This window comes from Cyclobacterium xiamenense (genome assembly GCF_009467825.1).
GTDB classification, from domain to species: domain Bacteria; phylum Bacteroidota; class Bacteroidia; order Cytophagales; family Cyclobacteriaceae; genus Cyclobacterium; species Cyclobacterium xiamenense.
This window is the reverse complement of the sequence record NZ_WIOK01000007.1, coordinates 80563-195905: the sequence shown is the minus strand read 5'-3', so window position 1 is coordinate 195905 and position 115343 is coordinate 80563. Positions and strand designations below refer to the sequence as shown.

General features: G+C 48.4%; 90 protein-coding genes and 2 pseudogenes. 47 read left to right on the top strand and 45 right to left on the bottom strand.

Annotated features, from left to right (window positions below; translation table 11 throughout):
* Positions 1-395 precede the first annotated feature (395 nt).
* Positions 396-1325: pseudogene (locus GCU44_RS07510) on the bottom strand (Rpn family recombination-promoting nuclease/putative transposase).
* A gap of 873 nt (positions 1326-2198) precedes the next feature.
* Here GCU44_RS07510 and GCU44_RS07500 point away from each other — a divergent pair.
* Both GCU44_RS07500 and GCU44_RS07495 read left to right on the top strand, forming a co-directional pair.
* Positions 2199-2804 (top strand): DUF922 domain-containing protein, encoded by a 606-nt coding sequence (locus tag GCU44_RS07500; protein ID WP_241684869.1) that lies wholly within the window; start codon positions 2199-2201, stop codon positions 2802-2804.
* Between the two features lie 118 nt (positions 2805-2922).
* Positions 2923-3453 (top strand): DUF4924 family protein, encoded by a 531-nt coding sequence (locus GCU44_RS07495; protein WP_154855637.1) that lies wholly within the window; start codon positions 2923-2925, stop codon positions 3451-3453.
* A gap of 9 nt (positions 3454-3462) precedes the next feature.
* Here the strand turns inward: GCU44_RS07495 and GCU44_RS07490 are convergent, their stop codons facing one another.
* A complete protein-coding gene (locus GCU44_RS07490; RefSeq protein ID WP_154855635.1) occupies positions 3463-5397 on the bottom strand; it encodes an AAA domain-containing protein in 1935 nt (644 codons plus the stop codon).
* A 76-nt stretch (positions 5398-5473) separates the two neighbouring features.
* Here GCU44_RS07490 and GCU44_RS07485 point away from each other — a divergent pair, with 76 nt between their 5' ends.
* Positions 5474-6079, top strand: coding sequence for an acyl carrier protein phosphodiesterase (locus tag GCU44_RS07485; RefSeq protein ID WP_154855633.1), 606 nt, complete (start codon positions 5474-5476; stop codon positions 6077-6079).
* On the top strand, positions 6066-6515 hold the full coding sequence (locus tag GCU44_RS07480; protein WP_154855631.1) for a hypothetical protein: 450 nt from the start codon (positions 6066-6068) through the stop codon (positions 6513-6515). The genes GCU44_RS07485 and GCU44_RS07480 overlap by 14 nt, the downstream gene beginning before the upstream one ends.
* A gap of 16 nt (positions 6516-6531) precedes the next feature.
* Here the strand turns inward: GCU44_RS07480 and GCU44_RS07475 are convergent, their stop codons facing one another.
* From GCU44_RS07475 to murI, 3 genes are all read right to left on the bottom strand, one after another.
* Positions 6532-7581, bottom strand: a complete 1050-nt coding sequence (locus tag GCU44_RS07475; RefSeq protein ID WP_154855629.1) for a M42 family metallopeptidase — start codon at positions 7579-7581, stop codon at positions 6532-6534.
* A gap of 17 nt (positions 7582-7598) precedes the next feature.
* Positions 7599-9482, bottom strand: coding sequence for an amidophosphoribosyltransferase (locus tag GCU44_RS07470; protein ID WP_154855627.1), 1884 nt, complete (start codon positions 9480-9482; stop codon positions 7599-7601).
* Positions 9483-9624: 142 nt separating this feature from the next.
* Entirely contained in the window at positions 9625-10440 is an 816-nt protein-coding gene (gene murI, locus GCU44_RS07465; RefSeq protein WP_154855625.1) for a glutamate racemase, read from the bottom strand.
* 380 nt (positions 10441-10820) lie between these two features.
* Between murI and GCU44_RS07460 the strand changes: the two genes are divergently transcribed.
* Together GCU44_RS07460 and GCU44_RS07455 are read left to right on the top strand one after the other, a co-directional pair.
* Positions 10821-11171, top strand: a complete 351-nt coding sequence (locus tag GCU44_RS07460; RefSeq protein ID WP_154855623.1) for a hypothetical protein — start codon at positions 10821-10823, stop codon at positions 11169-11171.
* 97 nt (positions 11172-11268) lie between these two features.
* The gene (locus GCU44_RS07455) at positions 11269-12633 is read left to right on the top strand and encodes a sigma-54-dependent transcriptional regulator (protein WP_154855621.1); all 1365 of its coding nucleotides are present in this window, start codon (positions 11269-11271) and stop codon (positions 12631-12633) included.
* Here the strand turns inward: GCU44_RS07455 and GCU44_RS07450 are convergent.
* From GCU44_RS07450 to GCU44_RS07425, 6 genes are all read right to left on the bottom strand, one after another.
* Positions 12630-15197, bottom strand: a complete 2568-nt coding sequence (locus GCU44_RS07450) for a hybrid sensor histidine kinase/response regulator (RefSeq protein ID WP_154855619.1) — start codon at positions 15195-15197, stop codon at positions 12630-12632. The genes GCU44_RS07455 and GCU44_RS07450 overlap by 4 nt on opposite strands.
* A gap of 145 nt (positions 15198-15342) precedes the next feature.
* Positions 15343-15852, bottom strand: a complete 510-nt coding sequence (locus GCU44_RS07445; RefSeq protein WP_241684868.1) for a hypothetical protein — start codon at positions 15850-15852, stop codon at positions 15343-15345.
* A 186-nt stretch (positions 15853-16038) separates the two neighbouring features.
* Positions 16039-17406 (bottom strand): pyridoxal-phosphate dependent enzyme, encoded by a 1368-nt coding sequence (locus GCU44_RS07440; protein ID WP_154855617.1) that lies wholly within the window; start codon positions 17404-17406, stop codon positions 16039-16041.
* A gap of 90 nt (positions 17407-17496) precedes the next feature.
* Entirely contained in the window at positions 17497-18420 is a 924-nt protein-coding gene (locus tag GCU44_RS07435) for an aspartate carbamoyltransferase catalytic subunit (RefSeq protein WP_154855615.1), read from the bottom strand.
* A 5-nt stretch (positions 18421-18425) separates the two neighbouring features.
* Positions 18426-18974 carry a bifunctional pyr operon transcriptional regulator/uracil phosphoribosyltransferase PyrR gene (pyrR, locus tag GCU44_RS07430; RefSeq protein WP_154855612.1) on the bottom strand — a complete coding sequence of 183 codons (549 nt, stop codon included), beginning with the start codon at positions 18972-18974 and terminating at the stop codon, positions 18426-18428.
* A 50-nt stretch (positions 18975-19024) separates the two neighbouring features.
* The gene (locus GCU44_RS07425; RefSeq protein WP_154855610.1) at positions 19025-20617 is read right to left on the bottom strand and encodes a transcriptional regulator; all 1593 of its coding nucleotides are present in this window, start codon (positions 20615-20617) and stop codon (positions 19025-19027) included.
* A 256-nt stretch (positions 20618-20873) separates the two neighbouring features.
* On the opposite strand from GCU44_RS07425, the gene GCU44_RS07420 reads away from it, so the two are divergent.
* The 3 genes from GCU44_RS07420 to GCU44_RS07410 all read left to right on the top strand — a co-directional run bounded on the left by GCU44_RS07420 (position 20874) and on the right by GCU44_RS07410 (position 23996).
* Positions 20874-22577, top strand: coding sequence for a helix-hairpin-helix domain-containing protein (locus GCU44_RS07420; protein ID WP_154855608.1), 1704 nt, complete (start codon positions 20874-20876; stop codon positions 22575-22577).
* Complete coding sequence (locus tag GCU44_RS07415) at positions 22574-22861, top strand: hypothetical protein (protein WP_154855606.1); 288 nt, start codon at positions 22574-22576, stop codon at positions 22859-22861. The genes GCU44_RS07420 and GCU44_RS07415 overlap by 4 nt, the downstream gene beginning before the upstream one ends.
* Positions 22862-23045: 184 nt before the next feature.
* The gene (locus tag GCU44_RS07410) at positions 23046-23996 is read left to right on the top strand and encodes a sugar phosphate isomerase/epimerase family protein (protein WP_154855604.1); all 951 of its coding nucleotides are present in this window, start codon (positions 23046-23048) and stop codon (positions 23994-23996) included.
* Here GCU44_RS07410 and GCU44_RS07405 read toward each other — a convergent pair.
* Positions 23993-24598: a DUF4202 domain-containing protein gene (locus tag GCU44_RS07405; RefSeq protein ID WP_154855602.1), complete on the bottom strand. Its 606-nt coding sequence runs from the start codon at positions 24596-24598 to the stop codon at positions 23993-23995. The two genes, GCU44_RS07410 and GCU44_RS07405, sit on opposite strands and share 4 nt — an antisense overlap.
* A 430-nt stretch (positions 24599-25028) precedes the next feature.
* Here GCU44_RS07405 and carB point away from each other — a divergent pair, with 430 nt between their 5' ends.
* The 4 genes from carB (at position 25029) to GCU44_RS07385 (ending at position 30443) form a co-directional block, all read left to right on the top strand.
* Positions 25029-27848, top strand: a complete 2820-nt coding sequence (gene carB / locus GCU44_RS07400) for a carbamoyl-phosphate synthase large subunit (RefSeq protein WP_154855600.1) — start codon at positions 25029-25031, stop codon at positions 27846-27848.
* 197 nt (positions 27849-28045) lie between these two features.
* Positions 28046-28300 carry a DUF4834 domain-containing protein gene (locus GCU44_RS07395; protein WP_154855598.1) on the top strand — a complete coding sequence of 85 codons (255 nt, stop codon included), beginning with the start codon at positions 28046-28048 and terminating at the stop codon, positions 28298-28300.
* A 93-nt stretch (positions 28301-28393) separates the two neighbouring features.
* Positions 28394-28933, top strand: coding sequence for a hypothetical protein (locus GCU44_RS07390; RefSeq protein WP_154855596.1), 540 nt, complete (start codon positions 28394-28396; stop codon positions 28931-28933).
* A gap of 382 nt (positions 28934-29315) precedes the next feature.
* Positions 29316-30443: a M24 family metallopeptidase gene (locus GCU44_RS07385; RefSeq protein ID WP_154855594.1), complete on the top strand. Its 1128-nt coding sequence runs from the start codon at positions 29316-29318 to the stop codon at positions 30441-30443.
* Between the two features lie 49 nt (positions 30444-30492).
* Here the strand turns inward: GCU44_RS07385 and GCU44_RS07380 are convergent, their stop codons facing one another.
* Complete coding sequence (locus GCU44_RS07380; protein ID WP_154855592.1) at positions 30493-31302, bottom strand: hypothetical protein; 810 nt, start codon at positions 31300-31302, stop codon at positions 30493-30495.
* Positions 31303-31575: 273 nt separating this feature from the next.
* On the opposite strand from GCU44_RS07380, the gene GCU44_RS07375 reads away from it, so the two are divergent.
* Positions 31576-32157 carry a porin family protein gene (locus GCU44_RS07375; RefSeq protein WP_154855590.1) on the top strand — a complete coding sequence of 194 codons (582 nt, stop codon included), beginning with the start codon at positions 31576-31578 and terminating at the stop codon, positions 32155-32157.
* A 48-nt stretch (positions 32158-32205) separates the two neighbouring features.
* Here the strand turns inward: GCU44_RS07375 and GCU44_RS07370 are convergent, their stop codons facing one another.
* Positions 32206-33837, bottom strand: a complete 1632-nt coding sequence (locus tag GCU44_RS07370; protein ID WP_092178627.1) for a carbon starvation CstA family protein — start codon at positions 33835-33837, stop codon at positions 32206-32208.
* Between the two features lie 168 nt (positions 33838-34005).
* Between GCU44_RS07370 and GCU44_RS07365 the strand changes: the two genes are divergently transcribed.
* From GCU44_RS07365 to murQ, 7 genes are all read left to right on the top strand, one after another.
* Positions 34006-35058 (top strand): mechanosensitive ion channel family protein, encoded by a 1053-nt coding sequence (locus GCU44_RS07365; RefSeq protein WP_154855589.1) that lies wholly within the window; start codon positions 34006-34008, stop codon positions 35056-35058.
* Between the two features lie 103 nt (positions 35059-35161).
* On the top strand, positions 35162-36004 hold the full coding sequence (gene accD, locus GCU44_RS07360; protein ID WP_154855587.1) for an acetyl-CoA carboxylase, carboxyltransferase subunit beta: 843 nt from the start codon (positions 35162-35164) through the stop codon (positions 36002-36004).
* Positions 36005-36131: 127 nt separating this feature from the next.
* Complete coding sequence (nqrF, locus tag GCU44_RS07355) at positions 36132-37436, top strand: NADH:ubiquinone reductase (Na(+)-transporting) subunit F (RefSeq protein WP_092178572.1); 1305 nt, start codon at positions 36132-36134, stop codon at positions 37434-37436.
* A gap of 85 nt (positions 37437-37521) precedes the next feature.
* Positions 37522-38679 (top strand): formimidoylglutamase, encoded by a 1158-nt coding sequence (locus tag GCU44_RS07350; RefSeq protein ID WP_154855585.1) that lies wholly within the window; start codon positions 37522-37524, stop codon positions 38677-38679.
* A gap of 51 nt (positions 38680-38730) precedes the next feature.
* The gene (locus GCU44_RS07345; RefSeq protein ID WP_092178568.1) at positions 38731-38958 is read left to right on the top strand and encodes a cytochrome b5 domain-containing protein; all 228 of its coding nucleotides are present in this window, start codon (positions 38731-38733) and stop codon (positions 38956-38958) included.
* The gene (locus GCU44_RS07340; RefSeq protein ID WP_154855583.1) at positions 38959-39801 is read left to right on the top strand and encodes an N-acetylglucosamine kinase; all 843 of its coding nucleotides are present in this window, start codon (positions 38959-38961) and stop codon (positions 39799-39801) included.
* Positions 39798-40613, top strand: coding sequence for an N-acetylmuramic acid 6-phosphate etherase (gene murQ, locus GCU44_RS07335; RefSeq protein ID WP_154855581.1), 816 nt, complete (start codon positions 39798-39800; stop codon positions 40611-40613). Before GCU44_RS07340 ends, murQ begins: the two co-directional genes overlap by 4 nt.
* 34 nt (positions 40614-40647) lie before the next feature.
* On the opposite strand, the gene GCU44_RS07330 is transcribed toward murQ, so the two are convergent.
* Entirely contained in the window at positions 40648-41724 is a 1077-nt protein-coding gene (locus GCU44_RS07330; RefSeq protein ID WP_092178562.1) for a mannose-1-phosphate guanylyltransferase, read from the bottom strand.
* A 2-nt stretch (positions 41725-41726) separates the two neighbouring features.
* Complete coding sequence (locus GCU44_RS07325) at positions 41727-42695, bottom strand: KpsF/GutQ family sugar-phosphate isomerase (protein WP_154855579.1); 969 nt, start codon at positions 42693-42695, stop codon at positions 41727-41729.
* Between the two features lie 98 nt (positions 42696-42793).
* On the opposite strand from GCU44_RS07325, the gene recQ reads away from it, so the two are divergent.
* Genes recQ through GCU44_RS07305 form a run of 4 tightly spaced genes read left to right on the top strand, consistent with a single transcriptional unit; the run spans position 42794 to position 48166 of the window.
* A complete protein-coding gene (recQ, locus tag GCU44_RS07320; protein WP_092178558.1) occupies positions 42794-44971 on the top strand; it encodes a DNA helicase RecQ in 2178 nt (725 codons plus the stop codon).
* A gap of 11 nt (positions 44972-44982) precedes the next feature.
* Complete coding sequence (gene purD / locus GCU44_RS07315; RefSeq protein ID WP_154855577.1) at positions 44983-46278, top strand: phosphoribosylamine--glycine ligase; 1296 nt, start codon at positions 44983-44985, stop codon at positions 46276-46278.
* 51 nt (positions 46279-46329) lie between these two features.
* Positions 46330-47694, top strand: a complete 1365-nt coding sequence (locus GCU44_RS07310) for a PSP1 domain-containing protein (protein ID WP_206670816.1) — start codon at positions 46330-46332, stop codon at positions 47692-47694.
* Positions 47695-47698: 4 nt separating this feature from the next.
* Entirely contained in the window at positions 47699-48166 is a 468-nt protein-coding gene (locus GCU44_RS07305; RefSeq protein WP_241684867.1) for a gliding motility lipoprotein GldH, read from the top strand.
* Positions 48167-48223: 57 nt separating this feature from the next.
* On the opposite strand, the gene GCU44_RS07300 is transcribed toward GCU44_RS07305, so the two are convergent.
* Both GCU44_RS07300 and GCU44_RS07295 read right to left on the bottom strand, forming a co-directional pair.
* A complete protein-coding gene (locus GCU44_RS07300; protein ID WP_154855575.1) occupies positions 48224-52219 on the bottom strand; it encodes an AAA domain-containing protein in 3996 nt (1331 codons plus the stop codon).
* Between the two features lie 4 nt (positions 52220-52223).
* Positions 52224-53036: an SDR family oxidoreductase gene (locus GCU44_RS07295; RefSeq protein WP_154855573.1), complete on the bottom strand. Its 813-nt coding sequence runs from the start codon at positions 53034-53036 to the stop codon at positions 52224-52226.
* Between the two features lie 88 nt (positions 53037-53124).
* Between GCU44_RS07295 and rlmD the strand changes: the two genes are divergently transcribed.
* Both rlmD and GCU44_RS07285 read left to right on the top strand, forming a co-directional pair.
* Positions 53125-54543 (top strand): 23S rRNA (uracil(1939)-C(5))-methyltransferase RlmD, encoded by a 1419-nt coding sequence (gene rlmD, locus GCU44_RS07290; RefSeq protein WP_154855571.1) that lies wholly within the window; start codon positions 53125-53127, stop codon positions 54541-54543.
* A complete protein-coding gene (locus GCU44_RS07285; protein WP_092178625.1) occupies positions 54533-54910 on the top strand; it encodes a hypothetical protein in 378 nt (125 codons plus the stop codon). The genes rlmD and GCU44_RS07285 overlap by 11 nt, the downstream gene beginning before the upstream one ends.
* Positions 54911-54933: 23 nt before the next feature.
* Here the strand turns inward: GCU44_RS07285 and thiL are convergent, their stop codons facing one another.
* A complete protein-coding gene (gene thiL, locus GCU44_RS07280; RefSeq protein WP_154855569.1) occupies positions 54934-55965 on the bottom strand; it encodes a thiamine-phosphate kinase in 1032 nt (343 codons plus the stop codon).
* Between the two features lie 321 nt (positions 55966-56286).
* On the opposite strand from thiL, the gene GCU44_RS07275 reads away from it, so the two are divergent.
* The 8 genes from GCU44_RS07275 (at position 56287) to GCU44_RS07240 (ending at position 67826) form a co-directional block, all read left to right on the top strand.
* A complete protein-coding gene (locus GCU44_RS07275; protein ID WP_154855566.1) occupies positions 56287-56613 on the top strand; it encodes a HesB/IscA family protein in 327 nt (108 codons plus the stop codon).
* 132 nt (positions 56614-56745) lie between these two features.
* Positions 56746-57429 carry a response regulator transcription factor gene (locus GCU44_RS07270; protein WP_154855564.1) on the top strand — a complete coding sequence of 228 codons (684 nt, stop codon included), beginning with the start codon at positions 56746-56748 and terminating at the stop codon, positions 57427-57429.
* Positions 57426-58682: a sensor histidine kinase gene (locus GCU44_RS07265; RefSeq protein WP_154855562.1), complete on the top strand. Its 1257-nt coding sequence runs from the start codon at positions 57426-57428 to the stop codon at positions 58680-58682. Before GCU44_RS07270 ends, GCU44_RS07265 begins: the two co-directional genes overlap by 4 nt.
* A 42-nt stretch (positions 58683-58724) precedes the next feature.
* On the top strand, positions 58725-61067 hold the full coding sequence (locus GCU44_RS07260) for an outer membrane beta-barrel family protein (protein ID WP_154855560.1): 2343 nt from the start codon (positions 58725-58727) through the stop codon (positions 61065-61067).
* Positions 61068-61356: 289 nt separating this feature from the next.
* Positions 61357-64425 (top strand): SusC/RagA family TonB-linked outer membrane protein, encoded by a 3069-nt coding sequence (locus GCU44_RS07255; RefSeq protein WP_154855558.1) that lies wholly within the window; start codon positions 61357-61359, stop codon positions 64423-64425.
* Between the two features lie 12 nt (positions 64426-64437).
* A complete protein-coding gene (locus tag GCU44_RS07250) occupies positions 64438-65817 on the top strand; it encodes a RagB/SusD family nutrient uptake outer membrane protein (RefSeq protein ID WP_154855556.1) in 1380 nt (459 codons plus the stop codon).
* Positions 65818-65979: 162 nt separating this feature from the next.
* Positions 65980-67074 (top strand): glycine cleavage system aminomethyltransferase GcvT, encoded by a 1095-nt coding sequence (gene gcvT / locus GCU44_RS07245; RefSeq protein ID WP_154855554.1) that lies wholly within the window; start codon positions 65980-65982, stop codon positions 67072-67074.
* Positions 67071-67826: a 2-phosphosulfolactate phosphatase gene (locus tag GCU44_RS07240; protein WP_154855552.1), complete on the top strand. Its 756-nt coding sequence runs from the start codon at positions 67071-67073 to the stop codon at positions 67824-67826. Before gcvT ends, GCU44_RS07240 begins: the two co-directional genes overlap by 4 nt.
* Positions 67827-67839: 13 nt before the next feature.
* Here the strand turns inward: GCU44_RS07240 and GCU44_RS07235 are convergent, their stop codons facing one another.
* The 6 genes from GCU44_RS07235 to hisH form a co-directional block, all read right to left on the bottom strand.
* On the bottom strand, positions 67840-68352 hold the full coding sequence (locus GCU44_RS07235; RefSeq protein WP_092178527.1) for a fasciclin domain-containing protein: 513 nt from the start codon (positions 68350-68352) through the stop codon (positions 67840-67842).
* A gap of 425 nt (positions 68353-68777) precedes the next feature.
* Entirely contained in the window at positions 68778-69188 is a 411-nt protein-coding gene (locus GCU44_RS07230) for a gamma-glutamylcyclotransferase family protein (protein WP_154855550.1), read from the bottom strand.
* A gap of 5 nt (positions 69189-69193) precedes the next feature.
* Complete coding sequence (hisIE, locus tag GCU44_RS07225; protein ID WP_154855548.1) at positions 69194-69799, bottom strand: bifunctional phosphoribosyl-AMP cyclohydrolase/phosphoribosyl-ATP diphosphatase HisIE; 606 nt, start codon at positions 69797-69799, stop codon at positions 69194-69196.
* Between the two features lie 54 nt (positions 69800-69853).
* Complete coding sequence (gene hisF, locus GCU44_RS07220; protein ID WP_154855546.1) at positions 69854-70609, bottom strand: imidazole glycerol phosphate synthase subunit HisF; 756 nt, start codon at positions 70607-70609, stop codon at positions 69854-69856.
* 1 nt (position 70610) lies between these two features.
* On the bottom strand, positions 70611-71333 hold the full coding sequence (gene hisA / locus GCU44_RS07215) for a 1-(5-phosphoribosyl)-5-[(5-phosphoribosylamino)methylideneamino]imidazole-4-carboxamide isomerase (protein WP_092178519.1): 723 nt from the start codon (positions 71331-71333) through the stop codon (positions 70611-70613).
* Positions 71333-71917: an imidazole glycerol phosphate synthase subunit HisH gene (gene hisH, locus GCU44_RS07210; RefSeq protein ID WP_092178517.1), complete on the bottom strand. Its 585-nt coding sequence runs from the start codon at positions 71915-71917 to the stop codon at positions 71333-71335. Before hisH ends, hisA begins: the two co-directional genes overlap by 1 nt.
* Before the next feature lie 207 nt (positions 71918-72124).
* On the opposite strand from hisH, the gene GCU44_RS07205 reads away from it, so the two are divergent.
* Together GCU44_RS07205 and GCU44_RS07200 are read left to right on the top strand one after the other, a co-directional pair.
* Positions 72125-72700: a hypothetical protein gene (locus GCU44_RS07205; RefSeq protein ID WP_154855544.1), complete on the top strand. Its 576-nt coding sequence runs from the start codon at positions 72125-72127 to the stop codon at positions 72698-72700.
* 200 nt (positions 72701-72900) lie between these two features.
* Positions 72901-73842 carry a 3-keto-disaccharide hydrolase gene (locus GCU44_RS07200; RefSeq protein ID WP_154855542.1) on the top strand — a complete coding sequence of 314 codons (942 nt, stop codon included), beginning with the start codon at positions 72901-72903 and terminating at the stop codon, positions 73840-73842.
* Positions 73843-73992: 150 nt separating this feature from the next.
* Here the strand turns inward: GCU44_RS07200 and GCU44_RS07195 are convergent, their stop codons facing one another.
* The 3 genes from GCU44_RS07195 to GCU44_RS07185 form a co-directional block, all read right to left on the bottom strand.
* On the bottom strand, positions 73993-76641 hold the full coding sequence (locus tag GCU44_RS07195; RefSeq protein ID WP_154855540.1) for a DUF7133 domain-containing protein: 2649 nt from the start codon (positions 76639-76641) through the stop codon (positions 73993-73995).
* A gap of 119 nt (positions 76642-76760) precedes the next feature.
* Positions 76761-77453: a phosphoadenylyl-sulfate reductase gene (locus tag GCU44_RS07190; protein WP_154855537.1), complete on the bottom strand. Its 693-nt coding sequence runs from the start codon at positions 77451-77453 to the stop codon at positions 76761-76763.
* Between the two features lie 120 nt (positions 77454-77573).
* Positions 77574-78731, bottom strand: coding sequence for an MFS transporter (locus GCU44_RS07185; protein ID WP_154855535.1), 1158 nt, complete (start codon positions 78729-78731; stop codon positions 77574-77576).
* Positions 78732-79107: 376 nt separating this feature from the next.
* On the opposite strand from GCU44_RS07185, the gene GCU44_RS07180 reads away from it, so the two are divergent.
* Both GCU44_RS07180 and GCU44_RS07175 read left to right on the top strand, forming a co-directional pair.
* Positions 79108-79800 (top strand): spheroidene monooxygenase, encoded by a 693-nt coding sequence (locus GCU44_RS07180; RefSeq protein WP_154855533.1) that lies wholly within the window; start codon positions 79108-79110, stop codon positions 79798-79800.
* Positions 79797-80696 carry a glutamate--tRNA ligase family protein gene (locus GCU44_RS07175; RefSeq protein WP_206670815.1) on the top strand — a complete coding sequence of 300 codons (900 nt, stop codon included), beginning with the start codon at positions 79797-79799 and terminating at the stop codon, positions 80694-80696. The genes GCU44_RS07180 and GCU44_RS07175 overlap by 4 nt, the downstream gene beginning before the upstream one ends.
* Here the strand turns inward: GCU44_RS07175 and GCU44_RS07170 are convergent.
* Positions 80693-81895, bottom strand: coding sequence for a Gfo/Idh/MocA family protein (locus GCU44_RS07170; protein WP_154855529.1), 1203 nt, complete (start codon positions 81893-81895; stop codon positions 80693-80695). The genes GCU44_RS07175 and GCU44_RS07170 overlap by 4 nt on opposite strands.
* 222 nt (positions 81896-82117) lie before the next feature.
* Here GCU44_RS07170 and GCU44_RS07165 point away from each other — a divergent pair, with 222 nt between their 5' ends.
* Both GCU44_RS07165 and GCU44_RS07160 read left to right on the top strand, forming a co-directional pair.
* Positions 82118-85195 carry a PVC-type heme-binding CxxCH protein gene (locus GCU44_RS07165; protein ID WP_154855527.1) on the top strand — a complete coding sequence of 1026 codons (3078 nt, stop codon included), beginning with the start codon at positions 82118-82120 and terminating at the stop codon, positions 85193-85195.
* 16 nt (positions 85196-85211) lie between these two features.
* Positions 85212-86105: a hydroxypyruvate isomerase family protein gene (locus tag GCU44_RS07160; RefSeq protein ID WP_092178493.1), complete on the top strand. Its 894-nt coding sequence runs from the start codon at positions 85212-85214 to the stop codon at positions 86103-86105.
* 72 nt (positions 86106-86177) lie between these two features.
* Here the strand turns inward: GCU44_RS07160 and GCU44_RS07155 are convergent, their stop codons facing one another.
* The 12 genes and pseudogenes from GCU44_RS07155 to GCU44_RS07100 all read right to left on the bottom strand — a co-directional run bounded on the left by GCU44_RS07155 (position 86178) and on the right by GCU44_RS07100 (position 103636).
* Positions 86178-87347 (bottom strand): glycosyltransferase family 4 protein, encoded by a 1170-nt coding sequence (locus tag GCU44_RS07155; protein ID WP_154855525.1) that lies wholly within the window; start codon positions 87345-87347, stop codon positions 86178-86180.
* Between the two features lie 85 nt (positions 87348-87432).
* Complete coding sequence (locus GCU44_RS07150) at positions 87433-88485, bottom strand: NAD-dependent epimerase (RefSeq protein ID WP_154855523.1); 1053 nt, start codon at positions 88483-88485, stop codon at positions 87433-87435.
* 250 nt (positions 88486-88735) lie between these two features.
* A complete protein-coding gene (locus GCU44_RS07145; protein ID WP_154855521.1) occupies positions 88736-91765 on the bottom strand; it encodes an efflux RND transporter permease subunit in 3030 nt (1009 codons plus the stop codon).
* 3 nt (positions 91766-91768) lie between these two features.
* Positions 91769-92842: an efflux RND transporter periplasmic adaptor subunit gene (locus GCU44_RS07140; RefSeq protein WP_154855519.1), complete on the bottom strand. Its 1074-nt coding sequence runs from the start codon at positions 92840-92842 to the stop codon at positions 91769-91771.
* A gap of 172 nt (positions 92843-93014) precedes the next feature.
* A pseudogene (locus GCU44_RS23535) lies at positions 93015-93293 on the bottom strand (helix-turn-helix domain-containing protein); the annotation flags it as partial.
* Positions 93294-93635: 342 nt separating this feature from the next.
* Positions 93636-94127, bottom strand: coding sequence for a hypothetical protein (locus GCU44_RS07130; protein ID WP_154855517.1), 492 nt, complete (start codon positions 94125-94127; stop codon positions 93636-93638).
* Positions 94128-95116: 989 nt separating this feature from the next.
* Positions 95117-96718 (bottom strand): tetratricopeptide repeat protein, encoded by a 1602-nt coding sequence (locus GCU44_RS07125; RefSeq protein ID WP_161993910.1) that lies wholly within the window; start codon positions 96716-96718, stop codon positions 95117-95119.
* Positions 96719-97626: 908 nt separating this feature from the next.
* Complete coding sequence (locus GCU44_RS07120) at positions 97627-98415, bottom strand: DUF4468 domain-containing protein (protein ID WP_154855513.1); 789 nt, start codon at positions 98413-98415, stop codon at positions 97627-97629.
* 46 nt (positions 98416-98461) lie between these two features.
* The gene (locus tag GCU44_RS07115; protein WP_154855511.1) at positions 98462-98632 is read right to left on the bottom strand and encodes a hypothetical protein; all 171 of its coding nucleotides are present in this window, start codon (positions 98630-98632) and stop codon (positions 98462-98464) included.
* A gap of 872 nt (positions 98633-99504) precedes the next feature.
* Complete coding sequence (locus GCU44_RS07110) at positions 99505-101064, bottom strand: SulP family inorganic anion transporter (protein ID WP_154855509.1); 1560 nt, start codon at positions 101062-101064, stop codon at positions 99505-99507.
* 239 nt (positions 101065-101303) lie between these two features.
* Entirely contained in the window at positions 101304-102194 is an 891-nt protein-coding gene (locus GCU44_RS07105) for a serine hydrolase (RefSeq protein ID WP_154855507.1), read from the bottom strand.
* Between the two features lie 20 nt (positions 102195-102214).
* Positions 102215-103636 carry an SLC13 family permease gene (locus GCU44_RS07100; protein WP_154855505.1) on the bottom strand — a complete coding sequence of 474 codons (1422 nt, stop codon included), beginning with the start codon at positions 103634-103636 and terminating at the stop codon, positions 102215-102217.
* A gap of 204 nt (positions 103637-103840) precedes the next feature.
* Here GCU44_RS07100 and GCU44_RS07095 point away from each other — a divergent pair, with 204 nt between their 5' ends.
* The 6 genes from GCU44_RS07095 to GCU44_RS07070 all read left to right on the top strand — a co-directional run bounded on the left by GCU44_RS07095 (position 103841) and on the right by GCU44_RS07070 (position 110209).
* Entirely contained in the window at positions 103841-104860 is a 1020-nt protein-coding gene (locus GCU44_RS07095; protein WP_154855503.1) for a hypothetical protein, read from the top strand.
* Between the two features lie 353 nt (positions 104861-105213).
* A complete protein-coding gene (locus GCU44_RS07090; RefSeq protein WP_154855501.1) occupies positions 105214-105999 on the top strand; it encodes a DUF3050 domain-containing protein in 786 nt (261 codons plus the stop codon).
* A gap of 449 nt (positions 106000-106448) precedes the next feature.
* Positions 106449-107606 carry a DUF1972 domain-containing protein gene (locus tag GCU44_RS07085; protein WP_154855499.1) on the top strand — a complete coding sequence of 386 codons (1158 nt, stop codon included), beginning with the start codon at positions 106449-106451 and terminating at the stop codon, positions 107604-107606.
* A gap of 648 nt (positions 107607-108254) precedes the next feature.
* Positions 108255-108593, top strand: coding sequence for a methyltransferase family protein (locus GCU44_RS07080; RefSeq protein WP_154855665.1), 339 nt, complete (start codon positions 108255-108257; stop codon positions 108591-108593).
* Positions 108594-108635: 42 nt separating this feature from the next.
* Complete coding sequence (locus GCU44_RS07075) at positions 108636-108794, top strand: hypothetical protein (RefSeq protein ID WP_154855497.1); 159 nt, start codon at positions 108636-108638, stop codon at positions 108792-108794.
* A gap of 614 nt (positions 108795-109408) precedes the next feature.
* Positions 109409-110209, top strand: a complete 801-nt coding sequence (locus tag GCU44_RS07070) for a hypothetical protein (RefSeq protein ID WP_154855495.1) — start codon at positions 109409-109411, stop codon at positions 110207-110209.
* A 797-nt stretch (positions 110210-111006) separates the two neighbouring features.
* Here GCU44_RS07070 and GCU44_RS07065 read toward each other — a convergent pair.
* The 4 genes from GCU44_RS07065 to GCU44_RS07050 all read right to left on the bottom strand — a co-directional run.
* Positions 111007-112317, bottom strand: a complete 1311-nt coding sequence (locus GCU44_RS07065) for a nucleotide sugar dehydrogenase (protein WP_154855493.1) — start codon at positions 112315-112317, stop codon at positions 111007-111009.
* A 338-nt stretch (positions 112318-112655) separates the two neighbouring features.
* Positions 112656-113213 (bottom strand): bactofilin family protein, encoded by a 558-nt coding sequence (locus GCU44_RS07060; protein ID WP_154855485.1) that lies wholly within the window; start codon positions 113211-113213, stop codon positions 112656-112658.
* A 426-nt stretch (positions 113214-113639) separates the two neighbouring features.
* Positions 113640-114605 carry a PorP/SprF family type IX secretion system membrane protein gene (locus GCU44_RS07055; RefSeq protein ID WP_154855483.1) on the bottom strand — a complete coding sequence of 322 codons (966 nt, stop codon included), beginning with the start codon at positions 114603-114605 and terminating at the stop codon, positions 113640-113642.
* A 14-nt stretch (positions 114606-114619) separates the two neighbouring features.
* On the bottom strand, positions 114620-115343 hold a 724-nt coding region (locus GCU44_RS07050), incomplete at its 5' end, for a gliding motility-associated C-terminal domain-containing protein (protein WP_161993909.1).

Sequence of the window (115343 nt, the reverse complement as noted above, 5' to 3'; positions counted from 1 at the left end):
TTTCCACCCATTCTTTAATCTGTGTTAATCTGAGTAATCTGTGGTGCATCCTTTTTTTCACCACGGATTCGCACAGATTTTCACGGATTTTTTAGGTGTCAGGATTGATCCTTCGACTGGGTGTAGATTGCATCTACATCCCTATTATTCTTTTATTAACGCCGGCAAGGCATTTGCAATGCCGGCTTCATGGCAAGAGCTTTAGGGAAATCATTCCTGGAAAAGTGTACGTTTAGCCATTGCAAATGGCTTTTTGACGGATCTTATCTGATTGTGATACCAAAAATAGCAGGGTGAAGTGGCATACTTCACCCAGTGGCGGAATTATAAGTCAGTCATTACATCAAGATAAGGACTCCGAAGTTCCTTTAGTTTGAGATAGAAAAACCTAATGCTCATTTTAACTTTTCCTTATCCTTTAGGATTTTCACTACTTCCTCTTCCTGCAATTTTACTATTTTGGCTATTTTTGGCGTTTCGAATCCTTCGTCAAAGAGGCTAAGAATAACCTCGCTTTTTTCCTCGAGTTTCCCTTTTTCAATTCCTAATTTTTCTCCTTTTTCGATAAGCATGGTATAGGTTGTCATAATTTTCTCTTTTAAAGGTTCGGGAATTGATTTTATAGTTTCGCCCAGTTGGGCTTCAGTAATTTCGGAAACATTTAAAGCATATACAACGACCATCTCCAAAAAGTTCCTGTTTGTACCCTCTAACGGTAGCAGCCGGAAGATGCGTTCGAAATCTTCCTTCAGTTTTGTCGGATTGATGCGCCACTGCTGTGCGAGTATGGCAGCCTTCATCATAGTGCTTCGCATATCCATTAGCTGATCTTTGCGGATCGTTTTCAGGTCTATGAAGATATGATTGAGCCTCGGCAAGAAGTCTTTTACCTCCTTTGGGTAGTTTTTGAACAGGTCTGAAAGATTTCCGACTTTCCAGTTTTTCTTGCCTTGAAAGTAAATTATCGGAATGATGGGTTTTAGTTCTTTATTTTCTGAAAGACATTTTTTCCAGTGCGAAAACAAATAATACCCTATCTGAAACAGCACATTTCGGTCCGATGATGATTTGTGTTCGAAGAGCAGAACGACATCGGTTTTGATCGTATTATCGGATTTGAGGGAAACTTCGAATACCAGATCCTAAAAGTGCTCTTTTAAGATTTCATTGATATAGGTTTCTTTAAGTACAGTAAGGGATTCTAAATTAAATTGTTTCACCAATGTATTTGGCAAGAAGCGCTCAAAGAATGCCACAGCTCTTTCCGAATCGGAGAATGACTCCCTGACGAATATATCGTGTATGTTGTGGTAGCGTTTTGCCATGATACAAGATATAAAAAAAAGTGTATTTAGTGTATTTTTTGTTTCCGCTTGATTCCGGTAGATGGGCGGTTTTAGGTGATGATTACCATTTGAAGAAATAGAATACGAACGATTACCTTTCCGATTTGTACCCCCCGGATTTTTGCCGGTAGCGGCTGCCGTTTTTCCTCGTTTCGCTCGACTGGGTGTAGATTGCATCTACATCCCTTTTATTCCTTTATTAACGCCAGCAAGGCATTTGCAATGCCGGATCCATGGACAGAACTTTAGGAAAATCATTCATGGAAACGTTTAAATTTAGCCATTTCAAATGGCTTTTTGGCGGATATTATCTGTTTTTGATACCAAAAATAGCAGGGTGAAGTGGCATACTTCACCCAGTGGCGTTTTTTATCTGTGTTAATCTGAGTAATCTGTGGTGCACCTTATTTTATCACCACGGATTCGCACAGATTTTCACGGATTTTTTAGGTACCAGGATTGACCTCACTCAGTAGCATTCTCCACCCATTTTTTAATCTTTGTTAATCTGAGTAATCTGTGGTGCATCCTTTTTTTCACCACGGATTCGCATAGATTTTCACAGATTTTTTTAGCCTCCAAAATTGACCCGTTTTTCTTACTTTTTATCCGAGTTACTATGCGTATCCTGTGGTGAATCTTTTTCGCTCGTACTGGATTATCCCCGATTAGCCGAGTGATCGGCGGTACCAGCATCTCGCAGGTTGGATTTGTTTGCAGAATCGCAGATATTTGAAAGCTGGTGGAACGCCGCTCGGTAAAAAGACCAGTATCCAATCGGATTTCTGGTCCCCAATCCATTGAAAGCAGGGCCGAGAAATCACAAACGATGCGAAGAAATACCGGGATTTAATGAATAGATATGCTTTTCTCTGTGTGGCAGCCACCCTGTTTTTTTGTGGCAGCCTGCTTTCGGGGTCGATTCCCAAAGACCTGCCCAAACGAGGAAAGGTGACGGTCTCTCCCAACCGAACCCTTACCTGGGAGGATTTTAAACAGGTGGATGTCATCCGGGACAAAAGCAGCATCAATGCCATTTGCCTCAGCACCTGCGAGGTGGAGATCCTGAAGGTCCATACCTACCCCGACCACATACAGCTGGAAATCAATGCCAAAATCCAGCTGCAAAAGGACCTGTCTCAGGTGAGCCGGGATTTTCTGAGCCGCTCGGATGAGGCCACCAAAAAACAGGTATTGCACCACGAAAACGGTCATTTCGCCATCGCCCAGATCATTGGGTACCGCATTGTCCGGGATGTAAACGGCCGGGCATTTGATCCCGACCAATACAAAGCCCAGCTGAACGGCATCATCCGGGAAAACTTCAAAGACTGGAAAAGGCTGGACTCTCAATACGATGCCCAAACCACCAAACCCCGAAATGCCGACGCGCAAAAGCGTTGGGATGCATTTTTTACCTCAGAGCTGCTGGACCTACGGCAGACGATCTACCCCTAAGCCATGAAATCGAGCATGACGAGAACGTCACCCAGTGGGATGATTATAAAGCATGCAAGATTCTCCCGATTCAGGATCGGGACAGGCTATGTGGCTACTCAAAAACAATTATAAACACATGAAATCGATTGCCGAAAAAAAGAAAAACGAGCACCTGATCGAATACATCCTGTACCTGTACCGCATGGAAGACCTTATCCGCGCCTATGGATTCAACAGGGAAGACCTGGAGCAGTATGTATTGACGCACAAGAACGTAAGCCCGCAAGACCGGACCGAAAGCAAAGCCTGGCTGGCCGAACTGGCCGATGGGATGAAACGGGCCGGAATTGAAGAAAAAGGCCACCTACCCGAGGTGCAGGTCCTGGTGGATCGGCTGGCAAACTTTCACTGGAAATTACTCAAACGGGACCCGGACTACCTGGCCCTCTACCGCAAAGCTCAGCCTCACCTACTCTCCCTGCTTGCGGACCTTACCGAAGAAAATCCCGGTCACGAAATTCAGATTTTTATCCATACGCTCTACGGATTGTTGCTGAGCAAATTAACCGGTAAAAAAGCCCCTGAATCCATTTTGGCCGCCGCCGCCCAATTTGGGGAAGTGCTTTCTTACCTGGATGCGCGCTTTCGGGCTTCCGAACAGGCCTGAGACCGGGACTCACTGGCCCCCATCCCAATACTCGTACACACTGTGGTAGCAGTCGTTTGCCTGCACGTGATCCAGGAATGCCTGGTAAAACGGATGGGTGCCTATGGTGGCACTATCCCCCAACACAATGAGCTTGCGCTTTGCCCGGGTGAGTGCCACGTTCATCCTTCGGGTATCGCTTAAGAAGCCAATCTCTCCCTGGGGATTGGAGCGGGTAAGGCTGATCAGCACGATATCCTTTTCCTGACCCTGAAAGCCGTCTACGGTCTGAATGGAAATGGCGTCTCGCTTTTGTTTCAAAAACATCCATTCGGGATCTTCGTCCAAATACTGCCGAAGCAACCGCACCTGCGCGCTGTACGGGGCAATCAGCCCGATTTCCCAATCCCGCTCAGCATTGGCCTTCCAACCGATTTTTCGCATCAGATTGGTTAGCAAGGTCAGAAGCATCTGTGCCTCTTCCTTGTTGCCGGTGCTGAGGGTTTCCCGATCCTGAAATTCTGTAAAACCACTGCCCGCCGTATCGATAAATTCCATCACCGGTTCTTCCGGGCGCAGGTAATGCGAAAGCGTATTGGGAGCTGCCTGCAAAGCCTTTCCGTAGAAGACCGCATTTGGAAAAGCCATGATGCCTGCTGGCATTCGGTATTGAATGGTAAGCATGTGGGAGGCCTGGGGATGCCTGGCAATGGCCTTCTCAAAAAGGGTATGCCGCAGACCTTCGGCCGCTTTTAGGGATTTGATGGTCGGGGGAAGCTGGCAGTGATCGCCGGCCATCACCAGCTTATCGGCGATTAAAAGGGGAATCCAGGCGGCAGGTTCCAGCGCCTGTGCAGCCTCGTCCATAAACACAATCGGAAAGGTTTTCCCTTTGAGCAAGGATGACGCAGCCCCTACCAGGGTGCAGGCGATTACCTGACTGGAGGCCAGGAGGTCCTGCTGCATGTAGTCGTGCAGCTGCCGCGCCTCTCCAAAACACCTCCGGGCTTCTTCCATGTGTTGGTTTCGCTTCTCCCGTTCGGCTGCACCAAAATTCCGCTTGAATTTTTGTGCCGATCGTTTCAAAGCCTCCCCGGATTTTTTCAGGTTTTTATAGATTTTGTAGGAAGGATGGCTGAGAATTTTTGCATCCAGCGTTTGCAGGATCAGGTTTTCGTCGACCCTGGAAGGGTGCCCAAGGCGAAGCACCTGCAGGTCCTCGGCGACGAGCTTTTCCACCAGCACGTCCACTGCAGCATTGCTGGGCGCACAGACCATTACCCGGGCATGCGTGCGGGACGCCTGTAAGACGGCCCTTACCAAGGTGGTCGTCTTGCCCGTTCCCGGAGGCCCGTGTACAACGGCGAGGTCCCGGGCCTTCTGAATGAGCGCCAATGCCTTGTTTTGGCTTTCGTTGAGACCGGAGTCTTCCGGAACGGAACCATCGGAAAAGACCGGCACCTCCTCACCAAGCAGTACATCCCGAAGGCGGGCAAGACGGCCATCGGCTACCCGAATTACCTGCTCCATGGCTTGTTCCATGGCTTTGTAGGAAGATTCGTCAAAAAGGAGTTCCGCGCCAAGTTTTCCCTCGTGTATCCAGTCCGGCAACTGTTCGGTGTGAAGGCTCAGGGTCATCTTGTTTCGCTTTACGCCGTTGACCACCCCGTTCACAAATTTCTTCCGACTGTCGTTTTCTCCGGCATTGGAAAAAAAGCTGATGGATTTGCCAGACTGAAATGCGTGGGATTGGGAAATTTCTGCAGTGCTGATCTCTACGACGAGCTGATCCGAAAAAGCCCACCTGACTTTGAGTAAATCCACTGGATACCAACACATTCCGGAGGCTACCTTTTCTTTGAGCGACTTTCGGTAGGTAAGGTTTCGGAATTGATCCCGGTCTTCCTGCCGCTCCAGCTGCAAAAGTTTAGTAGTATATGCTAATTCTTCCCTTATATTTGCCATTTCAATTTTTCCTTTTTTGACAGGCAAAGATTAAGAAAATCATTCTATTAACCAGTAAAAAATAGTTGAAGATCAGGTGAATTTTCTTGCGCATGCATATTTATCCTTCAATGATCCTAAGGTGTTGGTGGGGAATTTTATCGGGGATTTTGTCAGGGGAAACCTGGAGGAGCAGTTTGCAGCGGAAATCGTGACGGGAATTTTACTCCACCGGGAGATCGACGCATTTACAGACAGCCACCCCCTGGTGAAAAAAACCCAGGAGCTGCTCAAACCGAATTTCGGCAGGTATTCACTGGTCATCACCGACATGTTTTTTGATCATTTCTTGTCGCGAAACTGGAACGACTACGACGAACGGAGCATCCAGGTATTTACCAGCTGGGTATACGAGGTAATTGAAGCGAACGAAGCGATCCTGCCCCAAAAATTTCTGGCACCATTTACCTACATGAAACGGGAAAATTGGCTGGCGGCCTACGGCACCATGGAAGGGATACAACGTTCGTTCACCGGGCTTTCGTACCGGACGACCTTTCCTTCCAACATGGAACGTGCCCCCGCATTTCTCCGGGCCCACTACGCCTTTTTTGAGGGAAGTTTCAAACAATTTTTTGAGGAATTGATTGTTTTTTCAAAGGACAAACTGAACCAACTGCGGCAGGAAGATGATTCACTGTAAACCCAAAAAAAGCACCTACCTGATTCTAAGCCTGATTGTTCTGGCGTTAACGGCCGGGCTGGCTTTTTTGCTGAACGATTTCTACCGAAGCCGGGAATTTCCGCTGCTTTTTTACCTGATCGGAAGCAGTTTACTGACCGTCGTGCTGCTATTGATCCTGGTAAAGATGATGGCGGGATACAAGTTTTTGGCAGCCGGAAAGGAGCAAATTGTCCTTTGGATGCCGCTCAAAGGACAACGAAGAACCTATCCCATACAGGAACTGCTTGCCTGGCAGGAAGAAGAAGTAACCGCCAATCAGCGCACCTTCAAGCAACTAATCCTGGTTTTTTCCGACAAATACTCCTTCTCCCTGAGCAATCAGGAACACCTTGGCTACGAGGAATTAAAAAAGTACCTGTACCGAAAAGCAGCCAAAAAGCGGGTAAAAACCTGATTTTAAGACACCGCTCCTAGGGCTTCCAGTCAAAGCCATCCATTTCTTCCAGGCAGGCGCGTAGCAGCCGGATGCTTCCGGCCACGTCTGCTTTATTGGCCATTTCGATCACCTGATGCAGGTGTCGGGTGGGGATAGAGATCGCACCTGCAATGGCTCCCTGCTTTCCCATTCGCTGCACACCGGCTGTATCGGTACCGCCCGCCGTCAGTATTTCGGTTTGAAAGGGGATGTTGTTCTTGCTGGCCGTTTCTTTCATAAATTGCACCATCCGGTAGTCACAAATGGCGGAAGAATCCATGATTTTGATGGCAGTTCCCTTGCCCAGTTCGGTGATTTTCTCGTGTGCCGCCGCTCCGGGCAGATCAAAAGCGATGGTGGTATCCAGTGCAATCCCAAAATCCGGATTGATGTGGTGGGCGGATACCTGCGCTCCCCGCAGTCCCACCTCTTCCTGCACGGTAAAGGTGGCGTACACGTCATAAGCGGGCGACTCCAATTCCCGGAGTGTCTCCAGTAGGATAAAAACAGCGATTCGGTTATCAATGGATTTGCAATTCACGCAATTACCCATTTCCACCAATTCCCGCTCCCGGGTAATGGGATCGCCTACCTGTACCCATTTTTCTACCTCGGCCTTGTCCATACCCAGGTCGATGAAATAGTCGGTAAGCTTGGGCAGTTTGGTTTTTTCTTCGGAGGTCATCACGTGAATGGGCTTGCTTCCCATTACCCCGATCAGGTCTTTTTTACCGTGAATAAGCACCCGCTGAGCGGTCAATGTCTTGGGATCAAAGCCACCCAGGGGGTGAAACCGCAAAAAGCCATTTTCGTCGATATGGGTGACGATAAAACCGATTTCGTCCATGTGGGCCGCCACCATCACCCGCTTTTTTTCGGGGTTCCGCTTGCCTTTCTTGACCGCGATCACGTTGCCCAGATTATCGATCGTCAGGTCATCCACCAGGCCCCTTACTTCGGATAGAATGAAATCGCGGATTCTTTTCTCAAATCCGGGTGCCCCCGGCAACTCACAGATTTGCTTTAGTAACGCTACGTTTATCATTCGCTGTGTTTTTATGATTAATAGGCCCGGATCACTTTGCCTTCCATGTAGTTGACAAAGGCCTTGTTCACCACGCGCATGCCGCCTTCTGTGGGAAAATCTCCGGTGAAGTACCAATCGCCCCGGTGAGCAGGACAGGAGAGGTGCAGGTTTTGCACGGTCTGGTAAATCACGTGAACCTCGGCCTCGATGCTCTCGGAGGTGATGATTTCAGCAATTTTATCGGAGATCTCCTGGTCGGAAAAGGGTTCGTAGATGGCTTTGACAAAATTCTCCTCGGCGTCCGGATTGGCGATGCATTGATCGTACACCTGATCCAACACATACTCCATGTCCCGTTGGCGGAGTAGCTCCACTACCGCCCGGAAAGCGACAAAATCCCGCATTCGGGACATGTCGATGCCGTAACAGTCCGGAAACCGGATTTGAGGAGCGGAAGAAACGATAATGATCCGTTTGGGTTTCAGTTTGTCCAGGGTAGTCAGAATGCTTTTTTCGAGCGTGGTGCCCCTGACAATGCTGTCGTCTATCACCACAATGGTATCGACCCCGGAGCGAATCACCTCGTAGGTCGTATCGTACACATTGGACACCATCACGTCCCGGTCGGAATCATTGGTAATAAAGGTTCTCAACTTCACGTCCTTGCTGACCAACTTTTCCACCCGGGGCCGGAAATTCAGCAGGTCCTCCAGGTCTTCCAGATGGGGTTTTCCCTCGATCAGAATTTCCCTTCGTTTGGCACTTAGGTAGTCTTCCAGCCCCTCGATCATGCCGTAGTAGGCCGTTTCCGCCGTATTGGGTATGTAGGAGAAAACCGTGTTCTTCAAATCAAAATCGATGGCTTTGAGAATTTGGGGGACAAGCGCCCGTCCCAGATTTTTACGCTCCCGGTAGATATCGGGATCCGTCCCCCTGGAAAAATAGATCCGCTCAAAACTGCAGCTCTTTTTTTCGCGAGGCGGGATAATTTCGTGCTCCGCATAGGATCCGTCCTTGGCAAAAATTAGGGCGTTACCGGGCTGAATTTCCTTGATTTGCTGGTAATCGATGTTAAAAGCGGTTTTTATGGGGGGTTTTTCGGAAGCCACGACGATAATCTCTTCGTCCGCATAGTAATAGGCAGGGCGAATGCCACTCGGGTCCCGGACAACAAATCCCGCCCCATTTCCAACCAAACCAGCCATGGCATAGCCCCCGTCAAAATCCCGGCAGCTTCTGCGAAGGATCCTGGCGACGTCCAATTCCTGTTCGATCACCTCCGTAATCTCCCGGTTGGTGAACTGCCCTTTGTATTTGTCAAAAATGCGCTGGTTTTCCTCGTCCAAAAAATGGCCGATTTTTTCCATCACCGTGACCGTGTCGGTCTTTTCTTTGGGGTGCTGCCCAAGTTTGACCAGGTTGTCAAAGAGCTCCTCCACGTTGGTCATGTTAAAATTTCCCGCCATCACCAGGTTTCGGCTGCGCCAGTTGTTTTGTTTCAAAAACGGGTGGCAGGTTTCGATGCTGTTTTGGCCGTGGGTTCCGTACCGGAGGTGGCCCAGCCAGACTTCCCCCGAAAAAGCGGTGTGCTCCTTGATCCAGGAGGCATCCATCAGATCTTCCTCGCTGCCGGCTTTCTTCGACTTTTTGTATTTTTTATTTATTTTCTGAAAAATTTTGGTGACCGCTTCGGATTCCACCGAACGGTACCTGCTAATATACCGGGTACCGGGGGGGGTATTGATCTTTATATTGGCGATTCCTGCACCGTCCTGGCCCCTATTGATCTGCTTTTGCATCAGCACATACAGCCGATTGGCTGCATAAAAGGGCGTTTTGTATTTGTCAATGTAATACTGTAACGGTTTCCTTAGCCGGATCAGGGCAATCCCACATTCGTGTTTGATCTGGTCACTCATAGTCTACTGGCGGCGTGAATGAAAGAACAAAGTTAATCCTTTTTTTAGGAATAAAATTCCGAATGCTACCAAACTTAATTAAAAAAATATAAAAATAGCACGCGTATCGCCAAGGTGAAAAACGCAATTTTTCGGGAAAAAACTACTCCCATAGCGGATATTTTTGCAATCGGATTTGTTTGCCAAAGAATAGTTTGGTCGTCTCCTCAAAGGACACCGTGTAATCGGACACCAAAAACCGGTCATCGGAGCCGGATTGGGATTTTGCCAGGAGCTGATGGTAGCCCAGAAAAGCCGCCACCGATTTTGCGACCGTTTCCGATGCATCGATCAGGTCTACCTTTCCGTCATAATATTCCCGGATTTGCTTCTTGATCAACGGGTAATGGGTGCAACCCAAAACCAGGGCTTCGATATCCGCCAGGACCTCCTGAGAAAGGTAGGAGGCGACAATTTCTTTGCTAATTTTTTCCAGGTGAAAGCCTTCTTCGATCATGGGTGCCAGCAAGGGAGTTGCCAGGGATTTGAGTTGTATGCCGGCATTCAGGGCGTTGATTTTTTGCAGGTATACCCCCGAACCTACGGTTTGTTTGGTACCAATAAGCCCCACTTTCTGTCCTGCATGGTTTTCCCGGAGGTAGTCCACGACCGGATCGATCACGTTCACCACGTGTGCTTTTGACGCCACGTAGGCTTTGACCAGTTCGTAGGCGGCTGCAGAAGCCGAATTGCAGGCAATAAGGATCAATTTACAGTTTTGCTGCAACAGCACGTCCGCGATCTTTACGGAGTAGGCTTGAATGGCAGCCGTACTTTTGTCTCCGTAGGGCAAGTGGGCGGTGTCGCCAAAGTAAATGAGTTGTTCGTCGGGAAGGATCTTTTTCACCTCCCGGGCTACGGTCAACCCCCCGATGCCACTATCAAAAATCCCTATCGGTGCCTGTGCTTTTGTGCCCATTGCCTACATGCAAATTCGTTAACGCTAGTCCAAGCAGAATTATTATGAAACAAAACGGCCGGGATTCCCTCCCTTCGACGAAAAATACCCGGATTTCAGGTTGCCTTTTCTTTTGTTAGGGAATCCAGGTTCAATTTCATTTTAAAAATTCCCTCATTGAAATAAAACCCCCGGATTCACGCATCCGGGGATCTGCAAGCGAAGAGTTAACATTTATTTAAACTGGGACAAAGATACAAAAGATTTCTGTAGGCACAACGGGTACAGGACTGCATCAACATGGGTAGTTATTACACAGCTGTATACCCTACCCGCTTCGGAGGGGGTGAAATAGAAAATGGCACAATTCCTGCATACCCATTCCTAAGAAAAAATAAACCATGAAGCAGCAAGTAATTTTTCGGATTGGCCTACTGTCGGTACCGGTGGTGGTTATCTTGGTTCTGCTCAGCGGCTTGCTGAAAACGAACAGACCTACCAGCAACCAAAAAGGCATGGAATCCGTATACTTAGCCAGTAAAGCGGATACGCTGACCATCGCTGCAGAAGATCTGCCGGCCTCCGTAAAAAATGTGATTCAGACCGACAGCCTTATCAACGACCTCAAAATTACGGCCGTACGAAAAATATCTCAGAAAAACGATAACTACTACGACGTATGGTTTCTGGACAGTGATAACTTCAATATCATGGTAGTGTACAACAAAGACGGAATGATCATCAATCAGTAATTGACACGAAATACAGCTAAGCCAACGATTACCAGAAAGCACTGATTGCGAAGTCGGTGCTTTTCCTTTATATTTATCCATATTTGGCTGACTACCCATGGCAAAAATCCTTTTGATCGAAGATGACCTCACCTATTCAAAAATTATCAAAAATTTTTTGGAGAAAAACGGCTATGAAATAAACAGCTGCACGAAAGTGGCGGAGGGCTTACAAGCATTCGAAAAAAACAAGGCCGATCTGATCATCACCGATTACCGGCTTCCGGATGGCACCGGAATGGAGGTACTGGATCAGGTAATAGGTAATTACCCAGACACACCGGTCATACTGATCACCAACTATTCGGACATCCGCACCGCGGTAAAATCGATGAAAATGGGGGCGTTTGAGTACATCACCAAACCCATCAACCCGGATGAGCTACTGCTTACGGTAAGACAAGCATTAAAAAAGGAAACCAAACGGCCTGACCCGGTTTCACCGAATAGACCTGCGCCTGCCCGGACCGACGCCGTGGACCTAAGCTATCAGATTGGGAACAGTAGCGGCGCCTTACAAATCGAGAAACACATCGAGTTGGTCGCGCCCACCGATTTGAGCATCATCGTGCTGGGCGAAAGTGGCACCGGAAAAGAGTACATTTCCAAACGAATCCACCAGAAATCGAAACGAGCCAAGGGCCCTTTTGTGGCGGTGGATTGTGGTGCCCTTTCCCGGGAACTAGCAGGAAGTGAATTGTTCGGTCACGTAAAAGGTGCCTTTACCGGGGCCATTGATCACAAGACCGGACATTTCGAGAACGCAAACGGGGGCACGATTTTTTTGGATGAGATTGGAAACCTAAGCTACGAAATTCAAATCAAACTACTTCGCGCAATACAGGAACGCCAAATACGCAAAATCGGCGGTAATAGAGACATCTCAGTCGATGTACGCATCATCGCAGCAACCAACGAAGACCTACAGGAACTGGCCAAATCGGGGCAATTCCGGGAGGACCTCTTTCACCGGCTTAATGAATTCAGCATTACAGCGCAGCCGCTTCGCGAAAGAAGGGAAGACCTTCCGTTTTTTGCCAGGCTTTTTCTGGAAAAAAGCAACGAGAGCCTGGAGCGTAACGTGACTGGATTCAGTCCGGAAGTGGAAAAAATATTTGGGGAATACCACTGGCCAGGTAATCTCCGGGAACTCAAAAACATCATTCGAAGGGCCGTCTTGCTTACGGGTGAAGGAGAGGTACAAAAAGAGGTGATTCCTTCCGAATTATTGGACCGGGAAGACCTCCCCACCAAAGACATCCATTCGGCCACCGACTTGAAGTTCTCCTTCGAAGAACAGGAAAAGTCCCTGATCCTCAAAACGCTGGAGGAAATGAAATTTAATAAGTCAAAGACGGCAAAAATGCTCAATATGGATCGAAAAACCCTGTACAATAAATTGGAGAAATACGGGTTGGATTAATCCGCAAGGGCGTAGCCAAATCGCTCCGCCAGGTCTTCCAGCAAGTCGTTGATTTTTTCTGTTAACTCCCAGACCAGCTCCTGAATCTTCTCTGTCTTTCCGATTTTTAACTCGGATTCGATGGCCTTCGCAATGCTTCTTTCCTTGATCTTTAGCTGCCCAAGCCTGCTGGATAGCTGGTGCGCGATGGCCTGAATTTTCTCGTAATCGCCTTCGTCCACCGCCTTGTTGATCCGAATCAAATCCAATCCAGTCTGGGTATAAAACCCTTCCAGGATATCTTTAAACAAATCCTCGTCCCCCATGCAGAACTTTTTGATGTCCGAGAGATCGTAACCTCCCTTTTCCTCGGTTCCTTCGATTCGATACGGGTTTGGAGCAGCAGGCCCTGCTTCCACCTGTACCACTTCTTTTTGCCTGGGGGCCTGGGTTTGCCGCAGACAAGCGGTGATTTTTTCAATCAGCTGCGACTCGTTGAATGGTTTCAACAAAACCCCTTCGAAGCCTTCCTTTACCAGGCTTTCTCTCTCCCTGGCAAACACATTAGCCGTCATCGCAAGAACCGGCATGTTACGATACTTCGGAATACCCTTGATCCTGCCGAGCACCTGATAGCCGTCCACTTCGGGCATTTGGATGTCCAGAAGGGCCAGGTCAAAATCCGCTTCTACAAAATTTTCTTCAAACTCCAATCCCCCGGTATAGGCGATCACCTCCGCTCCGCTATTTCGCAGCAGCAAGCTGGCAAATTTCAACCCCATCTCATCGTCATCGACCAGCAGGATACGCAGGCCCTCCATCCGGTCCAGTTGAACCCGGGGAATCTCGATTTCCTCCTTTTTATCAAGTAGGGTGGTCGGCAAAGAAACGATAAATTGGCTTCCCGTTCCCGGTTTACTGATAACATCGATTTTCCCTTCCTGCAGATCAACGAGTCGCTTCACAATGGCGAGCCCCAACCCGGTTCCCCCGTACTTTCGGGAAATACTTCCATCACCCTGACTAAACTCTTTGAACAGGTTTTGCTGCAAGTGCTGCGACATGCCGGTTCCGGTATCGCATACCTGCAACACGAGGCGACTGTTCTTTTTCTCAAAATAGACCCGAAGCAGTACCTTTCCGGAATCGGTAAATTTAATGGCGTTGGAAAGTAAGTTCGTGAGGACTTGATTGATTCGTAGCTCATCTCCAAGAAAAAAGGTGCCTCTGGGAAGCAAGATGGAAAAATCCAGGGCAATTCCTTTCTCCAGCGCCTTTTGCCGGAAAAACGAATGCTGGTTTTTGAAGAAAGGCAAGGGATCGATGATCCCTTTTTCGATTTTGATCTTTCCGGCTTCAAGCTTGGAGAAATCCAGGATATCGTTGACGATACCCAAGAGGGTTCCTGAGGCAAAGTGAATCATTTTCACAAATTCCTGCTGATCGGAATCCAATGGCGTCTTGGACAAGGCGTCGTTGTACCCCTGAATCACGTGTAGGGGATTGCGGATTTCGTGACTCATACTGGCCAGGAAATCTTGCTTGGTCCTGGCAAGATTATCCGACCTTTGCTTAGCTTCTGCCAATTTCTCCTGGTAGGTTTCCGATTTTTTTATCTCCCGAACAATACTGAAAATAAAACCGGAAGAACCGATCACACCAACAACTATAAGTAGCCCTAAAAGAAACGAAAGCTTATACGTGAGCGCATAGGCCGATTCGTTTTCGGCTTTGGACTGGAGCAGGGCTTCATCCTGCAGCGATGCAACGATGTGCTGAATATTAATGATCAACGACCGGTTTTTTTCGTTGAGTTCCTGTTCGAGTTCACGTAGTCTGGATCGGAGAAATTGCTCTTCATTATTGATGTCGAGTACCATCTGCCGGACGGCGTAGATGATGGAGTCGGATCCGGAGAGGGGCTGCGCATTTTCCGGGTTGACCCGGTTCAAATTCAAGCGAAGCATACCCAGGATTTTTTCCATGTCCTGCTTGCCTCCGGCAGCAAGTAACCCATTTGACACTTGTTCTCTGTTGGCTTTGTCGGATTTTTCCTCGCTGGGTTTACTTTCCGAAACAGGCCCGGAATTGATTCCAATCCGAATTTTTCCCAAACTTTGCAGGCGGCTTAGTTCTTCCTTCCGCTTTATTTTCCGTTCGATATTGTTGAGGGCCTCCTTGCTGAAATTCCGGTTGTATAAGCTTTTTTTGACTTCTTCCAAGCCCTTGTAGACCACCATCAGTTCGTTGACGCTGTAATTGATTCGCTTCACCTGGTTCAGTTCGGCCGAGTCGGCCACCATCGCTTCCAGTCCTTGAATCTCCTGCTGGATTTGCTGGTAGTAATTCACATTCTCCGAGGAGTCGTTTTCACTTTGAGAGAAAACACTTCTGGACTTATCCAATTGGTAGATATCTGCCAGTAATTTATTGAGGTTGCGCAGCTTCTCATTGGGTTCGGCCAGGGATTCTACCGATTCCAACAGTTGCTTGACGCTGTAAATGGTTAGTACACCGGCCCCTACGATCAGGCAGATTGCCAGAAAGAACCCCAGTATTACTTTAATTCTTGCGTTGAATTTCATATAAATGGTTCATTTTATACGTACCGATGACCTTTGTCGAACTACAGCGCTTAAATGTAACCATAAATTGCAGATTTTTATATTTAACCCGTTGAAAATGAAGCTGTTTTTCAGCTACAACTCGGCTAGCTCCGGGAAGCCGAAGTTAGCCGGGAAGCCGGTCATCTTCCCCAACTTGCTGGACTTCTTTGCGTTGGGTAATGGATTCAAATACATGGTAGATGGCATAGTAGGTGACGGGAACGGACACAACCAATCCCATGCCAAAAAGCAAAGCCCCGGCAATATTCAAAACGGCGAGTAACAAGCCGAAAACGAAGAATTTCACCCATTGCTTGTGGATAATCCGCCGGCTGTATTCCAGGGAATTCCAAAAATCCAATCCCGCAAAGATGCTGATCAGCACCCCAAACATATAGGCCACCATTAGGTAAATGCCTGGGATAACCAACGCCAAAATTCCCAAAACGGTCAAAAACTGACCGACAATCCACACGAGTATCACGGGAATATAATAGCCAAATCCTTTGAAAAAATCCGGGTAAATCACGGGTTCGTTGAGACTTACTTTGTTCGCCACCAGGTAGAATCCGGCAAACAACGGACCCGCCAGAAACAGGGAGAATACAAATAGAAAATCCTGGGCATAGGCCATGAAAAAAAACTGGATGGCCAGGATAAGTTAAGTAAGGTAAAGGAAACGGAATAGATCTTGACTTTCTTGAAGGTTTCCCAACCTTGTATAAATGCCTGTTTGATGTCAAAATCAAACGTATCTGCGATGATTGCCTCCAGGTGGTTTTTATCCATTTTTTTAACTAAGTCGCGTTAGATAGTATCTTTATCGGGTGATTGCTTCCAATATATCGTGCTTGGTAATGATGTGAACGCGATGCGCTTCATCCCGCACCAAAACGGCTTTTTCTTTTTCGACCATGGAGGAAAGTACGTCCAATGTACTATCCAGGGCTACAAAGTGCATGGAGTCCTCCATAACCTGATCCACGGTGGCATCTTTGAGTTCGGGGTTTTCGATTATTTTCAGCAGCAACTTATTGTCCGTCAGGCTTCCTACCACCTGACCTTCCTCCATAACCGGGATTTGGGAAACGCTTTTCTCGTTCATCAGGGCAATGGCATCTTTGATCGTATCCGACTTGTGTACAACCACCAGTTGGTACGCATCGCTTCTGCCAAGCACGATATCCCGGGCTGTTCCGTAGGTCTTGTCCTCCAGGAAGCCGTGATTTCGCATCCAATCGTCGTTATACACCTTGCCCAGGTAGCGGGTACCGTGGTCGGGCAGCAAGATGACCATGACATCCCCCGCTACCAGGTGTGCTCGGGCATATTCCAGAGCACCGTGAACGGCCGACCCGCAGGACCAACCCACGAATAATCCCTCTTCCCGGGAAAGCCGGCGGGTCATCACGGCAGCGTCTTTGTCGGTGACCTTTATGAATTGGTCGATGACGGAAAAATCGACGTTTTTGGGCAAAATATCTTCGCCTATCCCCTCTGTCAGGTAAGGATACACCTCGTTTTGGTCAAATTCCCCCGTCTCCTTGTATTTTTTAAATACCGAGCCATAGGTATCGATACCAACGGACACTATTCCCTCTTTTTGCTCTTTCAGAAAACGGGAAGTTCCGGACATGGAACCGCCGGTTCCAACCCCGGCAGCAAAGTGCGTGATGGTCCCTTCGGTATCCCGCCAGATTTCCGGCCCGGTAGTCTCGTAATGGGCCTTCCAATTGGAAAGGTTGTCATACTGATTGGGATAAAACGAATTGGGGATATCCTTGTTTAGTTTTTTCGCAACCGAATAATACGAGCGAGGATCGTCCGGGGCAACATTCGTCGGGCATACGATCACTTCCGCTCCCACTGCCTTCAAAATATCAATCTTTTCGCGGGATTGCTTGTCGGCCATGGTAAAGATGCATTTATAGCCTTTGGCAATCGCTGCCAGAGCCAGGCCCATTCCGGTATTGCCGCTGGTACCTTCGATGATGGTGCCTCCCGGCTTAAGAATCCCTTCCTTCTCGGCATCTTCCACCATTTTTATGGCCATGCGGTCTTTCATGGAATTACCCGGATTAAAATACTCGACTTTCACCAGTATTTCTCCTGCAATCCCCTTATTCAAGGTATTTAACCGGACCAAGGGGGTGTTTCCGATGGTTTCGATGATGGAATTGTAAATCATGCCTTCTGGTTTATTTTTTTGATCAATTTACGAAAAACAGCGCAAGAAGGTACGCGACCCTGTCCTGCGTCCGGGACTACCCGCTCGCTGTTATTTTTGCCCGGCCAGCAAATACAATACGGCCATGCGAATGGCAACGCCGTTTTCTACCTGCTGCAGGATGATGGAATGCTCGGAGTCTGCCACGTCGGAGTTGAGCTCCACTCCCCGATTAATGGGGCCGGGATGCATGATAACGATTTCCTTATCCAGGCGGTTTAGTAATTTTTTATTGATCCCATAGTACAGGGAGTATTCCCTTAGGGAAGGGAAATACTTGATTTGTTGCCGCTCCAGTTGAATCCGCAATACGTTGGCCACATCGCACCATTGGAGTGCCCGGAAGACGTCGTGCTCCACCTGCACGCCGAGCTCCCGAATGTACCTGGGTAGCAAGGTAGCCGGCCCACAGACCATCACCTCCGCCCCTAGTTTTTGCAGGCAGAAGATGTTCGACAGGGCAACTCGCGAGTGCAGGATATCGCCAATAATGGCTACCTTCTTGCCGGCTACCTCTCCGAGCTTCTCCCGGATAGAAAAGGCATCAAGCAGGGCCTGGGTGGGGTGTTCGTGGGTACCGTCGCCGGCATTGACAATGCTAGCCTGAATATGCCGGGAAAGAAAATGGGGAGCGCCGGGACTGGAATGACGCATGACCACCATGTCCACCTTCATGGCCAGAATGTTATTCACTGTGTCGATCAGGGTTTCCCCCTTTTTTACGGAACTGCTGCCCGATGCAAAATTCACCACATCGGCAGAAAGCCTTTTCTCGGCCAACTCGAAGGACAATTTGGTTCGTGTAGAATTTTCAAAAAACACATTGGCAATGGTAATGTCGCGCAACGAGGGCACTTTCTTGATGGGACGGTTGAGTACGGCTTTAAAGTTGTCTGCTGTTTCAAAAATCAACCCAATATCCGCCGGGCTGAGGTTTTCTATACCTAATAAATGTCTGGTGCTGAGCTGCTGCATGGGTGCTAGTTATGTTCCTTTTCCGTGATCCAAATGGCGTCTTCGGGAAATCCCTGTGATTGCCATTCCACACTTACGTACTGACTTTCGAGAGTATTGACCTGCCGCCCAAAATAATCCGGCTGAATGGGGAAGTCGCGGGTATACTTTCTGTCGATCAACACCATCAACTCTACCTTTTGGGGCCTTCCAAAAGCAATCATCGCATCCATGGCAGCCCGGGCCGACCGCCCTTTGTAGAGCACGTCGTCTACCAAAATGACCTTTCTATTTTCTATCAAAAAATCAATTTTCGTTTCGTTTGCTCGCAGCGGCAAATCCCTTCTGCGAAAGTCATCCCGATGAAAGGTGGCATCCAGGTAACCGTAGCGAAGGCTTAGTTGACGGATTTCCTGCATGCGCTGAATGATCCGGTCCAGCACCAGGGCACCTCTCGGTTGAAGTCCCAGCAACACCGTATTTTCGAAATCATCGTGATTCTCTATCAATTGGTAACAAAACCGGCTGATGGTGATGGATAGCTGCTTTTGGTCAAGAACGAGTCGCTTTTGCATGATCGAAATTTGAGGCAAATATAGGAAATATTTGCTTGAGGCGGTCCGGCTTACATGAAATCGTCGACTTTAATTTTGGTGAAAAAGTTGACATCCCTGGTTTGAACCCGGCCATCTTCGGCTTGGTACCGAATCCGTTGTTTGCCGCTGAGCAAGTAATAATCGGCGTACCACCACTGCAACTGAAGGGTGTTTTCCTTTGTACTGGCAATGCGTTCGTTTTCCCGGATTAGCTCAATTTCAAATGGCTCGTTTTCCATAACCAGCTCCCCGTCCTTAATCTGGCTTAGGATCAGGCTGGTTTCGTCCAGGTACATGTAGAAGAGATTTCTCCCGTTAAAACTCACTTCCCCATACTTGATCGGTTCGGCTTTACTGTCACTGTCCAGGTTCACGGTATTGTCCCAGATGATCCTCCCATTTTCGTCCAGTAAGATAAACTGGGCAGCCAGGTATTTGTACTGATTACTTACTTGGGTGTTACGAAACCGGGGGTCCATCCATAGTGGATTAAACAGGCCCCCGTACCCACCCATCATGGGATTAAGTCGGTAAAAATTACTCGCGTACATGCCGTCTCTGGGGATGGCTCTGGACGAAGAGGAGATAAAATGATCGTTGTACACCAGGTAGTAGCCATCCGCAGCGTTGATTTCCCGGGTCACCACCACATTCCGGATCGGGATGTTTTGGTCACGGTTAAGGCTTCTTTCCACCTTTCTGAGCTTTCTTTCGCGGGCTTTCTCCGGCAAGTAATTGTAGAAGTTCTCAAAATCGGGTACGGTGTAAAAGGTGTTTTCGTATTCCCCAAATTCGTTGATCCGGGTAAAATACAATCCCTGATAGGCCTCCTTTCGCCGAAGCCCGTAGGGACCAATAAGCGCCTGCTTGTAATTATGCGAGGAGGTCAGCAAGCCCTCCACGATCTCCATGGAAGGATCTCCCAAATCATCAATTTTCACCTCCCGGAGCTTGTTGCCGTTGGTGTCGAAGGTGAGCACCGATACGATCTTTTTCTTGTAAAAATCACGCCGGCTCATGACCACGTCGAAGACGTTCAGGTCCGGGTCTTTTCTCATTTGCAGGATTCGTGCGTCTTTTTCAAACAGTCCAGGTACCGTTATCACCTCCTGGCTCGCAATGTCAAAAACCTGTATCACCGGCCTGAAATCGTATTTACCCATGAATACAGCCTGCTTGTTAAATACCAGAAAATCCTGTAGCTCCATTTCCAGAATGCTGTTGAGCTCCAATTCCCGCAACTGCTGGTTTTCCAGGTTGATTTCAAAAATCGCCATTTCCGAATCGTACTGCGAGCCCTTATTAAAAAGCACGTACAAAAACTCCTTGTCCAGGTCGAATCCAACCAACTCGTAATACCCGTCCAGGGTAATGAGTCGGGTAGCTTCCGACCGCAATTGAAAGTCCGAAACCAGGTATTGGAATTTATCCTTCCTACCATAGGGTGTATCTGATTTCATCCGGAATGCCACCATTCCTCCTTCTCTGGGTAACACGAAAAAGTCATCGTCCCCCCAATCGGTATCCACTTCCAACCGCTGGGTAAACTGTACCTGGGCCTCGACCGTATCGAAAAAAAGCAGCAACCCGAAAAAGGCTATGTATAACGGCATTTTGTTCATAACTGGTGAATTTTTTTTGCGTTCAAGCAGCTTTTTCTGCGATTGCTGAACTTGCTGTGGAAGCCCGTCCGCCCCTCTTACATACACCGATTGTAATAAATTTGTTCAATCAACGAAGGTAATTTCCGATTCCTTTCCGACAGGCGTAAGGGGCTGACCGTGTTTTTTCATTTCTGGCTTAAGTTAAGACTATTGATTTTATTTTAAAACAAATATTATGGACATTTGCAAGGAAGCCATCTGAAACGAAATCATCTTGGATAACAAAGAAATTGTCACGATCCTGCAGTTGACCGTGCAGCTAATGGAGCTGCACGAGGAAAACTCCTTTAAAATCAGGGGGTACCAATCTGCCGTTACCAGCATCGAACGGGAGGGAAAGCCCCTGCAAGACCTTAGCCTTAGCCAATTGCAGGAATTTCCCGGGATTGGAAAAAGCCTTGCGGAAACCATCTCCCGCATCCGGGAAACGGGCTCCCATCCCCTGCTCGATACCCTACTGGAAAACACTCCCGATGGCATCCGTGAATTGCTACAAATAAAGGGATTGGGGCCCAAAAAGATCAAAGCCCTATGGAAGGAGCTCGAAATCACCTCCACCCACGAGCTCATGGAAGCCTGTCAGGCGGGGCAGGTAGCTAAACTCAAAGGATTTGGTGAAAAAACCCAGGATAGCATCATACAAAAACTGGAATTTATCGCCGCAAATCAGGGGAAATGGTTGTATGCCGATATCGATGAAGCAGGAGAAACGATTCAGGCGGCCCTGGAAAAAGTGCTGGACCAGGAAATGCTGGCAGCAGTGGGCGAATACGGGAGAATGGCCGAAATTGTAGAAAACGTAATGTTTCTGATCGGAACCAACACGCCCGGAGAAAGCCTGAAAAAAATTGATGCCGTCAAGGGCCTGCGGCGGGAAGAGCGATTTTGCAGCCCCTTTCGCTGGCAGGGAGAATGGGAATCCCTGGGTTTGAAGGTCGTCCTTTTGCTAACGGAAAAGAAAGCGTTTGTCCGGCAAAAACTCTTGAAAACGTCCAGCCGATCGCATCTACTGCATCCGGTGGCAGGAGGTGCCACGCTCGGCGAACATTTTTACACGGAAGCGTTCGGCTCCGAGGAGGAGGCCTACGCCGCGGCCGAACTCCCCTATATTCCTGCGTCGCTTCGGGAAGGAAACGGTGAATTGGAATGGGCCCAACAGCATTCCCTGGAGGAGCTGCTTACGGTAGACGACCTAAAAGGCCCGCTGCACAACCATTCTACCTACAGCGATGGAAAAAACAGCCTGAAGGAGCTGGCAGAATACTGCAAAGCGTCCGGATACGAATACCTGGGGATGGCCGATCACAGCCGTTCCGCATTTTACGCGAATGGCCTGGATGAGGACCGGATTCGCCTGCAGCACGAAGAAATCGATCGACTCAACGAAGAACTGGCCCCTTTTCGCATATTCAAGGGGATCGAAAGCGACATTCTGATGGATGGAAGCCTGGATTACGAAGCGGACGTATTGGCAGGTTTTGACTACATCGTGGCCTCCATCCACTCCGGTCTGAGTATGGATATCAAAAAGGCAACGGCGAGGCTCATCCGTGCCATTCAAAATCCCTACACCACCATCCTCGGTCACCCAACGGGCCGCCTGTTGCTTCGCCGGGAGGGCTACCCGATCGATCACCGGGCGGTCATTGATGCCTGCGCCATGCATCAGGTGGTGATCGAAATCAATGCCAATCCCTGGCGGCTGGACCTGGACTGGCGCTGGGTTCGATATGCCATGGATCAGGGAGTGGTGCTCAGCATCAATCCGGATGCCCATGCAAACGAGGGCATTTGGGACATGAAATACGGGGTAATCGTTGGAAGAAAAGGCGGACTAACCAAAGACAGGACACTGAATACAAAATCCGTAGACGAACTGAGCGACTATTTTAGAAAGCGCAAACATAATAAGCCATGAAGGAGACTCCAGACGCTGTAGAACAATTGCTTTCCAGATCATTTCTTGCCGGATTGGTCGGGATTTTGAGTTGCCTCCTGCCACTGGTGCTGATTGCCATGCAGTGGCCCGGACAAGCCTGGGGAAGTTACCTGACCGGCCTGGGGCTGGCTTTGCAATTGCTGGGACTGAGCCTGGCCGTGCTGGCCCTGCGCAAAAAAAAGCTCGGCGCCATCCAAAAGGAAAAAGCAAAGAAAATGATCCTGGTTTTGGGGGTTTCCCTGCTGTTTTTCATGTTGGTATAGCACCCCCTGCAACTCTCTGTTTACGATGCTGACAGCGGGTAAATACTCCGCCTGCTTCCTTTTACCGGCCTTTTCTATCAGAAGCTTGCGCGTCATTCGTTTGAATTTGTTTCAAAACACTTGCGCTATTTCCGGCAAAGACCTATCTTGATGCAGTATTTGTTTCCCAACAAAATAACCTCCCATGCACAGAAGGTCCTCCCTGAAAAAAATGCTTATGGCCGCCGGATCCGGTTTACTACTACCAGGTATAGCCGTCGGGGCTTCCCAAAAACCCGTCCTGAAACAAGCCGCTCCAGGCCCGTTTTACCTCTTTACCAAGGTCTTGCAATGGCTACCTCTGGAGGAAGTACCCCAAACGGTCAAATCCATGGGTTTTGAGGGAATCGACCTTCCCGTACGAAAGAACGGATTTTTTGACAGGGATGAACTGCAAAAGAAATTACCCCCGCTGGTTAGCGCAAGTGAAAATCTGGGCTTGAGCCGCCCCGTCCTTACCACGGATATGAACATCCATCAGCTCGATGAGATGGATGAATTCCTACGAATACTTGCGGGTGAGGGCATCCGGGATTACCGAATGGGGTACCTGTCCTTTCCGTCAACGCAAATTCGCAACGAATTGTCCCGTCTCAACGATGCCATGAAGCGGTTGGCCCTGCTTCACGAAAAACACGGGGTCACCGGACACTACCAAAACCACGCAGGAAGGAGAATCGGTGGATCGGTATGGGAAATTTACCATTTGCTGGAAGGCATTGATCCGGATCACATCGGCGTACAGTTTGATCTACGACACGCACAAGTGGAAGGCTACCAGTCCTATGAAAACGTGTATCATGTAATAAAAAAACAAATCCGCAGTTTTGACCTGAAAGATTTCGTCTGGGGAAACCCGAACGGACAGGGAAACCGACCCGTAAATGTTCCCCTGGGAAAAGGAGAGGTAAACTTCAAGCTGCTCCTTGAACACGAAGGGTTTACCGGTACTTTACCCAAAATCCTGCACGTAGAATACGATTTGGGAGGGGCCGAGCACGGCAACTCCAAACCCAATATGGAAGGCACGGAAATTCTGGCGGCTATTGAAAAAGACGTCCACACCTACCGGGAATCGATGGTTGTGGCAAACTAGCTTTCTGCAAGTGCTGCTGTTAGCACCCGTTTGACCGATTCGGGGTGGGGCATTGCCAGCGCTTTTTGTTGCCCCTTTTCCGACATCTTGTTCCAGGTTTTCTGGAGGATACTTACCAGCTTGGGCACTTCGTCCCGGTGCTTTTCGATGAAATCCTGAAAATAATACATCAAAAAAACCAAGCATACCACGTCTTCCAATGCCTGAACCTCGGGATCCGTTTTTAGTCGCCGCTTATTCAGCAAATCCTCCACCTTTTGGATTTCTAGCTCCGAATACCCGTTGGTTTTCATGATTTTCCCGGCAAGCTCTCCGTGAAACTGCTTCAATTTGGTTCGCCACAGCAGGTAACCCTTTCGATCCATGGGGTAGTCGGTTCGGGGGATGGTCCACCGTTGGATGTGCTGGGCACGGGCCGCCAGCCGCAGGCACTCCTCCGCATCCGGATAGGTCTCCATCAACATTTCCGACATGCGGATACCGTAGATCAGTTCTTTGGCAACGGGCCTCCCGTTTACCAGTACCTGATGGGGATCCCGGCGGTTTGCTTCGTCCATATCGCTGATGGTCTTTCTAAATCGGGCTTCGCTGAATTCGCTCATGGGTTGCGCTTGTTGAAGAATTAAAGTTACAAAATTCACCCGGGATTCCCCAGACCGAGGCTGGCGGCAGGCGGATTCTTTACCAGTAATGCCACAGTTCCTGCCATGCTTAAAAAGGATAACACTCGGCAAACCGACTCCTTTGGCGGCTCCCACCGAACCAATGAACCGATAGCAAGAGGATCCGTACCGGGAGCCAATTTGAGCTGCATGCAGCGCCCCCGGTTGGAAAAACCGTGGCTGCGATCCATCCGATCGTTTTTCGCGGGAAGGGTCCAAGCGCACGAAAAAGGAATATTTGTGGCTGTGTGGGCTACCGCTGTCCGGCAGTCCTTTGGGTAAATAAAGGCTTTTCCGTGCATGTTTAATAAATTTGTTTAATTTTGCACCAATTTAGCCAAAAGTAACGCCATCAAAAAAACCATCAAGCATGCCAAAAGACAGTAGCATCAAACATGTCCTCATCATTGGAAGCGGCCCCATCATCATCGGTCAGGCCTGTGAATTTGATTATGCCGGATCCCAGGCAGCCCGCTCACTTAGGGAAGAAGGAATCAAAGTAACTTTAATCAATTCCAATCCGGCCACCATCATGACAGACCCGGTGACAGCCGACAACGTGTATTTGTTGCCATTGGAGAAAAAATCCATCGTACAGATCTTAAAAGAGCACCCGGATATTGATTGCGTGTTGCCAACCATGGGAGGACAGACCGCACTCAATCTAGCCATCGACTGTGACAAAGCGGGTATCTGGCAGAAGTTTGGTACCAAAATGATCGGAGTAGACATTGATGCCATCGAAACCGCGGAAAACCGGGAGAAATTCAAGGCATTGATGGAAAAATTGAACGTGGACGTCTGCTTGGGGCGAACCGCAAGGTCTTTTCTCCAGGGCAAAGAAATTGCCCAGGAAATCGGTTTTCCCCTGGTAATCCGCCCTTCCTATACCCTTGGCGGAACTGGAGGCGGCTTTGTAGACGGACCGGACAATTTCGAAAAAGCCTTGAGTGCCGGCTTGCAGGCCTCCCCCACCCATGAGGTATTGATCGAGCAAAGCATCCTGGGCTGGAAAGAATACGAACTGGAAGTTTTGCGGGATAATATTGGCAATATGGTGGTCATTTGTTCCATCGAAAATTTTGACCCAATGGGGGTGCACACCGGAGATTCCATTACCGTCGCGCCAGCCATGACCCTGCCCGACACCGTGTATCAGGAAATGAGAAACAAGGCCATTCGCATGATGGAAGGCATTGGGAATTTTGCCGGTGGATGTAACGTGCAGTTTGCGGTAAGCCCCGACAACCAGACCATCATCGGAGTGGAGATCAACCCACGGGTATCCCGGTCTTCGGCACTGGCCTCAAAAGCAACCGGATACCCCATTGCAAAAGTAGCTGCCAAACTTTCCATCGGGTACAACCTGGACGAGTTGAAGAATTCCATTACCGGAAATACCTCCGCATTCTTTGAACCGGCCATCGATTACGTCATCGTAAAAATACCTCGTTGGAATTTTGATAAATTCAAAGGCTCGGATCGAAAACTCGGTCTATCCATGAAAGCCGTTGGCGAGGTGATGGGCATCGGAAGGAATTTTCAGGAAGCACTTCAAAAAGCCTGTCAGTCCCTGGAAATCAAGCGGAATGGCCTGGGTGCAGATGGAAAGGAAGTCAAAAACCAGGACGAAATCTTGTACAGCCTGGCCAATCCAAGCTGGAACCGACTGTTTCACATATACGATGCCTTCAAGCTTGGCATCTCTTTCCGCACCATTCAAGACCTGACTAAGATTGACAAATGGTTTCTCAAGCAAATCGAGGAACTGGTACAATTGGATATCGTGCTGGGTAAAGAAACGCTGGAAACCATCAGTCCCGACCTGATGAAAAAGGCCAAGCACAAGGGCTATGCCGACCGGCAAATCGCCCACCTGCTGGGCTGTCTGGAAAGCGAGGTTTTCCAAAAACGACGGGAAGAAATGGGTATCCGACGGATCTTCAAACTGGTCGACACCTGTGCCGCAGAGTTTGAAGCGCAAACACCCTATTTTTATTCCAGTTTTGGTGAAGAAAACGAGTCGCACGTTTCCGACAAGAAAAAAGTAGTAGTACTCGGTTCCGGCCCTAACCGGGTAGGGCAGGGCATCGAATTCGATTACTCCTGCGTCCATGGCGTATTGGCCGCAAAAGAATGCGGCTACGAGACCATCATGATCAATTGCAATCCCGAAACGGTATCGACGGACTTTGACATTGCCGACAAACTGTATTTTGAGCCGGTCTTTTGGGAGCACATTTACGAGATCATTCTTCACGAAAATCCCATCGGCGTCATCGTGCAGCTGGGTGGCCAAACGGCTCTAAAATTGGCAGAAAAACTCGATAAATATAATATTCCCATATTAGGTACCAGCTTCCGGGCGCTGGACCTGGCAGAAGACCGCGGCCGTTTTTCGAACCTATTGAAGGAAAACGGCGTCCCCTACCCGGAGTTTGGCACCATTCATAGCACCGACGAAGCGCTGGAACTATGCAAAACGCTCGGTTTCCCGCTGCTGGTACGGCCCTCGTATGTACTGGGGGGACAAGGTATGAAAATCGTCATCAACGAGAAGGAGCTGGAACAGCACGTGGTGAATGTATTACGAGACATTCCAAACAACGAAATCCTGCTGGACCATTTTCTGGAAGGGGCGATTGAAGCAGAGGCAGATGCCATTTGCGATGGGGAAAACGTCTACATCATCGGGATCATGCAGCACATAGAGCCCGCTGGTATCCATTCCGGAGATTCCTACGCCGTATTGCCTCCCTACAACCTGGGGGATTTGGTAGTCCGGCAAATCGAAACCTTTACTGAGAAGATTGCCCTGGCGTTAGAGACAAAGGGACTGATCAACATTCAGTTTGCCATCAAAAACGACAAGGTGTATGTGATCGAGGCCAACCCAAGGGCCTCACGAACGGTGCCGTTTATCTGCAAGGCCTACCAGGAACCCTACGTAAACTATGCAACCAAGGTGATGCTGGGTGAAAATAAGGTGACCGATTTCAACTTCTCTCCGGTAAAAAAAGGATATGCCATCAAAGAGCCGGTCTTTTCCTTCCATAAATTCCCCAATGTTAACAAAGAACTGGGTCCGGAAATGAAATCCACCGGTGAAGCCATCTATTTCATTGATGACCTGATGGACGATTATTTCCTGAAAATCTATGCGGAGCGAAACCTGTATCTGAGCCGTTAATTTTCGCAACAGCCATTCTTCCCGGCTTCTGGAATCGGAAGCCGGGATTTTTTTAGGACATCGGGCTAGCCCTTCGATTGGCTTTTCTATAATTTTTCTTTTAATATTGAATGGTGGAACGTGTTTTTCCGTTAGGAGACTAGGGAGTGGTTCAGCCAAAACCCGAGTTTGACACCGCTTATTCAAAACTGATTGCTATGATATTGAAAATTATAATCTTCTTTATTGCCTTGGGATGGATTTTTTCGAGCCTGCTTCGGTACTTTCTGAACAGTAAACTGAAAAAATTCGCCGATCAGGTGCAGGCTGCCCAGCGAGAAGAAGCGCGAAAACGAAACAAACCCAAGGATGGCAATGTAAACGTGGACTTTGTGCCAGGTGACCAGAAAAAAGGCTCCTCAGGCAACCTGTCTGGAGGAGATTATATTGATTACGAAGAAGTGAAGGATTAATAATGTCGGTTGACTCCCCGAATTCTTAGTACTAGCGGTTTTTCATTTCATTTCTCCAAATTTTTTTTATACCTTGAGGCAATACATTGGAATATGAGACCAATTGTTGCCCTTTTTCTTTTGCTGTGTTTCATCGTCTACCACTTTGGATATCACATATTTCACTGGGTCTATCAGGCTAAGGTAGAGAAGGATTGGTCAGAACGGGTGTATCAGGAAGACTTTCCGGATAAAAAAATCATGAAAATCCCCATGAAGCTGCCATACTCTTTTGATGAGGAAAGTTTTCAGCTAGCCAACATTCCGTTTACCAAAGACGGGAAAGCATACCGGGCCATTCAGAAACGTTTCAAAGACGATACCTTTGAGTTGGTCTATGTACCCGACATGGCTAAAATCAATTTGGCAATCAAGACCAAGACCTGGGTTCTTTCCCTGATTCCCGAAAACAGTTCCGGCAACCAAAATGGACTGGTCATTTCGCAAACGTCATTTAAGGACTACATCAAACCAATTTTTCAATTTGTGTTCCTAAGCTCCTTTGCCAAGCGTACCAATTGGAGTACATTTTTCATCTGTTCCTACAGGGACATGCTCCTTCCTATTCCTTCTCCTCCTCCGAGATTGGGGTGATTGCTCCGGGAAAATTCGGGAATCCATCCTTCTAAAACGATTCCTGCAACCTTATCTCAACCTTTCTTAACTGTATGGAATCTGCAGCCTGTGTAGAATCCAGTGACGATGCGGTCGTACCTGCAGCGGTCTACCCATTTTGGGTAGCCAATGTTTTGTTGCGCCTGACGGAAAACTGGTTTCAAATCGGTAAGAACGACTTTGGCAGACGCTGCCGGAATATTGCTTTAGGTAGCAGACCTGGGCAAACAAGCGGATACACCAGGCAATGGCGTCTGGCGGGCAGCTACGAATGTCGAACGTGCAGTCGCTACTAGGGTCGTAAGCGAAAAAAAGGAGAGAAGACCACAATTTCATTTCACAAACGAAAAAAATCTGACCAATGAAAAATAGATTTGTTACAAGCATTTTACTGCTATGGTTTATAAGCATAGCGTCGGAAAATCAACTCAAGGCCCAAGGCTGTGTGGCCATCCGGCAGTTTTCAGGCGTAGGAAATGCCCTGAATCAGGGAGAACTCCTTCAAACGGGCGATTGGAATTTTGTGACCAACTACCGGTATTTTCGGTCATTCAGGCATTTTAAAGGAACCCATGAAGAACCAGACAGGGTGGCGAATAATACCGAGGTTATCAACTGGTCTCATGCTGTTGATTTTACCATCAGCTACGCATTCAATAAGCAATGGTACGGGGTCGTTTCCTTGCCATTTGTGTACAATGAACGAAGCTCCCTTTATGAACATGGAAGAACCGAGCGACACGTGAGTTATTCCCAGGGAATCGCCGATGTGAGATTGGGTTTGGGCTATTGGCTGTTTAAAGAAGAAAAAGCCAAAAACGGCAATGTGGCATTCGGCCTCAATCTAAAACTTCCCACCGGGAAATACGATGCACGAAGTACCTTCTACAATGTTGGGCCCGAAGGAGCTCCGGAAAGACGACCGGTAGATCAATCCATACAACCAGGCGATGGAGGTGTCGGTCTGATTGTAGACATGCAGGGCCTGCAGTTTCTGGGAAAGGAATTTATCTTCTTCTACGATGGGTTCTACCTGATCAATCCCCGGGAGACCAATGGTACCCGTACGTTTCGGGAAACGTTAAACCCCGTCTTGTCCAATGAATCCATTATGGCGGTACCAGACCAGTTTGCCTTCCGCTCGGGAGTATTCAAATCCTTGTTTTTGCATGGCTTGGGAATATCTCTCGGTGGTAGAGCGGAAGGGATACCTGTAAGGGATCTGCTGGGAGGAGATGCGGGCTTCCGAAGACCTGGGTACGTTATATCTATCGAACCTGGGATTAGCTACATGATCGATAACCTCACCCTCAATGTCAGCGTTCCGATAGCCATGCACCGCAACCGAACCAGAAGCGTGACGGATATAGCAGCAAGCACCCCGCAAAATTACCGACATGGGGACGCTGCTTTCGCGGATTACTTACTAAACATCGGGTTGGCCTGGAGATTAGTGAAAAAAGAAGCTCCTGTTTTCAACGAATTTTAACCAGTTCCCTGGGTTCCTGTCCCCTATCCCCTACACCGGGGCAGGAACCCTACCTCCCCCCATTTGCCTTTAAATCTTTCCTGCAATTTGCATCCAGGGTAGGAATGGTTTGTGGCACAAAAAGGAAGACATTACTTGTTTCGACGGCCCAGTACATGAGGCAGGTTTCCTCGTCGCAATGAAACTCGTGTTCCTCGTCTTCGTGTGGCGTTACCATGTCGGTCCCCACATTGACCAATCCCAACAGATGGCCCAATTCATGCAAGGCCACGGTTGTTTCCAGTATTCCCCGGGGCGGCCGACGGAAGCCTCCTGAACTTTCCATGATACGTTTTCCAAACAGCACCATGCTGGTGTTTCGGTACGCTGCTCCGATGGTGAAAAATTCCGTTTCGTCTTGCTCAAAATTTCCATCCACCACCAGCAGAAAGACGGAGACGGTATTTCCCTCGTTGTAGCTTTGCCGGTATTGGTCTTCCAGGGCAGCAATCGCCTCAGCAGAGTAGAATTCCTCTCCCCCAGCAGGAATTTCTCTAAGGTTAAGGACAATTCCCTCGGGCTTGAAAGTAAACTCCTCAAGGAATCCAACCATCCCTTCCAGCAAGACCTCGGTGGGACGGAAGCCTTCCATGTAGGCGACCTCTAGCTCAAGTTTCGTAAATCGGTCGTCAGAAAGTAGAAAGTTAGCAGATTTGCCTACATCCCATCTAGCTGCCCCCATACCAACAAAGGGGTCCTCCCGAACCGGCTCCTCACAGCCATACAGCAACAGCCCCAGGCAGGCCAAAACATAAATACTATTCGAAATACTTCTCATGTAATCCATTTCCTTTTGGCATGCATGCCTGATACTATTCATCCACTCGTATAGTATTCGTGTCTGCCAGACGCCGCTTCTTGCCCGGGTTCTATCATCCCGAGCGGCGGCTCGAATGCAAGTAAACCCGGGGCAAAGAACGCATCGGTACTGGACAAGACAACAGCAACTAAACGAACGACTTATCGGTTTTCGTATCCCGGGTTCAACTTTCGGGAAAGGAAAGAAAAAAATCGCAGAAATGTATACTAAAATCCATTAAAGTTGGTTCTCAGTAAATAGGAAACAGATAATCCGTTTAATTTGCAGAAAAAAATGAAAAATCTAGCGATCGTGATTCTTTTGACCGGTTTGTTCCTTGGAGAGGTTAACGGACAGGTACTGAGCATAGGCCCTAAATTTGGTGTCTCCCAGGGAGACGTGCATGTGACCGATGGATTTCAGGGAGACGACTCCAAAATGGGGTACCATCTCGGATTATTCGCCCGGATAAATTTGCCGATTATTTATTTACAGCCAGAGGTTTTGTATACCAACACGGGCGGATCCTTTTCAAACAATTCCTTTAATTACGACGTCAATTTCGACAGGCTGGACATCCCGGTCATGGTAGGTATGAAATTGGGCGGGCTTTTCAGGTTTCAGGCAGGACCGGTAGCCAGTTATGTCTTTAACAGCGATATGGTCGCCAGAAACGGGACCCGAACCAGCATTGTTCCCCCAAAAGAAGAATTTACCTTTGGCTACCAGGCAGGCGTGGGCATTGACATTGGAAACTTTCTGTTGGACCTGAAATACGAGGGAGCCCTCACCAATTCCATCAACAACTTTGCCCAGGTGCCTACCGATCAGCGACAAAATCAACTGATCGTTTCGATGGGCTTCCGCTTGTTTTGAGATTAAAAAGCCATTCTGCTGCCTGAAATCCAGCACTATCGGTTGGTTTCAGGCCATTTCTTTCACCTCAATTTCTTTTGTTAAGCTTTTTTTGGCCAGAAAGATCAAGGCAAAGGAAAGCACAAACAAGATCGCCGCGATAATCGACAGTACGTAAGCATCTTTCTGGAAATTCTGCCAGGCAAACAACCCGAGTGAAGTCAGGGTTACCGTAAACATAAAGAACATGGGAATGGTGACGAAGGTGGGGTTGACTTTCTTTTTGATCAACCAGACGGAAATGGTCAGTAATGCCAACGCGGCCAAAAGTTGATTAGCAGAGCCAAATATGGGCCATAGGGTAGTAAAGCCTCCGCTGCCCAGTAACAGCACCGAAAGCACCACCACAACCGTGGTGGAAACGTATCGGTTTTGCGAGATTTTTTTACCCAAGGGCTGCTCCACGTCTTCGAAGTACTCCTGTAGGGTAAACCGGGCCAATCGGGTACAGGTATCCAGGGTGGTCAGCGCAAATGCCGACACCGTCAGTGCCACAAATCCCACCGCAAAAGACTCCGGCACCCCCATGGAAGAGATGATGGTGCCGAGACCATCGGCAAACAACGGGACCGGCCCCTCTTCTCCCAATCGGGACAAATAATCCGAGCGGGTCAGCACTACTACGGCTCCCACTGAAATAATGGCCAGGAAGGACTCAATCAACATGCCCCCAAAACCCACTACTTTTGCGTCGGATTCCTTATCCAGTTGCTTGGAAGTGGTACCGGAAGCAACCAGGGAATGAAATCCACTGATCGCCCCGCAGGCAATGGTCACAAACAATACCGGAAATAAGTACCCCAGGTTCTCGTCCGTGATGTGTACATCCGTATCCATGGCGATGGTCGGATTGGCTACAAACACCCCGATAATGGCGGCCAGTATCAGCCCGTAAAGCAGAAAGCTATTCAGGTAATCCCTTGGCTGAAGCAGCATGGAAACCGGCGTAACGGAAGCGATAAAGGCATAGACCAGCAAAATGTATATCCAAACCTGATAATCCAATACAAAAGGCATCTGCATGCCCAGGTAAACAAAATAGTACATGATAGCAACCCCCAAAATGGACGCCACCAGAAATGCCGTTTTTCGTTGTCCGGTCAACTTCGTCACAAAGCCGAAGGCCACAGCCAGCCCAATAAATAAAATCGACGCCGAGGCCACGCCGGGATTACTGACGAAGGTCTTGGCTATGATGTCTGCAAACACGGCGATAATGAGGATTAGGGTGGAAAAACTAAATAGGATAAACAGCCGCTTCCCCTTTTTGCCAATCGTGTTCTGTATGATCACCCCGATAGACTTTCCGTCATTTCGGAGAGAAGCCACCATGCTGCCCAGGTCGTGAACGGCTCCAAAAAATATCCCTCCAATCAGTATCCAGATCACGGCAGGCACCCAGCCAAAGGTAATGGCGATGATGGGTCCAACGATGGGTCCGGCACCTGCTATGGAGGCAAAATGATGCCCCAATACCACAATGGGCTTACTGGGAACGTAATCCACACCGTCACTCAGGCGATGAGAAGGCGTCAGGTTGTTGTTGTTGATGTTGAATTTCTTAAAAACATATTTCCCATAAATAAAATAGGCGCCGGTCAGAATTACGGCAGAAAAAACAAAGAGGTGGGTGAGTTGCATGGTCTGTGTTACGGTTTGTGTCTTAAAGATAATCAGAAAATTGATTTCGTCAGAAATAAACCCTAATTTAATCAATTAATCAGTTTTTCATGCCGCTATGAAGTTTTGCAAACGAAAGCGCTGTACAATTTTGCGTTTCTAGCCCACTCACGCCTTTCAATTACACCCATGGATAGAGAAACCCTCGTTTTTATTGGTATTGTTTTGGGCATTCTGGTGATTAGCCATGCCTTCCTTTTACTGGTTTTCCCCAAACTGGCACGATTGGCCTACAAGCCCACCTCGGAAAGGGGCAAACGATCCATGCGGAAGTTTTCCAATGCCTTGAAGTGGGGGTTGTTTTTTGCCTTGTTCCCCCTTATAGAACCCTATATTTCACCTCCAAACCTGATTGAATTGGGTAAGCATCCTTTTTTCGTGGTTTTGGCAATCGTAACCCTGACCTGGATCCTTATTGAATTTTCCAATGTGTTGCGGCATGCCTTTTTGGACAACTTTACCTCCGATAAGGAAGACAACCTTCGGGAACGTCGCGTTCTCACTCAGGTGGCGTTTATTCGAAAGCTATTCATCATCGTGGTCGTCATTGTTGCGTTATCGGCCATCTTGATGAATTTTGAATCTGCCCGCAAGTTGGGAGCAGGCTTGCTGACTTCGGCGGGTATCCTGGGTATCATCGTCGGATTCGCTGCGCAGAAATCCATTGCCAACCTATTGGCTGGCTTTCAGATAGCTTTTACCCAACCCATACGCATTGATGACGTGGTGGTGGTGGAAGGGGAATGGGGAAAAATCGAAGAAATAAACCTTACCTACGTGGTGGTCAAAATTTGGGATCAGCGGCGCTTGGTCCTGCCGATCAATTACTTTCTGGAAACGCCTTTCCAGAACTGGACCCGAACCACTGCCGCTATCTGGGGAACCGTCTTTATTTACCTGGACCACACCATCCCTGTCGAAAATCTAAAAATTAAACTGAAAGAAATTCTCGAGGAAAGCACGCTTTGGGACAGGAAGGTCCAAGTGCTGCAGGTAACTGATTTTACAGAAAAGACCGTAGAAATCCGCTGTCTAATGAGTGCCCGCGACAGCCCTAGTGCCTTTGATCTCAGGTGTTTGGTGCGGGAAAAAATGCTGACCTACCTACAGGAAAATTACCCGGACGCGCTCCCGAAAAGCCGGGTGATCCTGCAAAAGGGTGCTGAAGGAGGGAGCCCTTGATCATCGTTTAATTTTTGAGAATACAGATTTCGGTTTTATTTAATGGATAATACGCATAAATTTGTAATCCCAAATGCATTTGGGCTAATTTAAACAAAACTTTATGGCTTGGTTTAAAAGGAAAGATGCGGGAATCAAAACCTCTACCGAGGAAAAAAAAGATACCCCCGATGGGTTGTGGTACAAGACTCCGAAAGGGAATATCATCCACACCCGTGAATTAAAAAACAACTCCTACGTTTGCCCGGATGATGATTACCACGTAAAAATCGGCTCCAAAGAGTACTTTGAAATTCTGTTCGATGACAATCAGTTTAAAGAACTGGACAAAGACATGATCTCCGGAGACCCGCTTTCGTTTACAGACAGCAAGTCGTATACCTCCCGAATCAAGGACTCCATTGCCAAAACCAACCTGAAAGACGCCGCGCGAACCGGTGTCGGGAAACTAAATGGATTGGACCTGGTCATTACCTGCATGGATTTTAACTTCATCGGTGGGTCCATGGGCTCGGTAGTAGGTGAAAAAATCGCCCGTGCCATCGACTACGCCCTGAAGCACAAGGTCCCCTTTTTGATGATCTCAAAATCCGGAGGAGCCCGGATGATGGAAGCCGGCTTTAGTCTCATGCAAATGGCAAAAACGTCCGCTAAATTGGCCTTGCTGGACGATGCAGGAATCCCGTACATCTCGCTGATGACCGACCCTACTACCGGTGGAGTGACTGCATCGTATGCCATGCTGGGCGATTTTAATATCGCCGAACCGGGAGCCTTGATTGGATTTGCCGGCCCACGAGTTATACGGGAAACGATCGGAAAGGACCTTCCCAGAGGATTTCAGAGTTCGGAGTTTGTTTTGGAACATGGTTTTCTGGATTTTATCATCGATAGGCGTCAGTTGAAAAACAGAATTTACACTTTGCTAAACTTACTGCGCAGTTAACGAGTTAACCCTGGTAAAAGATAGGATGAAATTATCCTGATATTGCACTGGTTTTGTTGAAATATAAATATATTTGTACCATTCGAAAGCCAGTTAAAACGTACTGATAAAGATAAAAATTGATTAGATGAGTTCAGTAATCATTACCTCGATTGTAGCATTTACCATTATCATTTTGCTACTGGTGTTTGTTCTTCTGTTTGCCCAATCCAAGTTGGTGGCTTCGGGTGATGTGAAAATCATAATAAATGGAGACGAGAAGAATCCATTGATCGCTTCCGCCGGATCCACGCTGCTGTCAACACTGGGAAACAAAAAAATCTTTCTCCCATCCGCTTGTGGCGGAGGAGGTACCTGTGCCATGTGCAAATGCACCATTGAAGATGGAGGTGGAGAGGTGCTACCCACCGAAGAGGGACACCTTAGCCGGGCCGAAAAACAAAGCAATGTCCGGCTTTCTTGCCAGGTGAAGGTAAAAAATGACATGCGCATCCGCATACCGGAAGAAATATTCGGGATCAAAAAATGGGAATGCGAAGTAGTTTCCAACTATAATGTATCCACATTCATTAAAGAATTTAAAGTAAAGTTGCCCGAAGGTGAAACCCTCGATTTCGAACCAGGAGGGTACATACAGATCGATGTGCCCCCAATTACCGTTGGTTTCAAGGACATGGACATTACGCCGCACCCCGAGCTCGGACACCCTCAAGACGTCTATAAGAGCGATTGGGATAAATTTGGTCTTTGGGACCTGGTCATGAAAAACGACGAGGAAATCTTCCGTGCTTACTCCATGGCAAACCATCCCGCTGAGGGCAATATCGTCATGCTGACCATTCGTATCGCCACCCCTCCATGGGATCGGGCAAATAATAAGTGGATGGACGTAAATCCAGGCATTTGTTCTTCCTATGTGTTTTCCCGAAAGCCAGGGGATAAGGTAACCATATCCGGTCCTTATGGGGAATTCCATATCAATCCTACCCAGCGAGAAATGATTTACATCGGTGGAGGAGCGGGCATGGCTCCCCTGCGTTCGCACCTGTTCCACCTATTCCACACGGAGAAAACCAGCCGAAAGGTAACGTATTGGTACGGCGGACGATCTAAAAAGGAACTCTTTTACACCCCGCATTTCCGGGACATTGAGAAAGATTTTCCAAATTTCAATTTCCACATTGGCTTGTCTGAGCCCCTGCCGGAAGACAATTGGAAAGTAAAAAAATCCCTTGACGACAAAGAGGGAGACGGTTTTGTAGGTTTCATCCATCAGGTTCTTTACGACAATTACCTGAAGAATATTGACGAGCCGGACGAAATCGAATACTATCTCTGCGGTCCTCCGCTGATGAATTCGGCGGTTTTGAAAATGCTCGATGACATGGGCGTACCGAAAGAAAACATCCGATTTGATGATTTTGGAGGCTAAGTCCCCGGGAGTCCCGTTCGATTGACGGGACTTTTTTTTTGCATGTATTTTCGATACATTTGTAAATAAATTTTACCGATTATTCATGGATCTTCAGGCATTTTTCGAGCCCGTACCGGCAGACATTTTGCAAACCGAGTTCGGGCACAATGCTTTTTTCTACCACATTCACTGCCATGGCGAAACGTTTCCCGATCTTCAGGGGATACACATTGCCCTCATTGGGGTAGAAGAATACCGAGGTGCGGAAGATTCGCTTTTGAGCAATTCCCCGGGAAGCAGCCAAAGCATACGAAAAAAGCTTTACCCATTAAAAAAAGGCCAAAACAATTACAGCATAGCTGATTTGGGAAACCTGAAAATCGGGACGAGCCGGGAAGAAACCCTCGCATTGCTCAGCCGCGTCGGTGAGTTTCTGTTACGCGCGCAAATATTACCCATTTACATCGGTGGCAGCCATGACCTGGACCTGGGACAGTACAAAGGGTACCAGCACATGAAAAAGCTGGTGAGCCTGCTTACAGTGGATGCCAAAATGGATATGGAAGACAAGGGAAAACCGCAGGACCGACATTCGCAGGGCATCATTTTGCACGAGCCCAATTACATGTTCAATTATTGTCACCTTGCCTACCAAAGCTTTCTGACCGATCCCGAATTGGTAACCACGCTCGAAAAACTGTATTTCGATCACGTCCGACTGGGACAATTGAGAGATAGCTTTAAGGAAACCGAGCCATTGATACGGAATGCTGACCTCATGAGTTTTGACCTGTGCGCGATCCATTCCTCGGATGCGCCCGGTGCCATCGAAGGGCAGCCATTCGGACTAAGTGCTGAAGAGGCTTGCCAAATTTGCTGGTTTGCAGGAATGAATGAAAAACTAAGCTCCATAGGCATCTATGGATACCATGCCTTGCTGGATGATTCACGACTTAAAACAGCCTCCGTCATCGCAACCATGATTTGGTATTTTATCGAGGGCTTCTATCAACGAAAAGACAGTTTGTCGTTTCGCGGCAGCGATTACATCAAATACACGGTTTCTCTGGACTCAAAGCCCTCCATTTTGCATTTTTATAAAAGCAAATTGAGCGGTAAATGGTGGATGGAGATTCCAAAAAATAAAAACGAAAAATTCAAACGAGACACCATCATCCCCTGTAGCTACCAAGATTACCAAACGGCCCAAAAAGGGGAAATCCCCGAACGATGGGTGAATTCCCAGTTGAAACTCTACTAAGTAATGGTCCAAATAGAAGGACCTGGGGTATATTTACAGGAAAGAAAACGCATGCTAACCATTTCAAAAAACGAACTTGCCCTGCGGAACGGGCAAGACCGGCCGGATATTTGGATTGCTTTCGAGGGTAAAATCTACGATCTGGGCAAGTCCCGGCTTTGGAAAAACGGCCGCCATTACGAACACTGGGCCGGGCAAGACCTGACCGAAGAATTGAAAAAAGCCCCTCACACCGCAAAGGTATTTGACAAATTTAAACCAATAGGCTACTTAAAGTAAATGATTCTTATCGCAGACAGTGGTTCCAGTAAGACCGATTGGCGGGGAATCCAAACAGATGGTACCGTCTCTCAATTCCGTACCGTGGGATTCAACCCCTATTATCAGTCTAAACAGGACATGATCGCGGGGTTGAACGTGCCTCCGCTACTGGCCGTAAAACAGCAAGTCCGGGAGGTACACTTCTATGGTGCTGGCTGTACCTCAGAAAGCAATCAGGAATCGGTAAGGCAAGCGATCAATAGTTTGTACCCGGAAGCACAGGTCTTTGTAGACCATGACTTGCTCGCCTCTGCCAGGGCCACCTGCGGCCACGAAGCCGGTATCGCATGCATTCTGGGCACCGGTTCCAATAGCGGAGACTATGACGGTGAAACCATCACCCAAAGCCGGCCCTCTCCCGGCTACCTGCTCGGAGACGAAGGAGGAGGTTCCTATATCGGCAGGCAGTTCTTGCAGGATTTCATTTACGACGATATGCCTGCCGCTATCCGGGAACAGGTACTCGATATTTACAACCTGTCCATTTTTGACATTCAGGACAATGTGTACAAAAAACCATTCCCAAATCGCTACATGGCAGGTTTTTGCACGTTTATCACCCAACACAAATCCGACCCTTATTGCTACCAGCTCCTGTACAAGGGCTTTAAAGACTTTTTTCACCGGCACGTGATGCGTTACGAACAGTACCAGAAAAAGCCCGTAAATTTTGTGGGATCAATCGCTTTTTTCAACCACGACGTGCTTAGAAAAGTCGGCGAAGACCTGAACATTCAGATAAAAACCGTTATCGAAACACCGATTGCAGGATTGACATTATATCATCAGAAAAAAATATGAGTACTACCGAGAGTCCCTCTTTTTACGATCACCTGGAAAACATGTCCGTCAGGGAATTGCTGACGAACATGAACAAGGAAGATCAGACCGTTCCGCTGGCGATCTTAAAAGCGCTGCCTCAATTGGAAGCCCTGATTGAGGCCGTTGTGCCACGAATGGAACAGGGCGGTAGGCTGTTTTACATAGGGGCCGGTACAAGCGGTCGATTGGGGATATTGGATGCGTCCGAGTGCCCGCCAACGTATGGAGTACCGCACGATCTGGTCATTGGCATAATCGCCGGAGGCGACCTGGCCATCCGAAAGGCTGTAGAAAATGCCGAAGACGATCCCGGGCAGGCCTGGAAAGATATTCAGCAATACGGATTTCATCCCCAGGATACCGTCATCGGCATTGCTGCCTCCGGTACTACTCCCTATGTCATCGGTGGCGTACAGGAAGCCGGGAAGTCCGGACTGCTTACCGGATGCATTACCTGCAACCAGGGAAGCCCCCTGGCACGAGCGGTATCCCTGCCCGTAGAAGTGGTGGTAGGTCCGGAATTCGTCACGGGAAGCACCCGCATGAAATCAGGAACGGCACAGAAACTGGCGCTGAATATGATCTCTACCAGTATCATGATCAAACTGGGAAAGGTAAAAGGAAACAAAATGGTGGACATGCAGCTCTCCAATAAAAAACTGGTCCAACGCGGAACGCGCATGATCATGGAAGCTACCGGCCTGGAAGAGCAAAAAGCAGGCGAAATGCTGGCGCAATACGGATCGGTAAGAAATGCGGTCGCCGCTTTTGAAAAAACGAAAAACGACTGAACCGGGCTGTGTCATGCAGGATATGTAGTCTCCCTCAAATGTACCGCTCGTCGATCTTCTTTGCATCCGTCACAAATTCGCGGAACTTGCTCTCATCACCCAGCTTGCAGATCAGCAGCACGTTTTCACTATCGCTTATCAGGTAATCCTTTAGCCCCTGAATGACTACCAGCTTGTCTTTGGGTAGCTTTATGAAACAATTTTCCGTTTCATAGAGCAGGGCTTTGCCCAGCACCGTGTTTTTTACCTCGTCCTTTTGGCTGACTTCGTAGAGGTTTTGCCAGGACCCCAGGTCCGACCAGCCAAAGTCACCCAAAACGGTAAAAACCTCATCGGATTTTTCCAATATGCCGTGATCGATCGAGATATTCCGGATCAGGCTGTAGGCCTTTTTCAAAAACTCCTGTTCCTTCTCCGTACAAAAATAGGCCTCTCCTTCTTCGAACACCTCGGCCATTTCCGGTAAATAATGTTCGAATGCGCCAATGATACTTTCGTTTTTCCAAACGAAGGTCCCGGAATTCCACACGAAATCACCGCTTTCGAGAAAGGTGGTAGCCAGGGAAATATCGGGTTTTTCGGTAAAGGTTTTTACCTTTTTTACCGGGTTTCCCTTGTCCGGAAAGTATTGAATGTACCCATAACTTGTATCCGGGCGGTTGGGACGAATCCCGAGGGTAACCAGATTCCCGGATTGCCGGGCCGCTTCCATCCCTAGTTCAATGGCCTCAAAAAATGCGTTTTCATTAAAAATCAACTGATCCGAAGGGCTAACGATCACCCGGGCATTGGGATTGAGTTTTTTGATTTTATAGCTACCCAATGCAATGGATGCAGCAGTGTTTCGTCTCATCGGCTCCACCAGCAAGCGGTCTGTGGGAATTTCGGGCAGTTGCTCCTTTACCAATTGCAGGTATTTCCGGTTGGTCACCACAATAAACTGATGCGGTTCGTAATTGGGCCGAAACCGATCGTAGGTCATTTGCAGCAGGGATCGACCCGTGCCTAGCAAATCCAAAAACTGCTTGGGTTTATTGTGCCGGCTATACGGCCAAAATTTGATCCCAATCCCGCCCGCCAAAATAACGACGTATCTATCCGCTGCTTTCATAACTATACAATCCCTTCCTTCATCAAATCGTGTATGTGAATAAACCCAATCACTTTCGCTGCTTCCATCACGACCAATTGGGTGATATTGAACGAGCGCATCAGCCCGAGTGCTTTCACGGCATACGCATCGCTTTCAATAGTTTTGGGCGCCGGTGTCATGATGGCTCCTGCGCGTATGCGGGAGAGGTCCGGGTCGTTTTGCAGCATTCTTCGAAGATCGCCATCCGTGATGATCCCGATTAAGCGCTGCTTCGCGCCGACGACGGCGGTAGCACCAAGTCTTTTGCTACTGATTTCAAGGATCACGTCCTTCAATGATGCATCTTCCGGTACCAGTGGAAGCAGGGACCTGTCCATCACATCGGCCACCTTCAAATAAAGCTGTTTCCCCAGGGCTCCTCCCGGATGATACCGGGCAAAAGACTCGGCGGTAAACCCCCTTGCAGAAAGCAGGCAGATCGCCAGGGCATCTCCCATGGCCATTTGTGCAGTAGTACTGGTAGTAGGAGCCAAATTATTGGGGCAGGCCTCTTCAGCAATCCCCGCGTACAAGACATAGTCAGCTTGCGTAGCCAAATAGCTTTCCTTGTTTCCCACCAACGCTATCAGCTTATTCCCCAGTTGTTTAAGCAAAGGGACTAACACTTTAATTTCCGGTGTATTTCCACTTTTAGATACGCATATTACGAAATCTTCTTTTTTTATCATACCTAAATCTCCATGAATTGCATCGGCAGCATGTAAAAACAAAGAAGGAGTTCCTGTAGAATTGAGCGTCGCCACAATTTTATTTGAGACGATAGCACTTTTCCCAATACCGGTGACCACGATCCGTCCCGAAGTTTGCAATAAATCGGCCACGCAAGCCTCAAATTCATCCCCTATATGAGGAACTAAATTTAAAAGCGCATGCGCTTCGTTTTGAAGCACATTTATTGCCGTGGTTTTAATATTTTTTAGTAATTTCAATTTTACAGTTGTTAATTGTTAATTTTGTACAAAGGTAGAAAAGATTTACCTTAAACTTTAATGATTGGCAAGGAGCAACTCATTAAACTATTCGTGTAGTGGATAACGCAGTAAAAGATAATCTTAAAAAAATATTTGGTTTCAATCAGTTCCGTGGAAACCAACAACTCATTGTAGATAACATACTTAAGGGTAATAATACGTTTGTGATTATGCCCACGGGTGCCGGAAAATCCCTTTGCTACCAATTACCTGCCGTTTCCAAGGAAGGTACGGCAATTGTCATATCCCCGTTGATCGCTTTGATGAAAAATCAGGTGGACCAACTCAATAGTTTTGGAATTAATGCCCATTTTCTGAACTCGACGCTCAGCAAATCGGAATCTAACCGCGTGAAAAGTGAGGTTTCAGCCGGACTGACCAAGTTGTTGTATGTGGCGCCGGAATCCCTTACCAAGGAAGAGAATATCCAGTTTCTCAAGAATGCTACCATCAGTTTCGTCGCCATCGATGAAGCCCATTGCATCTCCGAATGGGGGCACGATTTCCGGCCGGAATACCGGAAGATTAAATCCATCATCTCACAGATAGGGGATAATTTACCGGTGATTGCACTGACCGCCACCGCCACACCCAAGGTACAGCAGGATATTCAGCGAAATCTTCAGATGGAAGAAGCCGATCTTTTTAAGTCTTCGTTTAACCGAACCAATCTCTATTACGAGGTGCGGCCAAAGTTAAAAAACGATACCAAAAAAGAGATCATCAAATACATCAAATCGCAGAAAGGAAAGTCGGGAATCATCTACTGCCTTAGCCGAAAAAAGGTCGCCGAGATCGCGGAGTTGCTTCAGGTCAACGGGATCAAAGCCGCTCCCTACCATGCCGGACTTGATGGGCATGTGCGGATCAAGAATCAGGATGATTTTTTGAACGAAGAGGTAGATGTCATCGTGGCCACCATTGCTTTTGGCATGGGCATTGACAAGCCGGACGTTCGGTACGTGATCCACTACGACGTGCCCAAATCGCTGGAGGGGTACTACCAGGAAACTGGTAGAGCGGGCAGGGATGGACTCGAAGGGCATTGCCTGATGTTTTACCGGTACGAAGACATTCTCAAACTAGAGAAATTCAATAAAGATAAGCCGGTGAACGAGCGGGAAAACTCGAAAGTACTGCTTCAGGAGATGGCCGCGTATGCGGAAAGTTCCGTTTGCAGGAGGCGCTTTCTGCTCCACTATTTTGGTGAAACCCTGGATAAAGATTGCGGATTTTGTGACAACTGTAAAAAAACTAAAGAAACCTTTGATGGAAAAGAGGACCTTCTAACCGTCATCACGGCTGTCAAAGAAACCAATCAGCGGTTTAGTATGGATCATATCGTCAGCCTGGTCCGCGGCGAAAAGAACGAGTACATCGAAAGTTACGACCACGACAAACTATCTACCTATGGTTTGGGGAAAGATAAAGATGCCACCCACTGGAAAACCGTCCTCCGGCAGGCGATGATCTTTGGACTACTGGAAAAAGACATCGAAAACTACGGCATCATCCTGCTGTCTAAAAAAAGCGAATCCTTTCTAAAGGCACCTTACCCTGTCAAAATCAGTAAGAACCATAATTTCGAGGAAATGGCCGAAAACGTGTCCGCCGAAGAGCTGAACAGCATGGGTAAAGCCTACGACGAAAAGCTTTTCGAATTACTGAAGGCGGAAAGGAAAAAGGTAGCAAAAGCCAAAAACTTGCCTCCTTATGTGGTTTTTCAGGACCCATCTTTGGAGGAGATGGCCACCGTATATCCCACCACCCGGGAAGAACTCGCCCAAATCAATGGGGTAGGAATGGGGAAAGTCACCAAGTTTGGAGCTAGTTTTCTGAGGCTAATCGAAAACTACGTGGAGGAAAACGAAATTATCACGGCCTCGGATGTGGTAGTCAAAACCTCCGGCACCCGCTCCAAGGTGAAAATCACGATTATTCAGCAAATCGACCGGAAAATCGATCTGGACGAAATTGCCAATAATTTAAATATCAGCATGGGCGATTTGCTGCATGAGATTGAACAAATCATCTACAGCGGCACTAAATTGAATATTAACTATTACATTCAAAATATCATGGACGACGAACGAGAAGACATCCTCCATGAGTATTTTATGACGGCGGATACAGATAAAATCAGGGAAGCCATGACGGAGCTGGCAGACGAAGACTTTTCGGAAGAGGAAGTGCGGGTGTACCGAATTAAATTTATTTCCGATCACGCCAATTAATACAGACATACATGAATATTTTGCTTTTAGGAAGCGGTGGCAGGGAACACGCCTTTGCCTGGAAAATAAATCAAAGTACGCATTGCAACAAACTATGGATCGCACCGGGCAATGCCGGTACAGCTGCCTTGGGGGAAAACGTAGCTCTGGCAGTGAATGACTTTCCCGGTATCCGTGATTTCTGCCTAAAAAATACCGTTGATTTGCTGGTAGTAGGCCCCGAAGAGCCGCTGGTAAAAGGCCTGAAGGACTTTTTAGCCCTTGACCCGAAAACTGCCGGCATCCCGGTGGCCGGTCCGGGGAAAGCCGGGGCTCAACTGGAAGGTAGTAAGGACTTCTCTAAGGAATTCATGGTGAAAAACGGGATTCCGACCGCAACCTACGCCACCTTTACCGAAGAGACGCTGCTGCAAGGAATGGAGTACCTGAAAACCCAGCAGCTTCCCATCGTGCTCAAAGCTGATGGTTTGGCAGCTGGCAAAGGTGTTTTGATTTGTACCGACCTGGAGGAGGCGACAAGCAGTCTGCGCGACATGCTAGAGGGGCATAAGTTTGGCGAAGCTTCTTCAAAAGTGGTGGTGGAAACCTTTTTGAAGGGAATCGAGCTTTCTGTTTTCGTCGCCACGGACGGCGATACCTATAAAATACTTCCCGAGGCCAAGGATTACAAGCGCATTGGCGAGAAGGACACCGGCCCCAACACCGGAGGTATGGGCGCAATCAGTCCCGTACCCTTTGCGGATGCAGAATTTATGGAAAAGGTGGACCGAAAAATCGTACAACCGACGATCCGGGGATTGCATGACGCCGGTATCGACTACCGGGGGTTTCTGTTTATCGGTCTCATGAACATGGACGGCGAGCCCTATGTGATCGAATACAACGTGCGCATGGGCGATCCGGAGACGCAAGCAGTCCTTCCGCGGGTGGAAAGCGATTTTCTGGAACTGCTGGACGCCATCGCCAATAAAAAACTAGCCGGTTACGAGCTAAAAACCGCCTCCACGGTTACCGCCACGGTGGTGATGGTAGCAGGAGGCTATCCCGGAGCATACGAGAAGGGAAAAACCATTTCCGGCCTGGAAAAAAATACCCTGGAAAATGCCCTTACCTTTCATGCCGGCACACAAACCACGAACTCCGGTACCATTGGTACCAACGGTGGAAGGGTAATGGGAATAACAGGAATCGGGGCTACGACGGAAGAAGCGATTCGAAACGCTTACGAACGCGTAGACCAAATACGTTGGGAAAACGTCAATTTCCGAAAGGATATCGGTCAAGATATCCTGGAATTGGAAAATTGAACGGTTTCCCCGTTTTCACGAGGAGGAAACTCCCTTTAAATAGATAAGAATATGTCAGGATGCACCAATTGCAGTACCGATACGCAGGGCGTTGGAGGCTGCCAGAACAATGGCAGCTGCGGTACAGGGGATTGCAATAAAATGAATTCGTTTGACTGGCTTTCCCACATGGGAATCCCAGAAGTTGATACATTTGATGTTGTAGAAATAAAGTTCAAAGGAGGAAGAAAAGATTATTTTCGAAACAGCCAACTCTTGCCGCTAACCACCGGCGACCCGGTGGTGGTGGACGTACCTAATGGCCACCACATCGGCTACGTTTCCCTTCAGGGAGAACTAGTCCGGTTACAAATGCAAAAAAGGAAAGTCAAAAACGACGACTCCCTTACCAGCATCTACCGCATTGCCAGCCAAAAGGATCTGGAAAAATGGCAGGATGCCAAAAACAGGGAACTCCCCACCCTTTACCGAAGCAAGCAAATCATCGATGAGTTGAAGCTGGGAATGAAACTTTCCGATGTGGAATTCCAGGCGGACAATTCAAAAGCCACCTTTTACTATTCGGCAGACGACCGGGTGGATTTCCGGGAATTGATCAAAATCCTGGCTTCCGAATTCAAGATACGAGTAGAAATGCGGCAAATCAGTCTCCGGCAGGAAGCCGGGAGATTGGGTGGAATCGGCGTTTGCGGCCGGGAACTTTGTTGTTCCACCTGGATTTTCGATTTTAAGAGTGTCACCACTTCTGCCGCGCGCTACCAAAACCTCTCGCTGAATCCGAGCAAGCTATCCGGGCAATGTGGCAGACTGAAATGCTGCCTGAATTTCGAACTGGATAGCTACCTGAGTGCTTTAAAAGATATCCCCAAAATTGAGAAACCCTTGCTGACCGAGGCGGGTCCGGCCAAACTACAGAAAACCGATATTTTTCGACGACTCATGTGGTTTAGCTACAACGATGACAACAATTGGCATTCCATCGATTGTGACCGGGTACAGGTGATCCTGGAACAAAACGAAAAGGGAATCACTCCATTCAACCTCAAGCAAGACAACGCATTTGAGGGCGAATACGACCTGAATAAAACCAACGAAGACCTGGAACTGCTGGATAAGAAATTTGCCCAAACCAAGCGAAAGAAAAAGCGCAAGCCAAAAAACCGAAAGCCGCCTACCCAGGAAATCGCGGCTACGGGAGATACGCCATCCAAACCCAGAAGACCAAACCGGAATCCCAAAAGAGGCAACAGAAACCGAGGAGGGCAAGAAAATCCTTCTCAGCCAACGCCCAAAGGTGCTACCGGAGAATCCAAGGGAGCGGGGAATGCCTCCCGGAATCGGAAAAGAAAACCCAATCCCAACCGGAACCGGGGGGGGCAAAATAAACCCAATAAGGGTCCTTCAGATGGCGCGTAAACGAATGAACCGTCTATGCCTGATAGGGTCTATCCTGATCCTTTATTGGGCCTGCGAACCGGGTAGGCGTTACGAATCCTTTCAGGACCTCCCCTCCCAATACTGGGTGGTCACAGACACCCTGAGCTTTTATGTGGATTCACTGGAAACGGTGTCGCCACTGGTTCAGTCGATCGGGATACGGTACAACGACCGGTACGAATACCACAACCTGTACGTGCGATACCTGCTCAAAGACGGCCTGTCAAATACGGTAATGGATTCGCTGGTAAATATCGGGCTTTTTGATTCCAAAACAGGCAGGCCATTGGGTAAGGGGTTTGGCAACCGGCGTACGGTCTACGATACCCTGCCAGGGAACAGCCTACCCATTGGCGGCAGCATTCATTTGGTCCAATACATGCGAAAGGATACGCTGGACGGAATTGAGTCCGTGGGGATCAAAATTACGGACGGCAACGGCGCTCCCTAATCGTCCATTCAACCGCAAGAGAAAGTGGCCCCGGAGCAATCCGAAACTGCCAACAACTCATTTGCTGTTTTCCTCTCCGGAAAATTTGCCCTGAGAGAGTTTGGTCTGCAGTAAGTCTTCCCGGTCCAGCCAATACTGACGGCTAAAAAGAAATACCATGTTCCAGTTCCTGGCTGTGAGTAATTGAGGATGGTATACAAAGGCTTCTTTTGCCGATGTGGACGAAAAAAAGCGTTGGTCGTCGGTAAGGATAGCGGCAATGGCCTTGTCTCCTTCTTTCACTTCCAGGTCCATCACCCGAACATAGGGATTTTCTCCCACCTCGTGATTTCCATAGGTGCCGATCAGGTGGTTTTTTAACGACCAGCTGCTATTGTATCCGGGTGTGGTAAACGTAATTTCCGGGATCTTTCCCTTTTGCACCGCTCCCGCATAGTCGATGTAGTCCCGTAGCATGCGAATGCCGGGATTTTGCAGGTGCCGCTCCTTGAAGTCCTCCAACTTCAGGCTCGTTACCAGGATGTTTTCTTTTCGAGCCCGGGTGATCGCTACGTTCAGGCGGTTTACTCCACCCTTCCGGGATAACTGGCCAAAATTAGCGGTAAATTTTCCCTCCGGATTCCTGGCATAGCCTACGGAAAACACCACCCGGTCAAACTCATCTCCCTGCACGTTTTCGATGTTTTTTACCCGAATCCCCGCATCTGTGCTAAGCTGCTCGTCTTCCTCCAGCAGCCCCACAATCAGCAGCATTTGGAAATAGTTAAAGGTAATGATACCAAAAGTCTCCAGGGGGAATTTGGCGCGCAACTTGTGCAAAAGAAGCACCACCTCCCCGGCCTCTTCCCGGTTGGTCTGATTCTCCCAGACTCCCTGCACCTGCACCAGCTGGATCCCATGCTGTCCACTGTTCAATACCTTCCGGTCCGGCAGCATGTACAGGTTATTTTCGTAAAAATGCGCATTGGAAAAATGAATGAGCGGTAAGGTAGCGCTCCGGTAGTGGGTGCGCAAATGAAACGTAGGGAAATACCGGGAGGCCATTTCCAGCAGGGCATCGATTTCCAATTCCGCACCTTCTTCTTCGGACTGTATCCGGGTCTGGTACAGGTCGTAGGGCTGCAGCTGATGCCTGTCCCCTGCCACTACTACCTGCTTGCCCCGCAACATCATGGGAAGTCCCCGTTCGAAGTAGCACTGACTGGCTTCGTCAAAGATGACCAAATCAAAATCCTGGTCCAGGGGAAAGAGCGCCGAAGCGGTTTCCGGAGATGTCAGCCAACACGGAATCAACCGGAAGATTTCGTCCCGGTAGTATGCGATCAGTTTTTTGACTGACCATATCTGCCGCTTTTTCCCGACCTGGTGTGCCAGTTCCCGGTAGGTAATTAGGTTGTTCAAACGATTGTATTCCAAGTGCTGGCAAACCCCTTCTCTTAACCGAAGCTCGACGATAAACCGGGCGGTTTTCAGTTTTTCCTCCACCGAGTAGGCAAAATCAGCAATGGCGGTTTTAACCTGAGGCCCGTTTATTTCCTTCAGTACCGGGTATTTTGCCTCCAGGTGGCCAACCCAACTTACTTTCAGACTAGAAAGAAACAGGCTTTTCAACGTTTCAAAATCTTCCTCCGGGTATTCGTCCATTAGCTTCTCCACGACCTTTTTCTCCTCCATCTCCATCTGATTTCGAAGTTGATCGAAGCGGATCAACTCGTCCACATCTTTGGGAAGCGTTGCACGAACATCGTTTAGTTTTTCCTCGTCTGCCGAACTTAATAAATGCTTGATTTGAATCTCGCTGAGGTAGGTACGCCAGGTATCAAAATGGGCCTCCACCCACTCGTTAATTACCGTAACGCCCTCAAGCAGGCTCTGAAAATGGGCGTAGGAAAACTGCGGCTTGAAAAAGTAGGACGCGAGCACGCCCAGTTCACTCATGATAAACCGGGCGTTCAAGGCCTTTACCAAGACGGTCGCCATCTGGTTAAACGTATGTATGGTAAACGGCTTCTCCGGCAAATCGATCCAGGTCTTTTGTCCCAGCAGCGTGTATTGGTGGTTGAGGTTCATTCGGTTCTCGAGCTTATGGATGAGCAGGCGGATATCTTCCCTGTCCTTCTTCAAGCCATTTTTCTCCAGCAAGGCCAAAACCGGTCCGTATTTCTTCCCGTCCAGACGAACGGCCACCCTGCCGTACCAGGATTCAACCTGCTTGGAGGCCTGCACCGCTTTCTGGAGTATTCCCTCCACCTCCTCATCACCGATCTCCCATTCGACCCCCTCCTCGGAAAGTAGCTTCCGTACCATATCCACTTTGTTTTCCAGCCATAATTTATCGAGTGCCACCGCTTCAAAACCCATAAACGTCTTGAACTTTTCGTATATCTCCGGACTGTTGATACTGTGCATCAAGGCCTCAATCTTGTCTTTTTGCTGGAAAGATTGATAGATCAGACTGTATTCGAAGGTATCGGCCAACATGGAATCCAGGTCCTTTTTTGCCGCAAGCTTCACCGAAGAAAGCTCCTGAAAGGTCCCCGAGACTCCCCGAAAAGCCTCCGGACCCATGGCCGAGAAATCCACCCGATGGAGCCAGAAAGAGGAGGAGACCTGAAATTTTCTGTAATAGTACTGGTACTGTTCGAAATTGGCCAAAAATCCATCCAGGTCATCCACCTTAAATGCCCGGTAAAACTGCGTCAGATCGATCCCCTCTTTCCCAAAGTCGGAGGTCAGGTACAATTCCTTTACCGGGGCTCCGCAATCTTTGGTATCGAAAAGCGCCTGTTTGTACTCGTCAAAAAATTCCGAATACTTCTCAATATTTCTGCACATCAACCCGAAAGTTCGCTCCAGTTGGATGGCATCGAGAGAGCGATTTAGGGAAAGGTAGTTATCGATGGAACTGATCTGATGCGAGATCTTTTTGTAAAGTTCTTTGCGGTCTCCCCGGTAATCGTGAATGAGGGCGGTAAAATTAGCCATCCCCTGTGAAGCAAGGCGTTGGTTGACCACGTCTAGCGCTGCCCGTTTCTGAGATACCACCAAGACCTTCTTTCCCCGGGAGGCAAAGTCTGCTACCAAATTGCAGATCAACTGGGATTTTCCGGTTCCCGGTGGGCCTTGTACCACGCAGGAATTTCCGGACTTTACGTGTTTGATCACCTCCTCCTGGCTGGCATCCATTGGAAAGGTCGTGTACAGGTTGTTTTCCTGACTTTGGTGCTGCCCCCCTTCCGAATTGCCAAACCGCTCGGAAAACAAGGCTTCCAGATCGCGCTGCCCGACCTGTTGCATCAGCTGCTCGTAATCGTCCATCAGGAAAGAGCTTTTCTGAGAAAACTGACCCAGTACGGCATAGGGCTGCAGCCGCAAAATCCCCGTATCCAGGGATTGCTCAAAATAGTCTCGGTTTTGATCTGGAAAAAACTCCAGTTTATCCTGGTAGATTTCCCGGTTAAAATTCAATTCAATCTGGTTTTTGAGGTAATGGTACAGGTCCGTTCGAAAGCCCATGGGGTCCTTACTGAATTCTTCCATGGAAAGCTCCAGCCACTCTTTGTCAAAGGGTTTGCCCAGGGCCTGGCTATAAGCAAGCAAAAACGAGGGATTCAGGAAAGGAAGCTCCCCTACGTTCTTTTTTAAGTACCAGGTTTTTTCTTCCAACACCAGTGCCACGGGAAAAAACAGGAGCGGACAGCGAATCAACTGCCCATTGAGTAATTTTCCCTCGACAAAAGGCCAACCGACAAAGAGACTTTTTTCTCCAGTTTCTTCGGCGGCAAAGCGGACCTGGTGTTGCAGGCGCTTCAATCGTACGGAAAGCTGATTGATGTTTTTGTCCCGGGAATCCAATACCTGAATGAGCGGAATGTTTCGCTTCCTTCCCAGCAGCTCGGTGATGTAAAAAAAGGACGGGTGGTTGTTTAAAAAATGAAAATCCTTCAGGTCGATCATTTGATTCTGAATGATCTTGGGAAGAAAAATCGACCGGTTGTTGGACGAGAGATCCACCAGCCGGTTGAGGTACACCTTAAAAATATCCTTGAGCATCCTGTTAGTTGAACGGTGAATCCTTTTCTTTTGCCATGTGATTGTACACCACCTGATCCATGATCCCGGGAATCCATTTATTCAAAAATGAAGCCAATTTCCCCTGCCTGGTCAGCACCAAATCCCGTTTTCGCTTCAACAGTGCCTTGAGCAGGGCCTGGGCGACCTCGTCTGCCGTCATCATTTGTTCCTCATCCCGGGGAGATTCCTTTTGGGGGGTTCCGTCGGCTGTCAAGGCTTTGTTGCGGATATTAGAAGCGGTAAATCCGGGACAGACGACCAATACGTGCACGCCCAACTTCATCACTTCCGTGCGAAGAGCTTCCAAAAAACCATTCATGGCATACTTACTGGCGGTATAGGCCGTCCGGGCAGGTGTACCCCGAAATCCATTGATGGACGACACGCCGACGATGGCTCCTTTGTTTTTAATGATTTCCTCCAGGCAAAATTTGGTGGCATACACGGTTCCCCAGAAGTTGATATCCATGACTTGGTGAAATACCGACAGGTTTAAGTCCCTAAAAAGGGCCCGCATGCTGATGCCTGCGTTGTTGATCAGTACATCTACCCCTCCGAACTTTTGGCAAACTTCTTTAACCATCTGTTCGTTTTGCTCCGGGTCTGCCGCATCGCATACGACTCCTCCACAGGTAATTCCCTCACGCTGAAGCATCAGGAGTGTCTCATCCAGTTTGATTTGGCTGCGCCCGGTAATCCACACCCTGGCACCGGCCTTACCGAAAGTTCGGGCACAGGCGGCTCCAATACCCGAGGTGGCCCCGGTGATGATGACGACTTTATTTTTTATGTCCATGTATTTGGTCGATCAAGTTATTCAAAAAGATGCATGCAATGGGTACAAAGTAAATCCCTTTGACCGAAAATGACTAATTTTGCGACCTATGTCAAGGAAAATGAAAAATAAGGTCCTCCAAAACCTTAAAATCGAGCGAATTGCTACCGAAGGAAAATGTGTAGGGCATTACGAAGGAAAAGTGGTGTTTGTCAGTAATGTGGCTCCTGGCGACGTGGTAGATGCCCGAGTCACCCGTGGCAGAAGCAGCTTTATGGAGGCGGAGGCCATCGAAATACGGGAATATTCACCGGATCGGGTAAGCCCCTTTTGCGAACATTACGGCAGCTGCGGCGGATGCAAGTGGCAACATATCTCGTACGAACTGCAAATGGACTACAAACGGCAACAAGTCGTGGACCAATTCCAACGGATTGCCAAAGTTCCCCTGCCCGAAATCATGCCCATCATTGGCTCCAAAGATACCCGGTATTACCGAAACAAGCTTGATTTTACGTTTTCCAACAACCGCTGGCTGACGCGGGAAGAAATTGATTCAGGAGCCGATTTCGAGCGCAATGCCCTGGGCTTTCACGTACCCAAGCGTTTTGACAAAATTGTCGATATCCAGCATTGCTACTTGCAGGGATCCCTATCCAACGAAATCCGGAATGCGCTGCGTGACTTCGCCCTAGCCGAGCAGCTCAGCTTTTACGACATCATCCAACAAACCGGGCTGCTACGAAACCTCATCATTCGCAGCACCCTGGACGATCAGGTCATGGCCATCGTACAGTTTGGGGAAGACGACCCGGCTGGTATTGAGAAAACGATGCAGTTTTTAAAGGAACAATTCCCGGGCATCACCTCGTTGTTATACATTGTCAACCTGAAAAAAAATGAAACCTTTCAGGACCTGGACGTACATCTGTATGCAGGAAAAGACCATATCGTAGAAACCATGGAGGGGCTGCGGTTTAAAATAGGGCCCAAGTCCTTTTACCAAACCAATTCCCGGCAAGCCCAGCGCCTGTACGAGGTAACCCGTGAATTTGCCGGACTGACCGGAGAGGAGACCGTGTATGACTTGTACACCGGTACCGGCACCATTGCCAATTTTGTAGCGAAACAGGCAAAGCAAGTAATCGGCATTGAGTACGTAGCCCCTGCCATCGCCGATGCCAAAGAAAATGCCTTGCAGAACGGAATCACCAATACCCTTTTCTATGCGGGCGATATGAAGGAAGTCCTAAACGAGTCCTTTGTTGCGGAGCACCAACCGCCGGATGTGGTCATCACCGATCCTCCCCGTGCAGGCATGCACGAAGATGTCACCCGGATGTTACTTATGCTGGGAGCACCTAAAATCGTGTATGTCAGTTGCAATCCTGCTACACAGGCTAGAGACGTGGCGCTGCTCGCCGAAAGATACGAGGTCCGGCGCATACAGCCTGTGGACATGTTTCCACAGACCTACCATGTAGAAAATGTAGTTTTACTTGAATTAAAAGACCATGATGATCAGTAACGATAACGATCCGGAACTAAACGGAAAATACCTCGGAACCATCAGCAGTGATTTCATTAAAATTTGTGAAAACCTGAAGGAAGCTTCCTACCAGGTCAGAAAACGGGGGTTTTCTGAGTACCCCATTTTTCCCATCAGCAAAACCGAACAACCCATCGGACAACTATTTCTGAGCAACAAGGAGAAACCCATCGATTGGAACTATTACATTACCTACCTCGATGAGTTTGTGCAACGAAAACTGATCCAGGAAGATGCCCTGGATCAGTTTAAAACCACTTACAAAGACCCCGATGAATTTTGTTGCCTGTTTGTGGTGGACGAAACCTTTACCAACTTTCTGTACATTCCCTATCCCAATGAATAAGTGCCGAATCATTGGAAAAGACCCTAAAAATGCTGCCAGCCCTGTGCTTTCAGGGGAACAGCTGCCTGGCTCTTGGTAATTAGGAGCTTGCCCTCTGCTGCCGCGGTAACATGGCCAATAAAATGAATGTCGGGGTGTTTTTCCAACTTGGGAAAATCCTTTTGATCGATGGTAAACAAAAGTTCGTAATCCTCCCCCCCGTTGAGCACACTGGTGATCGGATCCATGTTGAATTCGAAGGCCGTATCGTAGGTTTGCTTGTCGATGGGTAGCTTGTCTTCATAAATCGCCACTCCTACATCGGATGCCTGGCAAATGTGAAAAAGCTCGGAAGCCAAGCCATCGGAGACATCAATCATACTGCTTGGCACCAGGCCCAGCTCACGTAGTTCGTGCACAATATCCATTCGGGCATCTGGGCGCAGCTGCCTGCCAGTCACGTAGGGATACGCATCCAGGCGAGGTTGCATGTTGGGATCCGCCAAAAACACCTGTTTTTCCCGTTCCAGCACTTGAAGTCCCATAAAAGCCCCTCCCAAATCCCCGGTGACGCAGATGATGTCGTTGACCTTTGCACCTGATCGGTAGCAGATTTCCTCCTGTTTGGCTTCGCCGATAGCCGTCACGCTAATAACGAGACCGGACCGGGAGGCCGTGGTATCGCCGCCAACTACGTCTACCTTGTAGTGGGCCGCTGCCAGGTTAATGCCCTCGTAAATCGCAGCCACTGCCTCTACCGAAAAACGGTTTGATAGCGCCAGGCTGACGGTAAGATGCGTTGGAACGGCATTCATGGCCGCTACATCGCTGACATTTACGGCAACCGCTTTAAATCCCAAATGCGTCAAGGGGGTATAAGACAGGTCAAAATGCACCCCTTCCAATAGCATGTCGGTGGTCACGACACGAACCAGATCCGTTGGCCCGAGAACTGCCGCATCGTCTCCGATGCCTTTCAAGGTGCCGGGCTGGTACAAGGTAACCGTTTCCCGGATGGTATCGATTAGCCCAAATTCGCCTATATTGCCGATTTCCGTTCTTTTTTCTTTTTCCATACACTGTATTGTCCAAATCCGGCGCCTGCGTTTGCCTGCACCGGCACTTACGAAACGTAAAAATACGATTAAATTCCTGGCTACCCCAACCGGCAACGTCCTTCTTGCCCGCAATTGTGATACCCTTACTCTCATTTCCTGACTTTCTAAGGATGGTAAACCAGCCGGTAGACTCCGGGGAAAAGGCTGCCTTTAACCGGCGAATGCTACCGAATTTAGCGTAAGTTTATTATCTTTGTTTGTATACATTATGGAATTTATTTTTATTCCGTATCGTTTAAGCGTAGTGTACAGTACGGGTAATTTAAACATCGAAAAGATATGATCATCGTTTCAGAAAAAGCCAGGGATCGAATCCTGGAGTTAAAACAAGAGGAAAAGAGAAAAGAAGAGGAAAATATCAGGGTGTCTGTAAAAGGTGGCGGCTGTTCGGGGCTTATGTACGATTTAGGCTTTGATGCCAGCACCTCTGACTCCGACCATATTTTCGAGGATAAAGGAGTAAAAATAATTGTAGACCGAAAAAGTCTGCTTTACCTGGCGGGTACGGTCCTCGAATTTAGCGATGGATTGAACGGCAAAGGGTTTCAATTTGTCAATCCAAATGCCTCCAGAACCTGCGGTTGTGGGGAAAGTTTCTCCATCTAGATCGGGGTACTTACGTCCCCAAAATCCCAAACCAGGAGAACCGGGTTTGGGATTTTTTTTTGGCTGCCATTCGCCGAAGCAGGCCACCAACTGCTTCAAAATTACTTCAAAAACAAACGCGTAATTTGATCGATGAAAATACTGCTGATTGAAGACCAACCGGAACTATTGGACAGCATCCGGGAATTCCTTGCTTCGGAAGGGATCGTTTGCGAGTGCTGTGACAATTGCTTTGATGCGCAGGATAAGCTGTTGGTGTACAACTACGATTGCATCATTCTGGATATCATGTTGCCGGATGGCAGCGGGCTGGATTTGATTGATTTCATCAAGGAAAACCAGGAAAACAGCAATATTCTAATCATTTCGGCCAAAAACTCACTCAAAGACAAATTAGACGGCCTGGAACTGGGGGCCGACGATTACCTGACCAAGCCCTTTCACCTGGCAGAATTGCATGCCCGCCTTAAGGCGCTCTACCGAAGAAATCAATTGGGTGGTACCGATCAGTTGGTGTTTCGGGAAATACAGGTCAATCCCGAAAAAATGGAAGTGCGCGTCCGACAGACGCCGCTCGAACTAACTAAAAAAGAATTTGACCTGCTGCTATTTTTCCTGACAAACAAAGACCGGGTTTTGAGCAGGCAGGCCATCGTAAACCACCTTTGGGGAGACTTTACCGACGACCTGGCAAATTTTGATTTCGTGTACCAGCACATCAAGAACCTCCGAAAGAAGATTTGCCAGGCCGGTGGGCTCGATTACATCGAAACGGTCTATGGCATCGGCTACAAATTCAATACCGCTAAGGAATGAAATTAATCAATCAATTTACCATTTGGTACCTGGGCATATCGATTATCGTCTTACTTATAGGCGGCGTGCTGATTTTTTACAAGCTGGAATCCGAAATTGATTTTGAGCAGGGCAAGGAACTGGAGCGGCAACTGGACAACTATGCCCGCAGGATGGAATTCATGGAAAACCCTGCAAGGCTGAAAAAGGACCGCCTGGAAATCCGGGAATTGCCCCTGGAAGCAGCCCAGATACCGTTTCAGGTAAACGACACACTTGCCTGGCACGAGCCCCTGGAGCAAGTAGAGCGGCAGGTAAAAGCCGGGCGGTCCTACCTGATCAATGGCAAACACTATTACATGTCCACCTACAATATCATGATTGAGTCGGATGACATTACCGAAACGGTGGTGCAAACCATGGTCGCCATTTTTCTGTTGCTGTTGATTTTTATCGTCGTGACCAGCCGATTGGTTTCCAAAAAAATCCTTCAACCCTTCCACCAGAGTCTGACTAAAATCAACGGTTTTACCTTCAAGAAAAATGCACCCTTGGAATTTGAGCCCTCCCGGATTGAAGAATTCGAAAAGCTACATGAGTTTCTCCGAAAGATGTCCCTACGCTTGCTGAGCGATTATAAAATCGTAAAGGAATTCTCCGAAAACCTGTCCCATGAGATCCAAACGCCCATCGCCATCACCTCGGGTAAATTGGAACTATTGCTCAACAGCCCGATTAATGACCAACAAGCCAAATGGATCGCTGCGGCCTACCAGTCCACCCAAAAAATGAGTAAAACGGTCCACTCCCTGGCCACTCTGGCCAAACTGGAAAACCAGGAGTTTGAAGGTAACCAACGGCTGGATCTTTCTCAATTGATCCATCAATCCATTGCCGGGTACGAAGAGCTGATCGCCATCAAAAATATCCGCCTACATTCAAATATCGCCCCGGAGGTCCATATCGAAATGCATCCAAACATGGCCGAAATGCTGGTAGATAACCTGCTAAGCAATGCCATCAAGCACAACCAAAACCCCGGATACATCGACATCGTGGTCAGCCAAAACCAGCTAACGATTCGGAATTCGGGCAGTCAACCTAAAACTGACGTGGTGGAATTCCTGGAACGCTTTAAAAAAGGAAACCCCTCCAGCGACTCCATTGGGCTGGGATTATCTATTGTCCAACAAATTTGCCGGATTCATGGTTTTACACTCGACTATCAATTTTCCGAAGGCGAACATCGGATTCGTATCGAACTTCAAGATTGAATCAGATTGTAAATGTATACTTGTAGTGTAATACCAAATACCATGAAACGATACCAACTATATTTAACTACCCTTTTCTTGTTTTGCCTGGCTGCCGGCAGTAATGCCTTCGGTCAATCCGACGACATTTCCCTCCGCGGCACCCTGGTAGACAATGCCAGTCGCGATCCACTTTCGTTTGTACAGGTAGCATTGTACAAACCGGGCGCAGACCAGCCCGTTACCTTTTCCGACACCGATGAGGCGGGAAAGTTTTCCCTGCGCGCAGCCGAAGGGACCTACGTATTGCGTTTTTTTCTCCTCGGCTTTAGTGAACAAGAGGTGGAAGTAGATCTCCGGCAAAACAAAGTACTGGAAACCATCGCGTTGGTTGCTGAAAATCAGGATTTGGAGGAAGTGATCGTGCAGTCTTCTAAATTTCCAATTCGTTCCGACGCTGAGGGGTTAACCATAAATCCGAGCCAAAACCTCTCCAACCTGGGAGGTACACTTTTGGACATTCTTCGAAACACGCCATCTGTCAGTGTATCGGAAGATGGAGCCATCACGCTCCGGGGTAGCTCCGGAACCAATGTACTGATCAATGGAAGAAACTCTTCTCTCACCCAAAATTTGGATCAAATTCCGGCCAGTGCCATTGAACAAATCAAAATAATCAATAATCCCAATGCCAGGTATGACGCCGAGGCAGAAGCCGGGGTAATTGACATAATTTTGAAAAAAGGAGAAAATTTAGGAACCCACGGAAGTGGCGAATTAACGTATGGCACCAGAGGCAGAATGAATGCTGGGGCAAACATCAATCACCGTACGCTTCGGTACAACGTCTTTGCAGGTTACAATTTCCGGAGGTGGCGTTCTGTCGGTGAACGACGTACCGAGCGAGAAATCTTTGAAGACGAAGAAATCTTGGACCAACAGACCAATTCGACCAATGAAAACCTGGGGCATAACCTCAATTTCGGAGCCGATTACTACTTTGGAAACAATATCATCAGTTACGAGGGTTTCTTTCAGACCAGTGACGATAGTCAGGTAAATACCCTCTATGCCGACCTGCGGGACGTGGATACCAACGACCTGGTCCTGGAGTACGTCCGAAGAAACCGGGAAACAGAGGCCGATGACGGCATCGATAATGCCCTTATTTACGAACGCACCTTTGACAATCCCGACAAAAGTTTTAAGCTGATTGCGAGTAATTCCTACCGCAACCAGTACAAAATTCAAAATATTGACATTTTCCGAAACAGTTCCGAACCGCTGGATGAGAATCTGAATGGTAGGGAACGGGCATTTACTGACGAAAAGCGCTACGTTTCCATTGTACAGACGGACTTCACCACACCGCTGGCCTCCGGGGCAAAGATCGAGGCAGGCTTAAAGTCCACCATTCGGAAATTTGACAACGACTATGTTTATAGCCGGTTTGAAGAAAATACCCAGGATTTTGTAGACGATCCTGCGGTCAGCAACCGCTTTGTGTACAAGGACCAAATCCACGCCGGGTATTTCATCTATTCCGGCTCCTCGTCGCGTTTTGAGTATACCGCGGGGCTGCGTGGTGAGTACACATTTGTAGACACTTACCTGGCCAATACCGGGGAGTCGAATAAGCAAAACTACATCAATTTATTTCCCAGCCTGCAAACCCTTTACAAACTCAATGAGGAGAACTCGGTCAAATTTTCCTACAGCCGGAGAATTGACCGCCCTACTGCCTGGCGACTCAATCCCTTTCCCGATATCACGGACTCCCTGAGTGTGCGAAGGGGAAATCCGAACCTACAACCGGAAATGATCCATTCAATAGAATTGGGGCACATGGCTAACTTTGAAAATTCCAGTCTGACCACAAATCTCTTCTACCGCCATGTCGACGGACAGTTGGACTTTGTCACCCTGGTCGAAGACGGCATTTCCTACTCCCAACCCGCCAACCTGAATACGGCCGTATCCTACGGGGTTGAATTCATTGGCATCACGGACGTACTGCCCTGGTGGAACATCAACGGCAATGTTACTGCCTTTCGAATACAGGTCGACGGGTCCAATGTTGGGGAGGAATTCGTCAATCAGGGCTTTGCCTGGAATTCCAAACTGATGAATAGCTTTGAGCTGCCCAAAAACTTTAGTCTGCAATTCGTGGCCAACTACGAGTCAGCGGAGATCGAAGCTCAGGGAAGGGACCTGGCCCAATATTACATGGATGTCAACCTGCAGAAAAGCTTCTGGGAAAATAAGGGAGCGCTTTCCCTGAGTCTGCGCGACGTCTTTGACACCCAGCGATTTGCAGGAAACAGCCTGACCAACACGTTTCGTCAAACCTTTTATGCCAAACGGGAGACCCGTATCCTGATGGTAAGTGGCAGGTACCGATTTTAAATGAAATAGGTTAATAGTTGATTGAAAATCCAGTCTCTTTTGGAGTCTGGATTTTTTGGATCGCACCCCTGGTAAATCACGACTAAATTCGGGTAGAAGGGTTCATTTTTGTGGCAAAAAACGAGCGTTTCTTTCAAAAATTACTTTTTTTCGTTTTTTTATTATACCTTTGTCTCCTTCAAGGAAAGGTTACTTTTCGTTGAAATCATCTAACAGCGCGTATTACAAGAGTAACAGGCAATACACCCAATCGTAGCCTAAATCGTTAAAAAACCTAATCTATTCGTGTATGAAAAGAAGTGTACTCCTTTTGGTGACGCTGATGCTGGCATTTCCGCTAATCGGCTGGTCCCAAAACAAAACCGTTACCGGCACAGTCGTTTCCGGAGAGGATAACCTGACCCTGCCGGGAGTGAATGTCCGGGTTCAAGGAACGAACCGCGGCACGGTGACCGACATCGATGGCGGTTACTCGATTTCCGTAAGCAATGAGGAAACCTTGGTGTTTTCCTATATCGGGTTTATCACTCAAGAAGTCCAAGTTGACAACCAAAGCACCATCGATATTACCCTGATGCCAGATGCGAAAACGCTGGGAGAAGTGGTGGTGGTAGGCTATGGAAGTGTCACTCGGGGAGACCTGACTGGTAATGTCGCCTCCCTTAAGGGCGCAGATATTGCCAACGTGCCGGTCCCTACTTTTCAGGAAGCCATTCAGGGACGAATGTCGGGTGTTTTCGTTGAATCCTCCAGTGGAAAGGTAGGAGAAGGCGTCAAAATCCGGGTCCGTGGTACCTCTTCCATTTCAGGAGGCAACGAACCACTCTACGTCATCGACGGAATTCCCGTAACCTCGGGCGGGACGATCGGTAAGAGCAACCCCATGGCCGATATCAATTTCAACGATATCGAATCCTTCGAGGTATTAAAGGACGCGTCGGCAGCTGCCATTTATGGCGCACGGGGATCAAACGGAGTGGTGCTAATCACCACTAAAAGTGGTACGGCAGGCAAAACCAAGTTCAATGTGGGAATTCAACGGGGAGTCAGTAGCCCTACCCGAAGAAATGAGTTTCTGAATTCTGCCCAGTACATCGAGCTAATGCGCGAATCCGGATACAACAACGACCTGGCAAATGGGCTGGACCCCCTAAACAACCCCGCCGACTACGAAGATTCGGATCTGGAGTTTGTTGAGACCCGGCTGGACCGCTACGCCGGACACACCGATTGGCGGAATGGCGGCGTCGATACCGACTGGCAGGAACAGGCATTCAACCCGGATGCCGGCATCACCAATGTGAACTTTTCTGCAAACGGTGGCAACGAATCCACGCGCTTTTATTTCTCTACCTCCTATGACAAGCAGGATGGGATCATGATTCGTAACAAATTTGAACGCATTTCGGGAAGGCTAAATCTGGACCACAAGGTATCCGACCGTTTCTCAATCGGAGCTAACTTTAGTTTTTCCAGAACAGAAACGACCACCTTACCCGAAGACAACCAGTTCAATAACCCGATTCAGTTGGTGGCACTGGCCCCCATTACACCCATCCGGGACGAAAACGGAATGCTGTACGATCGCCCTACGACTACGTACTACAACAACCTGATCGACTCTGAAAATGCCAATTGGCTTACCTCTACCTACCGGAATATCAATACTATTTTTGGTGAATATGCCTTCAGCGATAAGCTGCGATTCCGGTCCGAATTTGGCGTGGATATCATCAATCAAAACGATGACCGGTTTTTCGGATCCCGTACCATCACTGGACAGGGAACAAACGGTGAGGGTAGTTCACGATGGGCACGGATCCTTAATTACAATACCAACAATTACTTCACCTACACAGACACCTTTGCCGAAAGGCACCAATTCGAGGCCGTAGGGGGTATGGCCTTCCAAAAAACAGAAGATGATTATACTCGCGTGGATGGACAGGAATTTCCGTTGGATGAATTGAGAACGCTGGAATCAGCTGCCGAGATCGTGGAAGGAACCTCTGAATTTACACATCACTCCTTTCTTTCCTACTTTTCCAGAATCAACTACAAACTGGACAACAAATACCTGATGACCTTGAGCGCTCGCTACGATGCATCTTCTCGTTTTGGACGGAATAACCAGTGGGGATTCTATCCGGCAGCATCCCTAGGTTGGGTTGTCACAGAAGAAAGCTTTTTAACTGGCAAAGAGGGGATAAGCTTACTTAAGATACGGGCTTCCTATGGTCTGACGGGAAACGCGGATATCGGCGACTTTGATCACCTGGGCTTGTTTGGTCCGGTTTCCTACGGCTTGCAACCCGGCTTGCAGCCCACACAAATTCCAAATCCAAACCTCACCTGGGAAACCACAGCGCAGTTCAACGTAGGAGTCGAATTCGGTCTCTTTAACGATCGACTGACCGGAGAATTGGACTACTACGACAAGCAAACCAGCGATTTGTTGTTGTTGGTACCCGTGCCAGGAACCACCGGTTTCGCCACGCAGCGGCAAAATATTGGGAAAATGCAGAATTATGGATTTGAGGTGGTGTTGAATTCAGCCAACTATGCAGACCAGGATTTCAGCTGGAATACCTCCCTTAATTTCGCCCGGAATATCAACCGGGTGCGGGAGCTCTCCGAAGGACAGAATTCTATTCCTCCCTCCTCGTCTCGGTTTCTAAACGGTATATTCATCGGCGAGTCCATTGGGGTGTTTTACGGTCCTCGGTATGCAGGAGTGGATCCGGCAAACGGGGATGCGCTCTATTATACCGATGAGGACCTTAGCGAAACCACCAATGATTACAACGAAGCAGCAAGAATGGTAGTAGGCGATCCCAATCCGGATTTCATTGCGGGAATTACCAATAACATTTCCTACAAAAACCTGCAACTTTCTTTTCTTTTCCAGGGCGTGTTCGGAAACGATATCTACGAAGGGGGAGCTGGCTTCTATGCCGCTAACGGGGATTGGTTTGACAACAGTACGGCTGCCCAATTTGACCGCTGGCAAAATCCCGGAGACATCACCGACATTCCACAGGCCAGACTTGGGGAATGCAACGGCTGCAACGCTTCCAGCCGATTTATTTCGGATGGCAGCTACGTGCGTCTAAAAACCCTCTCGCTGGGTTATAACTTGCCATCAACAGTACTCGAGCGGATGAAAATCAGCAGTGCACGAATTTACTTAATGGCTCAAAATCTGTTGACCTTTACCAATTACATGGGATGGGATCCCGAGGTAAACGCGGATTATCTGGGAGCCACTACCTCCGATGCCAACGTTTTCCAGGGCAACGATTTTTATACTGCCCCGCAAGCGAAAACCTTCTCTTTAGGTATCAATGTCGGATTTTAATTACGGAAACCAATGAAATACACTACGATACATCTTTCCCTGATCTTAGGCGCATCCTTACTAATAGGCGCCTGCGCGGATCAATTGGACCTGCAACCTGCTCAAAGCGTGGATCAGGAAATTGCCCTGAATAGCGACGCGAATATCAAGCGGGTGCTGATCGGCGCCTATGCCGACCTACGAGACGAAGATTTGTGGGGAGGCCGAACGCTCCTGTATGCGGAAATGCTCAGCGCTAATGGCGAAATCCGCTGGGAAGGCACCTTTAACCAACCCAGAGAGGTTTATAACAAGAGCATTTTTACCAATAATTCCTTTGTCACCGATACCTGGCTTCGCGCCTACAGCGCGATCAACGTATGCAACAATATCCTTGAAGTAATCAATCTGGTCGATGAAGCGGACAGAGACCGCGTGCGGGGAGAAGCCCTGTTTATACGAGGTGCCGTCTATTTCGAATTGGTGAAGCTGTACGGATTGCCTTATGCTGCTGGAAACACAGGTACCAACCTGGCTGTACCCCTGGTTCTAAACCCAACGCGGGAAGTGAGCGAGGAAGATCAGGCGCCGCGAAATACGGTAGAAGAAGTGTACCAGCAAGTAGTATCCGATTTGGAGACAGCCGAAGACCTGCTCCCGGAAACCAATGGCTTTTTCGCCCGTAATTACGTGGCCTCCGCCTTGCTTTCCCGGGTCTATTTGCAAATGGAGCGTTTTGCCGACGCCAGGGATGCGGCAAACCGAGCCATAGATCTGGCAACTGCCAACGGCAAAGGACTGGTAAATCAATACATGGAGGCATTCAACAACGAAGCAGATACCCAAGAGGATTTGTTCACCATCCAGGTCAATGCGCAGGATCCGGATAACAGCATGCACCTGTTTTACTCCACCCCCGAATTTGGTGGCAGAGATGGGGATATTACCATTCTCAGCAGCCATATCAATCAATACGAGCCGGGCGATGACCGTTTGGAACAATTTGTGGTACGAGCAGGGGAAACCCGCACCGACAAGTGGCGGGAGCAATTCCGGAACGTAAAAATAATCCGCCTGGCAGAAATGTACCTTACACGTGCGGAAGCAAACTTTCGGGAAGGGACTTCGATTGGCGCCACGCCACTGGAAGACATTAACCGGATTCGACTTCGTGTAAACCTACCGGAAAAAACCAGCCTGAGCCTGGACGAAATCCTACAAGAGCGAAAACTTGAACTTGCGCACGAAGGACATTTTATCCACGATAGCAAACGTACACGAAGGGAGATTCAGGACAACAATACCCCTACCCTGCAATACCCCTACGACGACCCCAAGCTGGTATTTCCAATTCCCCAACGGGAAATGGACGCAAATGCTTCCCTGATTCAAAATCCGGGATACGGCGGGTAAAGATCCACAATGCCACAGGCACGGATCCGGACCAAAAGCCAACTGGCTGCGTTAAGGAACGCCACAAAAAGACCAGTCCTCAGCGGACTGGTCTTTTTTCATGCGCCACTTCTGAAAAATTAATCACATTGCTTACCTTTGAGCTTTACAAGCCACTACTTCATGCAGGATCCTATAAAAAAAATCGTACTAAATGACATTCACGAAGCACTGGGTGCAAAAATGATTCCCTTTGCCGGCTTCTACATGCCGGTCAGGTACCATTCGGACATTGCCGAGCACAAAGCCGTCCGGGAAAACGTGGGGGTCTTTGACGTTTCTCACATGGGCGAATTCATCATTTCAGGACCGCATGCACTGGAACTCATTCAAAAGGTCAGCTCCAACGATGCTGCCAGTCTTTCCGTGGGGCAGGCACAGTACGCCTGTCTCCCCAACGAAACCGGCGGAATTGTGGACGACTTGCTGGTGTATCGGCTGGATGACGCCCGCTACCTTTTGGTGGTGAATGCCTCCAACATAGAAAAGGATTGGAATTGGATACAAACGCACAATACAATGGGGGCAACTATGGAGAATTGTTCGGATGCGTTTTGCCTGTTTGCCGTTCAGGGACCCAATGCCACGAAGGTGCTACAGCCGCTCACGGACATACCGCTGGCCGAGATACCTTTTTACCATTTCCGCACCGGAAAATTTGCCGGAGCGTCTGAGGTGATCGTATCCGCAACGGGCTATACCGGCGCAGGTGGATTTGAGCTGTACGTAAAAAACGCAGATGCTTCGGCCGTATGGAACGCCCTTTTTGCATCTGGAAAACCCTATGACATTCAACCCATTGGTCTGGGAGCCAGGGATACCCTGCGGCTGGAAATGGGCTATTGCCTCTACGGCAACGATATCACCGAGGAAACCTCCCCCATTGAAGCTGGATTGGGCTGGATCACGAAATTCACCAAGGACTTTATCAACCACAAAGACTTAAAGGAGCAAAAACAGACCGGTGTAAAAAGAAAATTGGTCGGATTCGTACTTGAGGAAAAGGGAATTCCCCGTGCCCATTACTCCATAGTGAACACGGAAGGCGTTACCATCGGCAGGGTAACATCCGGAAGTCTTTCTCCCAGTATGGGCATAGGCATTGGCCTTGGATACGTGGATGTAGCCTATGCCAAACCGGGCACCCGTATCGGTATCGAAGTCCGCAAAAAATCCCTTGAAGCCACTACCAAAAAACTTCCCTTACTGACCAAATGAGGAACATCGAAACCTGTATCAGTCCGGAACTGATCCATCTGCACGATTTAACGCAAAAGACCGTGGTGGTCGTGGATATTTTTAGAGCAAGTTCTACCATGGTTACTGCCCTTTCGAATGGGGTGCGGTGCATCAAGCCTCTAAGCGATTTGGACGAGTGCCGCAACTACAAAAATAAAAATTGGTTGATTGCTGGCGAAAGAAACGGACAGCAAGCCGAAGGATTCGACCTGGGAAACAGTCCCCTTTCCTTTCTAGGCAATGCCTTTGCCGGCGAAAAACTGGCCATGACCACGACCAATGGAACCCGGGCCATTTCGCTCGCGGCGGCGGATTCGGAAGAAATCCTGATCGGCTCCTTCCTCAACCTGCAAGCCACGGTAGATTACCTGCAAATTAGCGACCGGGACGTTCTCGTGCTTTGCGCAGGATGGAAAGGAAAATTCAACATCGAGGACTCCTTGTATGCAGGAGCACTTTCCCTGACACTGGGTTGGAAACACGACTGCGATGCCACCCTGGCGATGGAGGCGGTCTTTCAGCAGGCAGGTGAAAACCTTTCCTTGTTTCTGGAAAAAGCCTCCCATGCCAAAAGACTCCAAAATCACCAGCTGGAAAAGGACATCGATTTTTGCCTGGAATTAAACCGGTACAACGCCGTCGTGCATCTGGACGAAGGGCTGCTAAAAGTAAAGCCTGCTGCTGCCAAACAAAGAAGGCTGTCTCCAGAGGGAAACAGCCTTCAATCGTAGAACACAGGTATTCTTACATTTCGGGAAGAATGACGGTGTCAATCACATGAACCATGCCGTTTGTAGCTTCGATATCTGCCGCGGTCACAGTCGCTTTGTTAATCATGGCCTTGCCACCTGCCAGCTTTACCGTCACTTTTTGCCCCTGCACGGTTTCCACTTCCATCCCATCTTTCAAATCCGAAGATTTAATTGATCCGGGAATGACATGGTACGTAAGTATCTTAACCAACTGGTCTTTATTTTCCGGCTTAAGCAAACTCTCCACCGTGCCTGCGGGTAATTTGGCGAAGGCCTCGTTGGTGGGTGCAAAAACCGTAAACGGACCATCGCCCTTCAATACGTCTACCAGACCACCTGCTTTCACAGCGGCTACCAGGGTGGATAAAAAATCCGTTCCAGCCGCGAGGTCTACAATGTCTTTGTCCGCTTTCACAGCGGTGGCGGGTGTTTTTTCGTCATCATTGGCGAATGACCCGAAGACCACCAAAGTAGCCATTAGGAAAATACTCAGTAATTTTTTCATGGTATGTTGATTTAGTTGCTATGGTAAAGAAACCTAAATCAAATGTAATTGTTTAAAAATATATCTCAGAAAAATCAAAATTTAAGTTTAATAAACACAAAAAAGTAGTTAATTTACGTACATCCAACGTACACTCCAAAATCTGTACAAAATCGAGCTGCAAGCAAGAAGCCTCGACAAAGGGGAAATTTGTGATTTTCTGCTATCCGTCTATTGAATCCAATCCATCACCGCTTTCTGACCAGTCCAAAAACCTTGTGAATCGCTGAAAAACAACGATTAAAAAAACTGTAGGCATTGATACCCAGCTCGCTTCCCTGAGAATCCCACCAACTTGGGTTGTTGCAGTTGGGAAGTTAGCGGTACGGGATTCGATCAACTGTTGCAAGGAAAAATTCAAGTCCGCAAAGAAACCATCCAAAACGTTATCTGTTTTTAAACGCCAGGTAATCCCCACCGGCTATTGGAACAAAATGATCGGTGTAGCCGGAGTGCAGGTATATCCAGGCAGTTTTGCGAGAACCATCCGCCAGGCGAACCGCCGTTTGCTTCCGTTCAAACGTCACACCGGTTTCCAGAAGCTCACCTACCCCTTCGTATTCATCCATCAATTCCAATACACGTTCCTCGGCTTCCAGGGCGTAGACGTCTCCGTAAACCCGATGCGACGGATCGGAGGAAAGCACCGCCACCGGATAGGGTCCTCGGTCGTAGAGCCTGCCCTGAAACGTACCCCTTCCCAGGTACCTGCCGAGTTCCTCCAGGGTCTTTGCCATGGGGTGGGCAAATCCTCTCCGCAGCGTTCCGTAGACAAACAAGGTGCCAACTGCCGCCATGCCGGTTATTTTTGGTGCCGATTGATCAGCACCTCCATTACCTCATCCAGTTCGTACCCTTTGGCTTCCAGTAATACAAGGTAATGAAACAAAAGGTCAGCGGCTTCCCCGAGAAACAGTTCCTTGTTATCGTCCTTCGCCTCGATTACAATTTCCACCGCCTCTTCTCCGACTTTTTGCGCGACTTTATTGATACCGGCTGCAAATAGCGAGGCCGTATAGGATTTATCGGAAGGATTGTTTTTCCGATCTTTTATCACCTTCCGAAGGGCATCGATAAAGTAGGTCTTGCTGTGGTTTTGATGCGCAAAACAGGTGTCCTCTCCGGTATGGCATACGGGGCCCTGAGGAGTCGCCTGTATCAATAGGGTGTCCTGGTCACAATCCAGTTCGATTTTCCGGATGAGTAGGAAGTTTCCCGAGGTTTCACCCTTGGTCCAGAGACGTTGTTTGGTGCGGCTGAAAAAGGTCACTTTCCCCGTTTTTCGGGAAAGGTCCAGGGCTTCTTGATTCATGTATCCCATCATCAGTACTTCCCTGCTGTGCGCATCCTGCACGATGGCAGGTACCAAACCATTCACTTTATCAAAATCTACAACTAATCTGTCCATTCTTTCTTTTTTAGTTTGCTTGACTCATCGGCCAAATGCGACATCGGCCCACCGCTACCGCCGTATGGTAATCCCTTCGTTTTCAAGATACTGTTTTAACGCAGGAATGGGAATTTCCTTAAAGTGGAAAATACTGGCAGCCAGGGCTGCATCCGCCTTTCCGGCTGTAAAGACGTCTTTAAAATGCTGCATGTTTCCAGCTCCTCCGGAAGCAATAATCGGAATGGAAAGCAACGAGGAAAGGTCCGCGGTAATTTCGTTTGCAAAACCATTTTTCACGCCGTCGTGATCCATGGAGGTCAGCAAGATTTCACCGGCGCCCCTGTCGGTCACCTCTTTCGCCCATTCCCTGGTCTGCAAAAGGGTAGGCCTTCTACCTCCATGGGTGTGGACAAAATCGATTCCGTCGATATTCTTTGTATCAATGGCTACCACGATACACTGGCTCCCAAATTCCCTGGCCATCTCGTCTACCGCACGGGGATTTTTTACAGCGGCCGAGTTGATGCTGATTTTATCGGCACCAGCATTTAACAGGGCTTTCACGTCCTCCACATTGGAAATCCCTCCTCCTACGGTAAAGGGGATATTTACGGTTTTCGCTACGCGGGTTACCAGGTCCACCAGGGTCTTTCGCTTTTCTACCGTGGCGGTAATATCCAGGTAAACCAGCTCATCGGCCCCCTCCTGGGCATATAGACGGCCCAACTCCACCGGGTCACCAGCATCCCTTAATTCAACAAAATTGACCCCCTTCACGGTTCTCCCATCTTTGACGTCCAGGCAGGGAATGATTCTTTTGGTTAACATACTAATTTCGGATAAATGTACGGAGTTCCGCTAAACGTATTTTTCCTTCGTAAAAGGCCTTGCCCACAATGACCCCGTATACCCCGGCCTCTTCCAGCTCCTCCAGGTCCTTTACCGACGCCACACCACCACTGGCGATGAGCCGGATATCGGGAATTTCTTCCAGAATTTCTTTGTACAGGGCAAGCGAAGGACCTTCAAGCAGCCCGTCCTTCGCCACATCCGTGCAGATGACGTAGCGTACTCCTTTTTCCGAATAGTCGCGGATAAACTGGATCAGGTCCATAGCGGTGGTCTCCTGCCAACCGGATATGGCAATCTTTCTATCGCGTGCATCCGCGCCAAGAATCAGCCGCTCCCCGCCAAAGGTCTGCAGCCATCCGGCGAATAGGTCCGGATTCTTCACCGCAATGCTGCCTCCGGTCACCTGGCTGGCTCCCAATCGAAAGGCCAGGGCCAAATCCTCGTCCGACTGTATCCCTCCTCCGAAGTCTACAGCAAGGGAAGTGGCCTGACAAATGCCTTCGAGGACCGCTTTATTTACAATCCGTTTGGCCTTGGCCCCGTCCAGATCTACCAAATGCAGTCGCCGTATACCGGCAGCTTCAAACCGCTTCGCTACTTCGATGGGATCCGAGGCGTATTCTTTTTTCCGGGAATAATCTCCCTGCGTCAGGCGAACGCATTTCCCGTCGATGATGTCAATTGCTGGAATGATTTCCATTATAAATTCAGAAAGTTCGTTAAAATGGTCTCTCCTACCCGACTGCTTTTCTCGGGATGAGCCTGCATGGCATAATAATTATCCCGGTGAAGCAGGGCAGAGAAATCGTGCATGTAATGGGAGGTAGCAATGGTATAGCGGGGATCCACCTCCGCATAGTAACTGTGCACGTAATACACGTAATCGGAATCCGTCAGGCCTTTTAGCAAGGGGGACTTCAGGTGCTCAAGGTTATTCCAGCCCATATGGGGCACTTTTTCTACCGAGGGAAACTTCTTAACCCGAATCGGAAACACGCCCAAACAGGAAGTATCGTATTCCTCCGAATGCTCGCAAAGCAACTGCAACCCGAGACATATGCCGAAAAACGGTTGTTCCAGGGACTGAATCAACTGATCCAACTTTCGTTCCCGCAGGTACTTCATGGCCGTACTCGCCTCCCCTTGCCCGGGAAATACTACTTTATCTGATTTTTTGATGGTTTCCCAATCGTCCGTAAGGGTGGCATTGGCTCCCAGGCGCTCCATGGCATACAGTACCGACTGCACATTTCCGGCATTGTATTTGATCACTGCTACATCCATTTTTATTGTGTACCGGATTAGGTATGCTTTTTCTAAGAAGCCGCTAATTTAACCCTTTTACCGGTAGCCGGAAAATTTACCGGTGATTTTTGGTAATACCGCGGATTCCTGGATTTACCACCCTGCTTTTCTCCCAAAAAAAATCGAAAAAGCCTGCCGTATTCTAGAAATAAACCGGCAACTTGGTTCCTTAATCTACCGGGTACCGTGAAAAACCGTTTGGCCTTACGTATTTCCCAAATCGCCCACCCCATCAGTTTGCTCGTGGGCTTTTTGGCCTATTCGCTCTTTGCTATTCTCGAACCCGTAAAGGCCGGATGGACACTGGCTGGGACCTTATTGCTCGGCATTCTCCCCCTGATTCTTTGGAACGAATACCACAGGAGAACGGGGCGGTATACGAATTTTGACGTTTCCCTTCGCAAACAGCGGTATTCCCTGTACCTATGGATGCTTTTTCTCGGTACAGTGGTTTTCGTATTCTTATGGCTAAGCGATCAGCCCAGATCTGTACGTACGGGGGGACTGGTACTGCTGCAACTGCTACTGGTATCCTTCCTGCTCAATTTTAGAATCAAAGTCTCCTTACACCTGGCAATAGCCGCCTATATTTCCATCGCTCTCTCCCCCATTAATTTGTCACTGGCGGGTGCGCTTATTGGATTTCTCCCACTTATCGCCTGGTCTCGCTGGCAACTCGGAAGGCATCGGATCACCGAACTGGTAGTGGGTGCCATCCTCGGCCTGATTTGCGGATTTCAACTTCTATGGCTCAGCCCCTAAGCCGGAACACCCCGACCTGCCGCCGCCTTCCGCAGACGGGCGATGGACTTTGCGCTTAACACCATTCTTCTGACCCTGTACCAACGGTGGGTTTGTGGGCTACCCACTGCGGGAGGCCAGGTCTTTATTTCCATTTCTGTTTTAATTGCCCGCAAAAAACAAGTAATTTTATCCGATTATTAACCAACAACTGCGTACGTATGAGAAAATTTCAAATCAACTTAGGGACGGTGCTTATTTTTTGCCTGCTGTTTGCGGCCAATTCCGTGTCCGCCCAGGATTCGGAGGAACTATTGGGAAAATGGGACCTTACCGTTACCATGGACGGCAAGGAAGTTCCCTCCTGGCTGGAAGTAAAACTATCGGGAATCCGGACACTGGTGGGCTATTTTGTGGCCCATAATGGGAGCGCAAGACCCATATCCGAGGTGCATTTCGATCAGGGAATGGTGCGTTTTTCAATCCCTCCCCAATGGGACGATTCCGATCGGGACATGGTATTTGAAGGAAGGCTGCAAGAAGGAAAGCTCTCCGGTACCATCACGAGCAGCATGGGCGATACCCATTCCTTTATGGGCGTTAAAGCACCGCTATTGGTCCGGGAAACGGCACCCAAATGGGGAAAGACCATGGCCTTATTCAATGGGAAAAACCTGGATGGCTGGCATGCGGATCAGGCAGGCAATCAATGGAAAGTGGTGAATGGCATCCTTACCAGTGAGCAAGCCGGGGCCAACCTGATTTCCGACGAGAAATTTGAGGACTTTAAGCTCCATGTGGAATTTCGCTACCCGGAAGGAAGCAATAGCGGCATATACCTGAGGGGGCGCTACGAAGTCCAGATTGAAGACAATAAAGGAACGCCTCCTTCCTCCATTTACTTTGGCGGGGTATATGGCTTTTTGACACCAAACGAAATGGTGGCTGCCGGGCCTGGAGTTTGGCAAAGCTTTGAGATCACGCTGATTGGACGTCGGGTCACGATCGTTGCAAACGGCAAAGAAATCATTTGCGATCAGATCATCCCAGGCATCACCGGAGGTGCACTCGATAGCAGGGAAGGCGAGCCGGGCCCACTGATGCTACAGGGAGATCACGGAGCCATTGAGTTCCGGAAAATTGAGCTTACTCCAGCTAGGTAAGTTTTACCTTCATGAACAAATCCCACTTTGGGACAACGGTATAATCCGGCTTACCTGACGGCTGAAGCGAAGACCGGACAATGAACCACAAAAAAGGCCTGTTCCGCTATGGACAGGCCTTTTATCGTTTGGTCGTTCTTGTAGCCCCCCTTATTTCTGTTCCGAAAGAAAGGTAATCAGAGAGGCAAACTCTTCGTAGGAAAGGGAGTTGGCAAGCCCAGCAGGCATCATGGAATTTTCCATTTCGGTACGTTTCGTTACATTGTCTGCCGCAAGCGTAAACGCCTGTCCCGCAATATTTCGGATGACGATTCGCGTGGCACTCTCTTCGGTAACAAAACCGACGTAGGTCTTGTCGTCTTTTGTCTGAATCATCACGGTGGCAAAACCCTGCGAGATGGATGCATCCGGCTTAAGGATGGACTCTGCGATTTGCTCGCGGGACATGATACTTCCGATTTGGCCCATGTACGGCCCTTTCATTTGTTCGCCTGGGGCGATGCTGTGGCAAGCCTTGCAGCCTTGTTGCTCAAAAATCGCTTTGCCTTTTACCGCCTCTCCCGGTATCTCCTGCATGGCCAGCAGGATATCCTCGATCGAGGAAGCGCCTATTTGTCCCTTCTGATTTTTTATCTTTTCCAAATCTACGTCGGGCTCTTCCAACACCTCGGTCACCACATAATCTCCGCCAAATTCCAGGATTCCCATGCGGTTTTTCTGATTCAACATCGCGATGTAGTCCTTATCGGACTGACTCCCGTTATTCCAAAGCTGTTGAAACAAGGATTTGATTTCCGGGGAGGCCGCCCACAAAACGGACTTGTAGTAAGGCCCATGGGTATCCGGACGTGTTCCCCACCACCAGGAGCCGTCATACGGTGCCTCTTTGGTGTAGAGCCTGGCCAGGGTGCTCAGGATACCCTGCTTTAGCTCGATCTGCTCCGTTCCTGCTCCGTTGTACCGGGAAATTAACCCCGAAACGGCGTCCTGGGTGTGCATGTAGCGCAACGCCCACAGCGCCAATTCCGAATTGGCTGTGCCTACGGCCTGCAGGCAAGGTTCGTCTGCCTCCAGTTTGACCAGGGATCTGACGGCCAGGTGAGGCAGGATAATGGCCGCATTTGGCTGGGCATGGGGGCCTTCTTCGCCGAACTTCGGAGCCTGGAACGAATCGGGAACGGCTACTTCCAGTAAGTGAGGAACCGCCTCCTTCTTTCCAATCCTTCCCAGGGCAATGATGGCCGCTGCCTGAACCCTGGGCGAAGGGTCACCCATCGCTTCGATAAATGGTTCAACCGGCAACCCGGCGACGTACGCGGCTCTATCGGTAACTGCCCGGATGACGTGTTCCTTCATTTCCGTGTCTTCCATCAAGGGTAGCAGGTTGTCCAAACCAGCCGTGCCGCGAAGCTGAGCATACGCGTACATGGCCGCCACCCGCGCATACAGAGGTTCTCCGGCTTTTTTGGCAAGGCGAAGTGCTTCATCGGCGGCCTCATCGCTGTCTCGGGCGATCAATTCCTGCTGCGCATACAATCGAATGGTGGCGCTTCTTTCACCAAGTAAGTCTACCAGGTCATCCGTATCAAGCGTTTCCAAATCGGGCATTTCGGAATATTCCCAGGCTTTGGGGACGACCCGCACCACATATCCTTTTTGCTCGTTTCCGGAATAGCCGGCCCCGTCCCAGGCCGCCATAAACATCCTTCCTGTTCCATCCATGTCCAGGTCGGTAACCTGGGGCAATTTGAAAAATTCCTCCTCCTCCTGCGTATAGGAGGGGCCATCCGCCGTCACCCGGTGAATGTATACCTGGCTCCGACCCCAATCGGCCATCATGGGTACCTGATTGAACTTTTCCGGCCATCGGTAGTCGTCCATAAATAGGGCACCGGTACCGGACCCACCGCCCACATCTACCAACGCAGGAATGATCTCTTCCGTGAAATTCTTGAAAAGAACCGGGTATCCGTACTCCCCACTTTGTATCTGATGTATAAACCGGATGTTCCAGCCGCCACCGTCATTGGTATTGCCGCGGGTGAATACATTCATGTACGGATCAATGGCCACATCGTATATGTTTCTCAGCCCATGGGTATAGACTTCCATTTCCGTACCATCCGGTCGGACCCGCAGTATGCCGCCGCCAAGCATGGTCATTTCCGTACCGTCCCGGTCCACGGCCCCGTGAAAACCAAAATCGCCAACGGCAATGTATATCCAGCCATCGATGCCCAGGCGGATACCATTCGTTGCATGGTCCGTTCCTCTACCCTGCAAAAACTTCGGAGAACTGATGTGCTGTATCAGCGGAGCGGAAGGACCATCCGCCACCCCGTCTCCATCTTTGTCTTCAAACACGACCAAATCCATCCCGGTCGCCAGGCTATCTTCCAAAGAAAATTGGGTATGCAAAACGTAGAGTTTGTCGCCAATAGGGATGATTCCCCGGGGATTGTCTACCGCCGCAAATACCGTATGCTCGTCCGCTTTTCCGTCGTTATCCCTATCGATGAGTTTGACAATCCTGCCTTTTCCGGGTGTTTTGCCCAGGGATCCGATGGCGTCTACGCCCACATACACCTCTCCATAGGGAGAAACTGCCAAGCAGGCCGGACTGGGCGTAAGCTCCGGTCCGGAAAAGGCCTGAACCGCCAACTCCTCCGGCCAACCCAATGCCTGGCTCAGGGAGTCCAGTGAGGCGGAAGTGGTAGACTCGATCAACTCCACTTTCTTTTCCGGTTTGCATGCCATCGCGGCAAGTAATGCCACAACGAAAATAAAATTTCCTTTCATACGGTATTGCTATTTTTGAGGGTCGAAAAATATGGAAAAAGCAAAACCCATCCAACAATCGGATGGGTTTTGTGTCAAAATAACGTTTAACCTGGAAAAAGACCGCTTAGCGCAGGCACTTATAAATGCAGCCCGCATTCTGTCTTCGGGCTATTGTTCCAACGACCACTGCGATCCGCTCCGGGCACCGTACAGTGTTTGCAACCGATGGAATGGTACCCAAAAGCGATCAGCGGATGAAAAGGTAGCTGGTGCTCGTGTATGTATTGATCCCGCTCTTCTTCGGTAACATCCAACAGGGGATAAAATTTCAAAATCCCGCCGCGCTCTTCAAAAATATCCAGGCTGGAGCGGTGGTCACTCTGCCAACGCATGAGACCCGATACCCAGACGGAAAAGCGACTTTTGATCAATTCTAGCGGCTTTACTTTGTTGATAGCGCAGCAGAGTTCCGGGTCCGATTTCCAGGTCTGATTGATGGTGGTGTATTCGTGGTCCTGCTTTCCCGCACTTACGGAGGCCACGTTCAGCCCGTAGAGCTCGGTAAGCTTTTTCTTGTATTCCAATGTTTCCGGAAAATGATACCCCGTATCGATAAAATAGATCTTCTGCTCGGGATTGCATTTCGAAAATACACTCAGCAACAAGGCAGAGGTAGCAGCAAAGGAACTGGTGAGCATCACTTCTTTGGCCTCAAAGTCCTCGTACAGGCGGAGCACCCGTTCTTCCACGCTGAGCGGTTGGTAGCGGGCATTCAACGCGCTAATTTCTTCCTTCGAATAAACCTTTTTTGAAATCAATGACTCCTGCATGTTGCTTCTCTATTAATTCTATAAAACCTACCGATTTGGTATGGTACTAAATTTTGGTAAAAATAAGCATAAAAATTCAAAAACCAATACCAGCGATCTGTAAATGAATTTGATCAGAAATCAGGAGGGAACGGCGGTAAAATTGTCCCGGCCGATCCAGACCCAAAACGAGATCATCAAGCCCACGACGGCCATTAGGGCAAAGGATCCTTTCAAGCCGATCAGCTCAGCAACAAACCCGATAAGCGGCGGCCCCAACAAAAATCCAAAAAAGGAGATGGTGGAAACCATCGCAATGGCAAGTCCGGGGGCATAGGCCGATGATTTTCCTGCCAGGCTATAGGTGAGCGGCACTACGGCTGCCGTTCCGAAGCCCACCAAAATAAACGCAGGTATGACGATCCAAATAACCGGAAAAAGGACGGAAAGTAGCAACCCCGCAAAAACCATGAATCCGGATAGTTGCAACACGACTATTTTGCCAAATCGGTTGGCGAGTCGGTCTGCTAAAAATCTACCGGAGGCCATGGCCCCCATGTAGGCTACGTATCCGCTGGGCACCCACGCTGCCGATGCACCTACTTCCTTGGCCATGTATACGCCCGACCAGTCAAACATGCAGCCCTCACACATCATGCCACAAAAACCCACCATCCCCAGTTGGGCGAGGGTCGTGTTGGGTCGTTTCCAGACAAAACCCCCGCCACCGCTTTCTTTTTTTTTGGCGTCCGATAGAATGCCTTTCTCGAAATACACCAGCATTGCAGCTCCCAGCAAGAGTATAATTAAGTAGTGGTCTGCTGGAGAAAGCTCCAGGTACACCATCAGGGCACCGATACCGGCTCCGACAAACCCAGCCAAACTCCACAGGCCGTGAAACGAGCTCAGGATGTTTCTCCCGTAATCTTTTTCAATTCCCAGGGCCTGCGTATTCAGGGAGATATTCATCATATTTCCCATCATGCCGAAAATAAAGACCATGATGGCCAAAACGAAGGCATCGGGAGCGATTCCAATGCCGAGCAGAAAAAGTAAATAAAAGGACATCCCGGCCAACACCACTGCTTTGCTTCCGAAACGGAAAACGGCCCAGGCGGCCAACGGAAGCGCCAACAGGGAACCCAGCGGCATGCCCACCAATACAGACCCCAATTGCCCCTCACTTAGTTGAAATTTTTTCTGTAGATCGGGTATGCGTGAGGCCCAGGAGGAAAAACACAGTCCTGTTAGAAAAAAGAACGCACCCGCAGCAAATCGCCGTGTTTTTAATTGTACCATACCTGTATTTACATGCAGCAAAGGTACACGAGAAGTACGGAGATTCCGTTTAGTTTTCCTTCTTTTCACAGGCATTTCCTAAACTTTATCCCATGCGATCGGGTTACATTTGCTGAACAAGCGCGGAAAGGGGCGGAATTACCCAAACCCGCCCGATTTTTGTTTACTGACACCATTCCCATTTACTAAACAGGACCGCTCAGCCCATGGAATTTGTTATAGCAGGAACCACTATTGCCCTGGCCATTCTTCTGATCCGGATTATTATCAAACGGGTTTTCGATTGATTTTTCGGAAGCCCATGTGTTTTCTCCAAATGCTTTAGTATACTTGCGTCCCTGGGCTGGTTTAGATAGCGGCGCCCTTATCTGCAGTTATGAGTGACAACCAAGAAATCGTATCTCTGACTTTTTTTGAATACCCCAAAAGGAATCGTTGGTGGGCATTTAATCAAATGCAGTTGGCGCTGTCCCCTATTCGGCAAGTGGACGGCGTGTCATTTTTTAAGCTAATGGGCACAGGCGGTGGATTTGGGTTTTCCCTCAAACCGGATTTCCGAACCTATGCCCTGCTTCTGGTATGGAAAAATGCTGCTTTTGCCAGAATGTATTCCGAATCGGAGATATACAAGCGATTTAGTCAGCAATGCAAAAGCAACTTTACCTATTGGATGCGCTGTAGTCAATGCCATGGAAGCTGGAACGGGAAGCAGCCATTTGCGGTGACTGCGAAGGCGACAAGCGAAGGCCCCATCATGGTCATTACCCGAGCCCGGGTAAAACTTCGTAAAATTCCCCGGTTTTTACGGTTTGTCCCAGGTAGCAGCCGCTCTGCAGAAAAAGCCGATGGCCTGCTGTTTACCAAGGGCATCGGAGAGTGGCCGGCCATCGAACAAGCCACCTTCAGCTACTGGCAGAGCCAGCAAAAAATGGAGGCTTTTGCCTACCAAACAGCCCACCGGGAAATCATCCAAAAAGTAAAGAAAGAAGGCTGGTACAAAGAAGAGCTGTTTGCCCGGTTTGTGCCCGTTTCCATCTCAAATACCAACGAAGTTCGTGAATTGGCGTGACTCCTACCTTCCATAAAACCAGACTGGCACCTACCCCGAGTGGCTACCTGCACCTGGGAAACGTCATTTCCTTTCTAATCACGGTAAGTTTGGCAAAAAAGCACGGGGCAAAGGTCTTACTACGAATTGATGATCTGGATCAACAACGGGTCCGTACCGAATACATACAAGACATTTTCGATACGCTTGACTTTTTGGAAATCCCCTACGACGAAGGGCCGCGCGACCTGAGCGACCTGAAAAACCGGTATTCCCAACGATGCAGGATGCCGCAATACCAGACACTACTGGATGCGTTGGCAGAGCAGGGCCTGCTCTTTTCGTGTGACTGCTCCCGAAAAAAAATCCAAAAAAACCATCCCAAAGGCTGGTATACCGGCCATTGCCTACCCCGAAACCTATCCCTTATCGGGCAGGGCCTGGCCTGGCGGTTGAAAACGAGGCCCGACGTCACGTATGCGCTTACGGACTATCCTGCCGCTAGCAGGAACTGCCAGATCCCGGAGGACATGGCTTTTTTTGTGGTACGAAAAAAAGACGGGGACCCCGCCTACCAAGTCGCTTCGCTGGTAGATGATCGCTTTTTCGGTATAGACCTCATTGTCAGGGGGGAGGATTTGTGGGACTCCACTTGCGCACAGGGGTACCTGTCATCCCTCCTGCCGGACCAGCCGCTAGCCGGAACTACCTTTTTTCACCACCCCCTCCTCAAAGACGGCACGCAGAAACTTTCCAAATCGGAAGGCGCCCTGGCCATTCGGACCATGCGAAGATCCGGAATGAAAAAACCCGACCTATACCGCCTGGCCGCCGCCCATCTAGGCATGAGCGAGGCCATAACAAGTCTGGAGGACTTTATTCCTGCTTACCTGAGCCTACTCCACCCTGCCCGCTAATCATCAAAATTCGGAATAGGGAGTAGCTCCCCTCCGTTTAGTGCCGATTGGTGGGCAACGATGCCCGGCAGGGTGTAGGCCAGTGCCTCGTAAATATCGACCTCTGGAGCGCGGTTCTCGCGAATGGATTGGATAAATTCGTGCGTAATAAAGGGGTGCGACCCATCGTGACCGCTGTTGTGGCGCAGGGGTTCCGGCAACATCTCCGTCTCCCACCACCGCGGGAATTCAAAGGACGTTACCTTGTTTTTGGTGTGCACAAACCCGGCATCGTCCTTTCCTTCCGCTTCTTCTTCCGTGATTAGCGTTCCGGTACCGGCATGCCCGCTGGGCAAATACAAGCTCATTTTTTCTCCCCGCCATTCCCCTCTTTCGGCATTTCGCAGCGCCCCTTTCCAATTGACCTCCACCCGAAACGGGTGGCCCTGGTTGGTGTGGAAGAAAGCGGTTTGATTCCAGAATGGATTCTGGTAAGGGTTGTCTTTCAGGAGCCCCTCGCCTTCTCCCCAACCTAGGCAACTCACACGGCTCAGTCTTTCTCCGGTCACACTGATCAAAAATGCCGTGCAATGCGTTGGATAATGCATGGGCGGCAATCCATGCCTCCAGGTCGGCTTTCCGTTTTCAAACCAGAGCGCCTCGAGGCCGGGGTGGTTGTACTCTGCTGCCGCACTGAAAATTTCGCCAAAGCGACCCTCTTCGTAGAATTTTCTCGCCGTGATGGTGCCTTGCATAAAAGTCGTGGTTTCGGCCATCATAAAGATTTTGCCGGATTCCTTTACCGCTTCTTTTACTGCCTCGCATTCTTCCAGGCTCATGGCCAGCGGTACCGCACACAGCACGTGCTTGCCTGCTTTCAGGCTGGCAATGGTATGCCGGGCGTGGTCCGGAGCCGGTGTGGCCAGAAACACCGCATCGATGGACCGGTCGGTCAGCAGCTGCTCCAGGGAAGGATAGCTTTTCTCGCAGCGGTAGGTCTTCATCAGGTGATCCCGCCGGTCCTTGCGCAAATCGCTAACCGCTTCGACGATACAGTCGGGGTGTTCGTGAAATTGAAACGTCGCTCCAAATCTTCCCCCGACAATTCCGACGCGTACCTTGTCTGCAAGAGGCCGCCCAATAGCCGGCAGGCCACCCATGAGCAGCAACCCGGAAACAGCACTCGCTTGTTGAATAAATTTTCGTCTGTTTAGACCCATTTTATGAAGTGGTTTAACGTGCGTTAGGCCAGGGATTTTCCCTTGCCGGATTCGGCTGGCCTTGCGCCAAAGGCGGAGGCATGAAAACAGCAAAAAGCAGCCTCCCCCGCCATGAAGGCCGGTATAACTGTCAAAAAAACAGTTAAATTAGTGGAATAATATCGGAATTTTCTGTTTATTCAACCAATGAAATTGCGAAAAAGCGTCAACTAACACAGAACCATGCCCAAAACCGCTCATCTCCATTCCCTGAAGGGAGTTTTATTCCTTCTACTTGTCTGCCTTTCGTGTAAAGAAGCGACGGATACCGCCGCCACACACCCCTTCGATCAATTGACCGAAGAAGAAAAACGAAAGCCTGAAAATGCATTGCTTGGAATCCGGGTAAACGAATCGCTTGAAGCAAGGCTATTCGCTTCGGAACCCATGATTACCAACCCCACCAATATAGATATCGATCACAAAGGACGGGTTTGGGTATGCGAAGCCTACAATTACCGACCTGCCATCACCGGAAATGAAACCAAAGACGAAGGCGACCGCATACTCATCCTGGAGGACAGTGACGGAGACGGTGTAGCCGACAAAAGCACGGTATTTTACCAGGATCCGGAATTGAATGCGCCGCTGGGAATCTGGGTCATGGGAAACCAGGCCATCGTTTCCCAAAGCCCCTATGTATGGTTGCTGACCGACACCGATGGAGACGATAAAGCCGATAAAAAAGAAGTACTGTTTACGGGTATTGGCGGAGAGCAACACGATCACGGGATGCATGCGTTTGTTTTTGGGCCGGACGGCAAGTTTTACTTTAATTTTGGAAACTCCGGTGGCTCCATTCAAGACCGAGACGGCCGAACCCTGACCGATGCCGACGGTACTCCCATCGATGCCGATTCGTACAAAGAAGGGCTGGTATTCCGATGCAACCCGGATTTCTCCGGCATCGAGGTATTGGGACAAAACTTCCGAAACAACTACGAAGTGGCCGTTGATTCCTATGGTACCCTGTGGCAATCCGATAACGACGATGACGGGAACAAAGGGGTCCGGATCAACTATGTAATGGAATACGGCAATTTCGGCTACAAGGATGAAATGACAGGAGCCGGATGGCGTGCTAACCGCACCAACAAAGAAAAAGAAATACCCCAGCAGCATTGGCATCTCAACGATCCCGGAGTGGTCCCCAATCTCTTGCAAACCGGGGCTGGTTCTCCCACCGGGATGGTGGTATACGAAGGTAAGGCCTTGCCTGAAGTATTTTGGAATCAGCTTATCCACACCGACGCAGGTCCGAACGTGGTCCGTGCCTACCCGGTAGAAAAAGACGGAGCGGGTTATAGTGCGTCCATTGTCAATCTTATGGAAGGGGACAAAGACCAGTGGTTTCGCCCTTCTGACCTCTGTGTGGCACCGGATGGGTCCCTGATGGTGGCCGATTGGTACGATCCTGGCGTTGGTGGGCATCAGGCGGGAGACCTCGACAGGGGCAGAATTTTCCGGGTATCCACACCGGGTCAGGCCTACGAAATTCCGGCGATTGATATCAATTCGCTGAGCGGTGCGATCGAGGCCTTACTGAATCCGAACCTTTCCATGCGTTACCAGGGGTGGAAAAACCTAAAAGCCATGGGCAAGGATGCCGCCCCCGCCCTGGAGAAAGTTTTTCGTACCCATGAAAACCCCCGTTTTCAAGCACGGGCCTTTTGGCTTTTAGCGAAAATGAACGGTACCGGTGAGACGTATATTCGCGAAGCCCTCGAACATACCCATCCAGATATTCGGATCAGTGCCATCCGGGCAGCAAGGCAGGAAAACCTGGACCTGGTTCCCCTGCTGAAGCAGCTGGTTATGGACAAAGACCCCCAGGTACGACGAGAAGCAGCCATTGCCTTGCGGGGATTGCATGCTCCCGAAGCCGCGGAGCTTTGGGCCAGTCTGGCCGTTCAACACGATGGGGAGGACCGCTGGTACCTGGAAGCGCTAGGCATTGGAGCCAGGGGGCAGTGGACCGACTTCTACGCGGCCTGGTTGGAAAAGACCGGCGCTGACCTTAGCAAAAAGAAAAATCAGGACATTGTCTGGAGATCGCGGACGGGAAGTGCCGTGGATCACCTGGCCCAACTGGCTTCGGATCCTGCGAAACCCCTGGACGATCGACTGCGGTATTTTCGTGCCTTTGACTTTAACCCAGATGCCGATAAAAAATCAAAGGCCCTAATCAAAATGCTGGAAGAGGGGCAACTCCGCCAGGAAAATCAAGAAGAAAGCAAGCGAATGAATAACCTGGTTTTGACCCACCTTGATCCGGCGTATCTGAATGAATCTGCTACGGTACGCTCGGTTTTGGCCGATGCGCTGGAAGAAAGCGCGGGTACGGAAACCTACCTCGAGTTGGTTCAGAAATTTGCCGTGCGCTCCGAAAACCCCAGGCTGTTGCAACTGGCATTGAAAGAGAGCGATAATAACCTGGGCAAGACTGCCGCTACCGTACTGCTTCGGCAGGATGGGGCGGACCAAATCCGGGAGGTACTATACAGCGGCGAAGAAGAAAAGGTCTATCCCATGTTAGCGGTGCTGCGGGGAATCGGATCGAAAGAATCCCTGGGTATGCTGGAAAAAATGGCGTTTGACGACCGTCTTTCCCTGGCAGTACGAAAGGAAGCTACCGCTGCCATCGGTGGTAGCTATGGAGGGGAAGAGCGAATCCTCGAACTGCTACGAGCGGAACAGCTTCCGGAAAACCTGATTCCCTCGGCGGTAACGGGCGTAAGCCGGGCCTGGAGAAAAAGTGTACGGGCTGAAGCGGCCAGTTACCTGGATAATGCTTCCGACGAGGAAAACCCACTCCCCCCAATGAACGAATTACTAGCCATGGAAGGCTCGGTTGAAAAAGGATTGGTGGTTTTCAAAAACAATTGTGCGGTGTGCCACCAGGTGGGAGCTATTGGGATGGACTTTGGCCCCAAGCTGACGGAAATTGGCAGCAAGCTATCCAAGGAGGCGCAATACATCTCCATTCTGCACCCGGACGCAGGCATTAGTTTTGGCTACGAGGGCTACCTTATTGAAATGAAAGATGGCAGCAGTATGGGTGGGATTATCGCCAGTCAGACCGAAACCGATATCGAATTGAAGGTACCCGGTGGCAGCACCATTCCGATAAAAACAGCGGATATGCAGCGCATGGAACAAATGGAGCATTCGATGATGCCGGCCGGTCTGGAAAAAACCATGAGCACCGAAGAGCTAGTCGATTTGGTCGCCTACCTGATGTCACTTAAAAAACAATCCTAATTTATTTCCAACACGTATGAAACAAACCGAAAATAACCCCCGAAGGAGGGCATTAAAAAAACTAGCCGGCACTGGCCTTGCCGGAATGCTCGTTCCCGGCCTTTCCCAGCGTCTAATGGCTGCTGAGGAAAGACTTCCTGATAATCTAAAAGGAAACATCAACCACTCCGTATGCCGTTGGTGTTACAACGACATTGCATTTGAAGACCTGTGCAAAGCCGCCGTTTCCATCGGCCTGAAGTCCATCGAACTGGCTGGTCCGGAAGAATGGCCCGTCCTAAAATCTTACGGATTGGACTGTGCCATGCCCTGGGGAGCGGGCATGGGAATAGAAAGGGGATGGAACAATCCAGAGCTGCATGCCGAATTGATCCAGAGCTACGAGGAAGTAATCCCCAAAGTGGCCGAAGCGGGGTACAAGCAAATCATCTGCTTTTCCGGCAACAGAAACGGCCTGGATGACGAAACGGGCATAAAGAACTGCGCCGAAGGGCTAAAAAAAGTCATGCCTACCGCCGAAAAATACGGGGTTATCCTATGCATGGAGTTATTGAACAGCAAAGTCAACCACAAAGACTACCAGGCAGACCACACCGCCTGGGGGGTAGAGGTGTGCAAGGCGGTTGGCTCGGAAAACATCAAACTCCTGTACGATATTTACCACATGCAGATCATGGAAGGCGACGTAATCGCCACGATCAAGGCCTACCATCCCTACATTTCCCATTACCATACCGGAGGGGTGCCGGGTAGAAATGAAATCGATGAAACCCAGGAACTCTACTATCCGGCCATTATGAAAGCCATTCTGGATACCGGATACCAGGGCTATGTGGGTCAGGAGTTTATCCCCAAGCGACCCGATAAATTGGCTTCGCTGAAGCAAGGTGTCGAGATTTGTGATGTTTGATACCAGCAAAAAGCCGTCATCTTATGCAGATGACGGCTTTTTTTCACTACCCGGCATTTTAATCAGGCGCGGTTAGTTCATGTTGATTTCATTGTCGGAAAATACACTTTTTGAGATTTCGGGCTTCCGTCGCCGTACCAAACGCTTCCGCTCCTTGCGAAGGTGCTTTTCGGACAAACTTGGCATTTTTTTGCAGTTCGTCTTGATACTTCGAAGGGTTTGTTTGTCCATCCAAATGCCCAGCGCAACGGCCGCTAATGCCAACGTGGGGAAAAGGATGTGGTCGTTCAGGGAGCTTCCCAGGAACACCAATGCGATAAATAGCAATTTTACGGTGCCAAGCGTCAATGCTACCTGATTGTGTCTCAATCCCATCCGGATAAGAAAGTGATGTACATGGCTTTTGTCGGGCTTTAAGGGAGATTTACCCTTCATGCTTCGTTTGATAAATATCCGTACCGTGTCGTACACGGGGACAATCAAGAAGGCCAGTCCTGCGGCGAAGGGGGCGTGCAGTTTTAACCCCTCCCAGGGAGCCATGGTACCGGTCTTGTCCACAAACAGGACCACCAATACGGTAAGTGCGAACCCCAGACTAAGCGAGCCGGTATCCCCCATAAATATTTTTGCCGGATGCCAGTTGAATACCAAAAAGGCCAATACGCCACCCACCAGGGTGAACGAAATCAGACTGTAAGAAACCATTCCAACCGTATAAAACCAAAATCCCAGAATGGTTAGCGTCACCAGGCTCAGGGAGCCCGCGAGGCCATCTGCCCCGTCGATTAGGTTAAACGAATTGGTAAGTACCAAAATCGCCACGAAGGTAAGCAGCACGCTGGCGAGGTAGGGGATTTCGTATATTCCTAAAAAACCGTACAATCCGGAAATTCGGATATCGGCCATTACAATCACGAAGAATGCCGGAATGGATTGCCCAATCAACTTTTGAAAGGCCGTTAGTTCAATCAAATCGTCCCGAAGCCCCACAGAAAACATGATACCGAGCCCCACAAGAAAATACCTGGTCTCCACAATTTGATCAAAACTAAGCCAGGCGAAGAGCCCGAGAAAAGATGCAAATACAATGGCGATGCCTCCCATCGAGGGAATGCTACCGGCATGAATTTTTCTTCCACCCGACGCCTCCATAAAATTGATCCGTTTCAAAATCATGATCAACACCGGGGTCATTAAAAATCCAAAGAAAAAAGAGGTAGCAGTGGAAAGAAAAATCGTCATAATAGGAAAGTTTTTACAAAAATAGACATAAAGGATTTACAGTATTCATATTCTGCCATCAAATTTAAACCAAACCTGAATATTTTTACACATTATAGTAGTCTCGGTACCAGTTTATAAACCGTTGAATCCCGTCCGATACCGACGTTGCCGGTTTGTAGCCAATTTCTTTTTCCAGTGGTGTGGTGTCCGCAAAGGTTGCCGGTACGTCCCCTGGCTGAATGGGAAGCATTTCTTTTTTCGCCTCTTTCCCAAGCGATTCCTCGATGGCCTGGATGAAATCCATCAAGCGAACCGGATTCGAATTTCCGATGTTGTACACCGTGTAGGGTGCCTTGGATTTACTCGCATCCCCGGTATCGGGATCCCAGGTGGGGTCAGCCACCGGAGGGCGATCCACGATCCGAACCACGCCTTCGACGATATCGTCCACGTACGTAAAATCACGCTTCATCTCTCCGAAGTTAAAGACCTGAATGGGTTTATCCTCCAATATGGCTTTTGTAAACAGAAATAGTGCCATATCTGGTCTGCCCCATGGTCCATATACCGTAAAAAAGCGCAGGCCTGTGGTAGGAAGCCCAAAAAGGTGGCTGTAGGTATGTGCCATTAGCTCATTCGATTTTTTGGAAGCTGCGTACAACGACACGGGGTGATCCACATTATGGGCGGTAGAAAATGGCATGTGTGTATTCGTCCCATAGACCGAACTTGAAGAGGCATAGGCCAAATGCTTGATCTGGTGGTGACGGCATGCCTCGAGAAGGTTCAAAAACCCAACAATATTGGCCTGAATGTAGGCATCCGGGTTGGTCAGGGAATACCGGACGCCTGCCTGGGCCGCCAGATTCACTACTTTATCAAACTTCTGCTCCGCAAACAACTTCATCACACCCTCCTTGTCCTCCAACTGCAGCTGTATGAACCGGTACCCGGGATATTTTTCGCTGGAAACAAGGTTTCCGTAGTCAATCGATGCGGGATCAATACCGGTTTTTCTCAGCCGGTCGTATTTCAGTTGTACATCGTAATAGTCATTGATGCAGTCCAGCCCAACTACCTCGTCTCCTCGTTCCAATAACTTTTCAGCCAAATGCATGCCGATAAATCCGGCGGTTCCTGTTATTAAAATTTTCATATGTTTATTGTGTTATGGGCTTACTGTTGCGGGAATAAAAATCCAAGTGTTCCAATTACCTGGCACAAACACTTACTTGGTATGGTAAAGGTACTAAATAATATCAAATGTTATAGCCCCGCCTAGCCTAAATTGCTTCCGGCACCTTCGCTCAGAGGTAGAGAGGTATTGGATACCATTCAGTATTTTTGATGGATCTACACCCCATTCGCCAAAGATCCCCTGGTATTTTTTGGAATGCTTAACGAGGCTATTTCCCCTTGCTACCCAAAAACCAATAGGCCAACGGTACAAAATACAGGGCCGTAAAGGTTCCAATGGTGAGCCCACCGATCACCGAAACCACCAGGGGCCTCTGCAGGTCCGCTCCCAAACCGGTACTGAATAGAACGGGCAACAGCGCCAGAATGGTGGTAATGGAGGTCATCACGATGGGTTTCAGCCGGATTTCTCCCGCTTTGTACAAGGCCATTTCCAAAGCCGCTGCGGGTTCCTTGTTTTCGAAGAGGTATTGCTTCGATAAGCGATTGATGGTGTCAATCTTTAAAATGGCATCGTTGACCATGATGCCCAGCATGACCACCAACCCAATGGCTGACATGACATTCAGGGAAATGCCGCTAAGCCAAAGAAGCAGAAAAGCACCCCCTACTCCCAGAGGAAGCGTAAAAATCACAATCAAGGGCTGCAGAAAGTTTTCAAACTGGGCTGCCAGAATGAAATACAACAACAATACCGAAACCAGCAAGATCCCAACCAGCTGCCGGATGGTTTCCCGGTCCTTGAAATATTGGCCGCCAAAGTCCGCCGATAGGTTTTTATCCGTCACCCAGTCCCGAACGCGATTCTCTTCCTGCTGCGTCAGCTGCGTATCAAAGGCCAATGACTGGTAAATCCCCGATCGATCTGCGGTAACATATTTGTAATGCTCGTCGTAAGAAACCGCGATGAATTCATCCAATGCATAGGGGGTTCCTTCCTCTCCATATAGAAAATTGGTTCGCAGCAGGGTCTGAAAATCCAGGGTCTCGTATACCAGCAAAATTGGGGTGATTTCACCAAAGCGTTTGATATCGGTAATCAGGTAATTGCCGAAAAGTTGTTGAATCTTTTCTACTAATTGTTGACCTTCTAACCCATAGAGGGCCAACTTTTCCATATGGGTACGAAAAACTACCGAAGCTCCTTTTTGCAATCCCGGTCCTTTTGCCCAGCCGGAAACCGGAAAAGATGCCAACCAGGGATCCATTTCGGCTACCGGGACAGGTCGCTTCGAGGCCAGGTCCTTCCAGCGCAGTTCGAAAAACGGGCGGTCCGAGGAAAACAACTGGTCAAATGCATTGGGGGCATCCTGAATTTCTATCGCCGCCTGAGGGAATTGCCCTTGCAGCCGGCGCAGTATCCGGGCGTTTACTTCCTCTTTTTGGGCTGCGTTTTCAAACATCAGAAACAGGTCGGCCTGTTGGATGGCATTGTTCCCCTCATGCAGGAGGAACTGCCGCAGGCCCACATCGCTTTCCGCCCACTCATACGCGCCTTCCTCCTCGTCGAGTAAGTCAAGGATGCGTTCCTTGTTTTGGGTTGCATTGATCGGCTCGTTCCAGTCTATGGAGACCATGCTATCAAATTTCTCGATCGGCGGCAGTCCTTCCACTTCCAACAAACGAACCGTAGCCAGCAAAACCGGAATCAACAGCAGCAAAATCGCCAGTGACCAGCGCCGATTCGCAAAAAGCAATCGGTATACCTTTTTGTATCCGGCCAACAGCAGCAAAAATACGCGACTGTCCTCGTTGGAACGCTGACCGGATTCGTTTTTAAAAAACAGGTAATACAACAGGGGCAATAAAACAAAGGCCACGAGCAGCGAAACCGATAAAATGGCGGCTACCGATACCGCCTGATCGTAGAAAAGTGCGCCGGCTATTCCGCTAAGAAAGACCAGGGGAACAAAAACTGCCAGCGTGGTAAGAACCGAACTAATCAATGCGGACATCACCTCGTTTACTCCGTTGACGCAGGCCTCAAAGAGTGGCAATCCCTCTTTTCGTTTACGGCTGATGTTGTCAAGGACAATGATGGCATTGTCAATTAGCATTCCGAGCCCCAGGGCCAGGCCGCTCAAGGAAATGACATTGATGGAAATACCCGCAAAATAAAAAACGGCAAAACCGATCACCAGAGAGGCTGGCAAGCTGATACCGATGATGATCGGCGTGCGGTAATTACCCATGAAAACAAATAAAATCCCAAAAGCAAACAAGCCGCCAAACAATAGGCTGGTTTGCAGGTTGCGGATACCCGCGTTGAGCAGCGTGGACTGATCTTGGGTGAGCGCAAAATCCACTTGCGGATAGTCCTTTTTAAACAACTCCAGCGCCTCGTACACCAGGGGCATGATTTCGTTCATTCGGGCAGCGGTTTGTTTGTGGACCGTAACGACCAGCCCCTCCCTGCCCTGGAACAAATGAAAGCCGGTGGGTTTGGCCAGGTCATGCCGGACTTCTGCAACTTTGCCCAGGGTCACCGTGTTGCCGGACGGACCCCGTACCGGGAGGTTGCGGATATCCTCCGGGGTTTCCAGCCTGCTTGCCAGACGCAAATAATACCGAAACTGACCGTCCTCCATGCTGATTCCGGGCAACTCACTGTTTCCCGCCTCGATCGCCCGGATCAAATCCGACTCGGTCATGCCCAGGCCTGCCAACAGGGGTTTGTTGGGACTGACGGAAATCACCCGGTCCTGTCGCCCGTTAATGTCCACCAGAGCCACACCATCCAACTGTTCCAGGCGCTTTTTGATCACGTTTTCCGTGAGTAGCGACACGTCAGCAAAATCAACCCCTTCTCGTGGAATCACCTGTAGCCGGGCAATGGGTATGTCGTTGGTATTGATGCGCACCACACGGGGCCTGCTGAGGTCATTCGGTAGACTGTTTGTCAACCGATCGATCTTCTCGTTCACCGCAATGTAGGCCAGTTCCATCTGCGTGCGGTAATCAAAGGTGAGCCGTACGCTGCCCACCTCCGAGCCCGCTTCGCTTTCCATGTCTTCGAGCCCATCCAGGGTTACCATCCCCTCCCGAATGGGGCGCAACACATTTTGCTCAATCGACTCCGGCGAAGTATTGGGGTAATCTACCTTGATGACAATCTGGGGCACATCGATCGGCGGCAACAAGGCAATGGGCAGGGTGCGGAAAAGTATCAGACTGAAGATAAGCAGCGCCAGAAAGGTCATGCCTACCGCGATGGGTCGAGCCAATAAAAATCTAACCATACCTTAGTCTGTTATCACCTGTACCGGAGCCTGATGCGCCAATTGAACATTATTGCTGATAATTACTTGCTGACTGGCCATCAGGCCATCGAGGATTTCCATCTCCCGGCCGTTGTCCTTACCCACCTCCACGTAGTTCCAAATGGCCTCGTCGTTTTCAATCGTGAAAACCACCGGCCTGCCGGATCGGTATACCACGGCTTCTTTGGGAACGACCAGGCTATTGTTTTGCGGCGCGCGAATCACCGCCCGGGCATTCATCCCCGGAAGCAGCCTGCCTCCCTGTTGCAGGCTAAGCGTTACCTGTACCAATCCGTTTTCATCCACCTTGGGATTGATGCTGCTTACCGTGCCGGAAATCCCATCGCCGGAACCAGAAACCGGATACACTTCCGCCTTCTGCCCCTTCCCTACAAAAACAATATCCGATTCCAGGATTTTCACTTTCATCTCCAGCAGATTCGTGCTGAGCACCAGGCAAACCTCATCGCCGGTATTGACCAAACTACCTTTTCTGACCTGCAAGTCCGCAACCGCCCCGGCAATCGGGGCTTTGATTTCGGTTTTCTCCAGGTTCCTTTCCGCCTCCCTTACGGCGATCTGCGCACTCAGAAGTCCACTGGAGGCTTTCCAAAACTCGTCCCGTTCTGCATTTCCCAGGGAATCCAACAGCGTGGTTTCCACATCGGCAGCAATTCGGCGGCTTTGGTACTCGGCCGTGGTCGAGCGCAACTCCACCTGTGCCCGCTCCCATTCCATTTGGCTGTCGGTTTTGTCCAGCCGGGCGATGGTCTGACCCGCCTGCACCGGCTGCCCCTCCTCGACCAAAACCTCCAGCAGGTATCCCGGCCGCTCGACAATCACCATGACTTCGTTTGCCGCTTCGATTTTTCCGGTGGCGTTGATCAGGTAGTCGAAGGATTTGGTCTCCGATTGCCCCACCCGAACCGTGGTCGCCTGCACCTCGTCCCGGAAGGTTTCCATGGGTATTTCCTCGCTTTTTTCCTCGGGGGATTGGCAACTTAGGAAAATGAAAAAAAACAAAACGCCGCAATAAATCGATGAGTAGGAAGCCATAGTATACAGGTATGCAAAGGGTTGGTTAGCAATGGTTGGTACAAGAAGTGATTAAATAACTAAAAAATTAAATTATCTCCAAATTTTCTTCAAAAAAAATCGGTATTATTTCCGCGCGGCGAACATCGCTTTCTACAAACTCGATCCGCTCGTCAGCTCCCTGCAGTTGTTTTCAAACGTCGGAGGAACGCCAGCGCGGGCCTACTCCAGCTGGCAGCATAGGTTCTCGCCGGCCCTGGCAACCGGGACAGAAACCGGAAGGGGATGTACGAATCGCGTAGGATGAATTAAAAACTTTACACTTTATCACTGCAACCTCTATTTCTGCCTCGATGCGGTTCTTGAGATTTGGTGTCCCTTTGCTAAGTTCCCTCAGCGCCAGCTCTCCTCCCTGCTCGTAGCGCTCATTGAACCAGTAAAAGCTATCTCTGCTGTAACCGAAAAGTTTGCAAGCCTCGGGAACATCTCCTACTTATGCTGCTAATTGTAACAAACCTACCTTGTTTTTTATTACTTCCGTCTCTGTATTCATCTGACAGTTTTTAGGGGTTAATGATTAGATTCAACACCTAAATTTAATCCCTAACTATTAGATGTCATCGTAGCTTTTTCATATACCGACTCCAAATCTACATCATGTGCTTCATTATAAGCCATTAGGCGGTCGGTTGCCCAAGACGATGCATTCACGTTTATCGTACGGTACCCATTCGATTCAAGGGCTTCCCTGATGATCTCAAATATCCGTTTCTGTCCTTCCGGGTTTTTACCTGAGATCCGTACCTGCACACGATTATCCATGAGACACCCCCTGCCCTTTTACTGACTCTTTAGCGTGACCCAGCCCATTTTTCGATAAATTCCAGATCGCCCGCGCCGCCCGGTAGTTCCGGGCATCCATACAGACCAAATCACTACCAAATGGCTCGTTGATGACCTGGCGGCCTTGCTCTGGTAAAAATTTGATGTAATTTCCCATACCTTGTCTTGTAAACTGGTTCGCATACTGCACCATATCGTTAACGAACAATTGCAATTTTTTCAGTACCGCCCATGCCCCGCAACAATCCTCGATAGTATCCCGATTTAGCAATTCATTTGTCAGATGATCTTCCCTATTTTCCAGCGCCTCCAACGCACAGCGTACCCCTGATACCAGCATTAGCTGTTCAGGATGCAGATTTACCGATATTTTTTGTGGGTCATTTGCACTGTAGATCTGTGAGAGAAGCTCTTTGTAGCGACTTTCTTCGAAGCGATCCCGGCAGAATTTCACTTTTCTCATATCTTATTTACGCAGTAATTTAAATTTTTAACGAATAAATCAGTCTCTACTCTCCGATCCAAACAGAATTCAATCTCAACACCTCAAGTTCTCCTTAAACCAGCTAAAATGACCGAAAGGCTCTATATCACCTGTGGTGATGAAAATATTTTAACAATATAGTTTATATCTCTATGTTTTCGCAATTAATTTATTCGCCGGTCCCTCAAAGTCCCGCATGGCTTACTAGTCAACTCACTGAGGGTAGCCAAACATACGCTATTTCATTTGAAATTTGGTTAGGCAAATCCATTCATATTCGGTGACAGAAACCTGCTTCAATATATCCACTGATCTACCAATATCTGCATCCAATCCAGCTAACTTTTCATGCACCTATTACTCAGAAGTCGCTGAGAATCTACCGAAAACGAAAATCCATCGGGATTGGCCAGCTACCTCGGCACCGCCTGACTGTTTATTTAAGTCACAAATAAAAAGCGTTCAGCGCAAAAAAAACAAAAAGGGGTAGATACAAGTGCATTACATAGTAAAAAAATGCGATAACATTTTCGTAACAAAAATTCATTACTGACTAATTATTAATGAGTTAGATTAAATAATCTGAGCTAGCGTAGGTCAAATAAATACTCCCAAATATGCTTCAAACGAAAGCTTTATTGAAAATGAGACAAGTAAATAAACTCGATTACCGGAGTGGTTGTAAGGGGATAGAAACCCATTTTCCCAACAAGACCCATGAAAACGAAGGCGAGAAGTGTGAAAACTTTGTCAAAATCCATCGTGTACTACAATAATGGTGTTCAAAGCCCGGCCAAGTGGAGCCTACCATTCCGTAATGACCTTACATCAACGAATACGTCGACAGATTCAACCGACCCAAAATAAGCCAGGAGCTATCCGATACTTCTACATATAGGGTGTTGGCAATGCCATCTTGTACGCACAAAAAGTTTATTTGTCAAAAAACTAATACACTCATTAAAAAATCAAAACCTGGACAAAAAGTCGTAGAGATCCACATTGCTGTGGGTAACACCCAATTTCTTCCTCAGCCTGGTTTTCGCCATATTGAGGGTGCTTTTACTCTGCCCGGTAAGTGCCGATATTTCACTACTGTTTAGATTCAGTCTGATAAAGGCACAAAGTCGCCTTTCGTTAGGGCTAAGGTTTGGAAAGGAATCCAAAAGGTTTTTATAAAAACCCGTGTGCAGGTCCAAAAAGGAAACCTCAAACTCTGAAAGAATTTTATCCTGATCAAACTGACTCAGTTCGCCAACGATGCTGCTGACAATTTTCTTTCCTTGCTTTGAGAATTCATTTCTATTACCTACCAGTTTATCTACCGTATCTTTGATAATACGTTGCCTTTTGGTTTCATAGAGCATTTTGGTCGTAAGCTGTTTGCTTTTTTCTTGAATCTTTGCCTGCAAGAGTTCTCTTTCGCGCTCTCTTTGCTGGAAAACAAGCAGTAACTTCTTCCTTTCCAAACGTACACGATGGTATCTTCTCCGGATAGTGACATAAAGTAAAATGAGTACTGCCAAAATCAGAAAGGTAATCAGTAAGAATGAAAAAAGCTTCCTATTACTATTTTTTGATTCCGCCACCAGCTTTTCCATTTCCAGCGCATGCATTTCCTTTAGGCTTTGGGTGAGGAGGTTCTGTTCAGCCTTGCTTTGGTCAATTTCCCTGAACAAACGCTCCTTCTCCTCAAAAAAAAACAGGGCAGAATCGGGCATCAGCATTTCCTTATACAGGTCGGCCAATAACTCACTACAGTTATGCTGTACTACCAATATTTCCCCCTTTGCTGCTAGTTGGTTGCCTCGTCTTCCGTACCTGATCGCCAAGGTTGCATCGCCCATTTCCCTGTATGTTTTTGCTATGAAGCTGTAGTTGGTGGCTAATGCATGAATATTGTCCTTCCGAAGTGCCTCCTTTCCACCAAAAGCAAACGTTTCCAGAGCAGCTTCATAATTCTTCATTTGGGCAAAGACTAAACCAAGATTATTGTATAGGTTACCAAGGTTTTCATTTTCAGGGTCGAATTTCGCGATTTTTTTTATTCCCTGGTCCAGACAATTATTGGCTTGTACCAAGTCATTTCTTTCTCTGTAGATAATGCCAAGGTTATTGATAACCGCTGAAAGAATCTTGTAGTCAGGTTCGGGAAGGGTTTCTAATAACTCTTGTATCTGAAGAAAATAATCTTCGGCTCTATCGTAATTCCTTAGAAAAAGGTAATTGATTCCCATACCCAAAAGGGTGCTCAAACGATCGGATGTCGGAAGATCTACTGCAGATTGTATTATTTCATAGCTTTTCAGATAATATTCCGTAGAAATATCCGACAATCCACCTCTAAAATAAATTCTCCCATACTGATTGAACAATTTGACAAATAAGTCGGGTTGTTCCAACGAATCTGCATAGCCCCTTGCCTGATCGGCAAAATAAAGTGATTTCCTTAAATCTTTGTGTAAAAAGGCGCGGGAAGAGTCAAGCAATGCGTAATAAGGCTCCTCGATTAACGAACCATGCGAATCAGGCTTTTTCTCGACCGCATAGGATAGCACAGCACTCGACATGAAAATAATGATATATACTACCAATTGGAATAGAACAACTCTAGGAACCATCATACAAAAAAACAAAAATTTAAAACATAGTTAATCCACTTTCAGCCGTTTTCCTCATAGTGTTATCCAATGGAATACATACGTAACGCCCTCAACGCATTTATCTTGTCAGAAAGCGTTAGGAACTAACCGGTATAAACCTGACTAAACTATCCCTGGATAAAATACAAAATAAATAATCTAACAAATAATATCCGATACATTTCGTGCGTTTTTTTTGTAAACAAAATGTCAGACACTTATTCCTGTTTCTAAAACATCGGACACGCAAGCCTCTACTCCCTAAGGTGTTCGCTGGTCAGCCGGAAATACAACCCGTTGATGCAAAGCGATGAAACTCCTTGCCGCTGGACGTGCACATTGGATGGGCGCATGATGATACCTTGTAAAAAAGTGTCGCTTAACAGAAGGTGCCGACGGCCTTTTTTAGGATACTACGATCTTTTTCAGTCGCTTTCAACGATCTCTTTAATTGGACGATTTCTTACTACTCAGGGTCATAGCCGCTTTTCCATTTCCGACAAAACTTACCTCCCCGGTAGCTGAATGTTCCCTACTCTAGCCACGCACCATACCAGAAGGAATATCGGAATATCAAGCATTCGCCCAATTTCTCCAGAGGTTTTCCCACACGTATGGTTCTAAATTACCATTAGTTTAAAGACTTAATCGGAGGATTTTCCTCTTCTTAATGGGCTCCAAGTGAACGGGGCTTAGATGGCTGTCCAATCAAATGTAACAGATCCAATGCGGCTGAACCGATAAAAAACACAAGAATAAATCGAACTTTCAAGTTCAATACCGCCCCTACAACGCTGCTCGCCGAACTCTTGCCGACTCTTTAACCTGTTGTCTCATTACCAATCTTCCCCAAGACCTGACGGAGGAGGAAGTAATTCAGATCTGATTCTTTGTTCAAGTCCAACGATCATTTCGTCGAACATCCAGTAAAAATAGAGTAGGCGCTTTCTTGGCTTTCCATTCCTTTTGTACAGGTTGCCTTGACTAAAAGCTAATTCAATAGGTTGGTCCATAAGACGAGGGTCGGCGTGAACGATTACCAAATCAGAAATAAAGTATTGGAATTGTTCGTCTTTTGTTTTAATCTTCAAAGAAAACAAGACCGGTGTTTCGAATACATACCACAAAAACCTATTTCGAACCAATATTATACCGCCACCTCGGATAACTCCGGATTCCGGATCTTCATATTGAATCCTTCCCCTAAAAAATTTAAAATTATCGTGAAACCAACGCCTGGCTTTGGTAAAAATCTCGTCTCCGGATACACCCGGTACCGTCACCGCGTCGTTGTACACAATGTTTCCGCTGGCATCCCTGGGAAGGTACAAGTCTTCATACTGGTACTCGTATTCTGTCTGTGCCGCCAGGCTAATAATCGGAAGCAAAAATAAAACTAACGTTCGCCCCATCGCGATCATGTTTTGTCTACGGATATGTATAACCATCCACTCAGAAACAATCTCGCGTACCATCATCAAAATATTTTTTTCTGTAACTTCTCTTGGTGCACCCGGGCTTGCTATACTATGACGCCATCTTATGCGCTCTTCTGAAACAAACCTTCCTACAAATAGAAAAAATCGCATCGTACTTACAAATGTATTCACCGGATAGTAAAGCATCTGCACGTATTTCCTACCCCATATACCGTTTCTTCAGGGCGCCCCGCTACTCACGAAACTCCTGCCATTCGCTGTCTACCTGGTAGGCTTTGAAGTGGGCGGGCATGTGGTCCAGCTTGCTGTCGGTGCCGTTTTGACCGAAAAGAACGATTTCCGTAGATTGACGCCTCGCTATCGAAACGGAATAATTGAAGAAAAAACCAACGTACTCAAACAAAATCCATCTGCAATCGAGTAGGGTGAAGATAGAAAATACATTTCAATCTTCATCCCTCTCACAGAACTGTGCGTACGGGCTTCGTTCACGGCTACTACTAATTCTTACCCAATACAAACGTGTAGTATTGATGCAATGTGTTGGTTATTACTTTCTCCAAATTCGTAAGGTTTACTCCCCGTGAAACTAAGTTCTCCAGGTTTGGTTTAACTTCGACCCTTGCCACAGAAATACATCTTTTGGATGCACGGTGTCCCAGAATCTGTTCTTGCGCCAAGCTGTCCAGGGTCTCACTTGTTTTCTCCCGCTTATTGCTAAGGTTTCATTGGCACGAGATGTATCACTACTACGGACTCATTTGCCACCTATACCCTCTTGACAGTTTCCTTTCCTCTCGACTTGTTACTGTTTAGTCCTCCATTCTCTTTTCAAATCCGGACAAAGATATGGGCTTCCCCCGTTAAGCAAACTTTCCTGTGCCCTAACCCATCCGTTCTAACATCCAGACCTTTTCGGATTACGGGCTTCGGCACTTTTTGCAACCTTACCCCGACTGTCCGCCATAATCGGTTCACTCTCATTACGTTCACGATATTACTAAGCCTTCCTTCACACCCTTCCGTTACCAGCTACGCATTTGGCTTCGTATTGCCTTCCCTCTGGTTAGGCCGCGCAGCTTTCTTTCAAGCTGACGGATAAGTTCGCATGCAGGGCAAACAAAAAACCCCATTCGAACAATTCGAATGAGGCCCAAGGTCTTTGTTGCTGTCTTTGTTACCGAAAAAGCCGGTCTCCAAGCGGAAGTCAGGAAAAAAAAGATTTCCGGGCACCGCCGGATTCGTTTCCAGGGGCCCTGAAACCATGGCGCTGCCTTACTTGGATGATGCCGCTTCCTGTTCGAGTATGATTTTAAAACTCGGATCGTCTTCCGTATAGTTTACGTTGATTATTTTCTCCGCTTTGTTCAGAAGTACACGGCTGCTGTTGCTTAAGTGACGGATGTACACGGTTTTGCCAAACTTCTCGTAGCGCTCCGTCACCTTGTGAATGGCGTCTATGCCGGAATGATCCACAATACGGCTTTCCTTAAAATCGATGACAATCTCATCCGGATCCCCCATGGGATCAAATTTTTGCCCAAAGGTCATGGCAGAAGCAAAAAACAAGGGACCATATATCTCGTAATGCTTTACGCCGTTTTCGTCCAGGGATTTTCGGGCGCGAATCATTTTGGAGTTTTCCCAGGCAAATACCAAAGCAGCAATCACCACTCCAATCAGCACGGCCAGGGCCAAATTGTGTAGCAGCACGGTTACCAGCGTGACCAATACCATCACCAGCACATCCGATTTGGGAACTTTTCGGAAGACCCGAAGCGAGGCCCACTCAAACGTACCGATGGCCACCATGAACATCAGTCCGACCAATGCTGCCATGGGCACCATTTCTATATAGGTAGATAAAAACAAGATGAATACCAGGAGTCCGACCGCCGCTACGATGCCCGATATCCGGTTTCTTCCGCCTGCATTTACATTAATCAGTGACTGACCAATCATGGCACAGCCACCCATTCCCCCAAAAAATCCCGTGGTCACATTGGCAATTCCCTGGGCCACGCACTCTTTGTTTCCCTGTCCCCGGCTTTCGGTGATTTCGTCTATCAGCGTTAGAGTTAGCAGGCTTTCGATCAAGCCCACACCTGCCATGATGGCCGAATACGGCAAAATAATCATCAGCGTCTCCCAGTTCACCGGTACCAGGGGAAGGTGAAATTCCGGTAAGCCCCCGCTAATGGAAGCCATGTCACCAACGGTCCGGGTATCCAGACCGCCAAAAATCACCACCAGGCTTACCACCAAAATGGCTGCAAGTGCCGAGGGGACCGCGCGGGTCAGCTTGGGTAGAAATTTGATAATGGCCATCGTCACCAACACCAGCCCAAACATCAGGTACAGGGATGTCCCGGTCATCCATTCCAAGGCTCCGGATGCGCCGACAACCTTAAACTGAGCCAACTGCGACATAGCAATAACGATGGCCAGCCCGTTCACAAAACCAAACATCACCGGATGGGGTACCAATCGAATCAACTTTCCCAGCTTCAATACGCCCACCAAAATCTGAATAAGGCCCATTAAGACCACCGCAGCAAATAAGTATTCCACCCCATGCCGCAACACCAGTGCTACTACAACGACCGCAATGGCTCCGGTGGCTCCGGAAATCATTCCAGGCCTACCCCCGATAATGGAGGTAATCAACCCAATGATAAATGCCGTGTACAGGCCTACCAACGGGCTCACACCCGCGATCAGAGAAAATGCGACCGCTTCAGGCACCAGGGCCAGGGCCACGGTGAGGCCGGAGAGTACTTCGTCTTTAAGATTGGCCTCCTTGGGAATAAATAATCTGTAAAATGTCTGCGTCATGGGTGATCTGATTGCGATTCTGAATTCGTCAGCAAAAAATACTGCTCGGCGTTATTTCGGGAAATGAAAGAGCAAAGATACTATAACTTTGGTATTTTCGAAATAAAATTCTGTTAAATAACCAGGAATTCGCCACTCGTAAAAATTTGTTCTGAACTCGTCTTTTCCTTAATCCACAGGAAATCAGGGACTAGTAGGGACTTTTCCGGGATGAGGCCGGGGTCCTTGCGGTCTTGGACTCAATCCGGGTTCTCCGATACGTAGTCGTAGATCAATCGGCTCATGCGGGCGATGGCCTCCTTTCCTGCCGGTACATCGGTCAGATTTTTGCTAAGGATTACCAGTACGTATCGGGTACCATTGGGTAATTCCAAAATGGCCGTATCGTGTTGCACGCCGGTAATGGATCCTGTTTTGTGCGCAATTTTTACATCTGCCGGAAGTAGGTTGGGAATGAGGTCCTTAAAGTATTGATCGGAAAGAATCTTTACCATTTCACGGGATCCTTCTACTTTTCCACGAGCAATGGCCTCCATGATTTGCAACATATCCAGGGCCGTGGTGCTATTGCTTAGGCCTGCATCGAAGGCTTTGAGGTCTTCTACCCCCCGCAGCACCTGTATGTCTTCCGCACCCAGACCGCGCATGGTTTGGGTTACGTTTTTGGCTCCTACACGATCAATCAGGATATTGGTGGCCAGATTACTACTTTTTATGATCATCTGGTACATCAATTCGTAAAGGCTGGCTTTCTCACCGATCCTTTCGTAGAGTCCCTCCTGACTATCCACCCCCAGGTCCATGCGGAACGTACTGCCATCTACGATACTCTTGAATTCGTTCACAATGAGGATGGAGTCCTGTAGACTGAATTCCCCGGCCGCTGCTTGCTTAAAAAGCTCAATCATCACAGGCGTCTTCATCGTGCTGGCTGCATGGAACACTTCGGTCTCGTTGATCAGGAGTTGACGGCCAGAATCATCCAATATGCGAAAAGCCAGAGCAAAATCTCCTTCGGTAGCTTGCATAAGTGAGCGAATATCATCTTCCAGAGCGCTTAAACCGGATTTTTCTGCCGGACCGCTGCAGGCAAACAGGAGGATCAATGGGAACAATAAGGATGTTTTCATCTAGTGGTTCGTTAGGTAAATCAGTAAAGCAGCAGCATGACCCACGCCATTACTGCCAAAAAGGCCACCGTTGGCCCCATTAAGATAAAGAATAATCCTCCGGTACGAAAATCTTTTTGCTCGATCAGTCCGGTAGCATAGGCAATGGCATTGGCCGGGGTAGACACGGGAAGTAGCAGAGAACAGGAGCAACTGATGGCGACCATCACCGGGCCAGCGATACCGTAAGTCCCCGGTAGGGCCAGACTCAGTGGCACCAGGATGGAGGCGGCTGCTGTATTACTCATCACGTTGGAAAGCGACACGGCCACCAGGCAAAAGACAACGGCAATCACCGTATTTGGCAGGGGAAGCGCATTTATTTTTTGCATGACGATTTCCGCCAGCCCCACTTCCACGAGCGCGATGCCTAATGCCAAACCACCGGCGACCAACATAAGGGTATCCCAGGGAAGGCTGCGAACATGTTCCGAATGGATCACCTGGGTCATGGTCAGCAAGACAATGGGAATCGCCGAGGTAGCAGCCACGGGAATGCCGTGAATGGCTTCGGTAAGCCACATTAGTACGGTGACCACCAACGTAAAAATAACGGCGTTTTTTTGAAAACGCCCCACTTCTCCCTGTCCTTTGGGCAAAAGAGAAAGATCAAGCCTGACCTCCGAAAAATCATGCGTCTTGCAGAGGAATTTCCAAAACACCCAGACCAACAATAAAGCGGTGGGTAAGCCCACCAGCATCCAGTCCACAAACGTAACGCTGATTCCCTTTTCCTGAAGGGCGCCTACTGCGATGGCATTGGGGGTGCTCCCGATGATGGTACCGATACCTCCTACCGAGGCCGCAGCCGGAATGGCCGTCAACAGGGCCTTACCGTAGGAGGACTTTCTCCCAATCAGCTGCACCAAAGGGATAATCGAGGAAATCATCATGGCCGTAGTAGCGGTGTTGGACATGACCATGCTGGCAATGGCGGTGGTCATCATCAGGCCCAGTAACAAGCCTTCCGGTTTTTGGCCGAAACGACTGACGGTAAAGCGAAATAGTTGCCGGTCCAACTCGACCAGGCTCATGCCTTTGGCTAGAAAAAAGCCCCCGAGCAGCAACCATACCACATTGCTGGTCCAGGTGCTCACGTACAGATCCGGGGGCATGGTTTGATCAAAGAAGAAATCGGTACTAAACCCGACCAAAAGGGATGCAATGATAAATATTCCCACAGCAAAGGGGGGCATGGCTTCTGATACCCACAGGCCTATCGCGAGTATGCTGATAAAGAACACAAAATTTACCGGTGGATCGTACCCGATTTTTCGAAAAAAATACGTCACCACCAACGCTATCAAAAAATTGCCGACAAAGGTAGAGGTAGTAAAAATCCAATTCAGCTTGAGCTTTCGGTAAAGAATGCGTGCGGCGCTTCTGGAATCGGAGTAAAACATGCGCGATTGGGATTTACACTAAAAAAAGACGGAAATGCTCCCTGCATTTCCTTTGGTCAAAAATACGTCATGTTGCTTTCAGGGACAAGGTATCAAGGTCAGTTAAGGCATTTTTTAAAAAAAAATCCATCGGGTCGATCCAATCGGGATCACCTGCTCGTAACTCTTGCCAAACGAATTAGTAAAACGCAAAATACAATTAAGATGAAGACGAATGTGAGAATGACAAAAACATTGGGTGTGGGCCTATTGGCAGCCGGAATGGCGCTATTTACCGCCTGCAACGAAGACCCGGAACCGGAAATGCCCTTTATGCCAGGTATGGAAACCTTTTCCTATGGTTTCAATGAAGGCCAACTCCTGAACAATCCGGCTACCGCCTACGATGGAGACGGCGCAGGCGACCATCCCCGAAACTTATCCGCCAAACTGGAGCTCAAAGAAATGGAAAACGGCAATGCCGAGGTAACCATTCGGCTGGAAAATGCCCTGGATGGCATGCAGTACCCGGTCCACGTACACGACGCCGCCGATCCTGCCACCACACCAAACGGGACCCCGTATAACGAAACCCCAAACGGAGAAATTTTTGCCGGAATGATCAGCATAAGTAATGGCATGGGTAGCCAAACCATGCAGACGGAAATGAACTACGATCAGCTGTTGGATACCTATGAGGGCTTTCTGGTAGTGCACGATCCTACGCAGGACATTAGCACCACGGACCTGGGCACCTACCTGGTACTGGGTATATTTGCGCAGGAGCTACCCGAAGCTGAGGCCAATCTGCGTAGCGAGACCTTTATGTATGATTTTAACGAGGGGCAATTGCTTGACAATGCAGACCTGGCCTATGAGGGGGACCATGCCCGGGATCTCATGGCAGAAATAATGGTGGAAGAGATGATCGATGGAAACGCCAAAATCACGGTAAGCCTGATGAATAGTCTGGATGGAATGACCTATATGGTGCACGCACACGATGCTGCAGACCCTTCCACCACGCCCAACGGCACTCCGTATAACGAAACGCCCAATGCAGATATTTTTGCCAAAGGGATCGAAGGAAACGGAGGAACGGTGATGGCCGAAAACGAGCTAATGATCTCCTTCAATGAACTGACCCGAAATTACGAAGGCTTCTTCGTGGTGCACGATCCCACGCAGGATATCAGTACGGTAGATTTGACTACCTATTTGGTGTTGGGTGCTTTTGCAAGATAATTTTTTAATTGTAAATATTGGTCAAGAGGTCATGGAAGCGGTTCCATGGCCTTTTTCTGTGTTTATTCGGATTGCGTGAAGGAAAGTGCGCTATTGGAATGGACCATCTCTAAAAGCTACCGGGGAGTTTTTGCAAAAAATGAGTTCCTCACGGGAAGGAATCTGCAAAACTGGTAAAAAACTGAGGGGAGCGAGAGGGAAACCGGTAGGAGTGATGCCCCTGCGATCCAGCTCTTCCTTCTCACTCTTTCATTTACAATTTCTTTCACTTTGCTTGAAATTTCCTAACCGCCATAACCCATCCGTGAAATACGCGGTTTATTGGTCGTTATATTTCTAAGAAAAAGGTAACTATGCTAGCGACACAATCCCAAGACCAACTCGCAGAATTAAAGAAGAAAATCGAACCCATACAACAGCAGATAGTGAATCATCGGGTGTATGCTGCCATTAGGAGGCTGGAGGATTTGAATGTTTTTATGCGGTATCATGTCTATGCTGTTTGGGATTTCATGTCCTTGCTAAAAACGCTTCAACATAGACTTACCTGTACCAGTGTACCCTGGTTTCCTGTAGGGAATCCAAACACCAGATACCTGATCAACGAAATCGTTGTTGGCGAGGAATCGGATATCGATGCAGATGGTCTACGCAAAAGTCATTTTGAGCTGTATCTGGAAGCCATGAATAAATGCAATGCGGATACACTGGGCATCGAAACGTTTCTGGCCTCTCTAAAAGCGAACCAGAGCCTAGAGGCAGCCTACCGTGCCTCAAGCGCGCCAAAACCTGTACGAGACTTCGTGGATTTCACTTTTTCTGTCATTGCCAGTCAAAAAAACCATGTACTTGCAGCGGTGTTTACCTTTGGTCGGGAGGACTTGATTCCAGCGATGTTTTTATCGATGGTGAATGACATCCACAAGGATTTCCCTGACAACGTATCCCTTTTTAAGTACTACCTGGAACGACATATTGAAGTGGATGGAGGGCACCATGGCCAGCTAGCCTTGGAAATGACCGCTACACTCTGTGGGAACAATCCGGTATATTGGGAGGAAGCCGAGCGAGCGACGATTCAATGCCTGAACCGGCGCATTGACCTATGGGATGAAGTATACGATGCAATCTGCCGATAAAAGCAGTGCATTTGCAATCAATACAGGCCTTGACTTATCCTGATACAGGGATGTTGGATATCGTTTCCTGAGTCCAACCCCATAGTTGGAGCGAAATAACCAGGCATTGCCTTGTAATACTAGTCTATTTGAAACCAAATGTAATCCCAGGTAAATAAACGAACAATTTTTTAGTTGGTATAAAGGGAGCGGGATCGTAAATTTAACTATCCTTAGTATTAGTGACATATTTATACACCTCGGTTAGCTATTTCAGTTTATCGTTTCCTTGCAATCAAATACATATGCTAACCGAGGTGATAGCTGTTTGAGTGAAATGCCCCTGTTTTTACGGGGGCTTTTTTTTCATAGCAAATTATTTCGGTCGGAAAAAATAAGCCAGGGCACCAAAATAAACAAATAAAAAAATAGGTATAACCAAACCAGTACAAATAATTTTTAGCAGCAGTATGAAAAAAAACAGCAAGCCCTTGCATGTGGCGATTGTAGGAACAAGGGGATATCCGTACGTATACGGAGGATACGAGACGTTTGTAAAAGAGATGGGCGAGCGACTGGTCCAACGGGGAGTAGCAGTGACGGTCTATTGCCACGCCCCTCTATTTGAGGAAAAGCCCAAAAAAGTCAATGGAATCAATCTGGTTTACATGCCTTGTGTGGAAACCAAATCCCTGAGTCAGCTGACCAATTCCCTCTTGTCCATGATTCACGTTTGCTTTTCAAAAGTAGACGTGGTCTTTGTCGTCAATAGTGCCAACGGTCCGTTCGGTATCCTTACCAAAATCTTCGGAAAACCCTCTGCAATCAATGTTGACGGGCTGGAGTGGCTTCGGCCAAAGTGGAAAGGGCTGGGAGCCCGGTATTATTTGTTTGCTTCCCGACTGGCTACCAAACTGTACGATCAGTTGATTACTGATTCCGACGAAATGGAGAAAATCTACCTGGAAAAATTCAACGCACCCTCCAAAATGATTGCTTACGGCGCCAATCCCCGGGCATCTTCCGATAGCACGATGATCGAAACCTGGGGTCTGCAGAAGGAGTCCTATTATTTGATTGTGGGCCGGCTGATACCCGACAACAATGCAGACCTGATCGTGGACGGTTTTGTGCGGTCCAACTCCAAGCGCAAGCTGGTCATCGTGGGGGACGTACCCTACCACGATCGGTTTGCGCAGAAAATGAAAAGCATTCCGGACAAGCGCCTGGTATTTACGGGCTATGTCCGAGACCAGGAACAATTGGCTGCCTTGTACCACAACTGTTATGCGTATTTCCACGGGCACGAGTACGGAGGTACCAATCCTGCCATGCTCAAGGCATTGGGCTACGGTTGTGCGATTCTGGCGATGGACACCCGGTTCAATCAGGAAATGCTGCAAAAAGGAAAATACGGATGGTATTTTGACAAAAATACCCAATCGGTGGTTCAGATTATTGATAGGGCCGAGGCTTCTCCGGAAAAAATGGAGTCTTTGCGCAACCACTCCCGGGAAGGGCTGACGCAGAAATACAATTGGGATGCGGTCACCGATGAATACGAAACGGTATTCAGAACACTTTGTAAACGAACAATTACCGATTCAGTCCTTAGGTTCAACGGATAGTTCTAGCATAAAGAGAGAAGGCGGAATAGACACAATACGAGACGTTACCACCGCAAATTGAGATCCATTCCATTTTTTTCATCTACGAAGATTTGGTTGTTAACAAAGGAGGTTCACGGCACACCTACAACCATTGGATTGCCTCAACAAGTAGCAAAAACAAGCTACGATACAAGAGACCCGTCTTCTTAACCCAATCAGGGAAATAAAAAGGAATAACGCGTACATGGGTTGAATTCATACGAACGCTTCACGGCCTGGTTAGGGAACTGACCCGGTGCCGATCGGTCTAGCCGTATCCGATTGGTGAAAGATGCGCGTAATAAAAGGTAAACGAATTGCATCTTACTATTTTGGCCTTTCTGCCAGTCCTTTGTAAACTTGCTGTATAAAATAGGGTTTACAAGACGCTATTCGCCTTTCCACTATTTTTTAAACATAAGAGCTGTCAAATTCAGGTTTGGTGGTAGCTAGTTAGAAAAATCCTCAAAATTTTTGAGGATTTTTTTTATGTACCGGAAGCAACTAGAGAAAGAACACAGGTTCCCTGTTACTGCACATTCCTTCGAAAAAAGAATTCGAAACCAATTTTCCCTTGATAAAAACACCTTGTTTCAGATTAGACAAATAAAAAGTAACCGAAAGTAAATCAGTGTATGCGCTCCAGAAAATACATCCGGGAAAAATACCCGGGTAGGTCAGGTAGCCGACCAACTGAATACCCTGGGGATCTATTCCACTGTAAGACATCCACTTTATCTGGGAAACTTTATCAGCTGGTTCGCGATTGCCCTATTGACGGCAAACTATTGGTTTGTATGCGTTTTTATTTTAATCTATTGGTTGTATTACGAACGCATTGCAATGGCAGAAAAGCAGTTTTTGAGACGGAAATTTGGCTCGAAGTACCTGCACTGGGCAGATGCAGTCCCAGCGTTTATCCCCAACATCTTACTATTTAAAAAACCTGCCCTTCGTTTTAGTTAAAAAAAGGTTCTTCGAAAAGAAAAAAATGGCATCTTCGCCTACATGCTCGTTTTTGCCATTTTTACTTCCACTAGACAAGCCATTACCAATCAACCCAACACCTATCTATTTCTCTCACTTGCCATGCTATCCGGCGTTGGGTATGTACTACTAAAGTATCTAAAGTACAAAACCAATGTATTGACAGAAAGCGGAAGATGAAGGTGACACCATAACCTAAATTAATTTAATTTTTAGTCAAAAATAAAAAATTAACAGAAAGAAAAAGTAAATCACTGCCGGTGTAGCATGTTGCTTGTCGTTTTTTCCGTCGCTACATTTGAACCAATTCGGATTTAAAAAAACTATTCCAGATCGACCGAACATGTCGATTTTGATACACTTAATTTGGATAGTGCAGGTAATTAAAAAAGCCCTCAATTGATTTGAGGGCCTTTTTTTCTTGATGAGCTGCCGATGTCACAGCCCTGAGATTTCCCAACGTAGGAATTTAAAAAATGCCCCCTATTACCCGATTACCCGGCTTTGGTTTGCTAACCAGCGTTCATGGAATGCTCAAATAAATTGGTACATAGGAAATCAAGCCGGGCAGAAACTGACGATAAGGTATAAAAGGTTTCGCCGCATCCTATATACGGAGAGATCCTCCTGCTTTGAAAGTAGATGGGCCGCCCGATAGATCGTCGCAGTTTCTAACATTCAGTAGACGGGCAGGCGGGAACCGGTAAAGAAACAAGGTGATCTTGACTACCCACCTACCTTTCGGTAACGTTCCTGGGTGGCCTTCAACGAGATTATCGATACTGGACAAAAAAATGAATAAATACATGAAGCGCGCGATTTATCTATTTGGCATACTGTCGGCATTCGCTTTTGCCGGGTGTGATGAGGACGAGTTCCGAGATACCGACGACGGTACTGAAATCGTCGGGCCGGAGGGAATTCTGAATAACCTAAAAGCTACGAATCTTACTGATGAAGGATTCCCCTGGTACGGTTTGCACGCATTCGGTATTGACGATTTGGTTCGACTAAAATCATGGAATGTCGCTCAGGATGGATTTATCCCGGTGAAAACGGGCGGCTTTGATTTAGCCGAACAGGCCCTCGATAAGATTGAACTGGAGATAGGGAAAACGCTTTTTGACCGAATCAGTATTGCAAACGTGCCAAACGAGCACATCAACCGGGGAATCATTGTCAGCCAGGAAACTGCTTTGGGCGCATTTGGCTCGACTACCGACCCAAATGGTTGCGGACATGTCTCTGAAGGAATCGGAACAACGAGTTATCCCCCTCATAATTTTTACATTACTGAAACAGCGGAAGGGGGCCAAGTGCTGGACTATGTTTTAACGGACGGTTTTTACGATGCAACGGGGACAATCGATGCCGTCTTGTATGTGCATATCGGTGCTCCAGCTTGCGAAAATGAAATCGACCTGGATCTGGTCATTCACGAGTTCGGACATGCGCTCGGAATGGGTCCGCATTTTGACGGATTTGGTAATGGTCCGGCGATCGATGGGAATTTTTGGAATGTATTGTACAATCTTTACAACAACCCAACCGGAACTACAGAAGATCAGTTGACAATCCTACAGGTTAAGTTTTGAGGTTGGTTATCGATCCCATTGCACTATCCGTGAAAGTAAAATGCGACGACATCCTAGCAAAGGAAGGAAAAGAAGCTTGCTTGACTTAACTACCCTGTTAATGAGATTATGAAAGATGGTCCTTGGTTTGAGATCGGTTTATAGTGTAGAAGTACTCGTTTAAATAGCGTTACATATGCTGTTTACTACCCAATAATAAGTTTTGTCCTTATCCAGGATTTAACCTGATGGACCGTATCCACCCGAGCACCCCCCTATTTTCTGAATGGTTCTGAGCCAGTAGGCTTGCTTCAAATGGGAAAGTATCCCGATCGCCTTTTCCACATTGGACGGCTGGTAAGACAGGGACTCGAACATCAAGAAAGAAGCGACATTCAGTTCTAACAGTCGTCGGTACAAGACCACGCCTCACCGGTAAATTCCTTACCAACAAATAAAACGCAAACAAAAGTAAACCAACGATCTGCGACCCCATTGGTGATTTCCGTGCTTATTCGTACAATTGCGCAGTAAATATTGGTTTACCTGAGCCAACTTCCATCGGCGATTTTTTTCACTTACAATGCTGTCAAATTCATGCCGGGAAGTGGCGATACAAAAAAATCCCTTGAAAGTTTCAGGGATTTTTTTTATTCCAATACCTGTCTTTTCCGTTCAAATTCCCTCACAGTAGGTACGAGGCCAAGCCCCCTCTTCATTCAAACACGTCCATTGGTTTTTCGTTCATGTAGCCTATTTCAACCTTTAATAGTATGCCAAATAAACCAATCAACTCACCAAAGATGAATACAACCTGGTCACAACCGCACGTCCACCTTCTCCTTTTCCAAAACCGCTTTGACGTCAAAGACGACCAGGTCGCTGCTTTTTTGGATGGGGAGGTCTTTGAATTTTTGGTGGGCGACGGCCAGAACGATGGCGGAGTAATCGGCGATGTCGGGGCAGGTGTCGCCATCGATGATTTCCAGGCCGTATTCGTGCGCCACCTCTTCCTTGCTGGCCCAGGGATCGTAGACGTCCACGTCCATGTCGAAGGCCCGCAACTCCTGGTAAATATCGATCACCCGGGTATTGCGCACGTCGGGGCAATCCTCCTTGAAGGTAAAACCCAGGATCAGCACCTTGGAGTCGATCACTTTCAGGTCCTTACGCATCATGTGCTTGATCACTTCCGTGGCCACGTGTTTGCCCATGGAGTCGTTGAGCCGGCGTCCGGCCAGGATGATTTCCGGATGGTAGCCCACCTCCTGGGCTTTTTGTGCCAGGTAGTAGGGATCCACGCTGATGCAGTGTCCGCCGACCAGTCCGGGTTTGAAGGGCAGAAAATTCCATTTGGTGCCGGCAGCCGCCAATACTTCCTGCGTATCGATCTGCAGCAGGTTAAAGATTTTGGAAAGTTCGTTCACAAAGGCGATGTTGATGTCCCGTTGGGAGTTTTCGATCACCTTGGCGGCCTCGGCCACCTTGATGCTGCTGGCTTTGTGGGTACCGGCCCTGATCACTTCCCGGTACAATCGGTCCACGTACTCGGCCACCTCGGGGGTGGAACCGGAGGTCACCTTCAGGATTTTGGCTACGGTATGTTCCTTATCCCCGGGATTGATCCGTTCCGGGGAGTAGCCGGCATAAAAGTCTTCGTTATAGCGCAAGCCGCTGACTTTTTCCAGCAGGGGCACGCATTCTTCTTCCGTCACCCCCGGGTACACCGTCGATTCGTAAATCACCAGGTCCCCTTTCTTGAGGTACTTTCCGATGGTTTCCGAGGCCTTCAGCATGGGAGTAAGCACCGGACGGTGGTGCCGGTTCGTGGGGGTGGGTACGGTGACCACAAAAATCTGACAGGCCGCCAGCTCGTCGGCATTGCAGGTAGGTACCAGCCCAATTTTGCCCGCGCTGGAATCGGGCAGCAGGACCGACTGCAGGTCCCCGTCGGCCACTTCCAGGGTCAGGTCCCTTCCGGCATTGAGTTCGGCCACGCGTCTTTCGGAAATATCCAATCCGATAACGGGAAATTTCCGGGCAAATTCAACGGCCAGGGGCAATCCCACATAGCCCAGTCCGATTACGGCGATTTTTACCTCAGCGAGAGGTGTTAAAGAAGCTGTCATAGTTATAATCAAAAACAAATATTAAATAAGATAGAATAGCTGGGTTAGACTAGGTATCCTTATTTAGGTAAAAAGCGGAGTCCTCCTCATCAAAAGTAGTAAATAGCGATAGACAATTAACAAGGAAAAGCCGACTGCAATAGTACGATTGACCAACAGATTTACCAATAAACCGACCGGAATCTAAGAAAACCAAAACCCAGACACGGTATGTTGCCTTATTCATGGCTAATTTATCTCGCATGCAAAAACAAGAATCAAAAACCACGCGGCTACTGACCCCGTTTAATCAAAGAAATTAACAGGTAGTAAACCAAGTCTTTCTACGCCGTTGGTACCTAAGCTAAATCTAAACACCCTTTTTCATCGGAATAACTGACTATTGATTTCTCACTTTGATTTTCAGTTCTTATCGATCTGATACCAAGGGAACGTTGTTTCACTCGGGGTGTGACGATGCTTCCAACAATCGATGCCCCGGTGTGTATATTTACAGAATCGGATGTTACCTTTCCTTCATAGTACCCGGAAGCCTCAATTACAACAACGCCAGACGAGAAAATATCACCAAAAACCTGGCCTGCAATCAGGACAGTATGCGCACGAATTTTCCCTACTACTTCTCCCATAGGTCCAATCACCAGCGTTTTTGACGTCGTGATATCACCAATTATTTTCCCATCTACTCTTATATCAGAGTTAGTTTCGACACTTCCTTCAAGTGAGGCCCCTTTCCCTAGAAAGTTCACCGACTCACAAACTACAGAACCCACTGCCATTTTTAATTCGTTATTTGGGAATGAATGAAATGGACTTTTTGGTATTAACCAAGACCAATAGTTATTCCATCCATTTGCCAGATATTTATTATCTTTCTTACAAAAACTAAACTTCATACCGTAATGTAATTACCATTTGCTTATTTTTCGCGAGGTATTCTTTAAAAAAATAAAGAAACGCATACAATTGATAATTAATTGCTGCCTCAGCTTAGTTAAAAAACAAATCAGACCGTTAACGGATAACGTATTCATCCTTCCAACCGTTCAATGCATTTGGAATGGTGCCAGTAATTCTTAATCAAGGGAAGGTCCATCCTATTACGAGGCAAAAACTGGAAGAAAGATACCAATGTACGACAGGGAAGGTAGCCTAACTAAAAGTATCATCAATAAATAAACTACCTTAGCAACTGACACTTTTCGTCCAACAAATGGGGAATGGTATACTATCCTCCTACTACTATGGAAATCTACAGAAAAAATCGATTCTAAAACCCAAGCGAACACAACCCTTTAAATTTCACCCAATGTTTCTGCAAATCACCAAAAAATTTGAAATTTATCCATACGCTCTCCACTTAATGAAAAGGAAAGTACAAACTCGTGAGAGGTGTTTGGCAACAAATAGGCATTGGTCATCGGCAACTCGTAGATGTACCCGAAGATAAAATTAGAAAACAAAAAGCCTAACTGAAAATTATGCGCAAAATTAACCCGATGCCCCCCACCGATCCAAACCCATTCGTACAGCAGGGTCTTGAAATTGACCTGCACGTTTAAAGGGTTGTATTGGTAGCGATTCGCCATTAAAGAGGTAGAAATGGCTATATTTTCGCTTACCTTATTTTTGTAACCCGCTTGCAATATGTGCTCAACCGGAAATTCATCCATAAAGGCGTCTCCAGAAATAAAGTACTTCCCCTGAGAAATGTTGTGGGCACTGTAACCGATGTAATAATTTGGATGCGTGAGTACCAAGCCTGCATTGAAATCCAGGACCCGCATGTCCGCATAGCTTCCAAAATATTGATTAATTACGGGATCATCCACCTGATCCCCTATCACTCTACTCCCATCGATATTGGATAAGGCATAATTTACTCCCAAACCAAGCCGCAACCCGACTTTGTCGGTCAGCGAAATCCGTGACGCATAACTCAAAACAACTCGTGTATCTTGAAAAGCCCCGAACTGGTCGTAGTAAAGATTCATTCCGAACGCATTGCGCCCAAGTCCACCTATACTGTCCCTGGACGTGAAATCACCCAGATCGAATTCTCCGCTTAGAAAAATGGATACGGGTGCCCCATCAAACCCCGCCCACTGGTTACGTACGAAACTACCAAAAGAGGAGCCGGAAAACCCGGTCAACCCGGGATTATAATAGGATTTAAAATGATCGAACTGTGCCATGTACTTCCTGGACTGCCCAATGGACTCGATCGAATACGAGGAAATAACAAATACTAGAAAAATGAATATACGGCAATCATTGACTATTTTCATAAGACAATTCAATTCTATTTTTTAATCAGATTAATGAAACCCTTCCTTAATTGCTCCCGATCCTCAATTTTTAATACATAGTAGTACGTACCGGTAGGAAGCATCTGCCCATCGTGTCCTCCATCCCAACCGATTTCGGGATCCCTACTGAGAAACACCCTTCTTCCTCCGCGATCAAATACCTGCACTTCGGAAAACAAGAATTTATCTAATCCTTCAATCAACCATACATCGTTGATCCCATCGCCATTTGGGCTAAAGGAATTGACTATACGTAAGCCATCTGGATCATCGTTTGCTTGCGAAATAACAGAGCCGGACAACCTAAATAGGGAGAATTGTTTGTCCAACACATTTTCCTGGGAATCAATGGCACGAATTGTTGGTTCAAACCGATCCTGACCATCCTGAGATTCGCTTGCCAGGAAAAAGAGGGAATCCTGACGAATGGTAAAATAGGCATTGTCGGGGTTATTATCTGGTAACGACAGCCCGATGGCATCATCCAACTCATCTTCGATTTCAATACGACCGATAAATACCTCCCCGTCCGTAGGCGTAGCTGGAATAATCGTATTAGACAGTCGTATGTCGGTCGGTGCAGGCTTTGCACCGACCATCACTAAAGCTCCGGCCGCAATTCCGTACGTATTGCGGTAATCGTACGGAGGAATCAACGCTCCGTTTAGCGGATACATCCCCGCTGTAAACACATCCAGATCCGAAGTATCCCAAATC

Excerpts from the sequence above, each read along its gene's own strand:
- GCU44_RS07500 (WP_241684869.1), top strand. The coding sequence starts at position 2,199 with ATGAATAGATATGCTTTTCTCTGTGTGGCAGCCACCCTGTTTTTTTGT.
- GCU44_RS07495 (WP_154855637.1), top strand. The coding sequence starts at position 2,923 with ATGAAATCGATTGCCGAAAAAAAGAAAAACGAGCACCTGATCGAATAC.
- GCU44_RS07490 (WP_154855635.1), bottom strand. The coding sequence starts at position 5,397 with ATGGCAAATATAAGGGAAGAATTAGCATATACTACTAAACTTTTGCAG.
- GCU44_RS07480 (WP_154855631.1), top strand. The coding sequence starts at position 6,066 with ATGATTCACTGTAAACCCAAAAAAAGCACCTACCTGATTCTAAGCCTG.
- GCU44_RS07475 (WP_154855629.1), bottom strand. The coding sequence starts at position 7,581 with ATGATAAACGTAGCGTTACTAAAGCAAATCTGTGAGTTGCCGGGGGCA.
- GCU44_RS07470 (WP_154855627.1), bottom strand. The coding sequence starts at position 9,482 with ATGAGTGACCAGATCAAACACGAATGTGGGATTGCCCTGATCCGGCTA.
- murI (WP_154855625.1), bottom strand. The coding sequence starts at position 10,440 with ATGGGCACAAAAGCACAGGCACCGATAGGGATTTTTGATAGTGGCATC.
- GCU44_RS07460 (WP_154855623.1), top strand. The coding sequence starts at position 10,821 with ATGAAGCAGCAAGTAATTTTTCGGATTGGCCTACTGTCGGTACCGGTG.
- GCU44_RS07455 (WP_154855621.1), top strand. The coding sequence starts at position 11,269 with ATGGCAAAAATCCTTTTGATCGAAGATGACCTCACCTATTCAAAAATT.
- GCU44_RS07450 (WP_154855619.1), bottom strand. The coding sequence starts at position 15,197 with ATGAAATTCAACGCAAGAATTAAAGTAATACTGGGGTTCTTTCTGGCA.
- GCU44_RS07445 (WP_241684868.1), bottom strand. The coding sequence starts at position 15,852 with ATGGCCTATGCCCAGGATTTTCTATTTGTATTCTCCCTGTTTCTGGCG.
- GCU44_RS07440 (WP_154855617.1), bottom strand. The coding sequence starts at position 17,406 with ATGATTTACAATTCCATCATCGAAACCATCGGAAACACCCCCTTGGTC.
- GCU44_RS07435 (WP_154855615.1), bottom strand. The coding sequence starts at position 18,420 with ATGCAGCAGCTCAGCACCAGACATTTATTAGGTATAGAAAACCTCAGC.
- pyrR (WP_154855612.1), bottom strand. The coding sequence starts at position 18,974 with ATGCAAAAGCGACTCGTTCTTGACCAAAAGCAGCTATCCATCACCATC.
- GCU44_RS07425 (WP_154855610.1), bottom strand. The coding sequence starts at position 20,617 with ATGAACAAAATGCCGTTATACATAGCCTTTTTCGGGTTGCTGCTTTTT.
- GCU44_RS07415 (WP_154855606.1), top strand. The coding sequence starts at position 22,574 with ATGAAGGAGACTCCAGACGCTGTAGAACAATTGCTTTCCAGATCATTT.
- GCU44_RS07410 (WP_154855604.1), top strand. The coding sequence starts at position 23,046 with ATGCACAGAAGGTCCTCCCTGAAAAAAATGCTTATGGCCGCCGGATCC.
- GCU44_RS07405 (WP_154855602.1), bottom strand. The coding sequence starts at position 24,598 with ATGAGCGAATTCAGCGAAGCCCGATTTAGAAAGACCATCAGCGATATG.
- carB (WP_154855600.1), top strand. The coding sequence starts at position 25,029 with ATGCCAAAAGACAGTAGCATCAAACATGTCCTCATCATTGGAAGCGGC.
- GCU44_RS07395 (WP_154855598.1), top strand. The coding sequence starts at position 28,046 with ATGATATTGAAAATTATAATCTTCTTTATTGCCTTGGGATGGATTTTT.
- GCU44_RS07390 (WP_154855596.1), top strand. The coding sequence starts at position 28,394 with ATGAGACCAATTGTTGCCCTTTTTCTTTTGCTGTGTTTCATCGTCTAC.
- GCU44_RS07385 (WP_154855594.1), top strand. The coding sequence starts at position 29,316 with ATGAAAAATAGATTTGTTACAAGCATTTTACTGCTATGGTTTATAAGC.
- GCU44_RS07380 (WP_154855592.1), bottom strand. The coding sequence starts at position 31,302 with ATGAATAGTATCAGGCATGCATGCCAAAAGGAAATGGATTACATGAGA.
- GCU44_RS07375 (WP_154855590.1), top strand. The coding sequence starts at position 31,576 with ATGAAAAATCTAGCGATCGTGATTCTTTTGACCGGTTTGTTCCTTGGA.
- GCU44_RS07370 (WP_092178627.1), bottom strand. The coding sequence starts at position 33,837 with ATGCAACTCACCCACCTCTTTGTTTTTTCTGCCGTAATTCTGACCGGC.
- GCU44_RS07365 (WP_154855589.1), top strand. The coding sequence starts at position 34,006 with ATGGATAGAGAAACCCTCGTTTTTATTGGTATTGTTTTGGGCATTCTG.
- accD (WP_154855587.1), top strand. The coding sequence starts at position 35,162 with ATGGCTTGGTTTAAAAGGAAAGATGCGGGAATCAAAACCTCTACCGAG.
- nqrF (WP_092178572.1), top strand. The coding sequence starts at position 36,132 with ATGAGTTCAGTAATCATTACCTCGATTGTAGCATTTACCATTATCATT.
- GCU44_RS07350 (WP_154855585.1), top strand. The coding sequence starts at position 37,522 with ATGGATCTTCAGGCATTTTTCGAGCCCGTACCGGCAGACATTTTGCAA.
- GCU44_RS07345 (WP_092178568.1), top strand. The coding sequence starts at position 38,731 with ATGCTAACCATTTCAAAAAACGAACTTGCCCTGCGGAACGGGCAAGAC.
- GCU44_RS07340 (WP_154855583.1), top strand. The coding sequence starts at position 38,959 with ATGATTCTTATCGCAGACAGTGGTTCCAGTAAGACCGATTGGCGGGGA.
- murQ (WP_154855581.1), top strand. The coding sequence starts at position 39,798 with ATGAGTACTACCGAGAGTCCCTCTTTTTACGATCACCTGGAAAACATG.
- GCU44_RS07330 (WP_092178562.1), bottom strand. The coding sequence starts at position 41,724 with ATGAAAGCAGCGGATAGATACGTCGTTATTTTGGCGGGCGGGATTGGG.
- purD (WP_154855577.1), top strand. The coding sequence starts at position 44,983 with ATGAATATTTTGCTTTTAGGAAGCGGTGGCAGGGAACACGCCTTTGCC.
- GCU44_RS07310 (WP_206670816.1), top strand. The coding sequence starts at position 46,330 with ATGTCAGGATGCACCAATTGCAGTACCGATACGCAGGGCGTTGGAGGC.
- GCU44_RS07305 (WP_241684867.1), top strand. The coding sequence starts at position 47,699 with ATGAACCGTCTATGCCTGATAGGGTCTATCCTGATCCTTTATTGGGCC.
- GCU44_RS07300 (WP_154855575.1), bottom strand. The coding sequence starts at position 52,219 with ATGCTCAAGGATATTTTTAAGGTGTACCTCAACCGGCTGGTGGATCTC.
- GCU44_RS07295 (WP_154855573.1), bottom strand. The coding sequence starts at position 53,036 with ATGGACATAAAAAATAAAGTCGTCATCATCACCGGGGCCACCTCGGGT.
- rlmD (WP_154855571.1), top strand. The coding sequence starts at position 53,125 with ATGTCAAGGAAAATGAAAAATAAGGTCCTCCAAAACCTTAAAATCGAG.
- GCU44_RS07285 (WP_092178625.1), top strand. The coding sequence starts at position 54,533 with ATGATCAGTAACGATAACGATCCGGAACTAAACGGAAAATACCTCGGA.
- thiL (WP_154855569.1), bottom strand. The coding sequence starts at position 55,965 with ATGGAAAAAGAAAAAAGAACGGAAATCGGCAATATAGGCGAATTTGGG.
- GCU44_RS07275 (WP_154855566.1), top strand. The coding sequence starts at position 56,287 with ATGATCATCGTTTCAGAAAAAGCCAGGGATCGAATCCTGGAGTTAAAA.
- GCU44_RS07270 (WP_154855564.1), top strand. The coding sequence starts at position 56,746 with ATGAAAATACTGCTGATTGAAGACCAACCGGAACTATTGGACAGCATC.
- GCU44_RS07265 (WP_154855562.1), top strand. The coding sequence starts at position 57,426 with ATGAAATTAATCAATCAATTTACCATTTGGTACCTGGGCATATCGATT.
- GCU44_RS07260 (WP_154855560.1), top strand. The coding sequence starts at position 58,725 with ATGAAACGATACCAACTATATTTAACTACCCTTTTCTTGTTTTGCCTG.
- GCU44_RS07255 (WP_154855558.1), top strand. The coding sequence starts at position 61,357 with ATGAAAAGAAGTGTACTCCTTTTGGTGACGCTGATGCTGGCATTTCCG.
- GCU44_RS07250 (WP_154855556.1), top strand. The coding sequence starts at position 64,438 with ATGAAATACACTACGATACATCTTTCCCTGATCTTAGGCGCATCCTTA.
- gcvT (WP_154855554.1), top strand. The coding sequence starts at position 65,980 with ATGCAGGATCCTATAAAAAAAATCGTACTAAATGACATTCACGAAGCA.
- GCU44_RS07240 (WP_154855552.1), top strand. The coding sequence starts at position 67,071 with ATGAGGAACATCGAAACCTGTATCAGTCCGGAACTGATCCATCTGCAC.
- GCU44_RS07235 (WP_092178527.1), bottom strand. The coding sequence starts at position 68,352 with ATGAAAAAATTACTGAGTATTTTCCTAATGGCTACTTTGGTGGTCTTC.
- GCU44_RS07230 (WP_154855550.1), bottom strand. The coding sequence starts at position 69,188 with ATGGCGGCAGTTGGCACCTTGTTTGTCTACGGAACGCTGCGGAGAGGA.
- hisIE (WP_154855548.1), bottom strand. The coding sequence starts at position 69,799 with ATGGACAGATTAGTTGTAGATTTTGATAAAGTGAATGGTTTGGTACCT.
- hisF (WP_154855546.1), bottom strand. The coding sequence starts at position 70,609 with ATGTTAACCAAAAGAATCATTCCCTGCCTGGACGTCAAAGATGGGAGA.
- hisA (WP_092178519.1), bottom strand. The coding sequence starts at position 71,333 with ATGGAAATCATTCCAGCAATTGACATCATCGACGGGAAATGCGTTCGC.
- hisH (WP_092178517.1), bottom strand. The coding sequence starts at position 71,917 with ATGGATGTAGCAGTGATCAAATACAATGCCGGAAATGTGCAGTCGGTA.
- GCU44_RS07200 (WP_154855542.1), top strand. The coding sequence starts at position 72,901 with ATGAGAAAATTTCAAATCAACTTAGGGACGGTGCTTATTTTTTGCCTG.
- GCU44_RS07195 (WP_154855540.1), bottom strand. The coding sequence starts at position 76,641 with ATGAAAGGAAATTTTATTTTCGTTGTGGCATTACTTGCCGCGATGGCA.
- GCU44_RS07190 (WP_154855537.1), bottom strand. The coding sequence starts at position 77,453 with ATGCAGGAGTCATTGATTTCAAAAAAGGTTTATTCGAAGGAAGAAATT.
- GCU44_RS07185 (WP_154855535.1), bottom strand. The coding sequence starts at position 78,731 with ATGGTACAATTAAAAACACGGCGATTTGCTGCGGGTGCGTTCTTTTTT.
- GCU44_RS07180 (WP_154855533.1), top strand. The coding sequence starts at position 79,108 with ATGAGTGACAACCAAGAAATCGTATCTCTGACTTTTTTTGAATACCCC.
- GCU44_RS07170 (WP_154855529.1), bottom strand. The coding sequence starts at position 81,895 with ATGGGTCTAAACAGACGAAAATTTATTCAACAAGCGAGTGCTGTTTCC.
- GCU44_RS07165 (WP_154855527.1), top strand. The coding sequence starts at position 82,118 with ATGCCCAAAACCGCTCATCTCCATTCCCTGAAGGGAGTTTTATTCCTT.
- GCU44_RS07160 (WP_092178493.1), top strand. The coding sequence starts at position 85,212 with ATGAAACAAACCGAAAATAACCCCCGAAGGAGGGCATTAAAAAAACTA.
- GCU44_RS07155 (WP_154855525.1), bottom strand. The coding sequence starts at position 87,347 with ATGACGATTTTTCTTTCCACTGCTACCTCTTTTTTCTTTGGATTTTTA.
- GCU44_RS07150 (WP_154855523.1), bottom strand. The coding sequence starts at position 88,485 with ATGAAAATTTTAATAACAGGAACCGCCGGATTTATCGGCATGCATTTG.
- GCU44_RS07145 (WP_154855521.1), bottom strand. The coding sequence starts at position 91,765 with ATGGTTAGATTTTTATTGGCTCGACCCATCGCGGTAGGCATGACCTTT.
- GCU44_RS07140 (WP_154855519.1), bottom strand. The coding sequence starts at position 92,842 with ATGGCTTCCTACTCATCGATTTATTGCGGCGTTTTGTTTTTTTTCATT.
- GCU44_RS07130 (WP_154855517.1), bottom strand. The coding sequence starts at position 94,127 with ATGAGAAAAGTGAAATTCTGCCGGGATCGCTTCGAAGAAAGTCGCTAC.
- GCU44_RS07125 (WP_161993910.1), bottom strand. The coding sequence starts at position 96,718 with ATGTCGAGTGCTGTGCTATCCTATGCGGTCGAGAAAAAGCCTGATTCG.
- GCU44_RS07120 (WP_154855513.1), bottom strand. The coding sequence starts at position 98,415 with ATGCTTTACTATCCGGTGAATACATTTGTAAGTACGATGCGATTTTTT.
- GCU44_RS07110 (WP_154855509.1), bottom strand. The coding sequence starts at position 101,064 with ATGACGCAGACATTTTACAGATTATTTATTCCCAAGGAGGCCAATCTT.
- GCU44_RS07105 (WP_154855507.1), bottom strand. The coding sequence starts at position 102,194 with ATGAAAACATCCTTATTGTTCCCATTGATCCTCCTGTTTGCCTGCAGC.
- GCU44_RS07100 (WP_154855505.1), bottom strand. The coding sequence starts at position 103,636 with ATGTTTTACTCCGATTCCAGAAGCGCCGCACGCATTCTTTACCGAAAG.
- GCU44_RS07095 (WP_154855503.1), top strand. The coding sequence starts at position 103,841 with ATGAAGACGAATGTGAGAATGACAAAAACATTGGGTGTGGGCCTATTG.
- GCU44_RS07090 (WP_154855501.1), top strand. The coding sequence starts at position 105,214 with ATGCTAGCGACACAATCCCAAGACCAACTCGCAGAATTAAAGAAGAAA.
- GCU44_RS07085 (WP_154855499.1), top strand. The coding sequence starts at position 106,449 with ATGAAAAAAAACAGCAAGCCCTTGCATGTGGCGATTGTAGGAACAAGG.
- GCU44_RS07075 (WP_154855497.1), top strand. The coding sequence starts at position 108,636 with ATGCTCGTTTTTGCCATTTTTACTTCCACTAGACAAGCCATTACCAAT.
- GCU44_RS07070 (WP_154855495.1), top strand. The coding sequence starts at position 109,409 with ATGAATAAATACATGAAGCGCGCGATTTATCTATTTGGCATACTGTCG.
- GCU44_RS07065 (WP_154855493.1), bottom strand. The coding sequence starts at position 112,317 with ATGACAGCTTCTTTAACACCTCTCGCTGAGGTAAAAATCGCCGTAATC.
- GCU44_RS07060 (WP_154855485.1), bottom strand. The coding sequence starts at position 113,213 with ATGAAGTTTAGTTTTTGTAAGAAAGATAATAAATATCTGGCAAATGGA.
- GCU44_RS07055 (WP_154855483.1), bottom strand. The coding sequence starts at position 114,605 with ATGAAAATAGTCAATGATTGCCGTATATTCATTTTTCTAGTATTTGTT.